The 115343-nt window shown below is 37.4% G+C and carries 102 protein-coding genes, 1 tRNA gene and 1 pseudogene (1 of these 104 running past the window's edge); 68 read left to right on the top strand and 36 right to left on the bottom strand.

Annotation, left to right across the window (positions count from 1 at the left end):
- Window positions 1-1890 carry the 5' portion of a UvrD-helicase domain-containing protein gene (locus ASG31_RS00510; RefSeq protein WP_056026575.1) on the bottom strand. The gene continues 1248 nt to the left of window position 1, outside the view, so only the first 1890 of its 3138 coding nucleotides appear in the window; the start codon lies at window positions 1888-1890; its stop codon lies beyond the left edge, outside the window.
- A gap of 183 nt (window positions 1891-2073) precedes the next feature.
- Here ASG31_RS00510 and ASG31_RS00505 point away from each other — a divergent pair, with 183 nt between their 5' ends.
- Together ASG31_RS00505 and ASG31_RS00500 are read left to right on the top strand one after the other, a co-directional pair.
- Window positions 2074-2826: a carboxypeptidase-like regulatory domain-containing protein gene (locus ASG31_RS00505; protein ID WP_056028000.1), complete on the top strand. Its 753-nt coding sequence runs from the start codon at window positions 2074-2076 to the stop codon at window positions 2824-2826.
- Window positions 2823-3605 carry a hypothetical protein gene (locus ASG31_RS00500; protein WP_056026572.1) on the top strand — a complete coding sequence of 261 codons (783 nt, stop codon included), beginning with the start codon at window positions 2823-2825 and terminating at the stop codon, window positions 3603-3605. The genes ASG31_RS00505 and ASG31_RS00500 overlap by 4 nt, the downstream gene beginning before the upstream one ends.
- On the opposite strand, the gene ASG31_RS00495 is transcribed toward ASG31_RS00500, so the two are convergent.
- From ASG31_RS00495 to ASG31_RS00470, 6 genes and pseudogenes are all read right to left on the bottom strand, one after another.
- Complete coding sequence (locus ASG31_RS00495; RefSeq protein ID WP_056026569.1) at window positions 3602-4114, bottom strand: GNAT family N-acetyltransferase; 513 nt, start codon at window positions 4112-4114, stop codon at window positions 3602-3604. The genes ASG31_RS00500 and ASG31_RS00495 overlap by 4 nt on opposite strands.
- A 2-nt stretch (window positions 4115-4116) precedes the next feature.
- Window positions 4117-4338 carry a PspC family transcriptional regulator gene (locus tag ASG31_RS00490; protein ID WP_056026566.1) on the bottom strand — a complete coding sequence of 74 codons (222 nt, stop codon included), beginning with the start codon at window positions 4336-4338 and terminating at the stop codon, window positions 4117-4119.
- Window positions 4331-5604: pseudogene (locus tag ASG31_RS00485) on the bottom strand (DUF2851 family protein). The gene ASG31_RS00490 and the pseudogene ASG31_RS00485 overlap by 8 nt, the downstream one beginning before the upstream one ends.
- Window positions 5605-5759: 155 nt before the next feature.
- Window positions 5760-6245 carry a hypothetical protein gene (locus tag ASG31_RS00480; RefSeq protein ID WP_131725477.1) on the bottom strand — a complete coding sequence of 162 codons (486 nt, stop codon included), beginning with the start codon at window positions 6243-6245 and terminating at the stop codon, window positions 5760-5762.
- 28 nt (window positions 6246-6273) lie between these two features.
- Window positions 6274-7422, bottom strand: coding sequence for an N-acetyl-alpha-D-glucosaminyl L-malate synthase BshA (gene bshA / locus ASG31_RS00475; protein ID WP_056026560.1), 1149 nt, complete (start codon window positions 7420-7422; stop codon window positions 6274-6276).
- 37 nt (window positions 7423-7459) lie between these two features.
- Window positions 7460-9145, bottom strand: a complete 1686-nt coding sequence (locus ASG31_RS00470; RefSeq protein ID WP_056026557.1) for a glycoside hydrolase family 3 protein — start codon at window positions 9143-9145, stop codon at window positions 7460-7462.
- Window positions 9146-9261: 116 nt separating this feature from the next.
- Here ASG31_RS00470 and ASG31_RS00465 point away from each other — a divergent pair, with 116 nt between their 5' ends.
- Window positions 9262-9780: a fimbrillin family protein gene (locus ASG31_RS00465; protein ID WP_056026554.1), complete on the top strand. Its 519-nt coding sequence runs from the start codon at window positions 9262-9264 to the stop codon at window positions 9778-9780.
- Between the two features lie 65 nt (window positions 9781-9845).
- Here the strand turns inward: ASG31_RS00465 and ribA are convergent, their stop codons facing one another.
- The 8 genes from ribA to ASG31_RS00425 all read right to left on the bottom strand — a co-directional run bounded on the left by ribA (window position 9846) and on the right by ASG31_RS00425 (window position 16781).
- Window positions 9846-10442: a GTP cyclohydrolase II gene (ribA, locus tag ASG31_RS00460; RefSeq protein ID WP_056026551.1), complete on the bottom strand. Its 597-nt coding sequence runs from the start codon at window positions 10440-10442 to the stop codon at window positions 9846-9848.
- Window positions 10443-10454: 12 nt separating this feature from the next.
- Window positions 10455-10904, bottom strand: a complete 450-nt coding sequence (locus tag ASG31_RS00455; protein WP_056026548.1) for a hypothetical protein — start codon at window positions 10902-10904, stop codon at window positions 10455-10457.
- Window positions 10901-11512 (bottom strand): DUF4254 domain-containing protein, encoded by a 612-nt coding sequence (locus ASG31_RS00450; protein ID WP_056026545.1) that lies wholly within the window; start codon window positions 11510-11512, stop codon window positions 10901-10903. The genes ASG31_RS00455 and ASG31_RS00450 overlap by 4 nt, the downstream gene beginning before the upstream one ends.
- Window positions 11513-11524: 12 nt before the next feature.
- A complete protein-coding gene (locus ASG31_RS00445) occupies window positions 11525-11743 on the bottom strand; it encodes a twin-arginine translocase TatA/TatE family subunit (protein WP_056026542.1) in 219 nt (72 codons plus the stop codon).
- Between the two features lie 29 nt (window positions 11744-11772).
- The gene (locus ASG31_RS00440) at window positions 11773-13335 is read right to left on the bottom strand and encodes a murein hydrolase activator EnvC family protein (protein ID WP_056026539.1); all 1563 of its coding nucleotides are present in this window, start codon (window positions 13333-13335) and stop codon (window positions 11773-11775) included.
- Window positions 13332-14177: a DUF4292 domain-containing protein gene (locus ASG31_RS00435; RefSeq protein ID WP_056026536.1), complete on the bottom strand. Its 846-nt coding sequence runs from the start codon at window positions 14175-14177 to the stop codon at window positions 13332-13334. Before ASG31_RS00435 ends, ASG31_RS00440 begins: the two co-directional genes overlap by 4 nt.
- 100 nt (window positions 14178-14277) lie before the next feature.
- A complete protein-coding gene (locus ASG31_RS00430) occupies window positions 14278-15294 on the bottom strand; it encodes a sugar phosphate nucleotidyltransferase (RefSeq protein ID WP_056026533.1) in 1017 nt (338 codons plus the stop codon).
- A 32-nt stretch (window positions 15295-15326) separates the two neighbouring features.
- A complete protein-coding gene (locus tag ASG31_RS00425) occupies window positions 15327-16781 on the bottom strand; it encodes a lipopolysaccharide biosynthesis protein (RefSeq protein ID WP_056026530.1) in 1455 nt (484 codons plus the stop codon).
- Window positions 16782-16992: 211 nt separating this feature from the next.
- Between ASG31_RS00425 and ASG31_RS18485 the strand changes: the two genes are divergently transcribed.
- The 3 genes from ASG31_RS18485 (at window position 16993) to ASG31_RS00420 (ending at window position 18756) form a co-directional block, all read left to right on the top strand.
- The gene (locus ASG31_RS18485) at window positions 16993-17148 is read left to right on the top strand and encodes a hypothetical protein (RefSeq protein WP_157844426.1); all 156 of its coding nucleotides are present in this window, start codon (window positions 16993-16995) and stop codon (window positions 17146-17148) included.
- 27 nt (window positions 17149-17175) lie between these two features.
- Window positions 17176-17322 carry a hypothetical protein gene (locus ASG31_RS18480; RefSeq protein ID WP_157844425.1) on the top strand — a complete coding sequence of 49 codons (147 nt, stop codon included), beginning with the start codon at window positions 17176-17178 and terminating at the stop codon, window positions 17320-17322.
- A gap of 96 nt (window positions 17323-17418) precedes the next feature.
- Window positions 17419-18756 (top strand): dihydroorotase, encoded by a 1338-nt coding sequence (locus ASG31_RS00420; RefSeq protein WP_056026528.1) that lies wholly within the window; start codon window positions 17419-17421, stop codon window positions 18754-18756.
- Between the two features lie 130 nt (window positions 18757-18886).
- Here the strand turns inward: ASG31_RS00420 and ASG31_RS00415 are convergent, their stop codons facing one another.
- On the bottom strand, window positions 18887-19489 hold the full coding sequence (locus ASG31_RS00415; RefSeq protein ID WP_056027998.1) for an FMN-dependent NADH-azoreductase: 603 nt from the start codon (window positions 19487-19489) through the stop codon (window positions 18887-18889).
- 161 nt (window positions 19490-19650) lie between these two features.
- Between ASG31_RS00415 and ASG31_RS00410 the strand changes: the two genes are divergently transcribed.
- Entirely contained in the window at window positions 19651-20028 is a 378-nt protein-coding gene (locus ASG31_RS00410) for a winged helix-turn-helix transcriptional regulator (RefSeq protein ID WP_056026525.1), read from the top strand.
- Here the strand turns inward: ASG31_RS00410 and ASG31_RS00405 are convergent.
- Both ASG31_RS00405 and ASG31_RS00400 read right to left on the bottom strand, forming a co-directional pair.
- Window positions 20025-20921, bottom strand: coding sequence for a helix-turn-helix domain-containing protein (locus ASG31_RS00405; protein WP_056026522.1), 897 nt, complete (start codon window positions 20919-20921; stop codon window positions 20025-20027). The genes ASG31_RS00410 and ASG31_RS00405 overlap by 4 nt on opposite strands.
- A 282-nt stretch (window positions 20922-21203) precedes the next feature.
- Window positions 21204-22205, bottom strand: a complete 1002-nt coding sequence (locus ASG31_RS00400; protein ID WP_056026519.1) for an aldo/keto reductase — start codon at window positions 22203-22205, stop codon at window positions 21204-21206.
- Window positions 22206-22428: 223 nt separating this feature from the next.
- Here ASG31_RS00400 and ASG31_RS00395 point away from each other — a divergent pair, with 223 nt between their 5' ends.
- The 19 genes from ASG31_RS00395 to ASG31_RS00305 all read left to right on the top strand — a co-directional run bounded on the left by ASG31_RS00395 (window position 22429) and on the right by ASG31_RS00305 (window position 38572).
- Window positions 22429-23514 carry a 2Fe-2S iron-sulfur cluster-binding protein gene (locus tag ASG31_RS00395; protein ID WP_056026516.1) on the top strand — a complete coding sequence of 362 codons (1086 nt, stop codon included), beginning with the start codon at window positions 22429-22431 and terminating at the stop codon, window positions 23512-23514.
- A gap of 137 nt (window positions 23515-23651) precedes the next feature.
- Entirely contained in the window at window positions 23652-24587 is a 936-nt protein-coding gene (gene paaA, locus ASG31_RS00390) for a 1,2-phenylacetyl-CoA epoxidase subunit PaaA (protein ID WP_056026512.1), read from the top strand.
- Window positions 24588-24599: 12 nt separating this feature from the next.
- Complete coding sequence (locus ASG31_RS00385) at window positions 24600-25025, top strand: hypothetical protein (protein ID WP_056026509.1); 426 nt, start codon at window positions 24600-24602, stop codon at window positions 25023-25025.
- Between the two features lie 17 nt (window positions 25026-25042).
- On the top strand, window positions 25043-25324 hold the full coding sequence (gene paaB, locus ASG31_RS00380) for a 1,2-phenylacetyl-CoA epoxidase subunit PaaB (protein ID WP_034679196.1): 282 nt from the start codon (window positions 25043-25045) through the stop codon (window positions 25322-25324).
- A gap of 68 nt (window positions 25325-25392) precedes the next feature.
- On the top strand, window positions 25393-26142 hold the full coding sequence (gene paaC / locus ASG31_RS00375) for a 1,2-phenylacetyl-CoA epoxidase subunit PaaC (RefSeq protein WP_056026507.1): 750 nt from the start codon (window positions 25393-25395) through the stop codon (window positions 26140-26142).
- A gap of 81 nt (window positions 26143-26223) precedes the next feature.
- Window positions 26224-26688, top strand: a complete 465-nt coding sequence (gene paaD, locus ASG31_RS00370) for a 1,2-phenylacetyl-CoA epoxidase subunit PaaD (protein ID WP_056026504.1) — start codon at window positions 26224-26226, stop codon at window positions 26686-26688.
- A gap of 126 nt (window positions 26689-26814) precedes the next feature.
- On the top strand, window positions 26815-27615 hold the full coding sequence (locus ASG31_RS00365; RefSeq protein ID WP_056026501.1) for an enoyl-CoA hydratase-related protein: 801 nt from the start codon (window positions 26815-26817) through the stop codon (window positions 27613-27615).
- Between the two features lie 106 nt (window positions 27616-27721).
- Complete coding sequence (locus tag ASG31_RS00360) at window positions 27722-28855, top strand: 3-hydroxyacyl-CoA dehydrogenase NAD-binding domain-containing protein (RefSeq protein ID WP_056026498.1); 1134 nt, start codon at window positions 27722-27724, stop codon at window positions 28853-28855.
- Between the two features lie 96 nt (window positions 28856-28951).
- On the top strand, window positions 28952-29164 hold the full coding sequence (locus tag ASG31_RS00355; RefSeq protein ID WP_056026495.1) for a hypothetical protein: 213 nt from the start codon (window positions 28952-28954) through the stop codon (window positions 29162-29164).
- 11 nt (window positions 29165-29175) lie between these two features.
- A complete protein-coding gene (locus ASG31_RS00350) occupies window positions 29176-29481 on the top strand; it encodes a hypothetical protein (RefSeq protein WP_131725476.1) in 306 nt (101 codons plus the stop codon).
- Between the two features lie 288 nt (window positions 29482-29769).
- A complete protein-coding gene (locus ASG31_RS00345) occupies window positions 29770-30183 on the top strand; it encodes a PaaI family thioesterase (protein ID WP_056026489.1) in 414 nt (137 codons plus the stop codon).
- A gap of 10 nt (window positions 30184-30193) precedes the next feature.
- Complete coding sequence (locus tag ASG31_RS00340; protein WP_082504383.1) at window positions 30194-30901, top strand: DUF6624 domain-containing protein; 708 nt, start codon at window positions 30194-30196, stop codon at window positions 30899-30901.
- A 62-nt stretch (window positions 30902-30963) separates the two neighbouring features.
- Window positions 30964-32172 carry a 3-oxoadipyl-CoA thiolase gene (pcaF, locus tag ASG31_RS00335; RefSeq protein WP_056026484.1) on the top strand — a complete coding sequence of 403 codons (1209 nt, stop codon included), beginning with the start codon at window positions 30964-30966 and terminating at the stop codon, window positions 32170-32172.
- A gap of 115 nt (window positions 32173-32287) precedes the next feature.
- Entirely contained in the window at window positions 32288-32881 is a 594-nt protein-coding gene (locus tag ASG31_RS00330; protein WP_056027995.1) for a transferase hexapeptide repeat family protein, read from the top strand.
- A 20-nt stretch (window positions 32882-32901) separates the two neighbouring features.
- Window positions 32902-33729: an alpha/beta hydrolase gene (locus tag ASG31_RS00325; protein WP_056026482.1), complete on the top strand. Its 828-nt coding sequence runs from the start codon at window positions 32902-32904 to the stop codon at window positions 33727-33729.
- Window positions 33730-33757: 28 nt separating this feature from the next.
- Window positions 33758-34585: an alpha/beta hydrolase gene (locus tag ASG31_RS00320; protein ID WP_056026480.1), complete on the top strand. Its 828-nt coding sequence runs from the start codon at window positions 33758-33760 to the stop codon at window positions 34583-34585.
- Window positions 34586-34659: 74 nt separating this feature from the next.
- The gene (gene paaZ, locus ASG31_RS00315; protein WP_056026477.1) at window positions 34660-37155 is read left to right on the top strand and encodes a phenylacetic acid degradation bifunctional protein PaaZ; all 2496 of its coding nucleotides are present in this window, start codon (window positions 34660-34662) and stop codon (window positions 37153-37155) included.
- Window positions 37156-37314: 159 nt separating this feature from the next.
- Window positions 37315-37701 (top strand): GxxExxY protein, encoded by a 387-nt coding sequence (locus ASG31_RS00310; RefSeq protein WP_317038648.1) that lies wholly within the window; start codon window positions 37315-37317, stop codon window positions 37699-37701.
- A gap of 106 nt (window positions 37702-37807) precedes the next feature.
- Complete coding sequence (locus ASG31_RS00305) at window positions 37808-38572, top strand: methyltransferase domain-containing protein (RefSeq protein WP_056026472.1); 765 nt, start codon at window positions 37808-37810, stop codon at window positions 38570-38572.
- Window positions 38573-38677: 105 nt separating this feature from the next.
- On the opposite strand, the gene ASG31_RS00300 is transcribed toward ASG31_RS00305, so the two are convergent.
- Window positions 38678-39508 carry a T9SS type A sorting domain-containing protein gene (locus tag ASG31_RS00300; protein ID WP_056026468.1) on the bottom strand — a complete coding sequence of 277 codons (831 nt, stop codon included), beginning with the start codon at window positions 39506-39508 and terminating at the stop codon, window positions 38678-38680.
- A gap of 15 nt (window positions 39509-39523) precedes the next feature.
- Window positions 39524-40066 (bottom strand): phage tail protein, encoded by a 543-nt coding sequence (locus ASG31_RS00295; protein ID WP_056026464.1) that lies wholly within the window; start codon window positions 40064-40066, stop codon window positions 39524-39526.
- A gap of 162 nt (window positions 40067-40228) precedes the next feature.
- Between ASG31_RS00295 and ASG31_RS00290 the strand changes: the two genes are divergently transcribed.
- Window positions 40229-40993, top strand: coding sequence for an enoyl-CoA hydratase/isomerase family protein (locus tag ASG31_RS00290; RefSeq protein WP_056026461.1), 765 nt, complete (start codon window positions 40229-40231; stop codon window positions 40991-40993).
- Between the two features lie 44 nt (window positions 40994-41037).
- Here ASG31_RS00290 and ASG31_RS00285 read toward each other — a convergent pair whose 3' ends face one another.
- Together ASG31_RS00285 and ASG31_RS00280 are read right to left on the bottom strand one after the other, a co-directional pair.
- On the bottom strand, window positions 41038-41580 hold the full coding sequence (locus ASG31_RS00285) for a GNAT family N-acetyltransferase (protein ID WP_056026458.1): 543 nt from the start codon (window positions 41578-41580) through the stop codon (window positions 41038-41040).
- Window positions 41581-41786: 206 nt separating this feature from the next.
- Complete coding sequence (locus ASG31_RS00280; protein WP_056026456.1) at window positions 41787-43388, bottom strand: class I SAM-dependent methyltransferase; 1602 nt, start codon at window positions 43386-43388, stop codon at window positions 41787-41789.
- 101 nt (window positions 43389-43489) lie between these two features.
- On the opposite strand from ASG31_RS00280, the gene ASG31_RS00275 reads away from it, so the two are divergent.
- From ASG31_RS00275 to ASG31_RS00225, 11 genes are all read left to right on the top strand, one after another.
- Window positions 43490-44107 (top strand): hypothetical protein, encoded by a 618-nt coding sequence (locus tag ASG31_RS00275; protein ID WP_056026453.1) that lies wholly within the window; start codon window positions 43490-43492, stop codon window positions 44105-44107.
- Window positions 44108-44575 (top strand): hypothetical protein, encoded by a 468-nt coding sequence (locus tag ASG31_RS00270; RefSeq protein ID WP_056026450.1) that lies wholly within the window; start codon window positions 44108-44110, stop codon window positions 44573-44575.
- Between the two features lie 15 nt (window positions 44576-44590).
- Window positions 44591-44881 carry a winged helix-turn-helix domain-containing protein gene (locus tag ASG31_RS00265; RefSeq protein ID WP_056026443.1) on the top strand — a complete coding sequence of 97 codons (291 nt, stop codon included), beginning with the start codon at window positions 44591-44593 and terminating at the stop codon, window positions 44879-44881.
- A 67-nt stretch (window positions 44882-44948) separates the two neighbouring features.
- Window positions 44949-45239 carry a hypothetical protein gene (locus ASG31_RS00260; protein ID WP_131725475.1) on the top strand — a complete coding sequence of 97 codons (291 nt, stop codon included), beginning with the start codon at window positions 44949-44951 and terminating at the stop codon, window positions 45237-45239.
- A 132-nt stretch (window positions 45240-45371) separates the two neighbouring features.
- Window positions 45372-46211, top strand: coding sequence for a metallophosphoesterase (locus ASG31_RS00255; protein ID WP_056026437.1), 840 nt, complete (start codon window positions 45372-45374; stop codon window positions 46209-46211).
- Between the two features lie 13 nt (window positions 46212-46224).
- Window positions 46225-46596 carry a hypothetical protein gene (locus ASG31_RS00250; RefSeq protein ID WP_056026434.1) on the top strand — a complete coding sequence of 124 codons (372 nt, stop codon included), beginning with the start codon at window positions 46225-46227 and terminating at the stop codon, window positions 46594-46596.
- A gap of 4 nt (window positions 46597-46600) precedes the next feature.
- Entirely contained in the window at window positions 46601-46900 is a 300-nt protein-coding gene (locus ASG31_RS00245) for a hypothetical protein (RefSeq protein WP_056027993.1), read from the top strand.
- A 141-nt stretch (window positions 46901-47041) separates the two neighbouring features.
- A complete protein-coding gene (locus ASG31_RS00240) occupies window positions 47042-47527 on the top strand; it encodes a Coq4 family protein (protein ID WP_056027991.1) in 486 nt (161 codons plus the stop codon).
- Between the two features lie 74 nt (window positions 47528-47601).
- Entirely contained in the window at window positions 47602-48978 is a 1377-nt protein-coding gene (locus ASG31_RS00235) for a DUF4153 domain-containing protein (RefSeq protein ID WP_056026431.1), read from the top strand.
- The gene (locus ASG31_RS00230) at window positions 48956-49528 is read left to right on the top strand and encodes a hypothetical protein (protein WP_131725474.1); all 573 of its coding nucleotides are present in this window, start codon (window positions 48956-48958) and stop codon (window positions 49526-49528) included. The genes ASG31_RS00235 and ASG31_RS00230 overlap by 23 nt, the downstream gene beginning before the upstream one ends.
- Window positions 49529-49572: 44 nt before the next feature.
- On the top strand, window positions 49573-50088 hold the full coding sequence (locus tag ASG31_RS00225) for a hypothetical protein (RefSeq protein WP_056027989.1): 516 nt from the start codon (window positions 49573-49575) through the stop codon (window positions 50086-50088).
- Window positions 50089-50170: 82 nt separating this feature from the next.
- On the opposite strand, the gene ASG31_RS00220 is transcribed toward ASG31_RS00225, so the two are convergent.
- The 4 genes from ASG31_RS00220 to ASG31_RS00205 all read right to left on the bottom strand — a co-directional run bounded on the left by ASG31_RS00220 (window position 50171) and on the right by ASG31_RS00205 (window position 53215).
- The gene (locus ASG31_RS00220; protein ID WP_056026425.1) at window positions 50171-50890 is read right to left on the bottom strand and encodes an FKBP-type peptidyl-prolyl cis-trans isomerase; all 720 of its coding nucleotides are present in this window, start codon (window positions 50888-50890) and stop codon (window positions 50171-50173) included.
- A gap of 306 nt (window positions 50891-51196) precedes the next feature.
- A complete protein-coding gene (locus ASG31_RS00215; protein ID WP_056026422.1) occupies window positions 51197-52102 on the bottom strand; it encodes a hypothetical protein in 906 nt (301 codons plus the stop codon).
- Window positions 52103-52312: 210 nt separating this feature from the next.
- Window positions 52313-52762: a D-aminoacyl-tRNA deacylase gene (gene dtd, locus ASG31_RS00210; protein WP_056026419.1), complete on the bottom strand. Its 450-nt coding sequence runs from the start codon at window positions 52760-52762 to the stop codon at window positions 52313-52315.
- Window positions 52763-53215 carry a hypothetical protein gene (locus tag ASG31_RS00205; RefSeq protein ID WP_056026416.1) on the bottom strand — a complete coding sequence of 151 codons (453 nt, stop codon included), beginning with the start codon at window positions 53213-53215 and terminating at the stop codon, window positions 52763-52765.
- A gap of 108 nt (window positions 53216-53323) precedes the next feature.
- Between ASG31_RS00205 and greA the strand changes: the two genes are divergently transcribed.
- The 15 genes from greA to ASG31_RS00130 all read left to right on the top strand — a co-directional run bounded on the left by greA (window position 53324) and on the right by ASG31_RS00130 (window position 73197).
- Window positions 53324-53794 carry a transcription elongation factor GreA gene (gene greA / locus ASG31_RS00200; protein ID WP_056026414.1) on the top strand — a complete coding sequence of 157 codons (471 nt, stop codon included), beginning with the start codon at window positions 53324-53326 and terminating at the stop codon, window positions 53792-53794.
- 25 nt (window positions 53795-53819) lie between these two features.
- Entirely contained in the window at window positions 53820-54209 is a 390-nt protein-coding gene (locus tag ASG31_RS00195) for an HIT family protein (RefSeq protein ID WP_056026409.1), read from the top strand.
- Between the two features lie 64 nt (window positions 54210-54273).
- Window positions 54274-55440 carry an ATP-dependent Clp protease ATP-binding subunit ClpX gene (gene clpX, locus ASG31_RS00190; RefSeq protein WP_056026406.1) on the top strand — a complete coding sequence of 389 codons (1167 nt, stop codon included), beginning with the start codon at window positions 54274-54276 and terminating at the stop codon, window positions 55438-55440.
- A 98-nt stretch (window positions 55441-55538) separates the two neighbouring features.
- Window positions 55539-57536 carry a T9SS type A sorting domain-containing protein gene (locus tag ASG31_RS00185; protein ID WP_056026404.1) on the top strand — a complete coding sequence of 666 codons (1998 nt, stop codon included), beginning with the start codon at window positions 55539-55541 and terminating at the stop codon, window positions 57534-57536.
- A gap of 6 nt (window positions 57537-57542) precedes the next feature.
- The gene (locus ASG31_RS00180) at window positions 57543-57764 is read left to right on the top strand and encodes a hypothetical protein (protein ID WP_056026402.1); all 222 of its coding nucleotides are present in this window, start codon (window positions 57543-57545) and stop codon (window positions 57762-57764) included.
- A gap of 62 nt (window positions 57765-57826) precedes the next feature.
- Entirely contained in the window at window positions 57827-59110 is a 1284-nt protein-coding gene (locus ASG31_RS00175; protein ID WP_056026401.1) for a peroxiredoxin family protein, read from the top strand.
- Window positions 59111-59154: 44 nt separating this feature from the next.
- Window positions 59155-59228 (top strand) — tRNA-Met (locus tag ASG31_RS00170).
- A 162-nt stretch (window positions 59229-59390) separates the two neighbouring features.
- Window positions 59391-60770 (top strand): glycoside hydrolase family 28 protein, encoded by a 1380-nt coding sequence (locus tag ASG31_RS00165; protein WP_056026399.1) that lies wholly within the window; start codon window positions 59391-59393, stop codon window positions 60768-60770.
- Window positions 60767-63622 (top strand): glycoside hydrolase family 2 protein, encoded by a 2856-nt coding sequence (locus ASG31_RS00160; protein ID WP_056026396.1) that lies wholly within the window; start codon window positions 60767-60769, stop codon window positions 63620-63622. The genes ASG31_RS00165 and ASG31_RS00160 overlap by 4 nt, the downstream gene beginning before the upstream one ends.
- 1 nt (window position 63623) lies before the next feature.
- On the top strand, window positions 63624-64946 hold the full coding sequence (locus ASG31_RS00155; RefSeq protein WP_056026393.1) for a rhamnogalacturonan acetylesterase: 1323 nt from the start codon (window positions 63624-63626) through the stop codon (window positions 64944-64946).
- A 260-nt stretch (window positions 64947-65206) separates the two neighbouring features.
- On the top strand, window positions 65207-67981 hold the full coding sequence (locus ASG31_RS00150) for a glycosyl hydrolase (RefSeq protein ID WP_056026390.1): 2775 nt from the start codon (window positions 65207-65209) through the stop codon (window positions 67979-67981).
- Between the two features lie 9 nt (window positions 67982-67990).
- The gene (locus ASG31_RS00145) at window positions 67991-68794 is read left to right on the top strand and encodes a DUF4350 domain-containing protein (protein ID WP_056026387.1); all 804 of its coding nucleotides are present in this window, start codon (window positions 67991-67993) and stop codon (window positions 68792-68794) included.
- Window positions 68795-69197: 403 nt separating this feature from the next.
- Window positions 69198-71078: a rhamnogalacturonan lyase gene (locus ASG31_RS00140; protein WP_056027987.1), complete on the top strand. Its 1881-nt coding sequence runs from the start codon at window positions 69198-69200 to the stop codon at window positions 71076-71078.
- Window positions 71079-71084: 6 nt separating this feature from the next.
- The gene (locus ASG31_RS00135; RefSeq protein ID WP_056026384.1) at window positions 71085-71861 is read left to right on the top strand and encodes a rhamnogalacturonan acetylesterase; all 777 of its coding nucleotides are present in this window, start codon (window positions 71085-71087) and stop codon (window positions 71859-71861) included.
- A 175-nt stretch (window positions 71862-72036) separates the two neighbouring features.
- Window positions 72037-73197: a glycoside hydrolase family 88 protein gene (locus ASG31_RS00130; RefSeq protein WP_056026382.1), complete on the top strand. Its 1161-nt coding sequence runs from the start codon at window positions 72037-72039 to the stop codon at window positions 73195-73197.
- A gap of 166 nt (window positions 73198-73363) precedes the next feature.
- Here ASG31_RS00130 and ASG31_RS00125 read toward each other — a convergent pair whose 3' ends face one another.
- Complete coding sequence (locus ASG31_RS00125) at window positions 73364-73741, bottom strand: GxxExxY protein (RefSeq protein ID WP_056026380.1); 378 nt, start codon at window positions 73739-73741, stop codon at window positions 73364-73366.
- 291 nt (window positions 73742-74032) lie between these two features.
- Here ASG31_RS00125 and rhaT point away from each other — a divergent pair, with 291 nt between their 5' ends.
- The 8 genes from rhaT (at window position 74033) to ASG31_RS00085 (ending at window position 88068) form a co-directional block, all read left to right on the top strand.
- Window positions 74033-75121 carry an L-rhamnose/proton symporter RhaT gene (rhaT, locus tag ASG31_RS00120; protein ID WP_056026378.1) on the top strand — a complete coding sequence of 363 codons (1089 nt, stop codon included), beginning with the start codon at window positions 74033-74035 and terminating at the stop codon, window positions 75119-75121.
- A 6-nt stretch (window positions 75122-75127) separates the two neighbouring features.
- On the top strand, window positions 75128-75442 hold the full coding sequence (gene rhaM, locus ASG31_RS00115) for an L-rhamnose mutarotase (RefSeq protein ID WP_056026375.1): 315 nt from the start codon (window positions 75128-75130) through the stop codon (window positions 75440-75442).
- Between the two features lie 351 nt (window positions 75443-75793).
- The gene (locus ASG31_RS00110; protein ID WP_056026372.1) at window positions 75794-78844 is read left to right on the top strand and encodes a SusC/RagA family TonB-linked outer membrane protein; all 3051 of its coding nucleotides are present in this window, start codon (window positions 75794-75796) and stop codon (window positions 78842-78844) included.
- A gap of 20 nt (window positions 78845-78864) precedes the next feature.
- Window positions 78865-80928, top strand: a complete 2064-nt coding sequence (locus ASG31_RS00105; RefSeq protein ID WP_056026369.1) for a RagB/SusD family nutrient uptake outer membrane protein — start codon at window positions 78865-78867, stop codon at window positions 80926-80928.
- 493 nt (window positions 80929-81421) lie between these two features.
- Window positions 81422-83524: a bifunctional rhamnulose-1-phosphate aldolase/short-chain dehydrogenase gene (locus ASG31_RS00100; RefSeq protein ID WP_056026366.1), complete on the top strand. Its 2103-nt coding sequence runs from the start codon at window positions 81422-81424 to the stop codon at window positions 83522-83524.
- A 256-nt stretch (window positions 83525-83780) separates the two neighbouring features.
- Window positions 83781-85061, top strand: coding sequence for a TIM barrel protein (locus ASG31_RS00095; protein ID WP_056026363.1), 1281 nt, complete (start codon window positions 83781-83783; stop codon window positions 85059-85061).
- 341 nt (window positions 85062-85402) lie between these two features.
- Window positions 85403-86788 carry an FGGY-family carbohydrate kinase gene (locus ASG31_RS00090; protein WP_056026360.1) on the top strand — a complete coding sequence of 462 codons (1386 nt, stop codon included), beginning with the start codon at window positions 85403-85405 and terminating at the stop codon, window positions 86786-86788.
- A gap of 128 nt (window positions 86789-86916) precedes the next feature.
- Window positions 86917-88068, top strand: a complete 1152-nt coding sequence (locus ASG31_RS00085) for an alpha-hydroxy acid oxidase (protein WP_056026357.1) — start codon at window positions 86917-86919, stop codon at window positions 88066-88068.
- 158 nt (window positions 88069-88226) lie between these two features.
- Here ASG31_RS00085 and ASG31_RS00080 read toward each other — a convergent pair whose 3' ends face one another.
- The 9 genes from ASG31_RS00080 to ASG31_RS00040 form a co-directional block, all read right to left on the bottom strand.
- Window positions 88227-88670, bottom strand: coding sequence for a nuclear transport factor 2 family protein (locus tag ASG31_RS00080; protein ID WP_056026354.1), 444 nt, complete (start codon window positions 88668-88670; stop codon window positions 88227-88229).
- A 125-nt stretch (window positions 88671-88795) separates the two neighbouring features.
- Entirely contained in the window at window positions 88796-89842 is a 1047-nt protein-coding gene (locus tag ASG31_RS00075; RefSeq protein ID WP_056026351.1) for a GntR family transcriptional regulator, read from the bottom strand.
- A gap of 400 nt (window positions 89843-90242) precedes the next feature.
- On the bottom strand, window positions 90243-92378 hold the full coding sequence (locus ASG31_RS00070; protein WP_056026348.1) for a hypothetical protein: 2136 nt from the start codon (window positions 92376-92378) through the stop codon (window positions 90243-90245).
- 84 nt (window positions 92379-92462) lie between these two features.
- Window positions 92463-96026, bottom strand: a complete 3564-nt coding sequence (locus ASG31_RS00065) for a DUF4450 domain-containing protein (protein ID WP_056026345.1) — start codon at window positions 96024-96026, stop codon at window positions 92463-92465.
- Between the two features lies 1 nt (window position 96027).
- Window positions 96028-97431, bottom strand: a complete 1404-nt coding sequence (locus ASG31_RS00060) for a glycoside hydrolase family 28 protein (protein WP_056026341.1) — start codon at window positions 97429-97431, stop codon at window positions 96028-96030.
- A gap of 738 nt (window positions 97432-98169) precedes the next feature.
- Complete coding sequence (locus tag ASG31_RS00055; protein ID WP_056026338.1) at window positions 98170-99228, bottom strand: DUF3810 domain-containing protein; 1059 nt, start codon at window positions 99226-99228, stop codon at window positions 98170-98172.
- Window positions 99218-100981 carry an MFS transporter gene (locus ASG31_RS18820; RefSeq protein ID WP_056026335.1) on the bottom strand — a complete coding sequence of 588 codons (1764 nt, stop codon included), beginning with the start codon at window positions 100979-100981 and terminating at the stop codon, window positions 99218-99220. The genes ASG31_RS00055 and ASG31_RS18820 overlap by 11 nt, the downstream gene beginning before the upstream one ends.
- A gap of 40 nt (window positions 100982-101021) precedes the next feature.
- Window positions 101022-101756 (bottom strand): lysophospholipid acyltransferase family protein, encoded by a 735-nt coding sequence (locus tag ASG31_RS00045; protein ID WP_056026332.1) that lies wholly within the window; start codon window positions 101754-101756, stop codon window positions 101022-101024.
- Window positions 101749-102207 carry a GtrA family protein gene (locus ASG31_RS00040; RefSeq protein WP_056026329.1) on the bottom strand — a complete coding sequence of 153 codons (459 nt, stop codon included), beginning with the start codon at window positions 102205-102207 and terminating at the stop codon, window positions 101749-101751. The genes ASG31_RS00045 and ASG31_RS00040 overlap by 8 nt, the downstream gene beginning before the upstream one ends.
- A 231-nt stretch (window positions 102208-102438) precedes the next feature.
- Here ASG31_RS00040 and ASG31_RS00035 point away from each other — a divergent pair, with 231 nt between their 5' ends.
- The 7 genes from ASG31_RS00035 to ASG31_RS00005 all read left to right on the top strand — a co-directional run bounded on the left by ASG31_RS00035 (window position 102439) and on the right by ASG31_RS00005 (window position 114955).
- Window positions 102439-102702: a hypothetical protein gene (locus ASG31_RS00035; RefSeq protein ID WP_056026326.1), complete on the top strand. Its 264-nt coding sequence runs from the start codon at window positions 102439-102441 to the stop codon at window positions 102700-102702.
- An 83-nt stretch (window positions 102703-102785) separates the two neighbouring features.
- Window positions 102786-103637, top strand: a complete 852-nt coding sequence (locus ASG31_RS00030) for a BadF/BadG/BcrA/BcrD ATPase family protein (protein WP_056026322.1) — start codon at window positions 102786-102788, stop codon at window positions 103635-103637.
- A 15-nt stretch (window positions 103638-103652) separates the two neighbouring features.
- Window positions 103653-105941, top strand: coding sequence for an NADP-dependent malic enzyme (locus tag ASG31_RS00025; RefSeq protein WP_056026319.1), 2289 nt, complete (start codon window positions 103653-103655; stop codon window positions 105939-105941).
- 272 nt (window positions 105942-106213) lie between these two features.
- Window positions 106214-106798 (top strand): Holliday junction branch migration protein RuvA, encoded by a 585-nt coding sequence (gene ruvA / locus ASG31_RS00020; RefSeq protein WP_056026315.1) that lies wholly within the window; start codon window positions 106214-106216, stop codon window positions 106796-106798.
- 6 nt (window positions 106799-106804) lie between these two features.
- Entirely contained in the window at window positions 106805-113851 is a 7047-nt protein-coding gene (gene sprA / locus ASG31_RS00015; protein WP_185113184.1) for a cell surface protein SprA, read from the top strand.
- A 377-nt stretch (window positions 113852-114228) separates the two neighbouring features.
- Window positions 114229-114606, top strand: coding sequence for a glycine cleavage system protein GcvH (gcvH, locus tag ASG31_RS00010; protein WP_056026310.1), 378 nt, complete (start codon window positions 114229-114231; stop codon window positions 114604-114606).
- Between the two features lie 25 nt (window positions 114607-114631).
- Entirely contained in the window at window positions 114632-114955 is a 324-nt protein-coding gene (locus ASG31_RS00005) for a VanZ family protein (RefSeq protein WP_056027985.1), read from the top strand.
- The last annotated feature ends 388 nt before the right edge of the window (window positions 114956-115343 follow it).

The raw sequence follows: 115343 nt of genomic DNA, 5'->3' as shown, positions 1-115343 counted from the left end.
TCCGGACTTTCTCAGAAAATACATCATCATGATGAGGCTCGTCTTGTTTTTTCTGTTGCTCTGCCATCTCAGAAGTTCGATCACAGCATTTAATGTATCAGATAAATCCAGCGTCAGTCCTTTATCCGAAATCGTTTTTATGTTGGTGATTTCTCCTTTATAGTTGACCGTTAAATTCCCCAGTTTCTGAGAATAGCTGAAAATGTCAAAATTGCCACGGCACAGAATCGTAATATCCGAAAATGAAAAACCGTTATCCAGACTTTCCTGTATATCTTTCTGCATTTTCTCTGAAGTATCTGTGTAAAAATCTTCGTTGGTAAGATTTTCAATCAAATTGACCTTTACTCTACCTTCGATTGATGATTTTGGATTTTGCTCACCGTCATTTCCAAAGATATTTTTGTGCTCATTATTCAGATTTTCAGAGTGAAAACGGTACAGGTCATTATTGAAATTCACAATATTTTTCGCACTTCGCCAGTTGTCTTTTAAAACTAAAAGTGATGCTTCTTTCGGAGTGATTTCTTTCTTGCTGATAATGTCGAGCATCAACTGACTTTCACCACCGCGGAAACGATAAATGCTCTGTTTCGGGTCGCCCACCAATGTAAAAGAAGTGTTGTCACTCGAAACAGCGTGATCCCTTAAGGGAAGAAAATTCTGCCACTGAAGTTCTGATGTATCCTGAAATTCGTCAAAGAAATAATGATGGAACTGAGAGCCAACTTTTTCATAAATAAATGCCGAAGGTTCACTTTTCAGGTTTTCATTAATTAAAATATTAAATTTTGAAAGCAGAACCAAATCGTTTTCTTCTTCAATTTTTTTCAGCTCATCCTGGATATCTTTATTCACTTTCATTGGTAAAAGTGCGGCAAGGATCTTTTCTTTTTTCTGGGTTTCAATAAAAATTTTAATAAGTTCCAGCCGGTTTTGAATGAGCTCATCCAGAATTTCCCTGATGTCTGCTTCTTTATGTTTAGATTTTGCCGAACATATCTTTTGAAAATTGTTCTGCGCAGATTCTTCACTGGCGGGAAAAGGAAAATCTTTTCTCGTCTTCTGATAAAAATCTTTTACTTTCACAAAAAAACCGCCCAAACCGTTTTTGCCCTGCGCGAAATCTTCCACTTCAACAGCTCGGTCTGTGAAAAGCTGGATGGAGCTTAAACTCAGTTCCAGTGAACGTTTTTTATTGGCTGAAATTTCTTTTCGGAGCGTATTTTTGATGTTCTCATAACTTTCGTGATCAAAATCTTTATTCTTCTGAAGATTTTCATAATGAATGTCTTTCACAAATTCTTTGGCAGAATCGTAGAGGTTTTTGTTCAGGTTTATTTTTTCATTGTTTTCCAAACTGTAATCCACATAATCCATAAATGAATTTGAAATGACTTCGTTTTCGCCAATCTGATCGAGCATTTTGTCTACAGCTTCAATTAAAAAAGGTTCAGGATCAATTTCAAGATTAAAGTTTTTGGCTAAACCCAGTTCGTAAGAAAAACTTCTCACAAGACGGGAATTAAAACGGTCAATCGTCCCGATATTTAAAGTGGAATAATTGTGAAGAACGTAATCTAAAAGCTTCTTTGAGCGGTAATGAAGTTCATGAATATCTATTTTCAAACCTTCCTCTTCAAAAGCGATTTGAATATTTTTTAAATCTGAATTTTCGGCATAATTATTTTCGGTAAATCTTCCCAGCCAGGATAAAATCCGCTCTTTCATTTCGTTGGCGGCTTTGTTGGTAAAGGTCAAAGCAAGAATATTTCTGATAGACTGATGCTGATTGAGATAGCGGAGGCAAATCATCAGAAGTTTCTGTACCAGAGCATACGTTTTACCAGACCCGGCAGAAGCATTGATCACCGTATATGAATTTTGCATTTTTGAAGACAATTTAAACTGCAAGATAATATATTTTCTGTAGGATTTTTAACAGTAGCGATCAGTATTTTAACAAATTTGAACCAAAAATTAATAAGAATTGACAAAACGTGTTAATGCTGGTTAAAATTTAATTTTTAAACCGAATAAATTTTAGCTTTGCTGAAAATAAAACAATGGCCTGTGAAATGTAAATTACTTTTTTTCTTTTCGTTTCTCTTTTCACTCAGTTTCCATGCGCAGGAATATATTTTCGGGAAAACGGTTTCTGAAGAAAATGCAGAAATGCGTAACGTCACGGTAATCAACATCCGTACAGACGAAAGAGTGCTGACTAATGATGATGGTCATTTTATGATATCAGGAAGACAGGGTGACAATCTGCGTTTCATACTTTTGGGATACGAACGTTTTCAGACGGTGGTAACTGCTGAAAATTTAGAATCACCTTTAAATATTACCCTGAAAAGAAGTGAGCTTGCCATTGAGGAAGTTGTTTTGAAAAAGAAGCTTACGGGTGATCTTGAGATTGATATAAAGAATTACAATCCGCCCACGAAGGTTCAGAAATTGAAAGCTGACTTGGGAAAATACATGAGCCAGAAATCTGATCCAAGAGTGCTTGCCGCGAAACCAGGGGAATTTGTTCAACCCGTTACGAAAGGTACTTTCAGTTTCGGTAAAATAAAAGACAAATGGGATGATGTGGATTTTATGAATTACCTGATTCAGGCATTAGGAAAAGATTATTTTGCCGAACTGAAGATTGAAAATTCTCAAATTCAGCATTTTATCTACTATATTTTCAACAGCGGCTTCGAAAGAAAGCGCATCCTGAAATACGGATACTGCAGCGATGGAGATGTAAACCGTTTCAAAGGTGCTGTTCTCCTGAGAATCAACTCCTATAAAACCCCTCAAACGATGGCAAAATGATGAAAAAGTTTTTTCTGATTTTTCTCCTGATTTCTGCTTTTTCTTTGGCTCAGACTGTTGTTTCAGGAAAAATTCTGGATGATAACGGTCATGTACAAGGTCAGGTTTTGGTGTTGAATTTTAATACAAGTCAATCAGTTTTTTCAGATTCAGAGGGTAATTTTAGTATCATCGCAGACGATAAAGACGAGCTTCGTTTTATAAAAGAAGGTTTTTACAGAAATGAATTTAAGATTGAATCAAAAGATTTTTTTGCCACCCGACAGATTATTTTGAGGCCTGTGGAAACGCTTATTCCTGAAGTTAAAATTCAGTATCAGCCCACCGGAAATCTGGAGAAAGATGCGAATAATGCAGGTGTTTCAAAGAAAATTGCAGGACTTAATTCTAAGATGAATGAGTATATGAAATCTCCAATGACAGAAGCTCTACCTGAAAATGCGACGCCTAAATCTTTTCAGCCACACAATTTTAGTGAAGGACAGGTGAGTCTTATTGGAGTTGCTGAAGCAATCGCAAAATTGATAAGCGTAAAAACTACAAAGCCTGATTATTATGAAACCAGAGATTTTCTCGCCAGACTAAAGTCTGAAATTGATCTCAGTTATTACAGGAAGTTCGGGATGGGAGATGAAGGAATTGACCGCTTTCTCTTGTATGCAGAAGATGTTTTTTTGCTCTCAAAAAAGTATCGGAAGAAGTTTGATAAGGTAAAGATCTCCAATGAACTGATGTCAGCATTTAGCGAATATAAAAAGACTAATAATCTTGAATATTAATGATAAACGACATCATGAATTTCGTTTGTTGTCTCACCTAAATTTGTAGGCTGAAAATTAGCCAACAGCCACAGGTCAAGTTTCTTTTTTCCGTTGCCATAGCTTGGCTGGATATACATTTCATCGATTAAGCTGAAACCGTTTTTTTGATAAAACGAAAATCTTCGTTTTGAATTTTCATTCAAATTTTCCGGCTCAATCTCCAGAATAATTCTTGGATGGTTTTCCTTTAAAAGATCAATAATTTTTGAGCCTGCTTTTTGATTTCTAAACTCAGCAAAAACTTCAAAATGTTCTACAAAAATAAAATCGGAAAGTTCCCAAATGATGACGTAACCGATGTTTTCACTTTCGTTAAAGACTGAAAAAACCTTAACGTTTGGATGGGTAAAAAGTTGCACAAACTTCATCCAGTCGCGTCTTTCGTCTTCGGGAAAAGAGGAAGTGTACGAACTGTAAATCTGTTTGATTCTGTAATCGTCCGGAGAATTAATTTGGTGCAGTTCCATTTTTAAAGATCAAAAACACTTGGTCTTCTGGTGATAAATATATCTTTAACCCAAAGCGTAAAGGCCAGACCCAAGTAAATTAAAAAGAAGACTCCGGCAGTTGCGAAAGTAGAGTAAATAAAGAAAACCCGAAGTTTGGAAACAGGTATTCCCAGCTTGGCACCCATTCTAGTGAGTACTCCAAACCATTCTCTTTCCATTTTGTGACGAAGGTTGTCAAACATTTTTATTCTCTTTTAAAATCTTAAATCCGATGCTGCAATTTAAGCAATTTTTCGGTGTGCAGTTGCTTTTAAAATGATAAATCAGGCTTTGGCTTTGAAGGGATGTTTTAAATTTTAAACCTAAATTTTTCCAGCCATCAATAACCGAGTTTTTCTCTGCACTTATTTCTCTGTAAAAGTCCAGAATTTCGTCTGCAATTTCTTCGTTTTGATACTTATGGTAGGTGTATTTTAAAGGTAATACAGAATTGAGAATCATCAGCTCGGTGAATTCTTTTGTTACAGTTTTCTCCTGTTCCGCCGGCGATATTTTCCCGAAATTAAAATGGTTATCCCAGTATTCTGACGCTTTAATGTGTTTAAATATTTCCAGAAGTTCTGCAGTTGTTTTAGAATTTATTATTTTCGAAAAGAGATTTTGATGCTGATGATACAGATCTGCCAGTTGCGAAAGACGGATGGTGGGAAAGTTTGGGGGTCTCAATCTCAGAAATTTCGGACGGATGATGAGCGAGGGTAATTCAAACTTGGCATGTAAAAATTCAAATTCTCTTTTCCAGATCTGCATCTGTGGATCTTCAGGTTTCTCGAGCCAGCCTGAAATTCCGAACAGCAAAGCTTCAAGCTGCGTTTTGTTTTGTCTGATTTTATTGAAGACCGTAAAATCAATGCTTTCTGCAATCTGTTTAAAAATCTGGGCATTTACTTTCAGACCGAAAGAGTAGGCCAGGCTGTGGAAGAGCACGGCTTCGTAATTATTTTTAAATCTCTTCAGGTCTTCTTCAATTTGAAGCGATTTTTCTTCGAGCTTTTTGAGCAGGCTTTCTTCATAAAAATGCACGGGAATTTTTTGAGGATCAAACAAATCTTCACATGCTATAAACTGACTTTCTTTTTCCAGCTTTTCATATTTTGCGAAAATAGATTTATCAATATGATTAATGAGTTCCAGTGTAGGAATATTTTTTAATTTAAATTCATCAATGTCTGCGTCATTCTGATAAACAACGTGCAGAATAATGTTGTCATAATTGGGATCTTTGGCATGCCGGTGAAAAATCCAGTCTGAAGATCTTACGTGGAGCTCAATGTTTCCGGCTAAAATGACGTTGTTGATTTAATCTTTGCCATCAGAAAATCGGGTCCGGAATCTCTGTTCCATTTTCCGAAATCAATGATTTCAATAAGATTTCCGTTGGTGTCTTTAAAATTAAAATTGGTAAAAACCTTATAATTCCAAAGGTATTGAAGCAGTTTTTCGTTCATTATCTGTGAATTTGTGTAGAATAAATTTACAGAATTTTAGAGAGATAATGATCAACTTATTTGTTGAAATTTACCCTTTAATTTTTCAAATAATTTTTAAATTGAAAATAAAACTCCGAAGTCAGGAGACTTCGGAGAGCTGGAGTGACTAATATTTAACCAATATTTAAAATCAATCCAATTTTCTGATCCACTAGTGACAACGTATTTTTAAAATTTTTCAACGTTTCATTTACATCATTTCTAGTATAACTGTAAAAAGAACCATTTAAATCTTTGCAAAAGACCTCAAAATTTTCGGTGAAATTTTCTTGCTTTATAAGATTTAAGATATTTTCTTTATCATCTAATGCAAAAATAAAAACAGCATGATTTCTGTTCTTAGAAATTTGCTCCCCATAGTCTCTCAACCCCAATTTAATACCTTTTTCGTCGATAAAATATACCAGAAGATCGCTGAACAAATGCGAATAAAATTTACAATCAATATTTGTCGTAGTTTTATTCAGGTAATCCCAATAAGTATCGGTGATTTTACCGTACCACGTTTTTCTGATTTCTGACGCCTTGACTAAATCCGTGATTGAACTATCCAAATCAAATTTTCTAATATCTACAATCATCATGTTTTTTACTGCCAAAGTTTTAAATGAATGAAATTTTTGCTCTTTATACTTTCGTGAGTTCCCTTTTAAAATTCTCAATCGTCGTTTTATACATTTCCTCGTAAATCGGGAGAACGTTTTTCAGATCAAATTTAATTGCCTGCAGCTTGGCATTTATTTTCATCTGAGCTAAAAGCTCCTCATTACTCAAAAGTTTGATACAGTAATTGCTCATCGCTTCTACATTTCCAATCTCAGCAAGAAAACCTGTTTCCCCCTGAATGTTTACTTCGGGAATTCCTCCGGCGTTAGAGCTTATAACAGGCGTGTTTGCAGCCATTGCTTCAAGAGCGGCAAGACCGAAACTTTCCTGTTCAGACGGAAGTAGGAAAACATCAGAAAGCTGAAGGATTCTGTACAAGTCATTCACTTTACCCAGAAGTCTGATCTTGGAAATCAGTTCGGGATTGTGTTCCAGAAACTCATTCACTTTTTCCATATCAGGACCTTCACCAATGATGATGAGTTTAGATTTTACCTTTTTCTCAACGTTTTTAAAAATCTGGAGAACTTCTTCCACACGTTTTACAGGTCTTAAATTGGAAACGTGAATCAGAATTTTTTCATCTGCATTAGCAAACTGTGTGCGCTGACATTCATTGCATTCATCAAATTCAGAATTATCGATAAAATTGGTAATCACCTGAATTTCTTTTTTAATTCTGAAAAACTGAAGCGTGTCTTTCTTTAAACTTTCAGATACCGAAGTAATCGCATCAGACTGGTTGATAGAAAACTCAACCGCATGCTTGTAACTCGGATGTTGTCCTACCAAAGTGATATCGGTTCCGTGAAGTGTTGTTACCAAAGGGATGTCATTATCGTCTCCCTTCAGCATCTGCTTTGCCGTGAATGCTGCATAAGCATAAGGTATTGCGTAATGCGCATGCAGCAAATCGAGTTTGTAAAGATTTACAACCCTGTAAATCATCGAGCTCAACGCAATATCGTAAGGCTGATACTGGAAAAGCGGATAGGTCTGCACATTTACCTTGTGAAAAAATATATTGGGATTTGTAATATCTAATCTTGCAGGCAGTGCAGAACTGATGAAATGTACCTCGTAGCCTTTGTTGGCAAGAGACATTCCGAGCTCTGTTGCTACAATTCCGCTTCCTCCGTATGTTGGGTAGCAAAGTATGCCTATTTTCATTTTTACTTATTTATATTTTGGTTGGATAATTTTCAGTTTAATTTTTAGATTTAAGATCAATTCCCGCACCTGCTTTCAGAATATCATTGACTAAAACCGGAAGTCTTCCGTGAATTTTTGTCTTTCCTTTTAATGCATTGGCTGTTGCTGTCATCGAATCTTCATTGTTTTCGTAAGAAACCAAAACGGTTGAAATTTTAGACAAATCAATATCCTTCAAAGCATACGGACTTCCGAAAACATTTAAAATTACATTGTGCTTTTTAGAGAGTTCTGTGAGGATTTTCTTAGATTCCGCAGAGATTTTGTAAGGTTTGTACGCGGTAGAATTGTCTTTATGAAAACCTACCAAAACCGTTGATCCGTCCGGCATCGTTTTAATCTCATTTGCCTTTTTCAAATTAATTAAATTCCCCATTTCATTGGCAAAAGTCTGATAAGGAGCTTCTTCCAACGGAACATAATACGTGTTTTCTTTTAAAGGTAAAAGTTTCTTTTCGTCTTTAATTAAGGTTAAAGCGTTCGCGTACATTTCCTGAACGATCGCCGTATGTGAAGCATTGTTCAGATCAGAATTGATATTTTGCGGATTTTTAGGAGTGTATTGACTTAAACCTAAATAGTATTTGGTTAACAAGATTTTCTTTACACTTTCTTCCACTCTTGCCTGGGAAATTTCGCCGCTATCAATTGCTTTCTGAATTAATCTTTTACCATCAGCAACACCCTGAGAAAACAACATAATGTCGTTTCCTGCTTTAAATGCTAGTGCATCCAGTTCGCCAGGTTTGTATTTATTGGCTACAGCGCCCATGTTTAAAGCATCAGTGATAATTAAACCTTTGAAGCCAAGTTTCTCCTTCAGTAATTCTGTTACAATATTTTGTGATACGGAAGCTGGAATTCCTTTTCCAGATTCCAAAGCTGGTACGTAAAGGTGAGCGACCATCACACCGCCGATATTTTTATTCATTAAAGCTTTGAAGGGAGCAATTTCCACGTCATTTAACCGGTCGATTTTATGGGAAACTACGGGTAGATCAAGGTGAGAATCTGTGCTGGTATCGCCGTGACCGGGGAAATGTTTGATCGCAGCCAAAATATTGTTGTTCTGAAGACCGTTGGAGTAGGCGAGTGCAGATTTAGTCACATTTTTCACCTCTGAACCGAAACTTCTGTTCCCGATAATGGGATTATTCGGGTTTGTGTTGACATCCACCACCGGCGCAAAGTCCCAGTTGATCCCCATTCTGTGGCAGTCTTCTGCGATTTTTGCAGACATTTTTTCGATCAGATCTTTCTCCTGAATAGCACCGAGTGTCATTGCCCACGGATATTTGTGAGCTGTGGCAATTCTCTGGTACAATCCCCATTCTGCATCCATCCCAATCATCATTGGAGTCTTCGATTTTTGCTGAAATTCATTAATGAGATTGATTTCTCTTGCTGCATCGTCCTGCATCAGTATCAGACCGCCAATCTGCTCTATGTTTACTATATTTCTGATTTCATCTATATGATTTTCACCTTTATTGGTGTACAGTGCAACGATAAAGAGCTGACCCAGTTTTTCGCTTTGGGAGAGGGAATTGTATCTGTCTTCTACCCATTTTTCAGCTTTTTTAATATCCTCTTTAGACCAGTCTTTTGGCTGGTACTGAGCGTGAAGATTTACATTTAAAATTAATAAAACGATAAGTGTTACGTTTGCTAATTTTTTCATATTTAAATAGAATAAACACAAAAATACAACTAAATAATCAGCCTTAAACAAGTTTTTAAATTTTTTGGTATATGATTTGATTTGGCAACAACAATTAATTATATAAATTTTTTACAATGAAAAAAATATTTCCAATTTTCATATTTGCATTGCTCAGCATTTTTGTAGTAAGTTGTGATAATAATGATGATGTAGTAGTGCAGGAGCCTGTTAATAATACAGCAAGAATGCGTGATGTGTCTGGAACATTAACAGCGGCTAATACCTATTCTATTAATACAGGAATAAATATACTGAGTACAGATGTTGTTTTAGTATACAGAAACTATAATTCTAATTTGGCTGGCTCAAGCCCTGTTTGGCAACTGCTTCCAAAAACTTATTATTTAAGTGGAGGAAGAGAGTTAGATTTCAACTTTCTTTTTGATCAGAGTAATGTAGAAATTTTTTCTGAGGCAAATTTTGATCAGGCAACAATGTCTGCTGCTGAAGCTGCTGAATATAAAACAAATCAAAGTTTCAGAATTGTTTTAGTGCCTGCAGATCCGGCTAAACATTCATCCCCGCCGGTGGATTATCAGGATTACAATGCTGTAGTAAAATATTATAACCTTGATGGATCAAAAGGTAAATAATCACAGAACTTTTCAATTTTTTTATAATTAAAAAAGCTTCGGAAAATTTTTCCGAAGCTTTTATTTTATTGATTACTGTCATCGAGAAGATGACCGAAGAAATCTTTTTTTGTCTGAAGATAACCACGGCTGTTATCGTTGGCAGGAATCTGCAGTGGAATTCTAGAGTTCAGTGCAATATTGCTTTCCTCTACAAACCTTACTTTTTCGGGATTGTTTGTTAAAAGATTGATATTTTTTACTCCAAGATTATTGAGAATGTCAATAGCAATTCCGAAGTTCCTGTCGTCCGCGGGAAGTCCCAGCTCCAAATTGGCCTGAACGGTATCTAAACCTTTTTCCTGAAGAGAATAAGCGCGGAGTTTGTTGATAATCCCTATATTTCTGCCTTCCTGCCGAAGGTAAACTATTATTCCGCCATTTTCATGCATGTACTTCATGGCAGCGTCCAGTTGCTGTCCGCATTCGCATTTCTGAGAATGGAAAACTTCTCCCGTGATACATTCTGAGTGAAATCTGACGTTGATTGGCTGAGTAAAATCTGTGTTTTCGGCGATGATGGCCATATGCGGCATCCAGTCGTTGGCATTTTCAGCAAAAGCGATCATTCGGAAAATGCCGTGTTCTGTGGGAACATTAGCTTCCGCCTGAATTGTAATCATGTAATAAATCTATTATTTTTTATTGGCATTAACCGAATTTTCGATTACAGCAATATTGGTTTTAATGCGCACAAGATATCTGTTGAGGATATCATTTTCGTCTGTACTGAGGGATTTTCGTAGTTTCTGTATCTTTCTGTAAGACTGCTGCATATTTTTCAGTTGTCTGTTTTTTGCAGTACTGTTTCCTGCATCCAGTGCGTAGAGATAATTTTGAAGACTGTATTTCAAAACAGAAATCTCCTCATTAACTGCTTTTTTAGAGAAAACAGGAAAACTGGAAAGAAGATTGCTTATTTCGGCAGCATTCGTATTTTCAGAAATTTTCTGTGAAATATCTCCGGACCCGTCAGTCTTTTTTTCAGTACTGCTACCTCCCGGAACTGGTGAAGTGTTACCTTTTTCAGTAGCACAGGACCAGAGAACACATATTATTGATACAGCTAAAAAAGTTTTTTTCATTTTTGCTCCTTTTGATAAAGGATTGGGTTAAGGCTTTCATCATTGTACATTTTCATTTGTTTGTACACCTTCATCTTAACATTCCCGTTCTCAATATCTAAAAGAAGCTGATCTATTGAAACTGAAAGATCTACTTTCTGCGTAAGAAGTACATCTAATTTTATCTGACAGTTTGCACGGTGTTCTTCAGAAGCGCTCTCTCTGTTTGCTTCCAAAGCCATGTGGTAAACTTTTAGAGCCAAAATAGACAATCGGTCTACTGCCCAAGCCGGAGTTTCAGTATTGATTTTCGCATCTGTTTTCGGAGAAATATCTTTGTATTTGTCTAAAAACCAACTGTCTATGAATTCAACAAGGTCAGTACGCTGTTGATTGGATGCATCAATTTTTCTTTTAAGCTGTAAAGCTTCAGCAGGGTCAATATTTTCGTCTCTGATAATATCTTCAAAATGCCACTGAACGGTATCAATCCAGTTTTTTGCATACAAAATCCGTTCCAAACTGTTTAATTCGTACGGGTTATTAATGGGCGTATCTACGCTATCAAAAACGTGATAGTCTTCAATACTTCGATTGAAGACTTTCCAGGCAGTCTCGGTAAAATTCATTGAAAAAGTTTCTTAATTTACTGTAGTGTTGCTGTTATTCACAGGTGGAGTTTCTTTCTTCACTTCAGTTTTGTCTTCTTCTTTTACAGAATCTTTAAATTCTTTAATTCCGGAACCCAAACCTCTCATTAATTCAGGGATTTTTTTACCTCCGAAAAGCAAAAGAACTACTACTATTACAAGAATCCAATGCCATGGAGCAAACGGGGTCAATATTGTTAATGATTGCATGATATTTTTTTTACAAAGTTAATCTTTTTTTAATATGAAATCCATCCTAACGGATCTACCGGTGTTGTTCCATTCCAAACCTGGAAATCAAGTGTATAAGCACCATCAAAATCCTGACCAATTGCACCTACCGAAGTTCCTGCAGAAACCTGTTGACCTTTAGAAACGCTTACACTCGTAAGGTTATCATAAATAGTAAAATAGCTTCCGTGCTTGATAATCACTGTTTTAGTGCCATCATTATTTGCAATCACTGAATTCACATTTCCCGGGAATACCGCTTTGGCTCTAGAGCCTGCGGGAACGGAAATCTTAATTCCACTGTTCTCTTCTTTAATATTTTTAAACACCGGGTGCGGCTGAATACCAAATCTGTGGGTAATTTGACCTTTATCTACCGGGAAACCAATTTTCCCTCTGTTTTCGGCAAAATTATTTCCGGCGATACCTGATGATACTCCAAAATTGGTATAAGCTTTAGTCTCAGCTACTTTTTTCTCGTCAGCTGTCTTTTTTTCAAGTGCTGTCTCTGCGGCACGGGCTGCTTTCAGTTTGTTTGCTGCTTCTCTTGCTTTCACATTTGCTTCCTCAGAAGCCTTTATTGCGGCGTTTTTTCTTTCTTCATCCCTAGCATTGGCTGCAACTTTTGCTGCATCGGCTGTACGCTTTTTTTCTTCTTCCACTTTCTTGGCAGCAAGTTCGTTGGCTTTTTTAGCCTCAGCTTCAGCTATTTTTCTCTCTTTTTCCAAAGCTTCGGCACGTGCTCTGTTTTCTGCCTCAATTCTTGCTTTTTCTCTTTCTGCTGCTAACTTAGCCAAGCGTATTTTCTCTGCATCCGCTTTTTTACGGGCTTCTTCCTCAGCTTTTGCAACGCGTATTTCTTCAGCAATAATGGATCTGATCTGACCTTCCAATGCTTTATTACGCGTTTGTTTCTGCTTCAGTTCGGCAGACAGTACACCTTCATTTTTCTTAAATTCTGCAACCAGCTGTTCTTTCTGTCTTCTTTCTACTTCAATGGTTGAAAGATCTTTTTTCTGATTAACTAAAAGATTTTCTTTTGCGTCTGCTGATCTTTTTTTAGACTCAACAGATTTCTTCAGTTCCACTGCGGCATTGGTAATTTCCGTAGCTTTTTTATCCTGATAATCTGCATATTGCTTCAGGTACTGAACTCTTCTTAAAGCCTCACCAAGGTTTTTAGAAGATAAAATAAATGTAACTTTATTCTGAACTCCCTTGTTTTTATACGCTTTAACCAAAACTTCCGAGTAGTTTTTCCTTAAAACGGCCAACTCTTTGTTCTGCCTGTTAATTTCAAGCTGACGGAGATATATTTCGTTCTCTATAAATTTCTTTTCCTTCTGCGTATTGTTGTAAACCTTTTCTCTGAGAGCTAATTTCTGATTAACATTGGTTAGATATGATACAGAAAGTTTAGATTCATTTCTGGTTTTTGCAAGTTCTGAGTTGATCTGAGCAATCTGCTTTTTCAGATCTGCACTTTCTTTCTGCAGCTGTTCTTTATTTTTCTGAGCATTCCCAAGTCCGAAGATTAGAACGCAAAGCAAAAAACTGATACTTTTGATCATTTGATTTCAATTTTCTTATAACTGGACGGTACCGAATATGGGGTTTCCATCCGTGAAAAGACAAAATTCGTGTTTTCTAATAAAATCTGGCTGTTTTTGCTTCCTTTTATAATTATTTTAACATTCTTTGGGAGTTTTACGTTGTTCGGCTGAGTCTCCCAGTTTGAATATACGATTTCTACTGCATCATCGGATTTCACATCTTTCAGCTTTAAGTCTTCAAGGTTGTAATCTTCAGAATACTGAAGGTTTAGTTTGTATTCACGCTCACCATTTTCGGTGGTAAATTTCAGGTTTGTGATAGATTCCATCTGGTAACCCTGCATATTTTTGGTGATTCTTGCATTTCTGTTGGATAGTGTGAAAAATGTTCTCCCTATCAGTAATTTTTCAAGATTTTTGTAATCGAAAAAATTGACGTTTAAGAGATTGTTTAAGTATTCAAAATCCGAATCGATGTAGTTTTTATTGTATTTGTCAACAGCCTTAATTCCTTCAGGTGTAATTATGGCTCTCGCTGCATTGAAAAAAAGAAAATCAATTTTTGACCAGATTTTTTTGTCAGTCTCTATATAAATTATAGCATCCAGCGGACTTACCCGGATATTATCTGCCGTAATTTTACTTGTGATTTTCAGATAGTCAAATTTTTCATGAAGGTAAATTTTTTCATAAAAATTAAGACGGTCGGCCACATTTTCTGTGGCATCTATCGGTTGATCTGGATCTGAATTTCTTACAACAAGACTGTCTGAATTCTGCGCAGTATCAGTAACTGCTTTTTTCGATTTACAGCTGAAAATGAAGAGGGTAAGAATAAGTAAGGGAATCCATTTTTTCATATCGGAATTTGCTAAAACTTTGCAATATTAACGCCAAACCACACAAAATCTTTTGTGTGGTCTGGAATAATATTCACTAAAAATAAGAATTTAAAATGACTTATTTGGATAAAAAGTCTAAAACAGAAAAATCTCCCAGAGAAATTTCTCTCGCAACACCGAAATACTGTGCAGAGTTTCCAATCATTGAGTTTGAAAGGTTGCCGTGGTTGATCTTCGTGTTTTCCTGAATCAGGGAGTTTTCTATGTTTGAGTTCACAATTTCTGTATTATTTCCCAAAGAGACGCCAGGTCCTACTTTCGAATTTGAAATCTTCACATTTTCACCGATAAAACAAGGCTGAATAATTAAAGAATTTTCAATTTTTGCAGAGGTTGGAAAGTTTGACATCGCTTCTCTTTCGTATTCCAGAATCTTTGAATTGGTTTCTACCGTAGCATTTTTGTTTCCGCAGTCCATCCAGTCGTTTACTTTTCCCAAACTGAATTTTCCACCTTTAGCTCTCAGGTTTTCCAGAGCGGTTGTCAGCTGATATTCTCCACCGTTTTTAATGTCGTTATCCATGATATAATTGATTTCAGACATTAGTTTTTCGGCAGAATTAAAATAGTAAATTCCGATAATGGCAAGATCTGAAACAAATTCCTGTGGTTTTTCCACGAAATCAGTGATGAATCCGTAGTTGTCTAATTTCACAACACCAAAAGCAGAAGGATCTTCCACACTTTTTACCCAAATAACTCCATCGGCATTTTTATCTAAAATAAAATCTGCACGGAACAGGGTGTCTGCGTAAGCAATCACTACATTTCCTTCCATTGAGGCCTCGGCACATTTCAAAGAGTGCGCGGTTCCCAGGGGTTCCAGCTGATGATAGATGCTTCCTTTGGCACCTAATTTAGCTGCAATATCCAAAAGAGATTTTTCAATTTCAGGACCGAAATCTCCGATGATGAAGGCCACTTCTTCAATTTTTTCTCCCGCAACTTTTGCAATATCTTCCACCAATCTCTGTACAATTGGTTTTCCTGCGATAGGAATCAGTGGTTTCGGTACAGTTAAAGTATGAGGGCGAAGTCTTGAACCACGGCCAGCCATTGGTACTATTATTTTCATGTGTTGATCTTTTATAAAGTTTAATGTTTAAATTATGATTTTCTGAGAATTTTATTGATCATCGTACGTTCGTTGTATATCAGGAATCCGATGAAGAAGAGAAAAAGTCCGTTCCCGATAAAATAATTGGTTCTGAAAAAATAAAACGAAATCATCGAAATGACAACCGAAAAAACAATATAAACTCCGATTTTTTTAATGTTATAATGAATAGGATACTGAATTCTGCCCCAAATGTAAGAAATTACCATCATACTTCCATACGTAGTGAGTGCAGCGATGGCGCTTGCCCAATATCCGTACTTTGGTATAAATAAAAAGTTGATGAGAATCGTAATTGCAGCTCCTATCAATGAAATATAAAGCCCAACTCTTGTCTGGTCTGATAACTTGTACCAAATTGAAAGATTCAGATAAATTCCTAAGAATAAAGCTCCGAGCATAACGTAAGGTATAATCTCGATTCCTTCGAAATACATTGGGTCGCCCAAATATTTTTCAGAGATCCACTGTAAATTAACCATCAGGCCGGCAAAGATTAAACAGTTACAGATGACGAAAACATCCATTAAGACCGCATATGTTTTATGATTGTTTTTATCTTTAAAACTTGAGAAAAAGTAGGGCTCAATACCTAACTGATATGCCTGTCTGAAAACTGTAATGAAAGTTGCAATTTTGTAAACCGAACCATACACACCAATTTGATGTTTAGCCTGATTTTCCGGCAGGAGATATTTTAAAAACTGACGGTCTAAAGTCTGATTAATAATTCCCGCCAACCCCGCAACCATTACAGGCCAGGAATAGTTCATAATCCTTTTCCAGAGTGGAAAACTGAATTTTTTAAAACTGAAATTCACAAATTCCTTTCCTACAATCAATAAAGTGATGATACTCTGAATAAGATTTGCGATAAAGACATAACCTACACCAATTTCGGGGTCATATTTCAAACCTAAAATTCCTTGAGGGTATTCCGGAAGAATTACAATAAAAAAATAAGTTAGTGAAAAATATACTACTGAACCAATCACCTTTGATGCTGTGTACAGAACTGGCTTTCCTTCAAGCCTTAAAACCGCAGATGGAATGGTTGAAAATGCATCAAACGTCAAAATGAAAAGAAACATCACCAGATAGCTGACCTGATCGGGTGTTTCGAAAGCGTTGGCTAAATCCTGTCTGAAGGTGTATCCTAAAACTAAATAAATAAAACCTATTGCTAAAATACTCATCGAACAGGTAGAAACGAGAGTTTTTTTATCAATCTCTTTCTCCTGTGCAAAACGGAAAAATGAGGTTTCCATCCCATGTGTAAGGAGAACTGTAATCACGCCAGCAATAGAATACCAGTCTACAAATGGCGATGCAGCAGAAGGACCGTACGCATTGGTAATAACGGGTGCAACTAAAAAAGGAAAAATTCTTACCAAAACAGAACTCAGCCCATAAACCGCCGTTTGTCCGAATAATTTTTTATACAAGATTTACATTTTAATTGTGCAAATGTAAATATTTAGAATGTGATATTTTATTTTGAAGATTAAAATTCATTCATAAATCTTAATTTTATGGCCACAAGCTGATACGTTTCAACTCAACTTAATTTTTTTTAAATTTGTATAAAATTTTAGTTATGACCACATTTACGATAAATTTACGGATGAAAAAGAAATCAAAACATTTGTAGGGATTTTGAAAGCTTTGGGCATAAAGGCAAAAAAAACTGAAGAAGACAATTCTTACATTTATGAAGAATTGAAAGCTGAAATTGAGAAAGCCAGAAAAGATGTAGAGACAGGAAAATTAAAACCTACAACCACTGATGAGCTATGGGCAAGTATAGATTAATTGTTCTGACAATGCCAAAAGAGATATTTGAAAAATAAAAAATCAGGAAACAGATCTGAAGTGAAAAAAGTAGAATCTTTTCTTGAAGAAATCCAGACCTATCCACGCTCAAGAGCAGGAAAATTAATAAAAAAGACAGATTCGTTTATGAAATTTTTGAAGACAGAATTTTAGTCACCGTTGTACGTGCTTTAGGCCATTACCTCGACAAATAACTATATTTAATATTTTTTGCCCGGCTGAGTTCGGGTTATTTTTTAATCTTTACCAATGAAAATTCTAATAAAAAACGCCCAAATCGTCAATGAAAGAAAGATTTTCCAAAGCGATATTCTTATTGAGGATGATTTAATTTCAAAAATCGGTTCGGATATTTCTGATGAAGCTGATCAGATTATAGACGCATCAGGAAAATATCTTTTGCCCGGAATTATTGATGACCAAGTTCATTTCCGCGAGCCAGGCTTGACGCACAAAGGCGACATCGAATCTGAATCCCGTTCTGCAATCGCAGGCGGAACTACAAGCTTTATAGAACAGCCGAACACGGTTCCCAATGCTGTAACCCAAGAGTTATTAGCGGATAAATACGAAATCGCATCCCAAAAATCTTTTGCTAACTACGGTTTTATGATGGGCGGAACGAACGATAATTTAGAGGAAGTTTTAAAAACAAATCCCAGAAATGTTCCCGGAATCAAGTTGTTTTTAGGATCATCCACCGGAAATATGCTGGTGGATAATCCCGAAACTTTAGAGAAGATCTTCAGCAACACCAAAATGCTGATTGCCGTTCATTGCGAAGACGAAGCGACTGTAAGAGAAAATACGCAGAAATATATGGATGAATACGGCGAAGATATTCCCGTGAAATTTCATCACCTAATCAGAAGCGAAGAAGCCTGCTACAAATCTTCTTCAAAAGCGGTGGAGCTGGCGAAAAAAACCGGTGCGAGGCTTCACGTGTTCCATTTGTCTACGGCAAAAGAAATGGAACTTTTCAGAAATGATATTCCTTTAAAGGAGAAAAAAATAACGGCAGAAGTCTGCGTTCATCATCTGACATTTACCAATGAAGATTACGAAACAAAAGGCGGTTTAATCAAATGGAACCCCGCAGTAAAAACTGAGAAAGACAGAGACGGTCTCTGGGAAGCGTTGCTGGATGACAGAATCGATGTACTTGCAACAGACCACGCGCCACACACGTGGGAAGAAAAACAGAATGTTTATCCGAAATGCCCGTCCGGAGCGCCTTTGGTACAGCATTCTCTAAGCCAGATGCTTGAGCATTGCATCAACCAAAAGATTTCTCTGGATAAACTGGTAGAAAAAATGTGTCACAACCCTGCGGTTTTGTTTAGAATTGAAAAAAGAGGCTTCATCAGAAAAGGTTACAAGGCAGATTTGGTTTTAGTAGATTTTAAAGATAAACAGACCGTTTCTAAAGAAAATATCCTTTACAAATGCGGATGGAGTCCGCTGGAAGGAACTGAATTTCATTCAAAAGTCACACACACTTTCGTCAACGGAAATCTGGTTTACGAAAACGGAAAAATCAATGAAGAAAAATTTGGGGAGCGTTTGCTTTTTGCAGTTGAAGAATAAACTATAAAGACTGCAGATTTTGCAGTCTTAATTTTCTTTAAATCTCACGCAGATCAAGCCAATTCAGCAGATAATTTAATCGGCATAATGAGCTCAATCTGCGTGAGAATTTTTTTATTTTAATCTAAAATTAATCAATAACAATGCTTTCAATTCCTTTATTTAAGCCATTTTCCATCATTCCGGGTATTGCAAGACCTTCTGCACGAAAGACGCTGATGTTGTTAACGCCATAAAAGCCAAAAATATTTTTGACAAAAGGAACGTTGGAATCAAGGGCTTCATTGGGACCTGCGGAATAAATATTTCCTGAAGTAAAGGCAACATACAGTTTCTTATCATTCAACAAACCTTTTGGGCCGTTTTCATCGTATTTGAAAGTATATCCCGCTCTCGACGTAAAATCAAAATAAGCTCTGAGGCTCGCAGGAACCGAAAAATTATACATCGGGGAATCCAGTACAATAATATCAGCTTCCTGCAATTCTGAAATCAGTCCAATTGAATATTGGTTAATTTCTGCCTGTTCAGGAGAATGATTTTCTGCCGGTGTGAAAAAAGCGTTAATGTGTTTTTCCTCTAAAAGTGGAGCCGGATTTTCTGTCAGGTCACGTTCTTTTATAACAGCTCCCGAATATTTTTCCTGAATTTTTTCAATAACTGCATTTCCTAATTTTCTGCTTGCAGACATTTCTTTTCTCGGGCTGGTGATGATGTGAAGTACATTTTTCATATATGAATAACTTTTTTTAAGGGTTGATGAATAGCCTCGTCGGCACATTCATTTTTAATGATTAAAAATTTCTGTAGCAAAATTATGTATATTTGCTTATTAAAAGTAAGTAGTGAACAAAAGGTTAGTAGTAACCTTTGGGTAAGTATTAGGTGGAAATTATGGGAAATAATCTCGAATTGGAAGAGCCAATGACAAAAGTAAGATGCACCGAAAGTTTATCGTCGGTGGAAGATGCCATTTACGTCATCGGGGGAAAGTGGAAACTGAAAATCATCATCGCACTCCAGGAACACGGAAGTATCCGCTTTAATGAACTGCAGAGAATGGTGGCCGGAATTTCGGCAAGAGTGCTTTCAAATGAGTTGAAAGATTTGGAATTAAACGGTTTCGTGAAAAGAATCGTTCACAGCGAGCAAATGCCTGTGGTGGTAGAATATATTTCTACAGATTACAGCAAAACGCTGAAGCCGGTTATAGCAGCACTTTCCGAGTGGGGGAGAACACATAAAAATAATATCAGGCAGGATTTGTTTTAGTTAAATGACTGCCTGAATTCCAATGGCGACAAATGCGTTTTCTTTTTAAAAAGTGTAGAAAAAGACTGCGAATGCTCAAATCCCAGTTCATAAGCAATTTCACTTACTGATAATTCTGTGGTTGAAAGTTTCTCTTTCGCTTTACTGATGAGCTTTTCGTGAATGTGTTGCTGAGTATTCTGTCCGGTATGAAAACGCAGAAGATCGCTCAGATAGTTCGGGGAAAGATTCATCGCTTCGGCAATCTGATGAACCGTTAAAAGCCCTTTTTCAGAAGATTCTTTATCAAAATATTCATTCAGAAACTTTTCAAATTTCACCAGTAACTGATGGTTATTGTTTTTTCTTGTGATAAACTGCCGCTCATAAAAACGGTTGGAATACTGGAGCAAAGTCTCGATATGCGAAAGGATAATTTCCTGCGTATATTTATCAATGTGACTGCATTCTTTATCTATTTTACTGTATATTTCGAGCAAGTCATTTTCCTCATCTTCAGAAAGATGCAGCGCTTCGTTCACTGCATATGAGAAAAATCCGTAGTTTGAAATCGTAGTTACCAGAGAATGTTTCAGCAGAAAATCTTCGTGAAAAATCAAAACAAAACCTTTGCTTTCACAATCCATTGTCTGCAAATCAAGATATTGCACCTGATTGGGGGCTGTAAAACTCAAAACACCCTTATCATAATCATAATGTTGCTGGCCGTACCGTATTTTGCCGGTCGCCTCACGTTTCAGAGCAACGCAGTAAAAACGGTTGGTAAAGCCCTTCCAGACCTCATCTTCAATAAAGATACTTTTCGACAGATCGACTACGCTCACCAGCGGATGTTTCGGCTCCGGAAGTGAAAGTAATCTGTGAAAATCTGAAATTGATTTTATTGTATTCATAACTACAAATTCTAAATATTAAAGGTAATGATTTGGGCAGCTTAATCCGCCTTCCGCTCCCAATCTTTTTTGCAGACGATTTCATCTAAGTTGAACTTGAGGAGCTGGCAAAAAAGGATTTCCGCTCAAGTCGGGCTGCAGTCGTATTGCGTTTTAATTTATATCTTCGAATCGCAACTAATAAATATTTTGATGATCAAACCTCTCAAATTAAAAAAATAGGCGAGGTTTAATTTTAAAATAGATCTGCAAAATTTGCTTAATCTGCGAGAGTTATTAAAATCAATAATCCAAAAGTCCCATACTGAACTCATCGTAAGGCGCACCCGTATCTGTTCCTAAAGGTACAATACTTTCCAGTTTTGCAAGGTCATTTTCGCTTAAAACAATTTGGCTGGCTTCAATATTCTGTTCAAGATAAGTTCGGCGTTTCGTCCCGGGAATGGGAACAATTCCTTTGCTGATAATCCAAGCCAGAGCCAGTTGGGAAGAAGTAATTCCTTTATCTTCCGCCATATTTTCAATCGCTTCCACCAGCTCAATGTTTTTGTGAAAATGGGAATCCTGAAATCTTGGAATGCCTCTTCTGAAATCATTTTCCGGCAAATCATCCACCGATCTGATGTTTCCGGAAAGAAATCCTCTTCCCAGGGGAGAATACGCCACAAAACCAATTCCCAGTTCATCCAGAGTTTTAATCACGCCTTTTTCTTCAACAGTTCTTTCAAACAGAGAATATTCGCTTTGTACAGCAGTAACGGGATGAACTGCGTGCGCTTTTTTTACCGTCTCCGAAGAAACTTCAGACAGACCGATGTAGCCTATCTTTCCTTCTTTCACAAGGTCGCTCATTGCGCCCACCGTTTCTTCAACCGGAATATTTTTGTCGAGACGGTGCATATAGTAAAGGTCAATGTAGTCAGTTTTCAGATTTTTAAGAGACCTTTCAACAGATTTTTTTACATAATCTTTCTGCCCATTTATTTTCCAGGTTACCTGTTCGTTGTCATCAATCTCCCAGCCGAATTTTGTTGCAATGATGTACTGGTCACGTTTTCCGTCAATCGCTTTTGCAATGAGCTTTTCGTTTGTAAAAGGACCGTACAGATCGGCAGTGTCTAGAAAATTTCCGCCCAGTTCCAAAGAACGGTGAATGGTGGCAACCGCTTCCTGCTCATCAGATTTACCATACATATCTGCATCGCCAAAACCCGTCATTCCCATACAGCCCAAACCGATGTTCGGAATGATTAACCCTTGATTTCCCAATTTTACTTTTTTCATTTTATCTTGATTTTAATAAAGCAAAGTTGATGAGAATTCAGAAACATAATGTTTGCAAAACGCGGATTCCTGTATTCAAAATACTTAAGGCTATTTTTTGTTTGAGGAATTATTTGTAACCGTTAAAAAATTAAACAATTGTCATCAAACTTTTTGCAGAATGGAATTTTCTTTTTAATTTTACCTAACAAATGTTAGTTAGTTTTATTTAGCTTAATAAAGAATGAATTCATTTTATAAATTAAAAACTGTAAAAGTTCAGAAAGATACTAATGATGCAGTGAATGTAGCATTGGAAATTCCTGAGGAACTGAAAGATAAATTCAGATTTAAACAGGGGCAGTATCTGAATTTTAAACTCATGGTAAACGGTAACGAAGAACGCCGTTCTTATTCCATCTGCAATGCACCGAGCGAAAAAAGCAACACGCTGGAAGTTTTGGTTAAGCTTTTGGAAAACGGTAAAGTTTCAGGATATTTCAATGAGCATCTTCACATGGATGAGGTTTTGGAAGTGATGCCTCCGATGGGCGGTTTCAATACTTCTTATCATCCAAGCAATACAAAAACTTACGTTGGATTGGCAGCAGGAAGCGGAATCAGCCCGATTCTTTCGAATCTGAAGGAAAGCCTTTATCAGGAACCTAATTCAAATGCGTATCTTTTCTATAGCAACAGAAGCATGAATCATGTGATGAAAAAAGCTGAGATTGATAAGTTAGTTGAGCAGTTCAACGGAAGACTGAAAGTAGTGTATCTGGTAAGCCGTGAAAAACACGCAGACCCGATTTTTGAAGGAAGAATTTCTCCGGAAAAATTAGACCATTTATTTGAAAGATATACAGACATCGACGTAAAGGAAGCTACTTATTTTATTTGTGGACCTTCGGATATGATTAAAGGGATTTCTGATTATTTAAAGAAAGATAAAAAAGTACCTGCCATTCAGGTTTTGTTTGAATATTTCTCGGCTCCGGATGAAGAAGATTCTGCGGAAATGAGTGATGAATTCAAAGCAATTGCCAATATTGAAAGTATGGTAACGGTGATTATCGATGATGATGAATATTCGTTCCATTTGAATTCAAAAAAAGAGAGTATCTTAGATAAAGCATTGAAAGACAATCTTCCTGTACCTTTCGCTTGTAAAGGAGGAGTTTGTTGTACGTGTAAAGCGGAAGTTCTCGAAGGAGAAGTTTTCATGGAGAAAAATTTCGCGCTTACCGAAGACGAAGTAGCCAGAGGTTTTGTTCTGACTTGCCAGTGTCATCCGACTACGAATGTGGTGATGCTTAATTATGATGTTTAATTAACTAATGTAACAATCTACCAATGTAAAAATGTAACAATCAATTTGTCTTGCTGAGCTTGTCGAAGCATTTCATTGGTAAACTGTTAAATTGGTACATTGTTAAATTATTAACACATTGCTAAATTGAAAAAATTATGGATTTAGAAAAATTCGTACAATACGTACACGACGAAAATAAAGTAGAACCGAAAGATGTAATGCCCGACGATTACAGAAAATTATTGGTTCGTCAGATTTCACAGCACGCGCATTCTGAGATTGTCGGGATGTTGCCGGAAGCCAACTGGGTTTCAAGAGCGCCTTCACTGAGAAGAAAAATGGCTCTTTTGGCTAAAGTTCAGGATGAAGCAGGTCACGGTTTATACCTTTATTCTGCAACTGAAACTTTAGGAAACGGAACCATCAGAGCCGACAGAGATGCGACTTACGAAGATATGTTGGAAGGAAAAGCAAAATATTCAAGTATTTTCAATTATCCAACTTTGAGCTGGGCAGATATTGGCGCAATCGGTTGGTTGGTTGATGGTGCTGCAATCATGAATCAGGTAATGTTGATGGGGAATTCTTACGGTCCTTATTCAAGAGCGATGGTGAAAATCTGTAAAGAAGAATCTTTTCACCAAAGACAAGGTTACGAGATTTTGATGGCACTTTGTCGTGGTACAAAACAACAGAAAGAAATGGCTCAGGCTTCGTTAAACCGTTTTTGGTGGCCGGCTTTAATGATGTTTGGCCCGAATGACGACAGTTCGCCCAACTCTAAAATCTCGATGAACTACAGAGTGAAAAGAGAGAGCAATGACAGTCTCCGTCAGAGATTTATCGACGTTACGGTTTCTCAGGCTGAATTTTTAGGCCTAACCGTTCCGGATAAAGACTTAAAATGGAACGAGGAAAGACAACATTACGATTTCGGAGAACTTCCATGGGATGAATTCATGGAAATCTTAAAAGGGAACGGCCCTGCAAACAAAAAAAGACTGCAGACCAAAGTAAAAGCACAGCAGGAAAACCTTTGGGTAAAAGAGGCAGCGAAAGCTTTTGCGGAAAAACAAACAGAAAAAATTTAAGAAATTTTAGAAGTGTATAAAGGAAGATTTGGAGATTATTATATTATTAAAACTTGGCTTCTCGTTGTAGTTGTCTCTCCGCTTTTTTATACATTATTTGTTGGATATAACGACGGAAAATTTGACTTTAATGATTATTTCACGTTTGTGTTTTTGTCAATTGTTTTTGGTTTTGTAATCGCAATTCCATCTTATGTAATAATTGAAATTTTATATAGAATTTTAAGCAAAACAAAATTATCAAACTGGAATATATTTTCAATAATTTCATTTTTTTCTTTAATTACTACAAATATTTCATATTATTTATTTTTTGGTAAAAATATGTTTAGAGATGAAGCGAAAATTGGAGGACTTCCATTTGTAGTAATTTATAGTTTGTTCTTAATGACCGGACTTTTATATTTCAAGAAAAATTTAAAATCAAAAAAACTCTAAATCTTTAGAAAAAAAATATGGCAAATTTAGATATGTGGGAAGTGTTTATTCAGACTAAACCGGGATTATCTCACAAACACGTTGGAATTGTACAGGCGCCAACAGCAGAAATGGCTTTGCAGAACGCAAGAGACGTTTATACAAGAAGAAAAGAAGGAACTTCTGTTTGGGTAGTTCCAAGTAAATATATCGTGACTTCGGAAGGAATCGATAAAGAAGCATTCTTCGATCCTGCTGATGACAAATTGTACCGTCATCCGACGTTCTATGATATTCCTAATGATGTGAAAAATATGTAAAACAGCGATTGGCTGTTAGCTGCTGGCAATTGGCCAATAGCTAACAGCTAACAGCAAAAGCTAAAATAATGAACCCATTATATAATTATTTATTAAAACTAGCAGACGACAGTTTCATTATGGGACAGCGTTTGTCTGCGTGGTGTGGTGAAGGTCCTTATCTTGAGGAAGATATTGCTTTGACAAACATTGCTTTGGATGAGCTCGGTCAGGCCAACAATTTTTACGTGTACGCTTCGAGAGTTGCCGATAACGGAAAAAGTGAAGATGATTTGGCTTTCCTGAGATATGAGCACGAATATTTAAACGCACACTGGACAGAACTTCCCAACGAAGATTATGCTCAGACCATTTTGAAAGTGTATGTTTTTTCTGTGTATCAAAAACTGATGTACGAAGCTTTGTCGAATTCAACGAACGAAGAACTTTCAGCCATAGCTCAGAAATCTTTGAAAGAAGTAAGATATCATTACACGCACGCTGCGTCATGGATGAAAATTTTCGGACAGGGTACTGAAGAAAGTAAAATGCGTCTGGAAAGATCCATCGAAAATATCTGGGAATACACCAAAGGTCTATTCGCAAAAACAGAAGGTGAAGATGATTTAATTGCTTTAAATATCGCTCCAAATACTGATGCTTTGTATGAAGATTTTGTATCAATTACAATCAAAGATTTCGCAGATTTCGGTTTGGAATACCCAACAAATCCTTTCATGCAGCCAAAATCAAGAACAGGTTATCACACTGAATACTTTGGATTTATTCTTTGTGAATTGCAGTATATGCAGAGAGCTTATCCTGGTTGTACGTGGTAGTAAAAAATGTACCAATATATCAATGTAACAGTCTAGCAATGATTGTTACATTGATACACTGTTAAATTGTTAGATTTGAAATTGAAAAATCCTTTAGAAATATTAGAATTAGTCCCCGATCCGGAAATTCCGGTGATCAATATCGTGGAATTGGGCATTGTAAGAGAAGCGAAAATTACCAGCGAAAATTCTTGCGAAGTAACGATTACGCCGACGTATTCTGCCTGTCCCGCCATGTTTACCATTGAGGAAGACATCATCAAAATCATGAAGGAAAACGGTTGGGATGCGAAAGTCGTTACCAAAATGTTTCCGATTTGGACGACAGATTGGCTGACGGATGAAGCGAGAGAAAAACTCCGTGTTTACGGAATTTCACCTCCTGAAAAAGGAGCAGACGAAAATCATATCGGGAAACCGAAAAAATGCCCTCGCTGCGGTTCGATGAATTCCAAGCAAATCAGCAGATTCGGGTCTACTTTATGTAAGGCTTCGTATCAGTGCTTAGACTGTCTGGAACCGTTTGATTATTTTAAATGCCACTAATTGATGTAGCAATTTAATAATGTAACAATTTACCAATGTTAAGAACATTGTTATATTGGTAAACTGATACATTGCTACATTTTTATTATTAAATTAGTACATTATTAAATTTAAAAAATTAATACTATGTATACACAACTCGATATTGAATCTCATTTTGACGGAAAATTAAAAATCGCTTACCTCAATCAGCCTGATACTATGAATGCGCTTACAAAGCCGTCTTTAGGAGATTTAAAAGATTTCATTAAAGAGTGCAGCGATGATCCTACGGTAAGATGCGTGGCGATTTCAGGAAGAGGAAGAGCTTTTTGTTCTGGTCAGAACTTAGATGATGCTTTCGTTCAAGGTAACGATCATCATGATGACGATATTATCAGAAGAATTGTAACCGATTATTACAATCCTTTGGTGCTTGAAATTACCCGTTGCAAAAAGCCTGTTGTGGCTTTGGTAAATGGTCCTGCAGTCGGTGCCGGTGCTATGTTGGCACTGATTTGTGACTTTGTTTTAGCCAATAATAAAGCATATTTTGCTCAGGCATTTTCAAATATTGGTTTAATTCCTGATACGGGTGGAACTTATTTCTTACCTAAATTATTAGGAAGACAATTGGCCAATTACTTGGCATTTACCGGTAAAAAATTATCGGCTGAAGAATCAAAATCTTATGGTTTGGTAGCTGAGGTTTTTACTGAAGAAGAATTCAATTCAAAATCAATGGAAATTTTAGAAAAGGTTTCGAATATGCCGACGGTGGGTTTAAAATTAACCAAAAAAGCATTCGCTGCTTCTTATAATAATTCATTGAAAGATCAATTGGAACTCGAAGGAGATTTACAGCAGGAAGCCGCTGAAACAGAAGATTTCAAGGAAGGTGTAAGTGCATTTTTAGAGAAAAGAAAACCTGAATATAAAGGAAAGTAAGAATTAATATAACAATGTACCAATGTAGCAGTTTACCAATGAAGTGCTTCGACGAGATCAGCATGACAGAGATTGTTACATTGTTACATTGATACACTGTTACATTATGAAATATGTAGGAATTATCGGTGCCGGAACTATGGGAATTGGCATCGCACAGGTAGCTGCAACGAATGGATGCAAAGTTTGGGTCTACGACGCCAACGCAAAACAGGTAGAAACGGCAACCGTAGGTCTGGAAAAAACATTAAGCAGATTGGTCGATAAGCAAAAGATTTCATCAGAAAAAATGGTTGAAATTTTATCCAATATTTCCATTGCTACTGAATTGAAGGACTTCATAGACTGCGAATTAGTCATTGAAGCCATCATTGAAAATAAGGAAATCAAGACCAAAGTTTTCACAGAATTAGAGAAACATGTTTCTGAAAACTGTGTGATTGCTTCCAATACATCATCCATTTCCATAACTTCTCTCGGTGCAGAACTGCAAAAACCGGAGCGTTTCATCGGAATTCACTTTTTTAATCCGGCTCCTCTGATGCCTTTGGTTGAAATTATTCCATCTTTACTCACAGAAAAATCTTTAGCCGAAAAAATGTACAGTCTAATGAAAGATTGGGGCAAAGTTCCGGTTATTGCCAAAGATATTCCTGGATTTATCGTCAACAGAATTGCCCGTCCTTTTTACGGAGAGGGTTTAAGAATTGTTGAGGAAAACATCGCAACGGTAGAACAGGTTGATGATGCCATGAAAACTTTAGGAAATTTCAAAATGGGACCTTTTGAATTAATGGATCTCATTGGTGTTGATGTTAATTTCTCCGTAACAAAAACTGTTTACAACGAATATTTTTACGATCCCAAATACAAGCCTTCGCTACTTCAGCAAAGAATGTCTGAAGCCAAACTTCACGGAAGGAAAACCGGAAAAGGCTTCTATGATTATGCTGAGGATGCTGTAAAAACGGAACCTGTAAAAGACAATGCACTATATCAGCAGATATTTTTAAGAATTATCTCCATGTTGATTAATGAAGCGGTTGAAGCAAAAAGATTAGGGATTGCTACTGACGAAGACTTAGAATTGGCGATGCAGAAGGGTGTCAATTATCCAAAAGGATTACTGGCTTGGGGAAAAGAAATTGGATATGCAGAAATCTCTGAAACTTTACAGAATCTTTACGAAGAATATCAGGAAGAGAGATACAGACAAAGTCCGTTGCTTCGTAAAATGTAACAATATATCAATCTAACAATGTAGCAATCGTATTGTCATGCTGAGCTTGTCGAAGCATTTTTCGGTAAACTGTTTCATTGTTAAATTATAAAAATCATGACTCAGAAAAAAATAATCTCATCTTTTGCAGTAGCATTGTTCTCGACAATATTTGTAGGAGGAATATTTTATTTAACAGATAATCGTTTTAAAACCGCAGAAGATGAAAGAATGTTCAGTTGGGGTTTTGTAATTATTTATTTTTCAGGAATGTTTACAGTAAGTCTTTTCGCGGACAAGTTGATGGGCTTTTTCAAAAAGAACCAATAAAATAAATGTTGATGGATTTAACTGGCTTTAAAGCCGAATTGGAAACAAGGCTTTCCATCGAAAAAGAATATATTATTGAGGAACTTTCGACAGTCAATGATGATGAAAAGCTGGATTTGTTGGGAAAGTTCAATGAAAAATATAAAGATCTCATTAAACGAATTGCCATTGAAGAAGGAATAGATTTAAATGCTTTGGATGCTTCAGAAAATTCAGCTGATGATTTAACGAATGAACAGGTAATTTTCGGAAAAACAATGAGTATTTATGACGAGCTGTCTGATGAATTATATGAGGAAATAACGAGCAAATATTAAATAAAAAATAAATTTTAGTCACAGTAAGTAGAATTTTAAAGACGATGCTTAAAAGGATTTTTACATTAAAGAATTTTCTGAGATCATTGATGAGAGCTTTCATCTTTTTGATTGCTTTTTTTCTGCTCAAGCTTGTCTTTTATTTTTAGGATGGGAGGATGAGCAAGGCTTCAATATCATTGGTTTTACAATTTATTTCGCAGGCATTTTTTTAATGTATTTTATTTTAGACGGCAGAGATTATTCTTGGAGAGATGTGATTAAATTTAAAAAGATAAATAAAAACTAATGAATCCAAAACAGGTTGCAGATTATATGCTCGGTCAGGACTATTTTTCCCAATGGATGAGCATCAAACTGATTGAGGTAAAAGAAAATTACTGTTTAATAGAAATGCCCATCAAAAAAGATATGATTAACGGGCTGAAAACGGTTCACGGAGGGGTCACATTCGCTTTTGCAGATTCTGCACTGGCATTTTCGTCCAACAATTCCGGAGACGCAGCGGTTGCGCTAAATTGTATCATCAATTTCACGAAAGCCGGAAAAGAAGGCGATATTTTCAGAGCAGAAAGCACTTTGGTCAACAATACCAGAAAAACCGCTATTTACGATATTAAAATAACCAACCAGAATGATGATTTGGTGGCGAAATTCGTAGGAACAGTGTATAAAATCGGGAAAAAAGTGATTGAACTATAAGTTAAATTGAATGAAATATTTAGTAACATTTGTCTTAGTGTTTTTCCTAAGTTTTGTAAATGCTCAACAGCAAGGGATTAATGAGAACCTGAAGAAAGAATTAGATGAAATTCTTAGATTAGATCAAACTTACAGAAGACTGTTCGACAATGATATTACTGCTGAGAAAAAAAGCGAGATTCTAAAAGAATTAAATATCGACGAAAAAGATTTTGAGGAAAAACAATGGCAATTAGTCGTTGATATAGACACTCTGAATATGCGAAAAATTGACAAAATTATTTCTCAATACGGCTATCCAGGAAAATCTCTCGTTGGAGAACCTACTAATCGATCGGCTTGGTATGTCATCCAACATTCAAATAAAATCGGAAAATATTTACCAATCATTAAAAATGCAGGAAAACAAAAAGAAATACCTTTTACTTTAGCTGCGATGATGGAAGACAGGTTCTTAATGAACAGTGGAAAGGAACAAATTTACGGAACTCAGGGAGCTGGAGAATTCTTCATTAATAAAGATGGAAAGGAAGATTTTGTGAACTTCATTTGGCCCATAAAAAATGAGAAGAATGTTAATAAATTGCGCAAAGAAACCGGATTTAAAAATACAATAGAAGAAAATGCTAAAGATATGTTCGGAAAAGATTTCGTATACAAACCATTTTCTTTAAAAAAGGCTTTAAAATTAAGAAAGCAAGCATCAAATATTCAGTAAATTAAATAATAATTATTTCATTTTCAAATTCTCAAATTAACACATTTTCAAATTGAAATATCATGAACAACGTATACATCATAGATTATATCAGAACTCCCATTTCAAAATTAGGCGGAGGATTATCAGAAGTGAGAGCCGATGATTTGGCAGCAATCGTTCTTAAAGAAATTGTTGCAAGAAACCCTGAAGTTCCTGTTGAGGAAATTGAGGATGTTATTTTCGGATGCGCCAATCAGGCGGGTGAAGATAACAGAAACGTAGCAAGAATGGGACTTTTACTGGCTGGTCTTCCGTACAAAATTGGAGGCGAAACCGTCAACAGACTGTGCGCTTCAGGAATGTCGGCGGTTGCCAATGCTTTCCGTTCGATCGCTTCCGGTGAAGGTGAAATTTACATTGCGGGAGGAGTTGAACACATGACACGTTCGCCTTATGTCATGTCAAAACCAAGTACCGCTTTTGGAAGAGACAGCCAGATGTTTGACACCACTTTCGGATGGAGATTTGTAAATCCCAAAATGAAAGAAATGTATGGCGTTGACGCAATGGGCGACACTGCTGAAAATTTAGCAGAAATGCACAATATCAGCCGTGAAGATCAGGATAAATTTGCCCTTTGGTCACAGCAGAAAGCTACCAAAGCTCAGGAAAGCGGAAGACTGGCGGAAGAAATTGTAAAAGTTGAAATTCCACAAAGAAAGGGCGAGCCGAAAATCTTTGATACTGACGAATTTATAAAACCGACTTCGTCAATGGAAGGTTTAGGAAAACTTCGTCCTGCTTTTAAAAAAGAAGGCGGAACAGTAACTGCCGGAAACGCTTCAGGAATGAATGACGGTGCGGCAGCATTGATTTTAGCAAGCGAAGAAGCGGTAAAAAAATATGGTTTGAAGCCAAAAGCTAAGATTTTAGGTTCATCAGTGGCCGGTGTAGAGCCAAGAATTATGGGAATCGGACCAGTAGAAGCGACTCATAAAATTTTGAAAAGATTAAATCTTTCACTAGAAGATATGGATGTTATCGAACTGAACGAAGCGTTTGCCGCTCAATCTTTAGCGGTAACAAGAAGTTTAGGTTTACAAGATGATGATTCAAGAGTCAATCCAAACGGAGGCGCAATTGCAATTGGTCACCCACTTGGAGTTTCAGGAGCGAGAATTATTGGTTCTGCCGCATTGGAACTTCAAAAGCAAAATAAAAAATATGCGTTGTGTACACTTTGTATCGGTGTCGGTCAAGGTTATGCAATGGTGATTGAAAAAGTATAACTTTTTCAATCATTTACCAATATAACAATGTATCAGTGTAACAATTAGCGCAGTTTTCAATTGTTACGTTGGTAAACTGATGCATTGTTACACTAATTTTTTAACAAAAAATTTTATGAACATTTACTCATACCACGGCATTCGTCCCATCATTAAACCTTCCGCATATGTTCACCCGCAGGCGGTGATTATTGGTAATGTGGAAATCGGCGAAGAAGTTTATATCGGTCCGAACGCGGTTATCCGTGGGGATTGGGGTAAAATTATTGTGAAAGACGGTGCCAATGTTCAGGAAAACTGTACCCTTCATGTTTTCCCAGGAATTGAAACTATTTTGGAGGAATCGGCACACATCGGTCACGGAGCCATTATTCATTCCGGACACATCGGTAGAAACTGTTTAGTTGGAATGAACGCTGTTGTCATGGATAAAGCCGTTATCGGTGATGAATGTATTATCGGTGCATTGGCTTTTGTTCCTGCAAACTTTAGATGTGATTCGAGAAAATTAATTGTTGGAAGTCCTGCAAAAATCATCCGTGATGTTTCTGATGAAATGATTAAATGGAAAACAGAAGGAACAAAATTGTATCAGGAGTTAGCAAGAGAAGGAAAAGATGCGATTCTGCCTTGTGAACCTTTTACAGAATATGTTCAGCAAATTCCTACCAAGGTTGTTGATTACAGTATTTGGGATGACGTAAAATAATCAGATCTACGAAATTTAATATGAATAAAAAACTCCTCATTTTCGTCACGATTTTATTTACATTCCAATTCATGGTTTTTGCCCAGACTGAAAATGTAAAACCATTAACTATAGGAGAAATCAGAACTATAAAATCTGAAATTTTAAATGAAGACAGAACTCTAAACATCTATCTTCCGCAAAATTTCGATAAAACAAAATCATATCCAATCATCTATCTTTTGGATGGAAGTATGAACGAAGACTTTATCCATGTTACAGGATTGGTGCAGTTCTTCAACTTAATGTACGCAATGCCTGAAACGATCGTGGTTGGAATTGCAAATATTGACCGAAAAAGAGACTTTACTTTTCATACCGATTTAAAAGACTTACAGAAAGATTATCCTACAACCGGACATTCCGGTAAGTTCATTAATTTCTTGGAAAAGGAATTAAAACCTTATATCGAAAGTCAGTTCAAAACATCCGATAAATATTTATTTGGGCAATCGCTAGGCGGACTTTTAGCAACAGAAATCTTACTGAAAAAACCTGAAATGTTCAATAATTATTTTATCATCAGTCCGAGTTTGTGGTGGGATGATGAAAGTCTTTTGAAACAGGCGAATCAATTATTATCGAAAGGTTCTGATACAAAGAAATTCGTTTACCTTTCTGTCGGAAAGGGCGAGCATAAAGTCATGGTTAAACATGCAGAAGATTTATATGCTATCCTGAAAAAATCAAATAAGAAAAACTGGAGAGTAGAATATAAATTGATGGATTCAGACAATCACGCAACGATCCTTCACAGAAGTTTGTACGAAGGTTTGGTTAAATTCTATCCTTATCAGGAACCAAAATAACAGATTCATCTAAAATTGTATTTGTAATATGAAATTTAATTTCTGCATAATTTTCTTAACGGGTTTGCTTTTAAACAGTTGTAAATCTACATCTGCTTACAAGGATATTTCCTTCACAAAAAACCATGTAGGAAACGAAGTGAAATTAAATATTTTCACGCCTAAGAAAACTGATAAAAATTATCCTATTCTGATCTTTGTACACGGCGGAAACTGGAATACAGGAAATAAAAAGACCTACAATCTGATGGGTAAAAACTTTGCCCGCAAAAATATCATTGCCGTTATTCCGGATTATACGTTAAGTCCGAATGCTGACGTCGATCAAATGACGAAAGAGGTAGCTGCAGCGATACAGTTTACCAAAGAAAATGCTCAAAAATACAACGGAGATTCTCGAAAGATATTTGTTTCAGGACATTCAGCGGGCGGTCAGTTGGCGGCTTCTGCGGTCATGAATCCAAAATATCAAATTCCGGAAAATACAGTTTCAGGGATTGTTTTAATTGATGCTGCGGGAATTGATATGAAGAATTATCTGGAAAAAAATCCACCAACATCACAAAGTAATTATGATGTTACATGGAGCAAAGATCCGCAAAAATGGAAAGACGCTTCTCCGATCTATTTTATCAACGAAAAGACACCGCCTTTTTTGATTTATGTTGGTGAAAAAACGTATCCATCGATTAAAGTGGCCAATGAAAATTTTTTAAAAGCACTTCATCCTTATCAACCCAATGTAAAACCTGTTTTCATCAATAAAAAACATATTCCAATGGTGGTACAGTACTTTTTCCCCTGGAGCAAAAGATTTGATGAAACTTTGGAATTTATAAATAAATCGGAAAACTAAAATTTAAAATAAATCTAAAAATGTATCAGCAATTGGTAAACTGTTAAATTGATACATTGTTAAATTAAAATTATATGGAAAAATTAAAAAACTATATCCACGGCGAATGGATCGAAGGTACCGGAAACGGAATTCCTTTGTACAATGCCGTGACAGGAGAGCAAGTTGCTGTTTCTGATACGGAAGGGCTGAATTTTGAGCAGGCTCTTGATTACGGTAGAACAGTAGGTTACAAAAACCTTTCATCGATGACATTCTACGATCGTGGAGAAATGTTGAAAAAAGTAGCGCTTTACCTTTTAGAAAGAAAGAAAAAATATTACGACCTATCCTATAAAACAGGGGCAACTCATGCAGATTCTTGGGTAGATATTGAAGGAGGTTTTGGTACGTTCTTTACATACTCAGGATTGGCAAAAAGAATGCTTCCAAATACTCCGTTTTGGGTAGATGGAGAAACTCAGAAAATATCTGCCAACGGAACTTTTTTAGGAACTCACATTTTAACGCCAAGTGAAGGAGTTTCAGTGCAAATCAACGCTTATAATTTTCCTGTTTGGGGAATGTTGGAAAAATTGTCAACTTCTTTGTTGGCTGGTGTTCCTAGCATTGTAAAACCTTCGCCTTATGGTTCCTATTTAACGAATGCAGTTTTCCAGGATATGATTGAAAGTGGAGTACTTCCAGAAGGTGCGCTTCAATTGGTTTGTGGTGAACCGGGAAATATTTTAGATTATGTTCAGGATGGAGATTCAGTATTGTTCACAGGTTCTGCAACGACAGGGAAGAAATTAAAATCTTTACCTTCAGTTTCAGGAAATTCTGTTCGTTTCAATATGGAAGCAGATTCTTTGAACTGTTCAATTCTTGGATTGGATGCAAAACCGGGAACTCCGGAATTTGATTTATTTATCAAAGAAGTTCGTACCGAAATGACGACGAAAGCCGGACAGAAATGTACCGCAATCAGAAGAATTATCGTTCCGGAAAACTTAATTGGCGATGTTCAGAATGCTTTGTCTAAAGCTTTAGACCAGACAAAAATCGGAAATCCGTTAAGCAGAGATACAAGAATGGGTTCTTTGGTCGGAAAACAGCAGTATGACGAAGTTTTAAGAAAAGTAGACATTCTGAAAACTGAAAACGAACTGATTTACGACGGAAAACATGAATTGGTAGATGCAGATTACGAAAACGGTGCATTTATGTCTCCGAAATTATTCTTAAATGATTCTCCGTTCACTAAAAATATCTCTCACGATGTCGAAGCCTTCGGTCCGGTTTCTACCTTGATGCCTTACAAAGATGCGGAAGAAGCTGCAGCGTTGGCAAAAAGAGGAAAAGGAAGTCTTGTAGGATCAATTATTTCTCACGACGAGAAATTTGTAGCTGAAACTTCTTGGAAAATGGCTTCTCAGCACGGAAGAATTTTCGTTTTAAACAGAGACAATGCGAAAGAAAGTACAGGTCACGGTTCTCCACTTCCGACTTTAATGCATGGAGGTCCCGGTAGAGCAGGTGGCGGTGAAGAAATGGGTGGACTGAACGGTCTTCATTTCTTCCTTCAGAAAACGGCTATTCAAGGTTCGCCGGATATTTTGACGGCAATTACAAAAGTTTATCAGCAGGGAGCTGAGAAAAAATATTCTGATAAACATCCTTTCCAGAAATATTTTGAAGAAGTTGAAGTTGGTGATTCTCTGGAAACAGCAGGAAGAACGGTTACTGATGCAGATATCGTTAATTTCTCCAATGTTTCTTGGGATCATTTCTACGCACATACAGACGCAACGAGTTTATCAGGAACTATTTTCGATAAAACGGTTGCTCACGGATATTTCATTCTTTCTGCCGCAGCCGGACTGTTTGTTTCAGGCAAGAAAGGTCCTGTTATCGCCAATTATGGACTCGAAAACTGTTCGTTCTTCAAACCAGTTTATGCAGGAGATACAATTACGGTTTATTTAACGGCTAAAGAAAAAATCAACCGTGGAGTTAAGGGAAGAAACATTCCTTCCGGAGTTGTGAAATGGTTGGTAGAAGTTGTCAATCAAAGAGATGAGGTTGTTTGTGTTGCTACAATTTTAACTTTGGTGGCTAAACATTCTCCGTTTATTGATTTTAAAGTTCAGAATATTCAGAAAAAATTAAATGCTTTAACCGAAAAAACGCAGCCCGTTTTCGGAGATTTTACGCCGCAACTGATGGTGGAGCATTTGGAAGAAGTTTTGAGAAATGGTTTCGGCAATTTGAAACCGGAAGATTTCCCTGAAATTCCTGCCGAAAAATTAGAACTGCTTCAGGATTGGCTGTACACCGATAAAAAGATCCGTCCGGGAGCACAATATCCTTTATGGAAAGAAGGTGTAGTTCCTCAGAATAAAAATAAAAATCTGGACGCAGCTAAAACTCAGTTAATAGAAACATTAAGAGAGTTTACCGTTTATTTCAAAGAAAATCCTTTTGCGGAACACTATAATCCGAGATTCGGGCATTTGAATAAAGAGATGATGGAACTTTTCCAGAGAAAACATTTTACGCATCATTTTGAGCAGTTTGGATTGGTCTAATCTGAATGTACCAATGTAAAAATTTAGCAGTGTAACAGTTTTTGTTGCACTGTTTTTTTGCGCACAGATTTCACAGATTTGCACAGATTTTTTTATAAATTTATTTGAATAAACTTATGACTTACACAAAAACACAAGTACGATCAATAAAAATTAGAGATGATGAAAACTGAAAATGAATTAACTTTTCTTATTAGAAAATCTATTTTTGAGGTGTATAATAATCTTGGGTTAGGATTGCTGGAAAGTGTTTATGAGAAGGCTTTGATGATAGAACTTCAACTTCAGGGTTTGAATGTTAAATGTCAGATTCCCGTTTCTGTTTATTACAAAAATATCGATTTGGATCTAGGTTTTCGTGCGGATATAATTGTTGAAGAAAAAGTTATAGTTGAAATTAAATCAGTTGAAGAATTAAGCCCATTTCATCATAAACAACTGCTCAATTATTTGAAATTAACTATACTACATCTTGGAATTTTGGTTAATTTTAACACGCATCAGATCAATCACAATATTGTCAGAATGATTAATGGTTATTTGTAAAAAAATAACAAAACATTTGAATTACAATTAACATGAATTTTTCTGTGAAAATCTGTGTTATCCGTGCACGATTTAAAAATATTAAAAAATCAGCGAATTAAATATTATGCCCTGGAATCCCGACACCTACAACCAATTTAAAAACATCCGCTACCAACCTTTTTTCGATTTAGCAGAAAAAATTACACCTGAAGATCTCAAAAAAGCCATTGACATCGGCTGCGGAACCGGCGAGCAAACCAAAATTCTCTCAGATAAATTCCCTGATGCACAGTTTTTGGGAATCGATTCGTCTGCTGAAATGCTTCAAAAATCTTTGGAATTTAAAAACGAAAATTTAAGTTTTAAACAGGAAACAATCGAAGAATTATATAAATCGGATGAAAAATGGGATCTCGTTTTCAGTAATGCGGCTTTGCAGTGGTCTGATAATCATCAGAAACTATTTCCGAAATTACTTTCTTTATTAAGTGAAAACGGACAGTTTGCAGTACAAATGCCTGTGCAGAATGAGAATGTTTTAAACCAGATTTTAATTCAACTGGCTTCAGAAGAGCCTTTTAAAACTCAATTGAATGGCTTCAACAGAATTTCTCCTGTTTTGAGTTTGGATCAATATGCAAAAATGATGTTTGACTCAGGCTTGAAAGATTTGAATATCTCCGTCAAAGTCTATCCGATTGTTGCTAAAGACACTGAAGAGTTGTTTCAGTTTATTTCCGGTTCGGCTTTAATACCATATTTAGAAAGATTGAAAGAGCATGAGCAAGAACGGTTTACTACAGAATACAAAAAAAGAATTGCTGATAAATTTGAAAAGTTTCCGGCCATTTATGCTTTTAAAAGAATGTTGATGTATGGAAGAAAATAGATATGTAAAACAAAAAATCCCGGTCGCCCGGGAAATCTTGTTCATCATGTTTTAGAATCGTATGAAATAATCTTAATTTCAAAAAGAGTTTTCCTGGTGGTTTTTTTATTTTTTTATAACCTTGTGAGCTGAGGTTTCAGATTGTAGCAGATAGACTCCGCTGGGAAGTTCGGAGATATCGGTTCTATTCTCACCTTTTTGTATTTCAATAGTTTTTACTAAGGTTCCTGACTGATTATAAATCTCATACTTCCCCTTCTTTTCGGCGTTGATTGTCAATGGTCCTGAAGTAGGATTCGGATATATTTCAGATTGATTTTTACTGATATGATTTTCTTCAGAAGCAGACAGTACAATATTAGTATCTTTCACCCATGTAAAAGCATCAAAACCAGCATAGGTATAGGCGCCGCCACAGGTTATTTTCAACTCATCAATAATGGTATTGCTGTAATTCTGACCGTTTAAATTAGTTAAATCAATCAATGTATATCCGTTTGTTGTTCCTAAACCGGTAGCAAATCCGGTAGTTTTTGTCTGAGAAAATTTAGTAACACCGCTAAGCAATCCTGTTACCATTAAGGTACCGGATACTGTCTGGTTCAGACTTATATCTGACAGAAATATCCAGAATTTATTTGCTTTGAATAAATTGGATGTTGTTTTTACACTGAAAGAAGCACCTGATGAGATGTTTCCGGTACCTGAGTTATCAATATATCGGTTATCATTTCCGGTACCATTCCATCCTGTATTAGGATAATTACCCTGTATGTCAAATCCTCCAGTGTGTGTCAGTATGTTGAAAATCACTCCGTTATCGGTAAAGCTCGTACTTCCGTGCGATTCAGTTTCAAACTGTTCTGTACTGGTCTGTGCTAATGTAAAAACAGAGGCGAACAGACTACAGATTAAAAAGATAGTTGTTTTTTTCATGGTTGTAAATTTTGATTATGGTCTTGAAGGATAAATTCCTTGTACGCAGATAATGTAGTATAATCCTAAGTACGGCGGCATACTGTCAATCGGAACATTCTGTCCCTGGAACGAAACCGACTGTCCGCTGATAAGTGTGTCCGGATTTGCATTTGAGAAACCTGATACTGTAGTAAACTCTCTTCCGTTCGGAACTACCGGTATCGCAAGAGATGTGCTTGCAGAAGGTGCCGCAGAGTTGGCGTTGCCATTGACAACTTTTATCGGGCTTGTAAAGCTCGGTAAATTCGATACTGAAAGTGTTACTTGCGGTTTGCCTGCTGCTTCACCAAGTTGTACCGACTTTCCTGTGCTCGATTGTCCAGCTCCTACAGGAACTCTTCCGTTAAGATTGGGTAAGGCAAAAGTTGACATTCCGTCTCCTCCATACATAGTTCCCAGTAAAGAAAATAATGCTGAATTCTGAGAAATGGATAATAATCTTCCGTCGCAAGGTAAATATCCAACCGGTGCAAAATTACCTGCGAAAAGTTTGATGGTTGCCATTAATTCGTCCATAATAATAAGTTTTTTGGGTTAGTTTGTTAGGTCAAAGGTAAAACTTAACATAATTATTTTTTAGCGTAGAAATAACCAATTCGAGGATTCAGTATTTATACCTAATGATTTTTTTACCCGAACAATTGTTAGTATTTTTGTTTAAATCATATTTAAAAACAGATGAGCGATTTTGTAACATCAGAAATTAAAAACAATATTGCCGAAATCACTTTCGGAACTGCAAAAAGCAATGCTCTTCCAGGAGCCATTCTGGAAAAATTAGCCGAAACTATTCTTGAAGAAGGCGCAAAAAATGAGGTAAAAGCTATTCTTGTAAAAAGTGAAGGCGAAAAAGCGTTCTGTGCAGGAGCAAGTTTTGATGAACTTTTAGCCATTGAAGAACTGGAAGCTTCAACTAAATTCTTCGGTGGTTTTGCAAAGGTTTTAAATGCCATGAGAAACTGCGGTAAAATTGTTGTGGTAAGAGTTCAGGGGAAAACTACGGGAGGTGGAGTAGGCTTGGCTTGCGGTGCAGATTACTGTTTTGCAACAAAAGATTCTGCTTTGGCTTTGACGGAAATCAATTTAGGAATCGGACCTTTCGTAATCGGGCCTTACGTTGAAAGAAAAATCGGGAAGTCTCAGTTTTCTGCCATGGCGATTGATGCAGATTTCAGATCAGCAGAATGGGCTGAGCAGCACAATATCTACCACTCAGTTTCTGATACCGTTGCAGAGATGGATTCTAAATTATATAAATTCTTAAACACATTATCCACCAGAAGCGAAGATGCTTTGGCTTTAATTAAAAAAGTGTCATGGGAAGGAACGGAGCATTTTAATGAACTGATGCCAGCCAGAATTCACATGAGTGCAAGTTTGATTCTGGAAGATTCTGCCAAGAAAAATATAGAAGCGATTAAAGAAAGATTAAGAGCTAAATAATTGATAGAAAGCGTTGTCAGAATTAAAACTGACAACGCTTTTTTTTATTTTTGATATTCCGATTTTAAAAGAGAATATAATACGGAATCTTCAAAAACGCCATCCACCAAATAATGTCCGCGTGTAATTCCTTCTTTTGAAAAGCCGTAATGCTCCAGAAGCCTTTTGGAAGGTGTATTGGCGTCATCGATTAATGCTTCAATCCGATTGAGATCCAATTCTTCAAAACCAAATTCAAGTACTTTTCCGAGGGCTTCTTTCATGTAGCCTTTGCGTTTGAATTCTTCCAAAAACAAATCATAACCTACTTCCGCACGGTGATGTTGAGGATTCCAGGTATGAAAACTGATGTTACCGATTTTTTTACCGCTTTGTTTTTCTACAATTTTAAAACTCAGTATTTTTCTGTTGTAAGATTCGTAACCGTAATGATTTATTTTTTTCTGTCGGATAAATTCTTCCTCATCCGTAATGCCCAAAATTTCCTTAATTTTTTCATCATCATTCAATTCAAAAATCTCGATCATCTTTTTTGGATCCAGCTTCAGAAGGATGAGGCGTTCTGTTTCTAATCTTTCAAATGTCATTTTTTTATTTTTTTTATTCCCGCTGATCGTTCATATTTTGCAGATTAAATTGTGTCGAAAATAGTCTGCTTTATCCCTAAAATCTGCGTGAGTTGTTGATTCTAATCATGTAGATTTAAAGTTTTTCTCATTCGCCCATCTTTTTGCCCTTTTGCATAACTAATTTTTCAAAGTAAATCTATTGTGACTTTTGTGGTTTATCCAACCTAACTCTTCAATAAATTAATCGAAACCGTCGCCAGATGAGAATTAGGAAACTTCCTGAACAGTTCTTTATCTATTTTTAAATCTGTTTCCAGGCAAATCTTTTTAAATACATCGACTTCCAGAATATATTGATCTGAAAAACCATGCGTCGCCTCATAAGCCGTTGCCGGAGTTCTTCCCAAATTTTCAGCGGTCAGTTTTGAATCCAAAGCATGAAGTTCGATAATGAGAAGTCCGTTTTTTTGAATATAGGGAAGCCAAAGTTCGAGATGTTCTTTCAAACTTTCTTCAACTAAATTATTAGGTAATCTCTTTCCACTATGGGCAAAGGCTCCGGACGAAGTGCTGATTCTTTCAGGCTGACTGTTTTCGGGAGCTTTCCATACTCTGTTGTGATCTAAAAATGTTCTTATATTTAGTAAATCTGAAAGTTCAATTTCATAATTTTCCCTTAAATCATCTGCCAACTGTTTAGGATTTCCAATGTCGCCCCAGATTACTTTTGCCCAGATATCATTGTTGATAAGGTTGGCTCGGGTAACTTTCAAAGCTGCCTGATTGTAATCTGCACCCACCAGAAACAGAGGATGTTCTTCCAGCATTTTCCCACGAAGCGTGTATCTTTCAATCGTTTCAAAAATGTGTTGGATAAAGGCACCATTTCCGCAACCCATATCCAAAACACCTTTTGGTTGCAGATGAATCGGTTGATTAAAAATCTGAATAATAAAATCGTTCGCCACTTTAAAGTAATTGGAATGCGAACCGCCGCTTCCCCAGACGTTCATCGCCCTGTCAACGTGAATTTCATCTTCGCCATCGGCAATTTCTCTTATTTTAGAAGCGTTTCCAAATAAAAGATCATCCATTTTATTCAACAGCGGAAGATAGGAAACCGTAACGCCGTACGACGCTGCTCTTTTGGCAAAGTAAATTCCCGTTTCGGTAAATTTGTAGTTTTCGCCGGTCTTTTTAAACCAGTTTAAATAAGTCAGAAAGTCCAGAATCACTTCAAAATTATCTGAGTTTTTGTGAAACTCTGCCGCCTGAAAAGAAGTCTCCATAAAATATTTATGAAACATTCCTGTCATACTCAAATAAACGATGACTGGGCCGATGATACAACCCTCGATATGTTTTAAAATCAGTTCCTGTACAGTTTTTTCTTCCAAATCATCAGAAAGCTGAATTCCAAAAGTACTTTTAACAGAATTGCTCAATTGGGAAAACTCTTCAATAAAAGAATTTTCGTTGATCTGATTTTTAATATCGGTTGAAAGCTTTAGAAACGGAATGACTTTCAAATAAAGCAAACTGTATTTCTGGAGAAACGGTGTTCTGTTATTCGCTGAAATTGTAATACTGTCATTTTTATTATCAACATTATAACTTAGAAATCCTTGTGATGCCAAAGCCCGGACTGCTACATTCAGATAACCTTCATTAGCCCCAAATTCTTCCGAAAGCTCATTCAGCAATATTTTTTCACGCTGAATAATCAGAGAAATAATTTCCTTTTTTATTAGCGATGCCACGATGGGAGCGGTTACCACGCCATCCAGATGCTTAAAAATCTCAGACCTCAGAAGTTCCTTATCCATACAATATGTTTTTTCTAAAATAAAAAATTTAGATAAATATTTTAAAAAAAGTTTTGCTGTTTAAAAATTAAACATAACTTTGCAATTCAAAGTTCTTTTATATGGAATCAAAAAACTATCACGAAGACTTATCACACATCCGTTCTATGATGGAACGGTCGTCACGTTTTATTTCACTGAGTGGCCTGTCGGGAGTAGTGGCAGGTTTGGCTGCCATGATTGGTGCGGCTTATGTTTTTTTTGTTTTTAAAAGAGAGGGAATCGATTATTTTGATGGCGACAGAAATATTTTCAGCAAAGCTTTGGTGCAGGAACTTGTTGTAATCGGAGTGGTAATTTTGGTTGTTGCGATTGCTAGCGGATACATTTTTACTGCCAACAAAAGCAAAAAGAAGGGACTGAAAATCTGGGATGCCACGACAAAAAAACTGCTTTTTGCATTTGCTATTCCTTTAGTCACCGGAGGGCTTTTCTGTCTCGGACTATTGTATCATCATTTATTCGTTTTGGTCGCTCCGGCAACATTGATTTTCTACGGATTGGCTTTGGTAAGTGCTGAAAGATATACTTTGACGGATATAAAATATTTAGGCTATTGCCAGATTGTTTTAGGATTGCTTTCCTTCCTGTTTTTAGGTTGGGGATTGGTGGCTTGGACGATTGGCTTTGGGGTTTTACATATTGTGTATGGATTGATTATGCATAGGAAATACAAGTAAATGGTAGCCTTCTATATCCTTTTTATTGGCATTTTTGTTTTCGGTATTTCGGCTGTATTGTTTAAAAAGAGTAAGAGAAAATTTTTAATAAGTGGAATTGCCACTGCGATTCTTTCTCCTTTAATTTATTTTGCATTTGTTATTTGTATCATTTATTCATTAACAACAGAAAAACGTCGGGAATTTCATAGAGAAGACTGGATTCTTGTGGGTGAAGATATCAATAAAAGATTAAGCAGATTCGAAATGGTTGACGATCTGATTGATAGCAAAATTGTAGTTAAAAAAGATAGTTTAGAGGTGATCAAAATCCTGGGAGCACCCGACTCAAGAGACAAAGAAAATAATAAATGGACCTATGAAGCTGGAACAGGTGGAGGTTTCGGTTTTGTAGATCACTACTTAGATATTTATTATGATGAAAATTTTGAAGCCGTAAAAGTTGAACACCGCAGAATCGAAGATTAAATAATAAATAGTAAAATGATCAACATTTCAAAACTCAACAAAGAATTCGAAAGCCGTGTAAGATTGGGCATCATGTCCGTTCTGATGGTCAACGACTGGGTTGATTTTTCTGAAATGAAAAACCTTCTGGAGATTACAGACGGCAACATGGCAAGCCACAGCAACGCTTTGGAAAAAGCCAGTTATATTGAAGTGAAAAAAGAATTTGTAGGCAAAAAACCAAAGACTTCTTACCGTGTAACTCAATCCGGAAGAACAGCTTTCACACAACATTTAGATGCACTGGAAAAATTAATAGGAAGATAAACACTATATTTTTTTTGAAAATTAGCTTTGAAATACAAAGTACTTTAATGGATTAAAATTAAAAATTATGATGACAAAACAACAAAAAACAGCTCTTATTTTCGCTATTCCTTCAATTTTGATAGTAGCAGCTTTCATTGCAAATTACGTGGTAGAAGGCTTTAACTGGACGGGTTCAGACTTCCTGATCGCCGCAATTTTACTCTTCGGAACAGCCTCATTTATTTACATGATTTTGAATTCAAAACTTTCAGTGAGAGCAAAAACTATGATTTCCATCGTCATCGTTCTTATTCTGATGGTTATTTGGGTTGAAATGGCTGTAGGTCTTTTCGGATCACCAATCGCTGGGAGCTAAATGTAGTCGAAAGGATTTTAAGGTAATAAGTTTCACGCAGATTGAGCTGATTCGGCAGATTTACAAGCAGTTTAAAATCTGCTAAATCCAAAAAATCTGCGAGAGATAAAATCATCACAAAAAAATTTTAGCATGACCAGAAAATATTTCCTCAAAAGACTGTTACAGCTTTCCGCGGTCGGGGCTGTGCCGTTCCTTTATTCATGGCAGATCGAACCGTTTTGGGTAGAGTTTGTACAAAGAAAACTGCCCACTAGAAATTTACCTAAAGAACTGGAAGGTAAAATTCTGATGCAGATTTCAGATTTACACGTCGGCGACCGTTTCGACTGGAATTTCCTCATCGAATCTTTCCAAAAGGCCAAAAACTTTAATCCCGATTTTGTAGTCTACACCGGAGATTTCGTCAATCACGGAACGCCCGAAGATCACAAAAGCCTCAAAAAAGTAATGGCAGAAGCTGTTTACGGAAGTTTAGGAACATTCGGTATTCTGGGAAATCACGATTATGGAGTGAAATTTAGGGATGTTGGAACTTCAGAAATTATCTGTGAAATTCTTAAAGACAGCGGTGTTACAATGATTAACAATACTCAGAAAGATTGCCATGGCTTAAATCTGATCGGCTTCGACGACTTATGGTCGCCCAATTTTGATCCAATGAAAGTCATGAAAGATTACGATCCTTCAAAAGCCAATTTAGTTCTCTGTCACAATCCCGATGTCTGCGACAAAGACGTATGGAATGGCTATCAGGGCTGGATTCTCAGCGGCCATACCCATGGCGGACAGTGTACAATTCCCGGAATCATAACCCCAATTCTTCCCGTCAAAAACAGAAAATATATTTCCGGAGAAATTGATCTGCAGGATGGAAGAATGCTCTACATCAACCGCGCGATTGGGCATTCTTATCAGGTGAGATTTATGGTGAGGCCCGAGATTACGGTTTTTAAATTAACTCAAGCTTAAAACTTTAAAAAGTATGAAACTGATATTAACAATTATTGCCTTAGGGTTATTGGTTATTACAATTTTTAATGTGGATTATCCCTTAAAAGATAAAACATTGTATGGAATGTATGTAAATACAAATTATCAAAATCCTATTTGTTGTGTTGAAGCACCTCATGAATCAGATACTTTGATTTTGCACAGCGATGGAAATTTTGAAAGCAGATTTTTCGGTAGAGGACAATTTGAAATGAGTAATGGAATTAGTCCGCGAATTGAACTTCATTATAAAAGTTTTGGAGAATCGGCTTTTTTCAGCACTTATTTTTCAAACGAACTTTTCGGGGAGACTAAAATTATTTTGAATGCAGATATGAATCATGTTTACACAAAAATCAACTAAAATCATGAAAAATTCAACCATCAAAAACATCGGAAATTACACGTTTTGGCTTTGTTTCATTCTCGGCAACATCTGCCTTTTCGGGAATATCATTACAAAAAATATCGATTTTGCGCTCTGCGGTTTTGTTTTGCTATATCTTGCGTCGGCTCTCAATCTGCTGATTATTTTTGGATTATTGATTTACGGTTTTTTTTGTCGCAGCCAGCTCCCCAACTGTTTTTCTGCATCCGCAATTCTCTGCATCAACATCCCAATCGCAGCTCTTTACACCTATATCGGACTCACTTTAAATTCTATTTAATTTTTTTTGGGCGCCTTTATCCGCCCTCCACTCCCGCTTTTTTGTGCCTTGGCTCTTCCCATCGCTTACAAAAAGAGCTCCGTTCAGGTCGGGGCGCGTGCAATTCAACGTTGTATCCTCTTCACTTTAAAAATTAAAATTATGAAAAAATTACGCGTAAAATTCCTGCTTTTCGTTTACGACAAAACACAAAAACTCTATAGAAAATACTTCAAAAAGAAGAAAAGACAGTGGCAGTTTAATGAAAAACAGCTTTTGGAATTTGAAAAAGATTCTCTTGGCAGAAAACTCGGTGAATTCTACAAAAAACACGGCTTCACCATGATCCCAAAAATGGAAAACCACGACGTACATCATCTGATTACCGGTTGCGGCACCAACTTCGAAGACGAAATCGCCATGCAGTTTCTCCTCCTCGGAAACGGAAAACTCAACGCTCATCTTTTGGCAGCCATTGTTTTAGGAAGCATCATCCTACCTGAATATCACAAAATTTACAAAAATGCCTACCAAAAAGGAAAATCAATGCGTGCCTTCCATCACATCGACTTCGAAGAACTTCTCTGGCAAAATTTCGAAAACGTAAAAGACTTTTTCCGACAGAAAGAAACTCATGTTTTATTTTAACACCCAACACCAAACACCCAACATCCAGCATGCAGTATCCAACACCCATAATCCAACACCCATAATCCAACACTATGAAAACACATCACTATATCATCCTCTCAACACTCATCTTCGTTATTGTCTTTTACAACGAAGACGTCGGTCTCAACCTCGGGATTTTAGGAATTTCCTATGCGTTTTTAACCTTTTTTAAAACGCCACAGAAAAACAAAACCGGAATATTTTATTTTGCATCAGTTACCACTATTTTATCATCCGTTGCATTTGCCTGGTATGCCGATGCTCCTTCGTTTTTTGCGGTAGCTTCATCACTTTTCCTGCTGTCGTACCGTTCTAAAGAGAAAAGAATGAAAACTTTTATGATTGTTCCCGTTTTCATCAGCAGTTTTTTCACTTCCATCTGCAGGATTTTGAGCATCAACGGCTGGATGCCGAAACGGAAAGTTCCGGGTTTGTGGCAGAAAATTTTAGCCTTTTTTGTAATTCCATTTGTTTTTGCTTTGATTTTCTTTGGAATTTATTCTGCGGGAAGCGATTCTTTCGCAGGTGTTTTCAGCAATGTAAGTTTAGATTTCAGCCTTTGGCAGATTTTTGTGCTTTCAGTTTTAGGATTTTTCATCGCGTTCAACTTTTATAATTTCGCTGTGGAAAGGATTCTCTACAAAAACAATTCTACTTTAGATAACGAATTTTCAAAAAGCAGAATAGACCAAAAACCAACATTTTCGTTTCTTGATTTTAATTCTGAAAGAGCAAGCGGTATCGTTTCTCTGGCTGTTCTGAACATTATGCTCATCTTTTTTATTGCCACTTACACTTACGAGCAGTTTTACCAAACCGAAAAATCACCAAATTACATGTCTGAAGAAACGCACAACAGGGTAGAAGCGGTGATTTGTTCAATTGTGATGGCGATTATGGTCATTATGTTTTATTTTAAATCGAATTTTAATTTTGACCCAAAATCATACTGGCTAAAAGTTTTAGCTAAATTGTGGATTGTTTTAAATCTGATTTTACTTCTCGTAACAGCTGCTAAAAACACGGAATATCTTATTCTTCATGCATTTACCTACAAAAAACTTGGGGTGTATGCTTTCCTTATACTTTCCGCTGTGGGGCTGATTGTTACTTTCATTAAAATTCAGAAAAAGAAAACCAATGCATACTTATTCAACTCGATGATCTGGGCTTTTTATGGAACAGTTTTGGCTTGCTCTTTCATCAACTGGGGCGGATTGATCACGTTGCAAAACAGCAGGAGAAGCGATTTTGCCATCAATTTTCATCTTCAGTCCATCAGCTTCAGCGAAAAACAATTGCTGAAATACGCAAAAGAAAAAAACGACGCACAACTTTTGAAAGAAGTTATTTTTAAAATCGAAGAGCAGAAAAAGAAAACGTTTCTCTCTAAAAATCTCTTCTATGAAACCACCAAAACTAAATAATATGAAATTTTTACCCATAGCCATTGTATTTCTCTTTTTAAATTCTTGTCAGAAAGAAAAAACCGAAACTTCGGATCAAACTGTTGCCAGTGATTCTTTAACTGTGAATGAGCAGGCTTCTGGTGAAAATGCGGAAGAAACTGCAGCGGTAAGAATGAAAGATTCTATGATCAATAATGCTCCCAAAACGAAAGAAGTTCTTGAGACTGGCGTTATGCGTGAAGAAAAAGACAGAGTAATCATACGGATGGCAGACGGGCAGAGAACCCCGATTACCATTGGTGAAAAATTTACAGAAAAGCATGACAAACTTATTCTGAAGATCACAGATTTCTCTAAGCCCCAGATTAAGGCTTCAATAAAGGTAAAAGATTCTAAGCAAAATATAAGAATCAATCAGATTAAAATGCCGGATGGCTCGATGGATGGACCTTTTGGGAAAGATCTTGTTCACGACGTAAAAGGAAAAGGTGAGGTGTGGATCATCATCGGAAAAAACAATATGGCAGATGGAGCAACCGTGGGAGACTTTTCGGTTACCGTTGAATAAAAGTGGTATACTTTCTGCTCACCATCATCAAAAATGTATTTAAAATGAAAAATATATTAGCCACAGCAATTATTGCATCAACTGTTTTAGTAAGCTGCGGAACCGTGCAGTCAATCGTTCAAAACACGTTTCCATACACTACTAATGTACTAATTTCTACCGGAGTACCGGCGGATAAAGAGGTAGCTTCAACGTCAACGGCAACTAATGTGCAGACATGGTTTGGCGGGAATAACAATGCGCAGATTAAAGATGTAAGGCTTTCTGATGCTAAAATTTCAGTAGCCTCCCCCGTGGGCGGAAATTTAAGCGCACTGAAGTCTGTAAAGATTTATATTTCATCAGATGGAACAGGCGAAAAGCTGGTTGCTTCAAGATCTGATATTTCCACCAGCGCATCAAGTATTAATCTGGACTTAAACAATGATGCCGGATTTTTAGATTCTGTAGTGAAAAGTTCCGGCGTAACTGTTAAAACGGTTTATCAGCTGAAAAACCAAACCATATCAGACATGAATCTTAAAGTTGCTCTGAATTTCAGCAGTGTTCCTGTAAGATAATTGCAGTAAGACCTGTTTAAACATACAAAAAATGTCTTTCAAAATTCTTGAAAGACATTTTTTTATAGATTTCTGATATAAATTATTTTATGCCTACCAGCTCTACATCAAAAATAATGGTAGCTCCGGGAGGTATAGCGCCGCCTGCTCCCTGCTCGCCGTAAGCCAGCTCAGAAGGGATGTAAAATCTGTACTTCGATCCTTTGCTCATCAGCTGGATACCTTCTGTCCATCCTTTAATTACTGCACCCAGGTTAATATCCATTGGTGCGCCGCCGTTTTTATCTGTAGAATCGAACACCGTTCCGTCAAGCAGTTTTCCTGTATACTTTACCTGCACTGTGCTTGTTGCTGCAGGTTTTGTTTTGCCGTCACCTTCCTGCAAAACTTCGTACTGAAGACCTGAAGCGGTAGTTTTCACTTTTGCATTTTGTTTGTTTTTAGCAAGAAATTCCAGGCCTTTTTTCTTGTTTTCGCCTGCTTTTGCAGAAGCTTCAGCCTGTTTTTTTTCACCCTGCTTTTGCATAAAAGATTGCATAAAAGTATTCATTTCAGCTTCAGGAAATAATTTGGTTTTACCTTCCATATCTTCTTTGATTGCCTGAGCCAAAAGGTCTGCGTCTACTTTAAAACCTTCTCTCTTCATATTTTGAGCGATATTTAACCCAATATAATATGATGCTTTCTGATCATCTGTGTACTTGTCTGCAGACTTCTGTTCGGTTGCCTGCTTTTCGTTTTTCTGAGCGCAGGAAACGCTGAATATGGCTACGCATAACAACGCAATAGTTTGTTTTTTCATTTTATAAACCTTAAATTGATAAGGGTACAAAACTAATGATAATTGTGGAAATTTGTTGATAACTAAATAAAAATACTTTCCCATTAATGAGAAAGCATTTGTAGATTTTTTGATGCCTGTAATGTCTGTTTAATAATGATTAAAAAAATTAAGGCATTTTTCTTTTCCCAACCCTAAATGGTAAAAAAATGCCTTGAAATTTCATCAAAATTAATTCCATGTCATCCTGAGCTTTTCGAAGGAAGGATCGGGGAAATTGATTTTGATGAAATTTAAACAAGCTCTATGGATTTACTCCTGAACTATCTAATTAATTTTATATATAGATAATTCTGCTGAATTGTCATTTAGCAAAGAAACATTCAGTCCACCCTGAACCAATCCAAAACGTAATCTGTCATTAGCTTTTAACTGATAAATATGGCTGATTTGACCCTGGGTTAATGTGATATTTACGCCCAAATTTATGGAACCTACTACTAGCGGTATCGTTACGTCAAGCAAGTTGACTCCTCCAAACTCTCTGTAATCTAATAATGTGGAGGTTGTAGCGCTGGTTCCTTCTCTTTTGGTAATTGCTACTCCCGGCGGGTTTGCTGAAAGTAACTGTGCGGAGATACCTTGCCCATTTCTGAAACTGAAGTTGATATGATATAATCCATCAGAAGGAACTACATACTCGTTATTATTTATTTGCGAGGAAGGAATTTCAACAGTTGCAGCAACACTTGTAGTGTTTAGTGGTATATAGTTGAAAGATGTTGAAAAAAGATTTGATAAGGATAGGCTTAGCAGTCCTATATTTCCTCTGAATTTTGCGGCATATGCTCCGCTGCCAGATGTGCCACCCGTTGGTACAGCCGGTCCGTCTGGTAATAGCTGCCAGGTTCCGTTATCCACACCGTTGGGTTCCATTGCATCATATAAAAAAAGTCCGCGGGTTAAAACTCCTGAAGTTTTAGGATCTGTGATGGTGGCAGGTTGGGTTACATAAACGATTGAGCCATTTTGTGCGCTGCCGTAAGCAGCAGATTTTGCTCTGAGTTCGTCACCTGTGAGTCGTGGCGGAATAAATCCGTCAGGGACAGTAGTGGTTGTGGGTTTGCCTACCACATCTAAAGTGGCTCTTGGATTCTCAGTATTAATCCCTACCTGTGCGCTTATGCTGTAGCTTAATAAAAAAGCAGCGAGCAAAATGTAACGTTTTTTCATAAGATTTAAGTTTTAGTGGTGTTAAATTAGTCAAATTTATTAAAACTAAATCAAAAATTATGCAATTATGTTACATTATTTATTATAATATCACATTATTAATATATAATCTGTAATAGTGTGTTTTTGTAACTATCAATGGTTACCTCCAGACATGGTGATTTTTAGATGGAAATTAGGACAAAAAAAATCTCAAATTTTCTTTGAGATTCAGCTTTTCGTTATTGTATCCATAACAATGGTGACGGGGCCGTCATTTATAAGGGAAACCTTCATATTTGCTCCGAAAATTCCGCTTTGGGTTTTTAAACCCGATTTTGAAATTTCAGATTTAAAATATTCAAACAGCGGTATCGCCTTATCAGGTTTTGCAGCTTTAATAAAGGAGGGCCGGTTTCCTTTTTTATAGTCCGCTATTAAAGTAAACTGACTGATGCAGAGGATCTCACCAGAAATATCCTGAACAGAAAGATTGAGTCTGTCATTTTCATCTCCAAACACCCTTAGATTCAGAATCTTCTGTATAAGCCAGTCTGCATCTGCTTTTTCATCACTTGCATCAATTCCGATGAGGAGCATAAGTCCTTTTGTAATTTCACCTGTAATTCTACCATCAACCTTTACGCTCGCTTCAGAAACTCTTTGGATAACTGCTTTCATTCAAAAGTAAATATTTAAGACATTTGTTGAAGCGTCGTAATTATAAAGATAAGTTTTGGGAGGAAGTGAAGTAACGGAGGTGGGGTTACCTGTCAATAAAATCCATGTGGCATTATCTTTGGGACAGATAATGCTGATATTGTCTTTCACTTCAAGTGTAGTATTGGTGTCTGGGCATAGGTGAGGTGCATTTCTGTCATATACTTTAAATGTGTTTCCGGAGCCGCGTACAATGATCAGACCGCGCGTTCCAGACTGCTGTTCGTTTACATAAATCCATCCTTGTGGTTGTGTGAGATTGAAGTAGGCAGGGAGGTTAAGATTTAAAGAAACATTCACCGGAGCATTGGGAAAACAACTTACCGTATCATTGGTACTTCTGCAGGAATTTAGGCTTAAATTACTGAAAATCAGAATTGTTGAAATTATGATCAGCGAAAAAGTTTTTTTCATTTGAATTGAAATTTTTATATATTTGTAAAAGAATAACGATTAACACGCTAAAACATTGTCCGACAAATGTCGGATTATTTTTTTATACTAAAACAAAATTTTAAAATTATGGCAAGCTATGTAACAAAGGAAGGATTGGATAAAATGAAAGCCGAGCTTGAGCAATTAGAAAAAATTGAAAGACCGAAAATTACTCAGCAGATTGCAGAAGCGAGAGATAAAGGAGATTTGTCTGAAAACGCAGAATATGACGCTGCAAAAGAAGCACAGGGAATGCTGGAAATGAGAATTTCTAAACTGAAGGATATTGTGACCACTTCTAAAGTAATAGACGAAACTCAGCTGGATACCTCAAAAGTTTCTATTCTTACCACTGTAAAACTCTTGAACAACGATACCAAAAAAGAGCAGGTTTTTAAACTGGTTCCGGACAATGAAAGTGACTTGAAAACAGGTAAAATCTCTGTAAATACACCTATTGCCAAAGGATTATTAGGAAAAGTGATTGGTGAAACAGCAGAAATCGTTTTGCCAAATGGAAATAAACTTTCTTTCAAGGTTTTAGATATTTCTCTTTAAACCATTATATATTAAACTCAAAAAAATGAGCTCAATATTTACAAAAATCATCAACGGAGAAATTCCGGCTTACAGGATTGCAGAAGATGAAAATTTTATCGCATTTCTTGATGCAATGCCTTTGGTGAAAGGGCATACTTTGGTGATTCCGAAAAAGGAAGTTGATCTGATTTTTGATCTGGACAGTGAGGAGTACAAAAACCTCTGGGCATTTGCTCAGAACATTGCCAGAAAGGTGAAAAATGCAGTTCCCTGCGTACGGGTGGGCGTGGCGGTAGTTGGGCTGGAAGTTCCTCATGCCCATATCCATCTCATCCCATTAAATAAGGTAGAAGATATGAACTTCAAAAACGAAAGACTGAAACTTTCATCTGAAGAATATACAGAAATTCAAAATTCAATTATAAATTCTTAAATAATATAGACAGTCGTAAAAAAGAAATTTTTTGCGATTTTCTTTCATAATATATCTATATAAAATGAATCCAAACCAATGTTCTTTCTGCGGAAGAAAAAGAAATGAAGTACAAATGCTGGTTTCCGGACAGAATGGTTTTATCTGTGAAAGCTGCATAGAGCAGGCACATTCTATTGTGAAAGATACTTCATCTGCAGACTCTGCACTGTCTCCGGCGGAGCGTATGGAAGATTTAAAAAAGCCGAAAGAAATCAAAGAATTTCTGAATCAATATGTAATAGGGCAGGACCAGGCAAAAAAACAGCTTGCCATCGCGGTTTACAATCACTACAAAAGACTGCTCCATGCACAGACCGAAAACCGTGAGGTAGAACTCGAAAAGTCAAACATCATCATGATTGGCGAAACAGGAACGGGTAAAACGCTTTTGGCTAAAACAATTGCTAAAGAATTAAATGTTCCTTTCTGTATCGTTGATGCTACAATTTTAACTGAAGCCGGTTATGTAGGTGAAGATGTGGAAAGTATTCTTTCAAGACTGCTTATGGTTGCAGATTATGATGTTGAAAAGGCGGAAAAAGGAATTGTTTTTATCGATGAAATAGACAAAATTGCCAGAAAATCAGACAATCCGAGTATTACAAGAGATGTTTCAGGGGAAGGCGTTCAGCAGGGTCTGCTCAAACTTCTGGAAGGCAGTATTGTAAACGTCCCGCCGCAGGGAGGTAGAAAGCATCCTGATCAGAAATATATTCAGGTAAACACTCAAAATATATTATTCATTGCCGGTGGTGCCTTTGATGGGATTAAAGAAATTATCGAAAGAAGAATGAATAAACAGGCTATTGGTTTCAGTGCAGACAAAATCAGTAAAATGGATGAAGATGAATATATTTTAAGAAGTATCAACGCGATAGATCTGCGTACTTTTGGTCTCATTCCTGAGCTTTTGGGCAGATTTCCTATTATTACTTATCTGGAGAAACTGACCAAAGAAACAATGATCCAGATTATGAAGGAACCTAAAAATTCAATCGTTAATCAGTTTATAGAACTGTTCAAAATGGATGGCACAAAACTGGAGTTTACAGATGCAGCAATTGAGAAAATTGTTGATGATACGATGGAGAAAGGTTTAGGAGCAAGAGGTTTGCGGGGTACTACAGAAAAGGTTTTAGAAGACTACATGTTCAGCGTAGGTGAGCAGGATGAAATCATATTAACATAATATAAAATTTCCCTTAAACCACTGATAATATTTTTTTTAAATAAAAATTATTCTATCTTTGCATTTGAATATTGTATTAACACATAAAATAATATACAATGAAAAAAAATTTATTAACTATTGGAATTTTGGCTTTAAGTCTTTCTGTTCAGGCGCAGACGGTACTTATGCATGTAGACAATGCAGCTAAAATGTATGTAAGTAAGGGCTCACTCGTCTACAATGGTGGGGGTCTGCAAACTAAAGGAGCTGGAGTTATAGAAAATCATGGTAACTTTATGATTTCCGGAAACGGTAATTCTGATGTTTTCAGAAATCTGGATGGTACAACCGGAGCAGAGGTTACTGCCGGTGTTCCTGGAACGTTTGTCAACAAGCTTAATGAACCTGGTGCTGTAGGCTCTGTTAACTCTGAGTTTTCTACGATAGCTCCTGTATATACTTATGGACAGCTATACATTGACGGTTTGCCTCAAACAGCAGTTAGAGGTGTTGTTGATCAGGAATTCAGACAGCCAGCACATGGTTCTTACCAGCAGATGGGTTTCCCTTTTTATGATAAAGTTGTCTCCTCTCTCAGTGGCACAACTGCTTTGGGTAAGACATTCAATAATACAAGATATTCTGGCAACGAAATTTTGTACTGGGATAATAACAAGGTTGTTTCACACAATTTACCAGGCGGTTTAAATACAAGATTAGGTGTTGATTTAGATCCTTATGCTTATTTCATCGTGGGTGGGTCAGGTCTTGATGTGACGAATCAGACAAGAACTTTAGTGGGAAGACCCGTTGCAACACCAGTTGTTGGTACAACACCAACCTTATCTAAGACATTAACTGGTGCAGGTGCTAGTATAGCAACCTTTGGTACAAACGGTACAGCTGTAAATCAATACAACGAATTCTATAATACATATCTACAAGATTCCTTCAGTTCATCTGCAGGAGTGTGGGTAGGGAACTTCGGAAGGAATTTCTACCAATTCGGAAATCCTTACATGACGAATCTTGATTTGTCGCAGATTGCTGTTGCAGAAGCTAATGGTGATGGTAATAACTTAACTGATATCTATGGTGTAAGACTAGAGGTTCAGGGAGTTCAGTATTCAACTGCTGCTGGTGGTGGGTCAACAAGTTTTAAATTCATTACTTTTGATTCGAGCGGTGTCGCAGTTGGTGATGTTCCTTATGCCATGGTAAGACCAATGGGTACTTTTGTAGTTAAATTAAAAGGCAATACATCAGCAGATGCATTAAATTTCGCAACTTTAAGAAGATTTAATTACCACAGAAGACAGCCTGGAACTCCATACAGTGTTACAGCTGCTAAAAATGGATTGTCGGGAACAGTTAAACAATTGGGCGTTATAGGTCTTGATGCAAACGGTAACGAAGTGGATCGTACGTATTATGTTGTTTCGCCTAATACAATATCTGGTCATACGTCTAATCCAACAGTACAGGTTACAGCTTCCAAATCGTTGGGAACTTATGAAGAAAATCCAACTACAGGAGGTTATGATCCAAACTATTTTTCATATTGGTTATACATCAACGAAGCTAATGAGAATAATTTCAAAGGAAAAAATATTAAACTTGTAAATTATAATCCAAGTATAGTTTCTTTCAAATTTGAAATTAGAGAAGATGCAGCTGAGATTCCGGCAGGAACACATTTGCTTTCCTCAAATGAAGGCTTCTTTTACAAAAAAGGTACAGATGCGACTGTAAGTCCAGCTGTTCAAGGTGCAACTGTTGCAACGCAGCCAGGAAGCCAAAACGGAGTAGAATATGATTTGTATTATGGAATGCCTAATTCTGGTACATTGACTACTGTAGAAAATGAGAAGAAAAATAGAACACTAGTAATTTATAATCCTGATTCTGATAATTATTTCGTTAGATTTGATCCTTCGTGGAAGAAGGCAAGTATAGATGTATTTGACCTGAGTGGTAAATTAGTTTTATCCAAAAAGGATGTTGACGCAAAAGGAGATTATGTTTTAGATTTAGCCAAAGATGTAAAAATTGGTTATCTCGTGAATGTAGTTTCTGATAAAGGTGAAAAAGTAACATCAAAAATTGTAAAATAAATTACCATGAAAATTATTACAAAATATATATTCTTAGCATTAGTTTTATTGTCTAATTTTATTTTAGCCCAAACACCACAATGTCCCACATGCGGCACAGGTGGGGGAGGAGGAACTACTCCAGGAAAACAATCCATCCCCGTAGATATGTACGTTTACGTACTTGCGGCTGTGGCAGTAATGATGGTTGTGTTTTTTGCAAAAAAATACAAGTCTCAAAAAATATAAAAATTATATTAAAATATCAAAACTCTCTGATTTGTTTCAGAGAGTTTTTTTAATTTTACAGTATGAAAAAAATTATGGCATCAGCTGCATTTATTGTAGCGTGTAATGTGAGTGCTCAATTTTCTGTAACGATTAAAGCACCCGCAAATTTCAAAGAGCAGGAGGCAATTCTTTATACATTAAACGGTTCAAAAGATATTGTTTTCACCAAAGAAACGGCTAAGAAAAACGTCTGGACTTTTAAATATCCTAAAAATTACGTGGGAATGATGAAAGTCTTCTTACCTAATACCAACAACAACTTCAATTTTATATCTGAAAATAAAAATGTAGAGATCAGCCTTGAAACAGATGGTGACAAGGTGAAAAATATTATATACCTCGACGAAGCCAATTCACTGATGAATTCTATTCAGGAAGGTGCCCAGAAGCAGGAGATGATTTTACCCGCTCTAATTCAGATTAAAGAATATTACAAAGGGACTAGTGATTTCGGAAAAGCTCTGGATACAGAAATTTCCAAGCTTACCAGTAAATCGGTTGGTGATTTTTCTACGCATCCTTTCATCAGCTATTACAATACCAACTATAATAAATTTTTAGTTGCAGAAAACTCTAAGAACGTCAAACAGGAAGATATCATCAATTTCATAGATAAGTCTAATGATATGCTGGAAACATCTTCTTTATTAAGACCGGTTTTGGTTTCTTATCTAAATGTGGGTGGGAACAACAACGTCACAGCTTCAGTAGATAAACTTCTTGAAACATTAAAGGTAGAAACGCCAAGAGGACAAACCGTTCTTTCTGAACTGATTGATATCTTTGATGCTTACGATATGAAGGAATTTAAAACTAAATACCTTACCCAGGCTAAGAATCTGAAATGTACCATCACAGACCGGTTGGCAACGACATTAAAAACCAATGCAAATGTGGAGATGGGTGCTGTCTTTCCCAATCACAATTTCAATTCGGCTACAAATACGAAAGCAAAAACGTTGGCAGATGTGAAGGCAGACAAAAAAGTGATTGTATTTTGGTCTTCTACCTGTTCGCATTGCGAGAATGAACTTCCACAGCTGTTGCCAAAATATCAGGAAATGAAGTCAAAAAATATCGAAATTATCGGTCTTTCTTTAGATACAGATAAAGATGCTTATACAAAGAAGATTGCAGCATTCCCATGGATCAATGATTCTGAACTGAAAGGCTGGAACAGCAGTTATGGCGAAAAGTATAATATTCATGCAACACCCACTTATTTTATTTTGGATGCTAATAACAAGATTATCAGTAAGCCAGATCACGTAGGTGATGTTTTGGAATATTTAAAGCAAAAATAATTTTGGAGGTTTGTAAATATTTTCTATATTTGCACCACCAAAACGGCGAGGTAGCTCAGTTGGTTAGAGCGCAGGATTCATAACCCTGAGGTCACGGGTTCAATTCCCGTCTTCGCTACAAAAACCCCTTTTATTAAGGGGTTTTTTATTTTTTACAATTTTTAAAATCATCTTACGTTTCCCTTTGACATGAAAGAGCAGGATACTTCATGCTCTCAAAATGTATATTTTTATTTACTAGCTTTAATGCTCAGAAATATAAATTTACAGCAAACCGATTATGATTTTTAAAAATAGAAATATCCATATTCTTTCCTTTGTATTTGTCTTCCTTCTTTCATCCACAATGAAAAGTCAGGACAAATGGCCCGACGGAAACAGGATTGACAAGTGGTTTAAAGAAAACAAACCCACAGACATCAACAAATTAGGTAAAAAATATATTCTTACAGCCAACGGAATGAAGAACGACAGTACGATTCTTCAGACCAAACAACTTCAGGCTGTGATTGATTTGGCAGCTAAAAATGGCGGCGGCGTTGTGGTGGTGCCGAAAGGTACTTTTCTCATCAGTTCAGTTTTCTTCAAACAGGGAACGCATTTGCATTTGGAAAACGGAGCAAAATTAAAAGGAAGCGACGACATCAATGACTTTCCTGTAGTACTGACAAGAATGGAAGGACAAACCGTAAAATATTTTCCGGCTTTGATTAATGCTGAGGGATTAGACGGTTTCACAATTTCTGGTAAAGGAACTTTGGACGGAAACGGACTTCGTTTCTGGAAATCATTTTGGAAAAGAAGAGAATGGAATCCTAAATGCACCAATATGGACGAAATGAGACCGAGAATTATCTACGTTTCAAATTCTAAAAACGTGCAGGTGGAAGGAATTACCATTAAAAATTCACCTTTCTGGAGTACACATTATTATAAAAGTGATTTTGTAAAATTATTAAATCTGACAATCTTAGCTCCGAAAGAACCAGTAAAAGCACCAAGTACAGATGCAGTTGATATCGATGCATGTGCTAATTTCTTAATTAAAAATTGCTATATGTCAGTGAACGACGACGCAATTGCTTTGAAAGGCGGCAAAGGTCCAAAGTCTGATAAAGACCCGAACAACGGTGAAAACAGAAACATCTTAATCGAAGACAACAGCTTCGGATTTTGCCACAGCGTTTTGACTTGTGGAAGCGAATCGATTCATAATTACAACGTGATTCTTCGTAACTCTAAAGTGAACAATGCATCAAGATTATTACATTTGAAAATGCGTCCCGACACGCCTCAACACTACGAATATCTAACGGTAGATAACATCTCTGGAAATGTAAAAACCTTTATTTATGTCAAAGGCTGGAACCAGTTTTTTGATTTAAAAGGTGAAGAAAGACCTGGAAAAGGATTGGCCAACAATATCACCATAAAAAATATCGACATCAGTTGCGAAACGGCATTCTCTATTGAAAAATCTGACTTATTCGACTTAAAAGATTTCACATTTGAAAACTTTAAAATAAAAGCTCTGAAGCCTGAAATGCAAAACCTGAACAACATTCAGAATTTAAAGCAAAAAAATATCAATGTGACGCAAGTTGCTTCTCTCACGCAATCTTACGACAAAAAAGACGATTCTGATATTTCTGCTAAATGAGTTTTTATTCCAAAATATTCGTTCTTTTATGCTTTTGCTCACAGTTTCTGCATTCTCAATCTAAGGAAATCCAATTCCTGAGCGGGACAGATTCTGAGCATACCAAAGAATGGGATTTTTGGATAACCGGCGGAAGGAAATCGGGAAGCTGGGACAAAATTCAGGTTCCTTCTCAATGGGAACAGCAGGGATTTGGCTCATACAACTACGGACGGGATTACGTTACCAACGGTAAAAATTTCAAGTTTAATGATGAAGTAGGTCTTTACAAACACAAATTTTCAGTTCCAAATTCCTGGAAAGGAAAATCAGTCAACATCGTTTTCGAAGGTTCAATGACCGACACCGAAGTGAAAATCAACGGAAAATTGGCCGGAGCAATTCACCAAGGTGCTTTTTATGAATTTAAGTATGATATTTCCGACAAATTAATTTTTGGAAAAGAAAATATTCTCGAAGTCAAAGTTTCCAAAATGTCGGCTGATAAATCGGTCAACAATGCTGAACGACTGGCTGATTATTGGGTTTTAGGCGGGATTTTCCGACCAGTTTATTTGGAAGCAAATCCAAAAGAAAATATTTCATCAACATCCATCGATGCCAAAGCAGATGGAAGTTTCCGTTCGAATGTTTATTTAAAAGGAATTAATTCTGTCAACAATTTGACGGTTGAAATTTTTGATGTTAAAAATAATTTAGTTGGAGAATCTCAGATTTCAATTCAAAAAGGAGATACTTTAAAACAGATGCAATTTTCCGTCAAAAATCCAAAACTCTGGACAGCTGAAACGCCCAATTTATACAAAGCCAAATTCAGTTTGAATAAAAATAGAAAAAACATCTTTCAAAGCGAAGAAAAATTCGGTTTCCGAACAATTGATGTGCGAAAAGGCGACGGAATTTACATCAACGGTACCAAAATCAAAATGAAAGGCATCAACCGACACGTTTGGTGGCCTGAAACCGGAAGAGCGGTCAACAAAAACATCGATTTGATGGACGTTCAGCTCATCAAGGAAATGAATATGAATGCCGTTCGTTGTTCGCATTATCCACCGAATAAATCCTTTCTTCAAATTTGTGATTCGTTAGGTTTATATGTTTTGGATGAGCTCGCGGGATGGCAAAAAAAATACAGCACGGAAGTTGGCAAAAAGCTCGTAAGAGAAATGGTTACGAGAGATGCGAATCATCCTTCCATCATTTTTTGGAGCAACGGTAATGAAGGCGGACATAATTTTGATTTGGATGCAGAATATGGAAAATATGATTTGTCAAACCGTCCCGTAATTCACGCACATCACAAGCCTGGAAATGCTTTCAACGGCATCGACTGCAATCATTACGAAGATTATTACAGCACCAAAAAAATCCTTGAGGGAGAAAATATTTATATGCCGACCGAGTTTCTGCACGCGCAGGACGACGGCGGTGGTGGAACTTCTCTGGCCGATTATTGGGAACTTCACTGGAATTCCAAAAAAGGCGCAGGCGGTTTTCTCTGGGCGTTTGCGGATGAAGGTTTGGTGCGAACCGATTTTAACAATCAAATCGATGTCAATGCGATTAACGCGCCTGATGGAGTGGTGGGTCCTCATCGTGAAAAAGAAGGAAGTTTTTATGCGATTCGTGAAATTTACAGTCCCGTAAAAATAGATTTGAAAACCTTACCGAATGATTTTAGTGGAACAATTCCTGTTGAAAACCGATATCATTTTACGAATTTAAATGAATGCAAGTTTGAATGGAAATTAGTCAAATTCAAAACGCCATTTTCTTCAGAGTCTGGTTTTGATGTTGTTAAAACAGGAAAACTAGAATCTCCGAATATTAAGCCAACAGATAAAGGAAATATTAAATTAAATCTTCCTCAAAACTGGAAAGAAAGTGAAGGTTTATTATTAACCGCAACCGATTCTTTCGGAAAAGAAATTTACACCTGGACTTGGAAAATAAAAACGAATGATGAAATTTCAAAACAGTTTTCGACATCATTAATTAAAGAATTTCCGGTTTCAGTTATAGAAAATGATTCATTATTTATTTTAAAATCAGATGAAAAAGAATTTTCATTCGGGAAAAAAGATGGTTTGTTAAAGTCTGTTATTGTAGATAAAAAAGGCAAAAAAATGACCTTCCGAAACGGACCGGTTTTCGTGAACGGAAAAACGGAATTATCTTCGATAAAATCTCTTAGAGAAGGAAAAAATCAAATCATAGAAGTCTCATTTAAAGACGGAAAAAAAGTGGTTTGGAAACTTAACGCAAATGGAATTTTGGAACTGAATTACGAATATTCGCTTTCCGGAGATTATCAATTTGCGGGCGTGAGTTTTGACTATCCTGAAAATTATGTCATCGGCGCAAAATGGTTGGGTAAAGGGCCTTATCACGTTTGGAAAAACAGAACTCAAGGACAGACTTACAACGTTTGGCAAAATCTAAAAAACTCTACCCGAACAGGTTTTTCACCTTGGATTTATCCGGAATTTAAAGGCTATTTCGACGATGTTTCTTGGTTGCAATTAAATACAGCCGAAGGAAAAATCACCGTCGGAACGAAAGAAGAAAAAATGTTCGTCAGACTTTTTGATTTTTACGGAATTTACGGTGCCGAAGGTTATCCGAAATTGCCGAATGGAAATATTTCATTTTTGGATGCGATTCCGCCTTTGGGAACTGCATTGGCGTTTAATATTAATAATAACACTGCGACTTTAGGCCCGGAAAGTGAACCGAATCATTTGAACGGGACGTTTAAAAGAACTTTATATCTTTATTTTGGTCTGCCGGATTTGGGTGATGAAAATAAGCAATTTACAATGCCGAAAGAAAATATTTTAACAGATTAAGATGAAGAATTGGATTTCACTTTTAACCGTCCTTTTCTGCGCAACGATATTTGCACAGCAAACCACTTTCAAATTTGATTTTGGTGGAAGCAGAGTTGAAAATGGTTTTATTCCAATTAATTCGACCTCAAAATTTGACAAGAAAATTGGCTATGGATTTATGGATATTTCTGGCTTAAAATCTGTTGACAACGGAGGAAATGCTTTGACAGGAGATTTTGTAACCAGTGACAAACCTTTTTATTTTTCAGTTGTAATTCCTGAAGGAAATTATGATATTAAATTAAATTTAGGCGATACAAAAGGAAGTTCTGAAACGACTGTTCGTGTCGAAAATCGCCGTTTAATGCTGAATGATGTCAAAACACAACGAGGCGAAATCGTCGAAAAACTAATCACGGTTCACGTTAAAGACAGTATCATCCGAAATCAGGACGGAACTCAGATTGGCATTGTAAAATTAAAACCGAGAGAAAGAAAATATTTACATTGGGACAATCTGTTGACGATTGAATTTAATGACAAAGCGCCGAAAGTTTGTTCGGTAATTATTCAACCTAATAAAGCGCCTAAAACGATTTATCTGACAGGAGATTCCACGGTTGTAGATGCACAGTACGAACCTTGGGCGTCGTGGGGACAGATGTTGCCGTATTTTTTTGTTCCAAATGAAGTCGTGATTGCCAATTACGCCGAAAGCGGTGAAACCCTCAAAGCTTTTGAAGACCGCCACCGAATCGATAAGATCTGGAATAAAATAAAGAAAGGCGATTATCTGTTTATTCAGTTTGGACACAACGACCAAAAAGCAGGAAACAGCACTAAATCCGGTTACAGAAAAAGATTAAAAGAATGGATTTCGAAAGCTAAAGAATTGGGTGCAACTCCGGTTTTGGTCACATCAATGAACCGCAGGGTTTTTGATAGAAACAATAAAATTGTCAATACATTAGATGATTTTCCGGATGCTATGCGGGAAATTGCGAAGGAGGATAACGTTGATTTAATTGATTTAAATGCCTTAAGCAAAACATTATTCGAAGCAATGGGACCGGACAAGGCAAAGAAAGCGTTCGTTTATTATCCTGCTAATTCTTATCCTAATCAACCAACCGCTTTGGCAGATGATACGCACTTCAATACTTACGGAGCTTTCGAATTGGCGAAATGTGTCGTTAAATCTATCGTCGACCAAAATTTACCTTTGAAGAAATATATTTCAAAAAAATATAAAAGTTTCGACCCAAACAAACCCGATGCAGTGGAAGATTTTCATTGGCCTAAAAGCATTTATATGGAATCTTTGAAACCTGATGGGAATTAATTGTCAAAAGATTTTCAAAGAAATTTTGTTTGCCCCGACCCTAAAGGGAGCAAAATTTTTTTGAAGATTTCAGGAAAATTACTCCCTTTAGGGTCGGGGAAATAATTTTGATGAAATTTGAACAAGCAAGTTGTAAGTTAGAAGAAAATCTTTGATTTTCAAAACTAATGTGTTCTTCTAAACAGCCGAATCACTCACTTAAAAATAACTAATGTGTCCAAAATCTTTTGTGACTTTTGTGGTTAATTAAACAGTAAAAAATGAAAATTAAAAATATTGTCAGTATAAGTATTCTCTATTTCGCCTTCGGAAATCTCTCCGCACAAACTCCGTGGCCAACAGTAACGGAAACTGCAAAACCGTGGACCCGCTGGTGGTGGATGGGAAGTGCCGTTGACGAAAAAGGTTTGGACAAACAACTGACAACCCTAAATAAAGCTGGTTTCGGAGGGGTAGAAATTGTTCCGATTTACGGTGCAAAAGGTTTCGAAAATACTTACATCAATTATCTTTCTCCGGAATGGATGAAGATGCTGCAGTTCACGACCAGTAAAGCAAAAAGCTTACAAATGGGTGTTGATATGTCGGTTGGAACAGGTTGGCCGATTGGCGGACCGCAAGTCAGTGAAAATGATGCAGCGACCAAAATGATTGTGCAGACATACGAGATTCAACCGAATGAAAAATTCTCAGAAAAAATTGTTCTGAAAGACGAAAAACAGAAGAATTTAAAAACCATAAAATTAGATATTGTAACCGCTTACAATGAAAAAAATGAGTCAGTCGTTTTAACCGATAAAATCAATGCTGACGGAACTTTAAACTGGAAACCTACGTCAGGAAAGTGGACAATCTACGCCGTTTTTGTTGGTAAAACTTTACAGAAGGTAAAACGCGCGGCTCCAGGCGGCGAGGGCTATACTTTAGACCATTTTTCGCCCACTGCAACAAAAGATTATCTGAAAACTTTCGATAAAGCTTTTGGAAATTCCAACTACGGAATACGTTCTTTTTTTAATGACAGTTATGAAGTTTACAATGCCGACTGGACGCCGGATTTTAAAGAAGAATTTCAAAAAAGACGGGGCTATGACTTAAGTCCGTACATCAAATATTTGGTGGGCAATGAGGAAAACGAAATTGCAGTAAGAATAAAATCGGATTACAGAGAAACGTTGAGCGACTTGATTTTAAATCGTTTTACCAAAGATTTCACCAACTGGGCACATTCCAAAAACTCTAAAAATACCAATCAGGCACACGGTTCGCCGGGGAATTTACTGGATTTGTATGCAGCGGTCGATATTCCCGAATCTGAAACTTTCGGAAGTACGCCGTTCGATATTTTAGGTTTAAAAAGAGACAGCGCCGACATTCAAAAATCGGATGTTCCCGATATTAATATGTTGAAGTTTTCCTCTTCGGCAGCCAATGTAATGGGCAAAAAGCTAATTTCGAATGAAACTTTTACGTGGCTGACAGAGCATTTCAAGACCTCGTGGTCACAGGCAAAACCGGAAGTGGAGCAGGTTTTTTTGTCGGGAATCAATCACGTTTTTTACCACGGAACGACCTACACGCCGGCGGATGTAAAATTTCCGGGATGGCTGTTTTATGCATCGACCAATTTTGTGCCCGAGAACAGTTTGTGGCCACAGTTGAGTGGGCTCAACTCTTATGTTGCACGTACGCAAAGTGTGTTGCAAAGCGGTAAATCAGATAACGAACTATTGATTTACTGGCCAATTTACGACCAGTGGGCGAATCCGAAAGGGAAAGATGTTGCTTTTAAAATTCACAATATTGAGAAGTGGTTACAACCCACAGAGTTCTATAAAAATCTCGATAAATTGGGCAAATCCGGATATTCTCTGGATATGGTTTCGGATAAAATGATTAGTGAGGCGAAGTCGGATAATCAAACTATTCAGGTTTCAAAAGAGGGCGGTTCGTACAAAGTTTTAATCATTCCTCAATTAAATTATTTGCCGGAATCTACTTTAAAAAATATTCTGAATCTAGCTCAAAACGGCGCATCCATTATATTTCAGAATGAACCGAAAAATATTCCAGGATATTTTGAAGCCGAAAAAAGAAAAACGGAACTGCAGACTTTGTGGAAATCAATTCCTTTTCAGCAAAATGGAAATGTGAAATCAGCGACATTCGGAAAAGGGAAAATTATCCTCACTTCGGATGTTGAAAAAGGTTTGGAATATTTAAAAATTGAAAGAGAAAAGCTGACTGACACTGGATTGAAATTAGTAAGAAGAAAATTTGATGGCGGAAAATATTATTACATCGTCAACCACACTTCAGAGGAAATCAATCAGAATATTCCGCTGAATTTTGTTGGGAAACAGGTCGCTATGATGAATCCTGAAAATGGAGATTATGGAATTGCCGAAACTCAAAATAATTCAGTGAAAGTTCAGTTGAAATCCGGGGAATCTTTAATTATAAAAGTTTCTGAAACTGCAGATAATTCTGTTGCAAAATGGAAATATGTTGACAAAACTGACGCGCCACTTGCTTTTAATCAACCTTGGCAATTATCTTTCAAAGCAGGCGGTCCTGAACTTCCAAAATCAAGAACAATAACGAAGCTTCAGCCTTGGACGAATTTTACAGAAGACGCTCAAACGCAAAGCTTTTCAGGAACCGGAGTTTACACAACGACTTTCAATTTAAAGAAAAATAAAGCCGACGATTATCTTTTGAAGCTCGATAAACTCTACGAAAGTGCAACCGTGATTGTTAACGGAAAAGAAGCCGGAATTGTCTGGAGCAACCCGTTTGAAATCAACGTCGGAAAATATCTTAAAAAAGGAAAAAATACGATTCAGATTGAAGTAAGTAATCTGATGGCCAACCGAATCCGTTATATGGATCAAAATAAAATTGAATGGCGAAATTATCACGAAATCAACTTTGTGAACATTAACTACAAGCCTTTCGACGCATCTAACTGGAAAGTTCAGCCTTCCGGTCTGGATGGCGAAATTCAATTAATACCAATTCATTATTCAAAATAAAAATTAGTTATGACTAAAAATATCATAAAAACAATCGCTTTAGGAACTTTGCTGACCTTCAGTTTTTCCAATGCTCAGCAGAAACCGAAAGTCATTTTAGACAACTTTTTCAATAACGAAAAACGAGAAAACAAAGAAACCAAAGCATTGGAATCTTGGCATTATACGTGGAATGACACCACAAACGGTGGATTCTCTTTGCTGGGAGAAATTTTCCAAAAACAGGGTGCAGAAATCAGCACTTTAACGACCGCTCCATCAAAAAAAGATTTAAAAAACGCCAGTATTTACATCATCGTCGATGCAGATATTGACAAAGAAGCGTACGGTGGAAAAGCCAATCTGATTAACCCGACCAGCATCAAAAACCTGATAGAATGGGTGAAAAAAGGTGGTGTTTTGGTTTTGATGAGCAACGATAAAGGAAATTCTGAGTTTGAACATTTCAATAAACTGGCACAGGAATTCGGAATTCACTTCAATGAAGACAGTTACAACCGCGTTCAGAAAAGAGAATTTGAGCAGGGAAAAGTGATGGTTCCGGCAGGCAATGAAATTTTCTCCGAACAGAAATTATATATGAAAGAAGTGGCGACGGTTTCCGTGAAAAGTCCAGCGAAAGATTTGCTCTCTGCGGAAGGCAAAAACATCGCAGCCATCGCAAAAATCGGCAAAGGAACCGTGTTCGCATTAGGCGACCCGTGGTGCTACAACGAGTACATCGACGGCAAAAAACTTCCCGCAGATTTTACTAATTATCAGGGAACTGAAGAGTGGGTAAAGTGGCTTTTGAAGCAGACTTCTAAGAAATAATTTTTGTGAAGTGCAATCGGTTGAAACGGTTCGATAAATTTTATTTGGGCAGCTATTTCCGCCTTCCACTCCCAATCTTTTTTGCAGGCGATTTCATTTTAAATGGAACTTGAAGTCTAAGCAAAAAAGGATTTCCGTTCAAGTCGGGCTGCGAGCGACTAGACGTTTTAAATTGCTTCTAAATTTTAAAAAGCTCTGAAATGGCAATATCAATAACATTGGTGTGGTCCAACAATAAGAAGTACAAATGTGAACCACCCCTGAAAGGGCATAATCAATAGCATTGGGTGAAGCCCAATGGCAGATTAAGGGAAGATTTCACACAGCCCTGAAAGGGCGAAATCAATTAAAAGAAACCTATAGAAAACGGCAACCATTAGCCAAAACCTACAAAATCAGAATTATGAATGTAAAATTCAAATTTATTTTAGCCGCAGTTCTCTTTTCAGAACTCCTGTCTGCCCAAAGACAAATGGAATATCTGAAACGGGGAATCGTTGCCATACCTTCAGATTCAGGCGTTTTTGTGAGTTGGCGATTGCTGGGAACAGAAGCTCAAGATACCCATTTTGATTTGTACCGGACTGAAAATAATTCAACCAAAAAACTGAACGAAAAACCACTTTCAAACGAAACGAATTTTTTAGATAAAACAGCCGAAAAAGCAAAAAATTACACCTATTTCGTCAAATCAAATACGCAGGATAAATCAGTTGATGTTGATTCTGCAAAATATGTAGCCAATCAAAAACCCTATTTTTCAATTCCGTTGAAAACGCCACAAGGTTATACACCAAATGACGCGTCAGTTGCAGATTTGGATGGAGACGGCGAATATGAAATCATCCTTCATCAAGTGGGAAGGTCAAAAGACAACAGCCAAAAAGGAGAAACCGACCCGCCAATTATTCAGGCTTATAAAATGGATGGAACGTTTTTGTGGGAAATTAATTTAGGCAAAAACATCAGGGAAGGCGCGCATTACACCCAGTTTTTGGTTTATGATTTAGACCAGGACGGCAAAGCGGAAATCGTGATGAAAACTGCTGACGGAAGCAAAGACGGAAAAGGAAAATATATTGGCGACCCAACAAAAAATTACGTCAACGAAAATGGAATGATTCTCTCAGGACCGGAATTTCTGACCGTTTTTAATGGCGAAACAGGCGAAGAAATTCATACGGTCAATTATGAAGTTCCAAGATTTGCAGGAAGTTTAAATCCGACAGCCGGGCAAATGACAGAAACCTGGGGCGACGCCAAAGGAAACCGTATCGACAGATTTTTGGGCGCAGTGGCTTACTTAGATGGCAAAACACCGAGCGTGATAATGTCGCGAGGTTACTACACCAGAACAGCGATTGCAGCGTGGGATTATAAGAATAAAAAACTCAGTTTGCGATGGCTTTTTGATACCGAAAGATCAGAAGAAAATAAAAAATACCGCGGACAGGGAAATCACAATCTCAGCATTGCAGATGTCGACAATGACGGAAAAGACGAAATTATTTTCGGTGCGATGACCATTGATGATGACGGAAAAGTGTTGAACAGTACGGGCTTTGGTCACGGCGATGCGTTGCACGTTGGAGATTTAGACCCATCCAATCCAGGATTGGAAATCTTTGATATTCAGGAAAGATTTGATGATGCCGGAGCGCATTTCAGAGATGGGAAAACAGGAAAAGTTCTTTGGAAATTGCCATCAACGGTTTATAGTGAAGCTGGTAAATTTCAGGGGCCGGGAAGAGGTTTGTCATTAAATATTGACCCACGCTACGAAGGTTCAGAATCCTGGGCTGCCGGAGCCGGACTGAAAGGTGTTTACAACACGAAAGGAAAAAAAATCAGCAGTAAAAATCCACCTGCGAATATGGGAATTTACTGGGACGGTGATTTTTTAAGAGAAATTTTAGATGGAACCAACGTTTCGAAATGGGATTGGAAAAAAGAAAAAACAAATCTCATTTTTGATGCTAAAAATTTCCAGTGTGAATCGAATAACGGGACGAAGAAAAATCCGGCTTTGGTTGCAGATTTATTCGGAGACTGGCGGGAGGAAGTGATGTACAGAACTACCGATAATCAGGAATTGAGGATTTTTTCAACCACAATTCCAATGAAACACAGATTGTATACTTTAATGCACAATCCGCAATATCGGTTGAGTATCGTTTGGCAAAATGTAGGCTACAATCAGCCTCCGCATACCGATTATTATTTGGATGAATCAGTTAAAGAAATGCCGAAACCGAATGTTAAAGTTATCACACCCAAAAATTAATATTTAATGAAAATTAAACCCATCATTCCGCTTTTAATATTGGTCGTGTTTTTAGGAGTTTCATTTCAAAGGCTTCAGGATAAACCGGTGCTTTATATTATCGGAGATTCTACAGTGCAGAATGGTTCAGGAAAAGGCTCCGACTCACTTTGGGGATGGGGAAGTTTTATGAATTTATTTTTAGATACAACAAAAATAGAAATTCAGAATCACGCAAAAGGTGGCAGAAGCAGCAGAACGTTTTTGACGGATGGTCGTTGGGATTCAATTATGAAAACCATTAAAAAAGGAGATTATGTTTTGATGCAGTTTGGGCACAACGATGGCGGTGAACTGGCAGATACCCTGAGAGCAAGAGGAACCATCAAAGGAACAGGAGAAGAATCAAAAGATATCTATAACCCAATCCGTAAAGTGAATGAAACGGTTTACACGTACGGTTATTATATGAGGAAATTTGCGAATGAAGCGAAAGCTAAGGGTGCAATTCCAATTATCGTATCGCCAGTTCCGAGAAATAAATTTAATGATAAAGGAAAAATTGAAAAAGATCAATACGGAATTTGGGCAAAAGAAGTCGCTCAGCAAACCGGAGCTTATTTTTTAGATTTAAATACAATGGTCATTGAAAAATACGAGAAAATGGGAGCAGAAAAAGTAAAAGCCTACTTCCCAAAAGACCATACGCACACCAATGAAGTTGGAGCAATTTTCAATGCGGAACTGGTCGCAAAAGGCATTAAAGATTTAAAAGGTTGTTCGTTAAAAAAATATGTTAAATAGTAAAAAGGTTACATTACTTGTAATAAAAATCTTTGGGTTCTTATACAAGTGAAACGGCTTTGTGAAACTTAAAAGCAGTTTTTAATCATAAAAACTTTGTGCACTTTGTATTCAAATTTCGCTGAAACAATTTATTATTCAATTAAAAAATTAGAAAAAAAATAAATATATACTTATGAAAAAGCTATTAAAAACAGGTTTTTTTGCACTGGTCATTGGAGGTCTCACTTCCTGCTCGGTTCAGAAAAACAGTGCAGCAGGCAAGGTGGAAATTCCAAACAAAAAAGAGGTTTTGGAAGTTTCAAGAAGAGCAAACCAATACTTTATGAACAAATGGCCGGATACTAAAAAAGATATTGTCGGTAAAAAAGTATGGCCAAGTAATCTTTGGACGAGAGCGGTGTATTATGAAGGCTTGATGGCGTTATATTCTGTCGACCCAAAGAAAGAGTATTACGATTACGCCATGTCTTGGGCCAACAATCACAACTGGAATCTACAGCGTGGAACCTACACCCGAAATGCTGACCATCAGGCTTGCGGACAGACCTATCTTGACCTTTACGAAATCGACGGAAGAAAACATCCCGAAAGAATTAAAAACGTAAAAGCTGCGATGGACAGTATGATTGCCACAAAAAAGGTTGACGACTGGTGGTGGATTGATGCGCTTCAAATGTCAATGCCGATTTTTACAAAACTGGGAAGAATCACTGGTGAACAGAAGTATTTCGACAGAAATTACGAAATGTATGCCTACACAAAATACAAGCACGGCGGAAACGGTTTGTACAATCAGGCCGATAAAATCTGGTGGAGAGACAAGGATTTTGTACCGCCTTATAAGGAACCCAATGGTGAAGATTGCTACTGGAGCCGTGGAAACGGATGGGTAGTCGCTGCTTTGGCGAAGACTTTACAGGATACTCCGAAATCTGATCCTCATTATAAGGAATATCTGCAGGATTATAAAGATATGTTGGCGGCGTTACTCCCCATCCAGAGAGAAGATGGTTTCTGGAATGTAAGTTTGCATGATCCAACCAACTTTGGAGGGAAAGAAACCACAGGAACTGCACTTTTCGTTTACGGAATGGCGTATGGCGTGAATAACGGACTGATTGACAGGAATACATATCTTCCTGTTTTGGTAAAAGCGTGGAATGCGATGGTAAAAGATTCAGTTCAGCCCAACGGATTTTTAGGTTGGGTGCAGGGAACCGGAAAGGAGCCGAAAGACGGGCAACCATTAGCTGTTGACAAAGTACCGGATTTTGAGGATTACGGATTGGGATGTTTCCTGCTTGCGGGAAGTGAGGTTTATAAATTGAAATAGATTTACAAGGGTAAATAAAATTGAATAGAGCGACAGTTAATGTCGCTTTATTTGTTTTCAGAACCCGAAATTTTCCCGCAGATTTTCGCAGATTTTGAGCGCAGATTCTCGCTGATTTTTTTTGATGGGAAAAACAGTTATTGATATAGGTTTTAGAAAATTAAAATCACAGTCCGTTTACTTTTCTGAAAATGGTTTGTGAGATATCACTGGAATTGAAATTAACGAGTAATCCCAGTTTTAGACTCGATAATTTCAGGTAAGTAATCAACTGTTTGTGATGCACATCAAGTAAATTTTCTACAGATTTTATTTCGATGATAACTTTGTTCTCTACCAAGATATCAAGACGGTAACCAATGTCCATTTTTATACTTTCGTAGATCATAGGTAAGCCAATCTGAGTAGAAATCTGAAGGCCTTTCTTTCTTAGTTCGTAAGCTAGGGCAGCTTCGTAAGCCGACTCCAGCAACCCTGGACCAAATTTGTTATAAACAGTAAAAATACACCCTCGGATTTCGTAGGAAATATCATTTTCGTTCATCGCTGTTTTTTATTAAAATTACAAATTTCAGAGATAGTATTTCCGTGCAACCTAAAAAAAACAAAAATAAATCTGCGAAAATCCGCGCACAAATTGGCGTAAATCTGCGGGAAGAAAATGAACGCAAATTTCAACCATAATCTTTCCCACAACATTAAAAAACATCTAAAAGATAAGTCTGGGTAAATCTGCGGGAAAAAAATATCTTTGCTAATTCAGTATGCATGACACCACAAGATGCGCAGTTGATCGCATATTGTTAATTTTCAAATTCAATCAATCAGAAAAATTATGAACGCACTATTAGGGGTACTATTTCATTTCCTCGGAGGCTTTGCTTCGGGCAGTTTTTATATGCCGTACAAAAAAGTAAAAGGATGGCAATGGGAAACTTTTTGGTTAATTGGAGGTACATTTTCGTGGATTATCGTTCCGCCTCTGGCAGCATATCTTACAATCCCGAATTTTTGGGAAATTATTCAGAGTCAAAGTTCAGCAATCATCGGGCTGACGTTTTTATTTGGTGCCCTTTGGGGAATTGGAGGTTTTATGTACGGTTTGGGTGTTCGTTATTTAGGTGTTGCTTTGGGAAGCAGCATTATGTTAGGATTAACGATGGTTATTGGTTCACTTTTACCTTCTGTTTATTATGAATTTAATCCTGAAGCAGGAAAAGACAATATTGGTCTGATGATGTCAAGTTCTTGGGGACAGTTTGTTCTTTTAGGACTTTTGGTTTGTGTGGTTGGAATTATCATCAGCGGAAAAGCAGGTGTAATGAAAGACAAAGAACTTCAAACCGAATCTGCAGATCCTCACGGGGTTGAAGTGAAAACTGAATATAAATTTGGTTTGGGTTTGACGGTTGCAATTATTTCAGGAGTTTTAAGTGCCTGTTTCAATTTTGGTCTGGAAGCTGGAAAACCAATGGCAAACGTTGCGAACGAAGCGTGGAAACTGGCAAATCCCAGTCAGGGAGAGTTTCTATTTCAGAATAATGTGACGTATGTTGTTGTTCTCTGGGGCGGTATGCTGTCTAATCTTATCGGTTGTCTTTATCTTTCATTTAAAAATAAATCATATTCAGATTATACTAAAAAAAGTGTTCCTGTTGCAAAAAATATCATCTTCTGTGCTTTGGCAGGAACGATGTGGTTTTTACAGTTCTTTTTCTACGGAATGGGAGAAAGTAAAATGGGTAACGGCCCGAGTTCATGGATTCTTCACATGGCATTCATTATTTTAATTGCCAATCTTTGGGGTGTCATCATAAAAGAATGGAAGGGTGTTTCAAAGAAAACTATTACAACTATTTCTGTGGGAATGCTGGTGATGTTTATCTCAATTTTGATTGTAGGCTACGGAAATTCATTAAGATAATCATTGATGAAAAGAATTGCATTTAAAATGTTTCTCTTGAGAGGTTTTGAGGAAGAATACAAAAAACGCCACGCCGAAATCTGGACTGAGCTGAAGGAATTGCTAAAAGATTCAGGCGTCAGCAGTTATTCTATCTTTTTAGATGAAGAAACCAATATTCTTTTCGGAGTTTTAGACTGCAGCAATGAACAAAAATATAAAGATTTACCATCACATGCCGTAATGCAGAAGTGGTGGGAATACAATAAAGATTTAATGGAAACCAATGAAGACCATTCACCGAAGAGCGTTGGGTTGGAAGACGTTTTTTATTTAAAATAGAAGAAGAATGTACATACAAAATTTCATATTCACTTAACATATTTTTAGAGCTCAATCGAGCTATTGTTAGGCAACAGATAATTTCCTGTTGCCTTTTTTATTGATGAACAGCAAAATGTGAAATTTCATTCATGGGAATATGACAAATGTCATCCTGGTCCCGAGGTTAATAACTTTAAATATTTTGTGGTAATTTATAATTAAATTGACAATAAATTTATTTTTTAGCAGAATAATATATAAATTATTAAGAAAAATTATGAATTTTATAATGCAGGATAATGCAGGATGCAGAAACATTTGTAAGAATGTACTTTTCACACATAATTCAATGTAAATAAAAATTAATATATGTCTATCAAAGTTAAACACAGGAATTTTAAGCCACTCATGGCCCCACTCTTCTTGTTGGCTACAGGTTTTATGTTTGGTCAGCAGGCAGTGAATGATACCGTAAAGCAGGGCACTACCAAAGACATTGAGGAAGTTGTAGTAATAGGTTATGGCAAAGTAAAAAAATCTGATCTTACCGGTTCTGTAGCTTCGGTTTCTGCGAAAGAACTGGCTGCGACTCCCGCAATGAATGCTTTACAGGCTTTACAGGGTAGAGCAGCCGGATTAAATATCGTCACGGCAGGTGGTGCTCCCGGTGCTGGTGCCAACGTGACAATCCGTGGTGGGGCATCAATCACTTCCGGTACTACTCCGTTATATATTGTAGATGGTTTCCAGTTGGATAACGCGTTGAACATAATCAACCCAAATGATATCGAAAGTATTGATATCCTGAAGGGGCCTTCAGCAATTGCAATCTATGGTGCACGTGGTTCAAACGGTATCATCATTATTAAAACGAAAAGCGGTAAAAAAGGTAGAACTGTAATTAATTATAACTCTTTCATGGCATTTGATATGCTTTCTAAGAGAATAGATATGATTTCAAACTCTGAGCAGTTTGTAAAATATCAGTATGAGATGGCTCAGCTGCAAGGGAAAACCACGCAGTGGAGTAATGTTTTCGACAATAGTTTAGGTACAGATACACCTGGTTTCTACACTGGTGTTTTCAACAGAATTTCAAACCGATATGGGAGTTCGAATGCGTTAGACTGGCAGGAAAAAATGTTGGGAAGTACAGGGATGACGCAAAACCACAACGTAAACTTCTCTACAGGGAATGAAAAAACCCAGGCTTTTGTAAGTTACAACTACAACAAGCAGGATGGTTTGCTTCAAAACTACAGCGAGACGAGAAACTCATTACGTGCCAATATCAATTCAGAGTTGAAAAAAGGCTTTAGAGTCGATTTCAGCACCATGTTTACTTCAAACTCTACCAATGGAGGGGGTGCGTACAGCGGAATCAAAAAAATCCTTCTTCAGCCGATTACCGGAGGTACACTCTTTACAGATGATGAGCTGTACAATACACAGACTTTCCCGGATTTTTCAAGTTTAGATTCCGGATATGATACCGAAAACCCTTTTGTAGAGACTAATGCATCTACTTCAAACAACCGCTCAAGAACTTTCTTGGCTAATATGGGATTGGAAATTGATTTCCTTAAAAACTTTACTTTCAGAACCGCGGGGCAGTATCAGTGGAGCAACAGTAAATCTACATCATTTTCAGATGAAAACTCCAGAGCATTTCTTACAGATCCTGTAAATACAGGGATTAATGGGAGCATCGGAAACAGTGAGTCTTACAGATATCAGATTACCAATACCGTAAATTACACCAATACTTTTGGCGAAAAGCATAAAGTAAGCGCTTTGGCAGGGCAGGAAGCTGTATTTTCTCAGTCTGAAAGCAACAGCATGAGGCTGATAAAATTCCCTATTGCGAATTCTGGTCTGGATGATATCAGAAATGCAACGGTGCAGGATAAATCTGCTGGCAGAGGTACTCCAAATACTTTACTTTCTTATTTTGGGAGGGTAAATTATACCTATGACGACCGTTATTTGGTAACAGGTACCCTTCGTTATGACGGGTCTTCGAAATTCGGAATTGGCAAAAAATGGGGTCTTTTCCCGTCGGCTGCTGTAGCCTGGAGGTTGTCGCAGGAAAATTTCTGGCAAAACTCTAAGATCTCTAATGTGATCAATGATCTGAAATTCAGATATGAATATGGGGTGACAGGTAACAATGATGTGGACAGTAATATATTTTTCACCAACATTGTACAGACAGATTATCCAATCAACAACACGCCGGGAAATCCTGCTTATGTGCCGGGAACTAACCTTGGAAATCCAAACGCAAGCTGGGAAGAGTCTCAAAACTCAAACTTAGGGATGGATTTGGCGTTATTCAACAACAGAATTAAATTAACCGCCGAATTATATGATAATAAAGTAGCGGGAATGCTTTTGAACAGCATTTATCCGGTGTCTTCAGGGTATTCAAGACGGGTTGAGAATATTGGATCAATGACTAACCGTGGAATGGAATTTACTTTGAATACGGTCAACTTTAAAAATGCAGGTTTCAGATGGACCACAGATTTGAATTTCTCTGCAAACAGATCTGAAGTATTATCGCTCGAGAAAAACCAGCCCAATAAAACATTCTCTGTAGGTGGAAACAGAACTGGTGTTGTTACCTATTACGCTACAGTGGGTGAGCGGTTGGGAGATATGTACGGATATGTTTATCAGGGGGTGTATACAACAGATGATTTCCTTGTGAATACTGATGGTTCTTTTGGAGCTTTGAAACCAGGCGTTGTAAAACCGGCTACAGGTACTGCAAGACCTGGAGATATGAAATTTGCTGCTGACAATGATAAAGGAGATCAGTTTACAAGAAAACTGCAGAAAATAGGAAACGGTACGCCAGATTTCTTCGGAGGTTTTCAAAACAATTTCTCTTATAAAGGCTTCGACCTTGCGGTATTTATGAAGTTCAGTGTAGGTGGCGACATCTATAATGCAACAAAGCACAGTTTAAGCCCGTATGCTCTTTACCAAAACGTTCCGGGAGAGTTTGGTGATAATTACTATCGTCTGATTGATCCTAATACAGGGCAGATTACCAATAATATACAGAGACTGAAAGAATTAAATCCAGATGAGGGTTCACGTACGTGGAGCTTAAGCAATGCCAATTCTCAGAATATTACCTATCCGTCATCATATTACGTGGAAGATGGTTCTTATTTAAGAATCGCACAGGTTACTTTAGGATATAGCTTCGAGAAACAGTTTTTACAGAATGTAGGATTGTCGAATGCCCGTATTTACTTAACTTTGAATAACTTGGCGACCATTACCGGATATTCTGGATACGATCCTGAGGTTTCATCAGCAAGTGGGGTTGCTGTAACACCGGGCTTTGATAATTCTGCCTATCCACGATCAAAAAGTTATGTTTTGGGAATCAATTTAACATTCTAACTTATTTAAATTTAAATATCATGAAAAAATATACTTTTGTAAAAAGCTTGCTGGTCATCCCTTCTTTGGTGATTGCCACTCTATTCGTTAATTCTTGTAGTGAAGATTTTCTTGATCAGCCTTCCTACACCGCTATAGATACCGAATCGGTATTTAAAGATTTGCCGACCGCAGATATGTTTATACAGGGATGTTACAGAGCTTTAGTGCCTACTGAAATGTATTATCAGATGGGGGCAGGTGATACCGTAACGCACTCAGCTGAAGATGGCTCTACCAACAATTCAAAATACAATATCTGTAATTATAAATACGACGCTTTTACGCCAAATACACTTACAGGTATTTACTCCACAATGTATCAGTCTATTGAAAGAACCAACATCGCTATCAGTAGATTGTCAACAATGGAAGCGAGTGCCAGACGGGATGCCTTAATTGCGGAGGCTAAAGCAATCAGAGCATATTGCTACTATAATTTAATAAGAGTCTATGGAGACGTTCCTGCCGTTTGGTTACCTCTGGAAGAGTTGGATCCGAATGACCCGAATACTTTATATCCAAAACGCGCTTCCCGTGACGAAATCTACGATCGTATTATTGCAGATCTTCAGCAATCTATCCCGGCAATGCCTACTTTAGGTCAGGCCGGTTATCCTACCACCGAGAGATTAACGAGACCTGCAGCCAATGCTTTGTTAGCAAGAATAGCTTTATATGCTGGTGGATATTCACTTCGTTGGCCTTTAAATACGTCTACACCGGGTACTATGTCCCGTCGTCCTGACAATGCAAGAGTGCAGCAACTTTATCAGATTGCAAATGATGCCTGTTTAGCTGTAATCAATGGTGGGCAAAACTCTTTGATGCAGGCTTCAGGAGGTAAAAGTGGTTTCGAAAACCTTTGGTTCAACTTCTGCAGAAGAAATTTAAGTACTCTTAATCAGGAAGTAATGTTCCAGATTGCTCAGTTTGGGCCAAATACCAATGGCGGATTCGGAGTGTATGCACACCCAGGTAGTCGTGGTGGTGTATACGGTTCACGTAAAGCTTTACAGTTTCTATTGCCAACTTATTACCTGTCATTCGCTCCGGCAGATACCAGAAGAGATGTATCCTGTACTGCATACAGTATTTATTTCTTAAATGGTGGTGCCGCTACAGATACCTGGGTAGATGTTGGAACTACATTTTCATGTATCATGCCGGGGAAATTCAGAATTTCCTGGTGTGTTGAGCCTCAGGCAGCAGATTCCCGTAACCTCAATGTACCTTTGATCAGATATGCTGATGTATTATTGATGTATGCAGAAACTCAGAATTACTTAAATAATGGTCCTACAGCAGCTGGTATTGCTGCTTTACAGCAGGTAAGAAACCGTGCAGGTATAGGCTCAATGCCAATTCCTTCAGGACAGGCTGCTTTCGATCAGGCTCTTGTTCAGGAAAGAAAATGGGAATTTGCAGGGGAGTTTAACCTTCGTACAGATTTAATCAGAATGAATAAGCTCGAAAGTGAAATCCTGGCTACAAGACAGGCAATGAAAGATCTTTCAAACAAAACAGGGGCTTATGCTACCACGCCGGCGCTTCGTCTTTACAAATATCATAAAAACAATCAGGTTTACGGAGATCCATTCTTAGCCGTTACTTATATTGATCTAACGAACCCTGCCCAGATTGCTGCTGCGTCAGCTGTTCCTACAAGTTCGGCAAACTATGCAGCTTTCCAGACTACACTTAAAGGTATTGCAGCAGCCAACGGACAAACTTCCACTGCTGATGACAAATGGTATCCTGCAAGAATGTTTGAAGCATATACAAGTACCTTCAACGGAAATGCAAGAAAGGCTGTTGGATTTACAAATGGTTTCAATGTACTTCAAATCGGAGCAATCATTTATACTAAACCAACCGGTTCAGCCGAAAATGGCGGAACGTATCCAAACTGGATTGAAGGTGGTGGTGATGGTTTATTCTACGGTTTCGTACCGAATAAAACAGAATTATTACCGTTCGCAAACCAAGCTGCCGGTCATCCAATGATTGATAACCCGAACCTTACACAGTTGCCTGGTTATTAATTTAAAAACAATGTAATTTAAACATTATCAAATAAGCATTGAAAGCAGCCTACGCCATAAACAAGTTATCGCTTTGGCTGCTTTTTATTTTACATTAAATCAGGTATCAACTTAAGTGTTTAATATTTTGTGAGAATGTCATGCTGTAGTTTTTATCACTTATCACGATGTTAAGTGAAGCTTATATGAACCTTACACCGATCTTATACTGATAGGCTGTGTTTCTTAAGTGACAAAACGGCAAAAATGACCTTGAGTTTCCACAAATTTCCCAGAAAATGCTTTAATTTTTATTACCTGTTTAAATTTCTATCCGCTCAATCACAAACTATTAATTATAAATTATTCTTCACGATTGTCGTAAACATTTAATCTGATTTTAAATTAAATGTTAATTATTTTCTAAAAGAAGCATTCAGCAGTATAGTACGGGATGCTGTAAATTGGATAACAATCTAAATTTGAGTAAAATTCAGAAACAAAAAGAAAACAAATGGAAAACGTAAAAACATTCAAATACGTAGATTATTTATGGGATGAAGAAAAAGCAGCATCTTTCGGAGACGATCAGGTGGCTTTATTCTTATACCGTTCAAACATATTAGGAGCAGACCTTAGAATTACCAATTATGGTGGTGGTAACACAAGTTGCAAAACCATTGAAAAAGACCCGCTGACCAACGAAGACGTTGAGGTAATGTGGGTAAAAGGTTCAGGTGGTGACATCGGAACGCTTACAAGAAAAGGAATCGCCGGACTATATACGGAAAGATTAAGAAATCTGAAAAATGTTTACGGAGGTCTTGCAGACGAAGACAGAATGGTAGGTTTATTCGACCACTGTATTTTCGATCTTGAAAGCAAAGCGCCTTCTATTGATACGCCTCTACACGGTTTACTTCCATTCAAACATATCGATCACCTTCACCCTGATGCTTTAATTGCAGTGGCTGCAGCGAAAGACAGCGAAGCGGTTACCAAAGAAATTTGGGGAGATACAATGGGATGGGTTCCATGGCAAAGACCTGGTTTCGATTTAGGTTTACAATTAGAAAAATGTCTTGCCGACAATCCTGGAATCAGAGGAATCGTATTGGGCAGCCACGGTTTATTCACCTGGGGAGAAACTTCTTACGAATCTTACATGAACAGTCTGGAAGTAATCGAAATGGCTTCTGAATATATCGCTAAAAAAATTGAAGAAAACGGACAGGTTTTCGGAGGTCAAAAAGTTGAATCTCTGCCTGCTGAAGAACGTAAAAACAAAGCCGCTCAATTGATGCCTTTGTTAAGAGGTTTGGCTTCATCAGAAAACAGAATGGTGGGTCATTTCACAGACAGCGATGTTGTTTTGGAATTCATCAACAGTAATGATTTAGAAAGACTCGCTCCAATGGGAACGTCTTGTCCGGATCATTTCCTGAGAACAAAAATTCAACCGTTGGTATTGACTTTAGATAAAAATGAAGATTTGTCTGACTCTAAATCGATTTTAGAAAAATTAAATCCTCTTTTTGAACAATACAGACAAGAATACAAAGACTATTACGAAACCTGCAAACATCCAAACAGCCCTGCAATGCGTGACCCGAATCCGGTGATCATCATCTATCCTGGCGTTGGAATGTTCAGTTTCTCAAAAGATAAGCAGACTACCCGTGTTGCCAACGAATTTTACGTCAATGCTATTAACGTAATGCGTGGTGCAGAAGCGATTACTTCATACACTTCATTGCCAAGACAGGAAGCTTTCGACATTGAATACTGGTTATTGGAAGAAGCTAAGCTTCAGAGAATGCCAAAGGAAAAACCATTATCAAGAAAAGTTGCAATCGTAACCGGAGCAGGTGGTGGAATCGGACAGGCTATTGCCGATAAAATGGTTCAGGAAGGTGCAGTAGTGGTTTTCACAGACTTAAATAAAGAAGCTGCAGAATCTGTTACCGCAAAATACAGCAAAGATCAGGCAATCGCCATTCAGTGCGATGTTACAAGCGAAGAAGGAATCAGAGAAGCTTTCAAACAGACCATTTTAGCTTTCGGTGGTGTGGATATTTTAGTTCATTCTGCAGGTTTGGCAATTTCCAAATCTTTGGAAGATACAACTTTAAAAGATTGGGATCTGCTTGAAAATGTTTTGGTTAAAGGTCAGTTTTTAATTGCAAAAACCGGAACTGAAATCATGAAAAAGCAAGGTCTGGGTGGCGACATCGTCAATATAGCAAGTAAAAATGGCTTGGTTGCCGGACCAAACAACGTAGCTTATGGAACTGCAAAAGCAGCACAACAGCACATGACAAGATTATTGGCTGCAGAATTGGCAGCAGATAAAATCCGTGTGAATGTTGTAAATCCTGACGGCGTAATTGTTGGAAGCAAAATCTGGGAAGGTTCTTGGGCAGAAGGCCGCGCAAAAGCAAACGGAATTACCGTTGAAGAATTACCAGCATTTTACGCAAAAAGAAATTTATTAAACGAAATTATCCTTCCTGAAGACATCGCCAACGGAGTTTTCGCTTGTGTGGCGATCTTAGATAAAACCACAGGAAATATCATCAATGTTGATGGCGGAATGGCGAATGCTTTCCCGAGATAATTAGGTATTAGTATTTTTAATTTGGGCAGCTTAATCCGCCCTCCGTTCCCGCTTTTTTGCTCGTCGTACCTCCTCACAAAAAGAGCTCCACTCAGGTCGGGCTGCGAGAGATTCAAGAGTAATTGAAGGATTGGAATCAATATTTAATACTAATTTTAGTCAATCAATTTAACCATGTCAAGGTTCGAAACCTTGACATGGTTAATAAAATATCAAACAAAATTCCTTTGTGACTTTTGTGGTAAAAATTCAAACTATGATTATAGGAAAAGACATCATTGAACAACACAATAAAAACGAAGTTGAAAATTACAATTCAGATTTCGCATATTTATCAGATAAACTTACAAAATCGGGAGCAAACGTTTCAGATATTGTCAACAAAATCGCCGATTTTCAGGTGGCAATTCCAAGCTGGGCTTTAGGCGCAGGCGGAACCCGTTTCGGAAGATTTTCTTACGGTGGCGAACCTTCTTCTTTAGAGCAGAAATTAGATGATGTAGGATTAATTCATGCTTTAACGCATTCTGCAGGGGCGGTTTCGCTTCATATTCCATGGGATATTCCAAATGATGTGAAAGCAATTAAAGAAAAAGCAACTTCTCACGGGTTGATTTTTGATGCAATGAATTCAAACACATTTCAGGATCAGCCAGACGCAAAACATTCTTACAAATTTGGTTCATTGAATGCTTCAAACGAAGATTCAAGAGCCTACGCTGTTGAGCACAACAAAGAAGTCATCAGGATCGGGAAAGAGTTAGACTCAAAAAGTTTAACTGTGTGGTTAGCGGATGGAGCAAGTTTCCCGGGACAGTTAAATTTCCAGACCGCTTTAGCAAAAACGGAACAGAGTTTAAAAGAAATCTACTCAGATTTGCCGGAAGACTGGAAATTATTCATCGAGTACAAACCTTACGAACCGAATTTCTACTCAACAACCATTCAGGATTGGGGAACTTCTTTCATGCTTGCAAACGCTTGTGGCGATAGAGCGTACACTTTGGTTGATTTAGGTCACCATTTACCAAACTCAAACATCGAGCAAATCGTTGCAACATTGATGTACAAAGGTAAATTAGGTGGTTTCCACTTCAACGACAGCAAGTACGGTGATGATGATTTGACGGTTGGTTCAATCAAACCTTACGCTTTATTCCTGATCTTCAATGAATTGGTGTACGGAATGGAAAACAACCCAAACAATCCTTATCCGGCCTGGATGATCGATGCAAGTCATAACATCAAAGATCCGTTGGAAGACTTATTGCAGTCTTTGGAAGCGATTTTAATTGCTTATGCTACCGCACTTTTGGTAGATCAGAAAGCATTGAAAGAAGCACAGCAAAATAATGATGTCGTTTTGGCTCAGGATATTCTGCAGAATGCGTACAGAACAGATGTTCGTCCGTTATTGAGAGCAGCAAGATTACAGACCGGGGCAGCTTTAGATCCAATCGCTACCTACAGAAACCTAAAAGTTAGAGAACAGCTGATCTCCGAAAGAGGTTTAAATGTAAAGGCAACAGGATTGTAAGATCCATTTTAATTTTAATAATTACTTTCAGGTGCAATCGAAAGTTTAATTATATGTATTCTTATTTTATTCCGTTGAGAGTGTTTAGGTTTTATTCTCTAAACACTTCTTAATGGTTTTTGAAATTTAAAATTTGCTGAAAGTTAAAACTCTTAGAGAATTATACATCCGTATTTCCTTGCTTAGTAGAATCCCGAAACTTCAGGACGAACGAAAAATATGTAGGAAACATTTAAAAAAAACTTTGCGCTCTTTGTGTTAAAAACGAATTTTATTCAGATTCTAAATCACATTTTGAAAAAACTAATTCCCATTCAATTATAATTTAATTCATCACAGGAATGTCCAAAAAAAAGGTAACCATCGTATTTGATATTGGAAAGACCAATAAAAAATTCTTTTTATTCGATAAAAATTATAAAGAAGTCGTTCGGGAATATACAGAATTGCCGCTCACGACCGATGAAGACGCTTATCCTACAGAAGATCTTCCGGCATTACAAAATTGGATTAAAGATAATTTCAACGCCATTTTGGATGATGAAAATTATGAAGTAAAAGCCATTAATTTTTCTACTTACGGAGCAAGTTTTGTACACCTCGATCAGAAAGGTAATGTGCTGACACCTTTGTACAATTACACCAAACCGATGGATCAGGATATTCTTGATTTATTCTACGAAAAACATGGTAGTAAAATGAAAATTGCCCGCGAAACTGCATCTCCTCAGACAGGAATGCTGAATTCCGGACTGCAGTTGTTCTGGTTAAAATACAAACATCCGGAAGTTTTCAGAAAAATCCGTTACAGTCTTCATTTACCTCAGTATTTATCGTATTTATTTACAGGAATCTGCGTTTCTGAATTTACCTCGATCGGCTGTCATACCAATCTTTGGGATTATGACAAAGCAGATTACCACGATTGGGTTTACGAAGAAGGAATCGACGCTTTACTGGGGCCAATTGTTCCTACTTCTGCGAGTATCAACACCTCTTACAGAAACAAAAAAATTAAAATCGGCGTTGGAATTCACGACAGTTCTTCAGCGCTTTTACCCTATATTTTAAGTAAAAAAGAACCGTTTTTATTGCTCTCAACCGGAACGTGGAGTATTTCTTTAAATCCATTCAACGATGAAAGTTTAACGGATGAAGACATTGAAAACAACTGCCTGAATTACATGAGAATCGATGGGAAACGTGTGAAAGCGTCCCGTTTTTTCATGGGGAATGAATACAAAATTCAGGTTGAAAAACTTTGTGCTTACTACGGAAAAGAATACGGTTTCCACAGAGAAGTGCAGTTCGATCAGGAATTGTATTTGCGTTTAATGAAAAATAAAAACATCTATTTCCGTTTTGAAGGGATTATTTTAAAACGAAAAATGATTACCGCAACCGATTTAAATTCATTCGCAACCTTTGAAGAAGCCTATCATCAGCTGATGATTGAGCTGATGGATCTGCAGATTCATACCATCACAAACGCAATAGGAAATTCAGAAATTAAAAATATTTACATCGATGGCGGATTTACCGACAATGATGTCTTTATGAAACTGATGTCTCACCATTTTCAGCATTACAATGTGATGTCTACGCATTCTCCGCTGGGCTCAGCTTTGGGCGCATCGATGGTGATTTCAAACAAAAAAATAGACGAAACTTTTTTACAGCAGCATTATCAGATGAAAGTGCTTCAACCTTTAATTCTTAATTATTAAAATATGCTGGAAGCTGGAAGTCTGATGCTGGATGTTAAATGAATATTGATAAACATTAAGTTTTCAGCATCATTCATCAAATATCAATCATCAAACCTCCATCACCCAACATCAAACATCCAACATTTATGGCATTTCCATTTGATACAAAATATGCTTCGCTTGAATTGTTAATCGAAAGAGCACAGAAAAAAATGCCCCGTTTTGCATTCGAATATCTGGATGGCGGCTGTAACGAAAATATCAACCGCGACAGAAATACAAGTGAATTGCGTGATGTTCTGCTTCGTCCGCAATATCTGAACAACAATTATGCGGAAGCGAATATGGAAACGGAACTGTTTGGAAAAACCTATTCCGCACCTTTTGGGATTTCCCCCGTTGGTTTGCAGGGATTAATGTGGCCCAATGCTCCGGAAATTTTAGCAAAAGCAGCCTTTAAACACAATCTGCCTTTTATTCTAAGTACCGTAACGACGAGCAGTATCGAAAGAATTGCTGAATTAACGGAAGGAAACGCCTGGTTTCAACTCTATCATCCAAGAGAAGAATGGTTACGTGACGATATTCTTGACCGTTGTGAAGCTTCCGGATACGATGTTTTGTGCGTTTTGTCTGATGTTCCTACTTTCGGTTACAGAGCAAAAGAAATCAGAAACGGTTTGGCAATGCCGCCACAACTGAATTTCAGAAATGTTTCCCAGGCTTTGGCAAGACCTGAATGGTGTCTTGAAATTTTGAAACACGGCGTTCCAAGTTTTAAAACAATGGAAAAGTATATGGATAAAAACATGAACGTGAAGCAATTGGGACAGTTCATGAATTCCACATTTTCAGGAAGATTGAATTCCGACAGAATCAAAGCCATCCGCGATAAATGGAAAGGGAAACTTGTCATCAAAGGCGTTGCTTCTGACGAAGATGCAGCAGAAGCGGTGCGTTTAGGCTTCGACGGAATGATTATTTCCAATCACGGCGGAAGACAGTTGGATGCCGGAGAATCAACGATTGCCGTAGTAAAAGATATCAGCGAAAAATACAGAGGTCAGATCAAAATTATGATGGACAGTGGTGTAAGAACCGGTCCTGATGTTGCCCGTGCATTGAGCTGTGGCGCAGAATTTACCTTCATGGGAAGAACTTTCATGTATGCCGTGGGAGCTTTGGGAGATAAAGGTGGCGATCACATTATTGAAATGCTTAAAATGCAGTTCAGACAGGTGATGGAGCAGGTCTGCTGTGATAGGCCGGAGCAGTTGCAGAATTTTAGGGTGAAGTAATTTTAAGATAAAATATTCAACAGGAACGGGATTTAGTCCGTTTTTTTTGATCTATTTAAAAGGCTTTAGCTCAAACATAACTTATAAAATATAAAAAAACATCGTGAAGCTAACTTTACGATGTTTTTTTGATGATTATTATTAATAATCTTTTTTATCTACTTTTTCTTCTCAGATTTCACCGCCTGCCTAGCCAACAATTTCCAATCCTTTTTCACCTTCGTCCAAACCAACAAAATATCCAAAGTCACATCGCTCGGAGCTTTTCCCAAATCAGCAGTCGTAGCATAAAAATGATGACGGACAATCGCAGTATTTCCAACAATCTGTATGTTTTGGTTTGTAATATCAATGGTTAAAAAATCAGATTTTTTTGTGACCAATTTTTCAACAAATTCCTTCGCATTATCGATATGACCTCCCGAATGTCCGTAAGTCAATTCTGGTACAATCAAAGATTCCAATGCTGATTTTTCACCGCTTAGCATGGCTACCCTCAGCTTTTCTGCTGCATCTTTTACAGATTGAGTATCATTTTTTTTCTGTCCGAAAACAGTGATTGCCACTAAAAAACTCATGGCTAAAATTAATTTTTTAATCATTTTAATGCAATGTTATTTGTAGAATTTTCGTAAAAAATTTCAGGTCATTCCCGGTAAATATCTGGATTTCCCTTTATTAAAGTGTAATTTTCATCAATCATCAATCATCAATCATCAATCATCATTTATAATGATTCTCTCTGAATAAACTTAAAAACATTATTCACTTCCTCTTTTTTATTTTTAAGAATCATGTAGGCTGCAGATTCGCCCATTGCTTTAAAATCTGTGGTGATTACCGTGATTCCCAAAAGTTCTTTTAATGGAGTTTCATTGTAGGAAATAATGCCGATGTCTTCACCCAGCTTCAGGTTTTTCTGACGGATCTGCTTCACGAGATTCACCAGATCGCGCTCACGGATGGTGATGAAAATATCTTTGTCCTGAAGTTCCATGTCGGGATAGATTTCGTCAAGAATTTCGTAATCGAGTTTAAAATCTTTACAGAATTTCTCAAAACCACGCACGATACGGAAAGGGTAGGGATGAATCGACTTATCGGGATAGACCAGAATGATTTTTTCGTACTTTTTTATTTTCTCCAGACCTTCCTCCAGAGCATGGTAAATATCATGCTCAAAATCCTGATAAATAGAACCGTACTCTCCTGAAATATTAGGTTTCGTGTTGTCCAGAAGCAGTAATTTATTTTTTGGAATCTGTTCGATAATATCTAAAACTTCCTGCGTAGAACTTGTATGTTTAGACTGCTCATCCCGGAAGTGGGGCATAATCACATAATAATCAAACCCACCCAGATTTTTCTTTAAAGAATTGATGAAAAGCGTTTCGTCACAATGGTAAATATACATTTCCACATTGCCTTTGGTACCGATTGCATTGACGAAATAATTGTAGATCATCATTTTGTAAGTACTCGGTTTGTTGATCAGAAAGAAAATATTGATGATATCATTCTTATTAAAACGGGAAATGTAATAGCCTTTGCCTTTCACAGATTCTATGATCTGCCGTTTCCGGAGTTCTTTATATGCCTTTTCCACAGTATCCCGCGACAAAAAACAGGATTCACTGAGCTCGTTGATAGATGGTATTTTCTCTCCGATTTTTATCTGTCCGCCATCAATTCCGTTCAGGATAGAATCTACAATCTGTTTGTATTTCGGAACTCGGGAGTTTTCGTTGATGTTGATTTCTAGTGTGTCTGACATGATCTTTGCTTAATGGATATAAATTTCAATCGTGAAACTGAAACGTGAAATCTTTAGTATTGAGAAATGACAAGATACAAAAATTTAGAATAAGTGATATTCATCATGTTTAATGTTATAATTTATTTTAATTATTTGATATGTTGATGTTTACGACTCTGTATGAAAGGCGGTTTGATATTATGCTTTTCCCCGTTTTAGATGTCAGTAAAAGAATCAGTAATCATTCGATCCGTGAAAACGTCATATTATGGTAGAATTTTTTATCTGAATAATCCACCTCATCACTCCCGTCATTCCCGTCCTCCAATCCCCTCACACCCCGAAACCCTCCAACTCTTCAACAAAAAAGCCTGCCCTTTTCAGAGCAGACTTCAGAAACTATATGAATGTGAAATTTTTAAGGCATCTTTTTAAAACCTTCCGCTTTTATTTTCCAGCTTCCGTCTTTCGGGAAACCTGGATATTGCCCTGTTGAAGCATCCCAACCTTCGAGCATCATCGCAACGGTCGTCAAAACACCACCGTTTCCTGGAAGATAAATTCTAAGCCTTTTATCCTGGAAATTATGTCCGTTTTTCAGATAGGTGTTGGTTTGAATGTTCATAAACAAAGCATCCAATGCTTTATTCGGAAGTCCCAGTCTTGCTGCGTTCATTGCGGTCATCGGGAAATCCCAACCCCAGGTATGTTCCCAGTTCCATCTTTCCCAAACGATATCCAATGTGTTTTTCATTATTTTTTTATCCAACTTCGGAGATTCCGGAACCATTCCCAATGCGCCTAAAACTGCAGGATGATCAGTCATCCATTTTGGAAATGTGAACGAATCTTTTGCTGATTCTGTTGAAAGATAAACACCATCCTGAACCGGAAGTGGAGCTAATTTATAAATCACATCATCCCATTTTTTATCTCTTGGTTCGCCTAATCTTTCTTTCCAGAGTTGAGCAGTTTTCAAAGCCCAATCCCAATACGCAACTTCATAAGTCGGGTTATAAGTATCTTTCGCAGGGAAAACTTCCTGTGCCGGAATGACTCCTTTTCCTAAGTTGAAACGATTTTTCTCTTTGTCATAAGTCGCAAAATCTGCCATAAAATCAGCTGTTGCATAAATCAGATCTTTATACTTTTCCAAAACTTTTTTGTCCTTGCTGTTTCGGTACAAAAGTTCGGTCATATAAATGATGTGCGGTTGCTCCCAAATCAAAAATGCAGCAACAGAAGATGGGCTCTCGTTTCCTTCATTGTCAGACATTTTTATCCATCGAACGCCTTTATAACCTTGTCTTTCCGCTAATTTTTTAGCTTTATCAAATGACCTGAAATAATAATCCAGTTGCTTTTCCAAAATTTCCGGTCTTCCCCACAAAGCATAATGAACACCGTGCCACCAATGCATTTCGGTGTGCGGTTTTCCGTACCAGCTGTTGAAGGTCAAACCCGTTTCCTGAGGCGGATTGCTTCCTCCACACTGAACTTTCGTTAAATATTCTGACAAGACAACTCTTCGCTCAAGCTCATTGGCTCTTGGGTCTGTACTTCCTTCAAAATCTACGGCGGCACCACTTTCCCAGAAGTTTTTCCAGCCAGAAGTACTCTCTTTTTCAGCATCAGCGAATAAAGTTCTAGCGGATTTCGGACTTTTAGCAGAAAACTCAACACTCAATTCAACTGTTTTGTTTTTCGAAGAAGGTTCGTAAACAAAATAATGTTTTCCGGCCTCACGAAGTTTTCCTTCCGTAAAATTAAACTGCGTATAATAATCCGTGCTCTGTAATTTGTGCTGAATCAAACCTTGAGTTGATTGTGATGAAACAATTTTCGTGGTATGTTCGTTTTCTCTTCCGTAAAATGCGGCATCATCCAAAAACTGTCCCGACGGATGCGGGTATTTGGCAAAAACTTTAAGTTTGCCTTTGGCAATCAGATCAGATTCAATTTTGACTCCGATTTTATCTGAATTTTGGAAAGAAGCCGTCCAGACTTTTACGGGAGTTCCTTCCAAAGAAAATTCACTGGTAATAATTCCTGTCCACAAATCAATTTTCTGATTGATGTTGGTCAAATCTGAAATTTTTGCTTTCTGACCATCTTTTTTCGTCAGTTCAATTCCGATATTTCCCAACTGCAAACGGTGTTGATTCACACGGAAATATTCAACCGCACCTTTATTTCTTTCCGGCTCTTTTATTTGAACGGAGTATAAAGCTTTCCGCCCCTCGTTATTGAAATCGTAAGGTTTTAAAGTCTCTTCAAATTTATAATTTTCTTTATTCGGAAAACTATTCCATCCCCATTCAGACTGAGTTCCTAGGGAAACACCGTTTTTGTAATATTCAGGGAACGACTGCATTCCGGTGATGTCAACCGTGTAGGCAAATTTTCCGTTTCCAACTGTTAAAGTAGAAAGCGTGTCAGCTTTTGTATTGACCACATTATGTCGCTGAACGACTTTTTTTCGGTCGATTTGCTGGGCGTTTAAGGATGAAAATCCAACGCAGAAAATACTCAGATATATTGCAATTTTCTTCATTTTTTAATTTTATTTATTTTTTTAGCCACGAATACACGAATAATTTTTATTAATAATTAATTCGTGCATTCGTGGCATTATCTTCTATTTCAAAACCGTCGCACTCATCATTCCAATCACCACATCATTGCTCACGGCGGTTAGTTTTATCGATTTTAATTCTTTATTCGCATCAATCGGCAAATCCAGAATCGTCGCAGAGCCACCATCAACCTGACGGTCCGTAAATCCTTTGATGCTTGAATATTGGCGCAAAGTTCCACCTTTGTACAATTCTCCGGTTTTCAGTTTCACACGATACGGAATTTTGTCATCCGGAATTTCGAACGCAAAATTATCGTCAAACAAATCCTGCTCAATCGGCCACCAGTTTGTCGGATTTTTCAATTCTAATTCTGAAGTTGAACCGTCAACATACTGAACCGTAATTTTTCCATTCACAATCTGCGACTGCATCGGATTTGTAGTTCCCGCCATCAAAAAGTAGATTTTCTTTCCTTTTCCGGAAATAGGAATTTCAAGAGAATTCGAGTAGTTATCCCACTGACTTACAAACGCGATATTTTTATCGGATCTATCAATCAAAAATGGAATTCCGAGGAAATCAACTTTCTCATTTTTTCTTTTGTTCATCAATCCGCTGTCATCGATTTGGGCGGTGATTAACGGGTAACACCAGTTTCCGATTCCCTGCCACGGAAGCTGTAATGTCGGAACTTCAAGTCTTGGGGAAAGGTATTTTTGATTGAAAATTTCGGTTACTTTTTCATTGTATTTTGAAGCTAATGAAATATTGTTAAATTGACCTTGGTTTTCAATTTCCCAATCCGTGATTTCAATATTTTGTTTGATTCCGTTATATTCAAGTTCGATAGAATTGGTTCCTTTACTTAAATAATTTGTTGGAATTTCAATGGTTGCACTTTGATTTTTTTGAATTGAAAAGGTTTTGTTTAAACCATTAACAGAAAGTTTTCCATTAATTGGATTGGAAGATTTTGACTGAATCTGCAATTTTTTATTCACCCATTTTGTCTCCAAAGGAAAACGAATATTTACATTCACAGTTTGCCACCAAGTAGTTCCGTTTTGCTCAACTTGAATGAAGAAAGTTCCTTTTCTTTCTTCCTGAACCAAGTTAAACTGATTTCCATTTCTGGTTTTAATCAATTCCTGCGGATCAAGAACATCTTTGATTTTATTTTTTGAATCGAAATTCAACTGAAGATTCTCAGATATGTAATTAGTAAAATCGGTTTGCTCATTTTTCAATTCCTCTCCGGAATAACTGATTTCAATTTTAAAATCTTTTCCTTTCGGCGTTTCAAACTGAACAAAAGGGTGCTGAATGGAATTCGGTTTAATCTTCCAATCCACTTTTTTACCATTCACTTTCACCGATTTGATGTTGGAATAATTTACAGGAATCTGCATTTCCAATGAAACCAAATTTTGATATTTTGATTTAAATAAATATTCCGTCTTTTTTGAAGTTCTCGTAAACTGATATTCCCAATCCGGAAGTTTCAGTGCGGCAGAATTCCAGTCTTTCGGAAAACCAGGTTTTATGCTGATTTTATTCTCTAACAAATTAGGATAAACGCCGAAAAGTCCTTCTGTCAAAGTGCGTGACGCAACACCAATCGGGTCGGCAAAATCACGATACAATTCTCCACGAAACGCATCATAATGAGAAAGCTGTTCAAAATTCCCAGGACTGATGCCGTAATACATCGATTCTACCAAATTTCCTTTCCAAAGCTGGTACGCATCTTCGGTTCTTCCAGCTTGCCAATACGCCAAAGCGGTCTGTAAATTTTCCGCCAAAGCGACATTGTTAATCGACCAATCGTACGGTTGCCAAGTGGTTGTTGCTAAAGTGAAATAGTCTTTATTATCCGCACCTTTTACCGTCACCGGAATTTTAGGCGTATGATTGTTGATGTATTGTAAATTCTGATAATCTTCAAATTCATTCAGAATAAATGCATCAGAGACGTGATAAATCGACCAGATTCCAGGCTTGTCGTGAACGATTTGATTGCCCAAAGCATCTTTGTATTCAGCAAAATAACCTTTGTCTTTGATCCAGAGCTGGTTTTTCATTGCTTTTAAAATCGCATCAGCTTCCTGTTCGTAAGGTTGAGGATTTTCGCCAATAATTTTCGCCAGCTTTGCCATCTCACGGTTGGCTCTGTAATTATAAGCCGAAGTATGCGTCACTTTTCCACCCGAATATTGCAGCGCATCGCTCGCCCAAATCGCCGCATACGCATCATACAAATCACCACGTTTGAAATTCCGTTTTTCCCAATCCATATGGCGAACCATCGTCGGCCACATTTTTTTCAGAAATTCTTTGTCTCCCGTATAATTGAAATGAGAAAACATCTGGTCAAAAAACACCAGATTCATATCGTAATGATGCGGTTTTGTGTTGTCATTCGGATTTCTGGAAATATATCCGCTCGAAAAAACAGAAGTTCCCATTTTCTCTTCGTGTCGGGCTAGATGACGCATTGTATCCATTTCGACAGGCGCAAAATCGGGCTTTAAAACCTGTGAATTGGCATAACTTTCAAAATGTTCTTTTGCTCTGTCGTGCCAGTTCAATGCATCGGCAGTGTAAGCTCCTCGCCACGCATTTAGTCGCATTCTCCAGGCAACTGCGCCGTGAAGAAAGGTTGGACTTTCCCAAATTCCGTCTGCAGCAACGGCTAAATTGGCTCCGAAATTATTCAAGTCTGCATCCGGAGTCTTAAGCTGAATTCTATTCGTTAATGTTAAACGGGATTTTTCTGCTTCATTGAAAATATTTTTTAACTCTTCATCTGAAAAATTCTTATTTGATTTTCCTTTGGCAACCTGAATATAAACCGGATTTTTTTGTGAAGAATACGAAGCGTAAACAATTGGAGATCTGTCTGTTTTATTTTGTGTGAAATCAGACAATTTTTCTAAAGTCGTCGCATCGGTTTGCTGTAATGAACTGACGTTTGAAAAACTTCCGCTGACCGTTTGAGTTTCTTTTTTCTTGTTTAAATAAGTGAGTTGAAACTGATTTTTATTCAATTGAAACTGATTGTTCAGACAATATTCCGGCAACAGATAAAATCCGGATTCCGGGTCTGCACCGATGTCGCCATTTCTGCTGAAAGTCGTTCCGCTCGCACCGCCAAAAATTGCATAGATTTTTGTTGATGAATCTATATTTTCAGTTTCCATTTTTAAAACCAAACCTTCTTCTTTCGCTTGTGCTAAAACGGTCAGTTTTAAAGTTCCGGTTCCTAAAATCGGATCTTTAATTTCATACAGCATTGAACCCGGTCGATAACGGGTTTCAATTTTATCAGCCTGAATTAATTTCTTAATCGAATTTCCTTTCTGAATGACAAACTGAAGATTCCCGCCCATTCCCGGAAGATACAATGCGAATTCCGGCAAATCTCCCGCTTCAACTCTCGATGCACGGTTATCACCATACAACGCACGGTTGAATCTGTACTTTCCGTTGACCAACAAAAAATCTCCTTTGTCCTCTTTGTAATGCACTTCACGCTCGTTATTCTGCCAGTGTTTCGACTGGGAATACGAAAGCGAGAATGCCGACAAAACTAACAGTCCGGCGAAAATGGTTTTTCTTCGCATTTTATGGTTTTAACTCAGTTAATGGCTGTCCGTTAACAGTTACATTTTTCAAAGTCACGTTTTTCATATAATCCACTTTGTAAGGAATCTGAACGCCCACCATTTTAGCATTAATCATTGTGAAATCTGTTACTGGCGAAGATTCGTAAGCGTCGGAGAATACAGCATATTTTCCGCCTTTGTCAACTGTTAAATTTTCCACCCAAATATTTCTCATTGTCGGAATATGATTTCCAGGTTTTTCATAATGCATATTAAAACGAACGGCAGCTTCTTTGTAAGCGCCCACTTTTGTATTGTAGAAAAAAACGTTTTCGATGATTCCACCGCGGCTTGAGCTGGTTTTAATTCTCAAAGCACGGTCAAGATTCTTGCTGTCCATCACGTTTCCGATGGCATAAATATTTTTTGCTCCGCCAGCGATTTCACTTCCGATCACAACGCCGCCGTGACCGTCTTTCATTTCGCAATTTTCGATAATGTGGTTTTCGGCAGGTCTTCCGATATCTCTCCCGTCCTCGTCTCTTCCTGATTTGATGGCGATACAGTCGTCTCCTGTGTCGAAATAGGAATCTTTAATCCATACATTTTTACAGGCTTCAGGGTCGAAACCATCGTTGTTTGGTCCGTGGCTGATGACTTTTACTCTTTCAATTAAGACATTTTCACATAAGACAGGATTCAAATTCCACATTGGAGAATTTTTCACCAAAACATCCGCCATGTAAAAGTTTTTAGATTTGTAAGGCTGAACGAAATTGGGTCTCAAATACCATCCATCGCCAAAAATTCTTTCTCTTGCCGGTTTTCTCTGCGCCATATATTCGTGAAGCTTCGCACGGGCAGGATTTTGTCTTCCCGGACGAGATTCATTGTAGCCATATTTTGTAGCACCACACCAGAACCACCAGTTGTCATTATCTGAATTTCCGTCTAAAGTTCCTTTTCCGGTTATGGCGATATTTTCTTCTTCGTAAGCGTAAATCAATGATGAATAATTCATACATTCCATTCCTTCCCAACGCGTAAAAACGATAGGGTAGTCGTTGCTGTCCTGGCTGAATAAAATCGTAGAACCGTCTGTCAGATGCAGATTCACATTAGATTCCAGATAAATGGCACCCGTTAAGAAAACGCCATTCGGAACAACAACTCTTCCGCCACCTTCTGCACTGCATTTTTCAATTGCTTTTTTGAAAGCTTCCGTGTTTTTAGTTTTTCCGTCACCCACAGCTCCGAAATCTGTGATCAAATAATCTACTTTATTGAACTTCGGAGCTTTGATCTGTTTCTTTAAGGCTTTAATTTCTTTTAAAGGCTGCTTTGCGGAAGTCCACGGTTTGTATTGTGCGGATAAGGGGATGGATAGCAGGAATACAAATAGAATTAAAGTCAGTTTTTTCATAATGGCAAAAATATTAAGTTGGAGGAAATATCCTTTGGTTTTTAACTTGCCCCTGCAAACTAATATAAATACGCCTACAAATTATCCTGCACTGTCTGTTAAATTTAATATCCAGCAGAAACTTTAAAAATCTCAGATTATAGCAATCAAAATTGGTGTAGTGTTTTCACAGAAGAAAAATCAAGATGACCGAAATTCTTTTATTTTTGAGTGTTGGCTAATAGTTTTAAGAAGATAATTTTTGTTTAAAACTGAATCTCAGGAATTGCAGATTATTTATTTCTCACTGCGAATATATATTTACAAAAATTGTTTGATTTTTAAAAAGTCTTTGTTTATGGGCTGTAATGCGAAGTACTGCATCGATTTAAGCAGAGTTTTCATTGGTTTTAACATTTGTTAACAATGTGTGCTTTTTTTGCCGCAGCATTTATTGTTAATTTATTTTAAAAAATGTTTTCTTTTTGAAGCAATGAAGCTTTATTTATAAACAGTTTGTTTAATATTTTAGTGAATCTATTAATATACTGTTAATTCTTATTGTTGTGATAATCCGTATATTACGAGCATAATATTGTTAAATTTGTACTAAAATGTGTAAAAAAAGGGTGGAAGTATTTTGGCAATTAAATTATTGTTGTACTTTTACATCACCTTGAATGAGGGAACAAGTCAAGGTAATAAATTTTTTTTCATCATTTGTGTTTTTAGAATCGTATCGCCTGATACGATTCTTTTTTATTTTTCGTAATTCAGAAGGAGATTTACAAAGTAAGAATAGGTAACAGAACCTTCCTGTCTGTTGCTTTTCAGGAAAAGATTGTTGGTGAAACCAAAAAAATCTTCAAGACTGCCTTCATGTCTTATCATGAAATTTCTTTCGTAAGCACGGTCTCTTTCCATTTCCGGAGAATATTGCTTAACAAGACTTTCAGCAAAATCTTCATCTTCAAGATAGATATATCGCAGAAGACTTTTAAGCGTAAAATATTCTGCACTGTAGCGAAGTTCGGGATTTTTTGAGTTGATACCTACAAGATAAGCTGCGAAATTGGCTTCCTGTTCCCGTGCAAACCCCAGCTGATGCGAAGTTTCATGAGCAATCGTAAATGGAATGACTGAATGGGGAAGGTTTGAATTGAACTGACTTTCGGCAGTAAAAGGATTGTAATATCCTGAAATTCCGGTATAGCTCATCATACCGCTGAAGACGCTCTCTTTAACTGAAATTTGAGTTAAAGGCATTTTGGAACTAATCTGTTCTGGTAATAATTTTTGTTGATGGATGATTTCCTCTATCAACGCTTCTCTGTTTTTGATTATGAAAACCCCGTTTTTATCCTCGGAAACCAATTTTCGGCTTTCACCTGCTTTTTTAAGATATTTTAATGCTAAGATTTTTGCTTTCTGGATATTTGGTTTTTCCTGAGAAGATAATTTTTTAATTATCGGCGTTTGGAAATACATCATCCCCCAAAAGATCTGATAAGTGAAATAGATGATATTCAAAAAGATTAAAGTACTCAGTAATGCTTTTTTACGTTTGGTTTTTCTGAAAATATTGATGATTTGAATGAATAGAAAAACGCCAGTCAGAATATAAAAAAAGTCGCCTGCCGAAAACGGAATCGAGCTGAAAATTCTGATGTGAAAATTCTTCTGAACGTTGTAAAATTTATCGAAGAAATTAATCCAGTATTCAGATTTTGAGAAGATGTAAAACAAAACAAATTGGGCAAGTAAAATACCTGCCCAAAATCTTTTTTTCTTTATGAACGCAACATTTTTAGTGTCCATGAGATTCAGATTCGCCCATTACAATGCCTTGTTTCTTCAGAATCTTCGGAGTGATAAAACCGTAGAATGCCAAATAAACAAAACATAAAACAGGAATTACGTAGGAGAAATGCGTCCATGTAATTCCGAAAATTCCTTCTTTGCTCACTTTGTCGAAGTCACAGATGTAACCCTGAAGTAATGGGATAATACCACCACCCAAAATCATCATCACAAGGAAAGACGAAGCCTTACCTGTGTTTTTACCCAATCCTGCAATCGCAAGGTCAAAAATTGACGGCCACATGATAGAACAGAAAAGTCCGCCTGAAATGAAGAAATATTTCGCCATCTCTTTGTCTGGATAAACCAATCCTATAAGCATCATTGAAACACCTGCAATTCCGAAAATCATAAGCGTTTTGCCCGCATTTTTTCCGCCCAGGAAACTCATTACAATGAACGCAAGGATCCAGAATCCGTAGATATAGAATGCTGAAACATCTTTACCGCTCAACGTGTTGGCTCCGATAATGATGGCAAAAGCAACAAAAGGAACTACAAATTTCAGGATATTAACTGTTGTATTTGAAATATTGAAAACATTGATACTACCATTCCATCTTCCGATCATTAAACTTCCCCAGTACAGCGAAACGAATGGAGCAATGTTATGTTCCAAAACTCCTCCGAATTCTTTTGTGTGAAGCAATGCAGGAAGATTTGATATAATAGAAACTTCAACACCAACGTAAATGAAGATGGCAAGCATTCCTAGGTACAATTGTGGATAATTAAAGATACTGAATTTGGCACTTCCTTCTTCAATATTTTCCTCTTCATCCTTCGCCGGATCTTCAATTTTAGAGAAAAGCATAAATACAGCCACCAAAATAAACGCTATACCCAAAACGATGAAAGGACCTTTTACCAGTTTCAGATTTTCCTTTACAAACTCAATCGGATAGTTGATTGCAGAAGTTTTTTCTTTTATTTTACCCAGTTTATCAGAAAATTCATTTACCTGCAGATCGCTTGCTGTAGTGACGTTATTCATCTTATTGATCTCAGTATCTAAAGCATTTACATTCTGCTGAACGGTATTTACCGCCGTTGCAACAGTTGTGGGATCATCTTTTGAATCCTGTTTAAGAGATACAATATTTTTTACAAGTTCATCTCTGTGCGTGATGTACTCGTTTTTTACGATTTCAATTTTAGAAAGTTCTTTATCAGAAGTTGCGGTTTCTTTGTCGTTACCCATTCCGAAAAGTGCGATACCCACAAGAATCGGCCCAATCGTTGTTCCCAAAGAGTTGATTCCTCCGGCAAGGGTCAAACGGTGTGCACCTGTCTGTGGGCTTCCCATTTTAATCGCTAATGGATTGGCAACAATCTGCTGAACTGAGAAACCAAGTCCTACGATAAACAAAGCTGTAAGGAAAAACCAGAAATTGGCCGACGCCGCTGCAGGTACAAATAAAAATGCACCTAAAGATGAAAGTACGAGCCCTACTGCCAGTGTTTTTTTATAACCGAACTTCTGAAGGATATCACTTTTAATGGAAACAAGGAAAAATATCACTGACCCAACAAAGTATGCCACATAAAATGCCCATGCAACCAATTGACTCTGCACCTGAGAAAGCACAAACCATTTTTTGAATACCGGAATCAGGATATCATTACTTGCGGCCACGAAGCCCCAGAAAAAGAATACTACAATGAGTGAAAGAAATTGAGACCATTTGGTCTGTTGAGGGTTTGAATCCATTTTGAATTTTTAATTACACAAATATAATTTATTTATGCAATTAACTGTATTCTGTCAATGTTTTTTTTATTGTCTCAAAAGCAGACAATTTTAATTCTTTGGGAGATGCGGTCGGTTCGAGGATATCATTAAAATATACTTTTACTATTCCGGGATGACCTTGCGAATTGTCGAATGGGAAAATTTCCTTTAAACCAACAAATGTAAAAACAGCAATCGGAGAATTGTGTTTTGATGAAAGAGTGAATGCGCCATCTTTAAAATCATCCAGAATCACTGATGTATCATCCGGAACTCCGCCTTCAGGAAAGAGAACAATGCTGTTGCCTTCCTCCATTTTCTCGGCGCATCTTCTGTAAACATCTGCACGGCTTCTTGCACTTCCACGGTCTACCATCACACAGATTCTTCTGTAAATAGTACCGAAAATCGGAATTTTTTCCAGCTCTTTTTTTCCGACATAACACAGTGGATGGTTGGGAAAGAGAATGCAGGGAAGCATAATATCCATAATAGACGTGTGATTTGAGATAACAACGTACTGCTGGTTTCTCTCGATTTTTTTATCGGTAAGATTGATGAGTTCGTAGCGGAGACCCATTCCGTAAAAAACGCCGTAGCACCAGAAACGGATAAATTTGTAGGCATATTTGTAGTTCTTCTTGTTGTAGGATAGTATGTATACGGGAATTCCGAAAATTATTGTTAAAACAAATGCCAGAATAATCAGCCAGCCGCGCCAGAGGTAGTTGAGAACTTTTTTAAGTTTATCCATTAAATATTACTTTTTTCTTTACGGAATAATTCAAAACCGAAACCAAAAGAATCGCAGATATTTTACTTAAAATTTCCGGACTTAAAGTATAAATTATCAGATCAATATTATCTTTAAATACAAAACTGTAGAAAATCTGGAAGAAAATAAGACTGAATATCGTGGAAATGACAGATATAATCATAAAATAAACAAATTCCTTTTTTTTGGAGTGTTTTCCCCGCTCAAAAACAAACCAGATACTCAGGAAATAATTGGTGATGATCCCGCTGGAGGTAGACAGTATATTACTTAAAGGAAAATGAATCCCATGAAAGTTTTTTTCTTCTGCTAATATTTGTGGCAGATAAGAACTGAATATTTTGAAACTTCCAATTTCCACCACTGCACTTAGCCCGCCGGCAATAATAAAAAAAAGCACCTGTTTCTGCCTGATGAGAATATCTTTCATAAGATTTTGCTGATGCTGCAAAGTTATAACTATATGTTAAACAGTAAAAAAAGATGTTAATTTTTTTTTTCGGTTGAAAATTATTTCTAAATTTAGTTTTCTGAATTAGAAAGTTACGGTCAGATATTAAATTTAGTTTCAGTCTTTTAAGACTGATGTTCTTTGATCTGATAGCGCTCGTTTTTGCATAATTCATTACCAAGACATTATCAAACAAAAATAAATATTTGTATGGAACGGCAAAACAAATACAGGAAATTTCAGCTGCAGCAAAACAAAATTGAAGATTTGGAAAGAGAAAACTCCCGGTTTAAAAGAGTCTATTCTGAATACGAAAATCTGTCTGACGATCTCTGGAATCTCGAAAATTCTGACAGCCAGGCTGTGCCTGATGATTTCATTGATGCAATGATTTTACAAACCTCCTATCTCGAAGACGAAATTCAGGACTGGCTGATGCAGTATAATGAAACTTCAGACACGGTTCAACAGTAGGATTATTGTTGAAAAGTCATTGCTTCCCATCAAACTATCTCAATATAAATTCATAATTTAGCGCCTTTAAACTAAATAGAAATATGGTTGCTATTGTTGATAGTGGTTCTACAAAATCTGATTGGGTAATCCTGGACGACTTTAAAAATGTCTTCCTGAAAACCGAAACTATCGGTTTCAACCCAAACTTTATCAGCAAAGAACTCATTGTTCCCGAAATTGAAAAAAACACCAGTTTACAGTCTGTTAAGAATTCTATCACCAGGATTTTTTTCTATGGTTCAGGCTGTGGTGTGAAACAAAACTGCGACACCATAGAGCAGGAAGTTGGCAAAGTTTTCATCAACGCAGAGATTACTGTGAAAGAAGACCTTTATGCTGCTGCTTACGCTGCTTACGACGGCAAACCAACGATTGTCTGTATTTTGGGAACAGGTTCAAACTCATGTTATTTTGATGGAGAAAATCTGAATATAAAACTTCCTTCCTTAGGTTATCTGATGGGTGACGAAGGAAGCGGAAGTGCCATCGGAAAACAGCTGGTACGAAGATTCTTTATGCAAAAGCTTCCTCAGGATTTACATTCACAATTTCAGGAAATTTATGGTTTAACGATTGATGAGGCATTGCAGAATATGTATCACAAAACAAGACCAAATGCCTATCTGGCAGATTTCAATAAATTTGTTGTCGAAAGAAAAGACCATCCCTATTTCCAGAATATGGTTTTGGAAGAGATGAAAAATTTCTTCGATTATCAGGTTCTTCCTTATGAAGAATCAAAAAATGCCGAGATCAATTTCATCGGCTCCATCGCTTATTATTACGAAGATATTTTGCGTTCTGCAGCCGCAGAGCTCGGATTAAATGTGGGTCACGTTGTACAGAAACCTATTGAGAGTTTGGTCAACTATCACATTCAATATATATTATAATCAAAAAATTAATTTATGTCAAATAAAACTCATCGCGACGAGAAAAATTTTAATCAGGCCGCGTTAGATTATCATAAAGCAGAACCGAAAGGTAAAATTGAAGTCATTCCTTCAAAACCCCACTCATCACAGAGAGATTTGTCTTTGGCATATTCTCCGGGGGTAGCAATTCCATGTCTGGAAATTGAGAAAAATCCTGAAACAGTATACGATTACACAGGAAAAGGAAATTTGGTTGCTGTAATTTCAAACGGTACAGCGGTTCTTGGTTTGGGAGACATTGGTGCCGAAGCTTCTAAACCTGTAATGGAAGGCAAGGGACTTTTATTTAAAATTTTCGCAGACATCAATGTTTTTGATATTGAAATTGACGAGAAGGATCCCGACAAATTTATTCAGATTGTAAAAGGTATCGCTCCTACTTTTGGAGGTATTAACCTTGAAGATATCAAAGCTCCTGAAGCTTTTTATATCGAACAGAAATTAAAGGAAGAATTGGATATTCCTTTGATGCACGATGATCAGCACGGAACAGCAATTATTTCTGCTGCAGCATTAATCAACTCACTTCAGATTGCCAACAAAAAAATTGATGAGGTAAAAATGGTAGTCAACGGAGCGGGAGCTGCGGCTGTTGCCTGTACCAATCTTTATATTTCTCTTGGTTTGAAGAGAGAAAATGTACTGATGTGCGATTCTAAAGGTGTAATTAATCACAAAAGAGAAAATCTTACCCCTGAAAAAATAGATTTCGTTGCTCAGACTGAGCTTGAGACTTTGGAAGATGCTGTAAAAGGTTCAGATGTATTCATCGGTTTGTCTAAAGGAAATGTGATGACTCCTGAAATGCTGTCAAGCATGAACGAAAATCCTATCGTCTTCGCATTGGCAAATCCGGATCCTGAAATTGCTTATGATCTGGCGCTTTCTACAAGAAAGGATGTCATTATGGCAACAGGCAGAAGCGATTATCCTAACCAGGTAAACAACGTTCTTGGTTTCCCTTATATTTTCCGTGGAGCACTGGATGTTCAGGCAAAAGGAATTAATGAAGAAATGAAATTGGCTGCCGTTCATGCGATTGCTGATTTGGCCAAAGAGCCCGTTCCGGAAGCGGTTATTTTAGCTTATAATGTTAAAAATTTACAGTTTGGAAGAGAATATTTCATTCCAAAACCTTTTGATAACAGATTAATTACCAAAGTTTCAAGTGCTGTTGCTAAAGCGGCAATTGACAGTGGAATTGCCAGAAAAACCATCGCAGATTTCGACGAATACGAAACTCAGCTTCTAGACAGAATGGGAAGAGATGAGAAATTGGTAAGAATGATGCAGAACCGTGCAAAAGCAAACCCTAAGAGAATTACTTTAGGAAATGCTGAAGAATACAACGTTCTGAAGGCGGCTCAGATTTTATATGAAGAAGGAATTGCCCATCCGATTCTTTTGGGAGATAAAAAGTATGTGAAGGAGCAAATGGAGAAATTCGGAATTGATATTGATGTTCCGATTATTGATCCAAGTGATGACGACCAGAAAGAAAACCGTAAAAAATACAGAGAAACCCTTTGGAAACTCCGTCAGAGAAAAGGGATGAACGAGTATAAGGCAAAAAGATACGTTCGCCAGAGAGATTATTTCGGGCCTTTGATGTTGAAGCACGGCGATACAGATGGTTTGATTATTGGTTTTTCTAAAAATTATGTTTCTACTTTAAGACCTGTTTTGGAGGTAATCGAAAAAGATAAAGGCGTAGACAAAGTTGCGGCAATGATGATGATTTTATCTGAAAAGAAACCTATTTTCTTCGCAGATACCTCTATCAATCAGAATCCTTCGGCTGAAGATTTGGTAAATATTGCTAAGATGGCAGAGCATACCGTAAAATCTTTCGCTATCGAACCAAGAATTGCGATGTTAGGTTTTGAAAACTTCGCTGCGATTTCTGATACTTCCAAAAAAGTGGCAAAAGCAGTAAGCATTCTTCATGAGAAATTCCCTAAGATGGTGGTGGACGGAGAAATTCAGCCGGATTTTGCGATGAATGCTGATCATTTAAGTGATTACCCATTCTCAAAATTAGGAACAACTCCGGCAAATACATTCATCTTCCCGAATTTGGAATCTGCCAATTTATCTTACAAAATTATCAGAGGAATGAAGGTTGCACAAGTAATCGGACCAATCCTGATGGGGCTGAAACAGCCTGTTCACGTTTTACAGATGCGTTCAAGTGTCGATGAGATTGTGAATCTGGCGACAGTTGCGGTTTTGGATGCACAGAGAAGAGAGGGTAAAAAATAGATGCACAAAAGTCCCAAAGGGACGATTTAACAAGGATAGGATGCAATCCTGTCAATAAAACGTATAAAAAGGCGAGCGGAATTTGTAGAATTCGGTTCGCCTTTTTGTTTTCAAACAGTATTTTTTATTCTGTTAAATTTATTTTGAAGTTTTTCGTTTTTAAGCTGAATTATTGCCGTTGTAATGACAAAAAAAGTTAAATATCATTCGTGTGTTAAATGAATTTATTACTTAGTTTAATTTACTATATTTGGGAGTTATAAAAATTGATAATGATATTTTCTTTACAGGGAACCGTTCAGGAGCTTAGTCCCACTTATGCCGTGATCAATGTGGGCGGTGTTGGCTACTATGTCGGCATCAGTTTGATGACCTCCCAAAAGCTGGTTTTCAACAAAGAATCTTCCCTTTTTATTCAGCAGATTATCCGTGAGGATGCACATTTGCTCTTTGGTTTTAATACCCGCGCAGAGAAGGAAATGTTTAATCTACTCATCAGTGTGAATGGGGTAGGAGCCGTTTCAGCGCTTATTCTTTTATCTACTTTAAATCTCGAAGAAATCGCAACAGCAATCCTGTCTGCCAACAGTGCTTTGATCCAGAAAGCCAAAGGCATCGGTGCAAAAACTGCTGAAAGAATCATCGTAGACCTTAAAGATAAAGTACAGAAATTCAAGGTTGAAGGCGAAGACATTTCGGCTGTAGTGAATAATAAAACCAAGGAAGATGCGTTATCAGCATTAGAAGTTTTGGGAATTCCAAAAAGGATGAGCGAGAAAATCGCAGACCGCATGATCAAGCAGAATGCAGACATCACAACGGAAGAACTCGTGAAGCAAATTTTAAAAAATATTTAAGGGTTGGTGAAAAAGATTAGTTTTCTCAATATATTTTCGGTCTTATTTTTCCTGTTCGTTTCGGGTGGCGTATTTGCGCAGCAGGAACCTACAGGATTTACTATTAAAAAAGACTGGCAGGTAGAAGATCCTACCTACTACGAAGCCTATTACGACATCAAAACCGGAATGTACTTCGTCTATCCCAAGATAGGCAATACCATTACCGGGCCATACGTCGCAATGTCGCCTCAGGATTACAAAGAGTTTATGGATGCCCAGCAGGCAAAATCTTACTACAAAGACAAATCAAACAGATACAGTCTTATGTTCCGTAAAGATAAAGCTGAAGCCGCAAGACTGGGTTTAATACCTTCTTTAACCATCAACAACAGGCTCTTCGAAGCGATGTTTGGGAGTAATAAAATCGAAATTATCCCTTCCGGATACGCTTCCTTTGACTTTGCAGGTCTGTATCAGAAAATTGACAATCCTTTAATTTTGCCTCAAAACAGAACGAGTTTTACCTTTGATATCGACCAGAGAATTCAGTTGGGATTAATTGGAAAAGTAGGTGAAAATCTTCAGTTAAAAGCCAATTATGATACCCAGAGCGGTTTCGCTTTTGAAAACAGAATGAATCTTGTTTGGCAGTCAAAAGGAACATGGAAAGATCTTCAGACTAAAGGATTAAATGACGTCAACAAACCAAGCGCCGGAGGTGAAGATAAGATCATCAAAAGAATAGAGTTCGGTAACGTCAATATGCCGCTTTCTACCAGTTTGATCCGTGGTTCAGAGTCACTTTTCGGGATAAAATCTGAGTTTCAGCTTGGTAAAACTTTCGGAACCGTAGTGATGTCTCAGCAACAGGGTGAGGCGAGAAACATCGTTGTACAGGGCGGCGGTGTGATGAATACGTTTAAAATAAACGCCATAGATTACGAAGACAATCAGCATTATTATATCGGGCATTATTTCCTTAATAATTATGATAATGCTTTACTGAATTATCCTCAGATCAACTCAAGAATCAACATTTCAAGAATGGAAGTCTGGGTTTTGGATCAGGGAAATTCTAATCTTGCGTATCAGAAAAGTATCGTGGGAGTCAGAGATTTAGGAGATGGCCCATCAGGTCTTCCGGATAACAGCCAGAATAACATTTACGGAGCAGTAACATCACTTGGGCCGGGAATTAGAAATCCGGATCAGACGTACAGTACAATTAACGGCCAGGTTCTACCCAATTCAGTAGGCGGAACGGAAGCTTATGGTGATGGCGAGCAGTTCATCTACAACAGAAAAGCAAGAAGATTAACCACAAGTGAATATTCATTTCATCCTCAGTTAGGGTATATTTCATTAAATCAGAGACTGAATGATCAGCAGTTACTGGCTGTATCTTACTCATACACCGTCAACGGAACCAATCAGGTTTATAAAGTTGGGGAATTCTCAGAAGAAAGCCCGGTTTTGATTACCAAATTACTGAAGCCGAATACAACTGTGAAAACTACGTCCCCAATGTGGCAGTTGATGATGAAAAACATCTATGCCCTGGATGCTGGTCAGATTGAGCAGGATGGATTTATCTTAAACGTTCTTTACCGGGATCCTAAAACAGGAGGTAAGGTCAATTACCTTCCGGGTACATCAGTTGCAGATATCAATTTATTGAAATTGGTAAACTGGGACAGGCTCAACCTTAATGGCGATTTACAGTCTAGCAACGGTGTTTTAGGCGACGGGATTTTTGATTTTGCTGAAGGAATTACGGTAAGAAAAGATTTTGGGAAACTGATTTTCACCAAAGCCCAGCCTTTCGGAAGTCACATGCAGAGCGTTTTAGGTTCAAATGATCCACAGTATGTATTTTCAGACCTTTATTCTCAACAGAAGCAGGTAGCAAGTGCAAGTAATCTTGCCCAGCGGTACACTTTAGAAGGCCGTTACAAAGGAGCGCAGGGACAGGGGATTTCTCTTGGAGCCGTCAACGTGCCACAGGGTTCTGTGAAAGTTTCAGCCAACGGAGTTCAGCTTACAGAAGGGGTAGATTATACCGTAGATTATATGCTGGGATCTGTAACAATTATTAATGAAAACGTAAAACAGTCCGGACAGGCAATTAATATTTCACTTGAAAATCAGTTGACCTTTAATACGCAACGTAAGCGATTTTTAGGGTTAAATTTAGAAAGAAGAGTCAGCGAAAACTTTATTTTTGGCGGAACAGTGGTTAATTATTCTGAATCTCCATTAACCCAAAAGGTAAATTATGGTCAGGAAGCGGTAAACAATACCATGGCGGGAGTGAATATGTTGTACAACAATCAGCTTCCGTTTTTAACAAGACTTACAGATAAAATCCCTGGTATCAACACTGAAGCTCCATCAAATCTGAATTTCAGAATGGAAGGCGCTTATCTTATTCCTGGTATTAACAAAGGAACAAATGATCAGTCTTACGTTGACGATTTTGAACAGACAACATCGAAGATTTCTTTAAAAGAACCTACCGCATGGAGTTTAGCTTCAAAACCGGAAAAAAATCAAAACTACCCAATTTTCAACGGAGCGGGAGTAAATAATGATATCACAAACGGGTACGGAAGAGGCCTCCTTTCATGGTACAACATCGACCCGAGATTTTGGGGTGTGGGAGGAAGAGCTCCTGAAGGAATTACAGCGCAGTCGGTTTCCAATCACGCTTCAAGAAGGGTTCAGTTTTCTGAAATTTTCAACAACAGAGACTTCGTAGCCGGTGAGCAGACGTTTACCAATACATTTGACGTTTCTTATTATCCAAACGAAAAAGGACCTTACAACGTCAACCCAAATACAGAAACCACGCAAGAGAGATGGGCGGGAATTATGCGTCCGATAAGCGTTTCCAACTTCATCAATTCAAATATTGAATATGTTGAATTCTGGATGATGGATCCTTATGCAGATAACAGACCTTTGAGTCAGCCAGGTGGCGCTCCGAAATTATTATTGCATTTAGGAAACGTTTCTGAAGATATTCTCAAAGATGGTTTGATGCAGTACGAAAACGGTCTTCCGGTACCATCGGCGCCGTCTACTACCACCAATTCAAACTGGGGTATTCAGCCAAAACAACCTCCTATTTTATATGCTTTCTCTACTGAAGGTACAGACAGAACTGCTCAGGATTTAGGATATGACGGTTTAAGTTCGGATCAGGAAGCGGCACGTTTCGGGAACACTTTTGTGAATCCGGTTACCAATTTATCTGACCCTGCTGTTGATGATTTCGTGTTTTATCTTTCTACAAGATTTACAGGAAATCTGGCTTCTTCACTGGTTCAGCGTTACAAGTATTTCAGAGGCCCTGAAGGAAATTCAGAGAGCAATTCTCTTGAAGTAGCTTCTCAGACTCCGGATGCAGAAGATATCAACCGGGATTACAATTTGGATCAAAGTGAAAACTATAACGAATATGTGGTAAACCTTGATCAGGCAAGTTTAACTTTAGGACAGAACAATATTGTAGATGTAAAAACCGTTCAGGCAACTTTCCAGAATGGCCAGACAGATGATGTAAAATGGTATCTTTTCAGAGTTCCGGTTAATAAATACAACGATCCGAATGCAGGCGGAGATAAAGATCCCTCTATCCTGAATAACGTGCGTTTCGCAAGAATGCTCTTAACAGGTTTTGACAATGTTTCAACCCTGAGATTCGGAACCATGGATCTGGTGAGATCAGACTGGAGAAAATATCCTAATCTGATTGCTGCACCACCCGCAGTTACCACTACCGAAGGTAATACAGGAGCTCTCACAATGAATGATAATTTCGAAGTGGGGAGTGTAAACATAGAAGAAAATGCTTTAAACCAGCCGCCATACGTTTTGCCTCCAGGTATAGACAGACAGGTTTTAAGCGGAAACGCTGGCGCTCAGAGACAAAATGAATCTTCATTATATCTGAAAGTAAGAAATCTGGGTAACGAAGCTAGAGGTGTTTTTAAAAATACTACGCTGGATATGAGAAGATACAAGAAGCTGAAAGTTTTTGTACATGCACAGAATCTTGATACACCGGCAGATTCAGATTTAGATCCTAATGTGAAATTCTTTATCAGATTTGGTAGTGATGCTTCAGATAACTATTATGAATACGAATCTTCTGTAAAATACACCCCCAGAACGGCTACGTCACCTATGGAGATCTGGCCATCTGAAAATGAGGTGAATCTTGATATCCAGAATTTTGTTGATGCTAAAATCAGAAGAGACCGCGACTTTCCTACAGGTATTGTAGACAGAAGAGAAGACACGCAGTTTGGTGATGATAACAAGAAAATCTACGTCAAAGGCCGTCCAAGCTTAGGGAACATTACAACAGTTATGATTGGGGTGAGAAGTAATCTGAGAGGTGATATTCTAAACAACGGAAGAGTTCTTTGGGTAAACGAAATGCGTCTTTCAGAAATAGAAAATGACGGAGGATATGCCGGAAATGCAAGCTTAAATTTCAACCTTGGTGATTTTGCAACCGTGAACACCAGTGCGTCTTACTCATCAGTAGGTTTTGGAAATATTGATTCTAAACCTGCCGAAAGAAGTCAGGCAACGCAATCGGCTTTCAGTATCAATACCGCGATCAACGCAGATAAATTCTTACCGGAAAAAACGGGTATTAAAATCCCTGTAAACTATTCTTATTCACAAACCATCGAAGATCCGAAGTACAATCCTCTGGATACCGATGTAGAATTCAGCAAAGCTCCCAATAAGGAAGAGCTTAAAAAAGTAGCGCGTACTTACACCCAACAGAGAAGTTTGGGAGTTGTAAATATGCATAAGGAAAGAGTAAATCCGGATAAAAAACCTAAATTCTATGATGTAGAAAATATTTCGGTAACTGCAGTTTACAACGATGATCATTACAGAGATATTTACACCAAGAAAAACTACAGACAGTATCTGAGAGGATATGTAGATTATAATTATCAGTTTAAACCTTGGGTGGTGAAGCCATTCAACAAAATGATAAGCGATACTGCAAAATCGTATAAATATCTGAAATGGGTGAAAGAATTTAATTTTAACCCAGTTCCTACAAGATTATCTTTCAGAACCGAAATCGACAGAAATTATAACGAACTTGAATTCAGAAATGTAGAAGCAATCTTGAGTGGAAATCCAGGAAATGATTTCGCAGCCATTAAAAACAGAAACTTCTATTTTGGATGGCAGTATGGTTTAGGATTTAATTTTACCAAATCTTTAAAACTTGAAATCAACTCGGCAACAAGAACTTTAAATGATCAGGTGGACGTCAATACGATGGATAATTCTTCCATCTTTGGAAACGTTTTCCGTGCAGGAAGACCGGTATTATACAATCACAGAGTTCAGCTGAATTATAAACTTCCGTTCCAATATCTTCCGTATTTAGAATTTATTGATGCTGAGGTAGGTTATGGTTTCACATACAACTGGAATGCGAGATCAACAGCTTTATTGTCAAGTCCTGAGGGAAGTTTAGGGTCAATCGGTCAGAATACAAATGTTATTCAGGCTAATGCCACAGCCAATATTCCGCAATTTTTCGGACAGTTCAGTTACTTTAAAAGAATTACCGAAACTTTAGGAAAAAGAAAAAGAGAGACAGATTCTTTAAATACAGCTTACACGCAGGCATGGGAGAAAAAAAGATATGCTTATAAAAAGTATAAGTACAAAAATAAACTTACTGCACTGCAGGGTGCAGCATTTTTCCTCACTTCATTCAAGCAGTTGGATGTTACCTATTCTGAAACCAATGGTACTGTGATTCCTGGTCTGATATCCGCACCAAACTGGTACGGAGTAGGGCAGACGTTGGGTGGTCCTACTGTAGGTTTCCTTCTTGGTTCGCAGGCAGATATCCGCAGAACGGTGATTGAAAACGGCTGGGTAAGCACCTCCGACCTCATGGTGGATCCCTATGTTCGGCTTTCTACACGTGATCTCCGGGCAAACCTGCAAATGATGCCGGTTAATGATTTGAGAATTGATTTTAATGTTATTCAAACCTATAACAGAAACTTCTCGCAGACTGGGTTTAATTACAGAGACGGCTTCGGCAACGCAAATCCTAATCTGACATTTGCTACAGACTTAATCAGCTATTCCAATTCTGTGAATACCGTTAAAACTTCCTTTCAGGACGGTATGGCAGTGTATGCAGCCATCAGACAGAACGCTCAGGCGATTTCGCAGCAGATAGGCGGCACTCCGGGAGCGGATGGTTTTGCTCCGGGGTACAGTATTGCCAATGCTTATGTTTTAATTCCTGCATTCCGTGCAGCTGTAGAGGGCAAATCTCCAAAACAGATCGGCAATGCAAGAAAATCCGGACTTCCGTTCCCGAACTGGAGAATCACATGGTCTGGTTTAAAAAATATTCCGGTAATCAATGGTCAGTTCACCAAGTTTGATATCCTTCACAGCTACAATGCAACTTATACGGCAACTGGAGTACAGTCAAGCATCGATTATTTCAATAATCCGGGAAGCTTCGATATTAACGGAGACCGCATCAATCCGTTCACATTCTCGCAAGTGGGTTACGTAGAATCTTTTGCACCGCTTGTAGGAATAGACGTGACGATGAGAAACAATATGCAGTTCGGAATTCAGTACAACAGAAACAGAATGTTGTTGCTGGGTCTTGTAAATCACACCTTAACAGAAGATTCAAATACAGAATATGTAGTCCGTCTTGGTTACATCGTAAGAAACTTCAGATTAGGGAATGCAGGTGGAGGAGGCCCTAATAATAAAGGAGCAGACTTAAATATCAGAGGAGATATATCCCTTCGCGACAGCCGCACAAGCATTATGAATATTTTATTGGATGATTCTCAGGTGACCGGAGGACAGCGTTTGATGAACATTAAATTATCTGCAGACTACAACGTTTCACAAAACCTGAATCTCGCAGTATTTTATGAGCAGATGACTTCCAGATACAAAATATCAACAGCCTTCCCGCTGTCAACCGTAAGAGCAGGTCTCAGAGCAACCTTCACCTTCGGAGACGCAGGAGGTTTCTAAAACAATTTATATTCACAAAAAATCCCTTTCAAAAAAAACTGAAAGGGATTTTTTATTGAGCATCGATCGAAAAGAATTTACGTATTTGCTTAAGACTGAACTAAGATTCTACTCTTTCATCAAATCTAAACTTTGTTGCAGCAAAAACCTTTAAATATAAAACGTCAAACCACAACTCAAATAAAATGTTCTCAAATAAAAACCCTTACCTTCCTTAAACCTTAAACCTTAAACCTTAAACCTTAAACCATAGACCCGCACCCCGCATCCCGAACCCGCGCATCCCGAACCCCCAACCCCACAACCCAACAAAAATGAAATTTTCTTTTGACCATTCACCAATTTTAAATTAAATTTGTCACTATAAAAAATTAAAAATGAATACACCTGCAGAACTAAAGTACACCAAAGACCACGAATGGATCAGGATTGAAGGAAACGTTGCCACTATCGGTATCACAGATTTCGCACAGGGCGAGCTGGGCGACATCGTTTACGTAGACGTTGACACCGTGGACGAAGATCTTGAAGGGCAAGCCGTTTTCGGAAGTGTAGAAGCAGTAAAAACGGTATCAGACCTTTTCCTACCAATCGCAGGGAAAGTAATAGAATTCAACGCCGAGTTAGAAGACCAGCCGGAGTTACTGAACTCAGACCCATACGGAAACGGATGGATCATCAAACTTGAGCTTGCAGAAGGTGCAGATCAGTCAGAATTGCTTACTGCAGAAGAATATCAGGCTGTCATTGGATAATTACAGAACAATATTTAATAAGATTTTGCCCATTTATTGGGCATTTCTTACTTTTATGCTCCTCAAGCCGGGCCAGGAAAACCATGAATATTGGTTTATGTTCAGCGGCATAGACAAAGTTTTGCACCTGAGCATCTTTGCAGCTCTGGGATTTCTTTTCATTGCGTCCTTTCCAAAAATAAAATTCGGCTACTACATTCAGATCATACTCATTTACGCCTTCCTCACAGAAATCTTACAGGAAGAAATGCACCTCGGCCGCTCCATTGAAACCCTCGACATCGTCGCAGATACCCTGGGCTGTCTTATCGGATACTATACCTATAAATATATTGCAACAAAATTCTAAAAATATTTATCACTGCTCTCGCACACACGCACACACGCACATACACATATACTCTCTCACACACTCTCTCTCTCTCTCTCTCTGACCCTCAAATTCCCAACCCTCTCACCTTCCAACTCTCCCACAATTTTTTCAGGAGCTTATTCCCGCTGTCCACTATATCTTTTGCTCTTCGTTCCTCATCACAAAAGGATGCCGTTTCCATCGGGGCTAGTAACTAGGATAGCTTTTTAAGAACTGTTTTATTTTGATAAGCAGTAAGCAATAAGCAATAAGTAATAAGTAATAACGTAATTTCAGGAGTTTTATTTATAGAACGTCTTTAGAAATCCAATCACGAATCCACAACTTTTACCACACCTAGCCAGCGCGTTAAACAATTATGTTA

Origin of the sequence: Chryseobacterium sp. Leaf404 (assembly GCF_001424145.1) — a bacterium.
In the GTDB taxonomy this organism is placed as follows: Bacteria; Bacteroidota; Bacteroidia; order Flavobacteriales; family Weeksellaceae; genus Chryseobacterium.
The sequence above is the reverse complement of the archived record's forward strand: the minus strand, read 5'-3'. Positions and strand labels throughout refer to the sequence as shown.

Excerpts from the sequence above, each read along its gene's own strand:
- ASG31_RS00470 (WP_056026557.1), bottom strand. The coding sequence starts at position 9,145 with ATGAAAAAATTAGCAAACGTAACACTTATCGTTTTATTAATTTTAAAT.
- ASG31_RS00340 (WP_082504383.1), top strand. The coding sequence starts at position 30,194 with ATGAAATATTTAGTAACATTTGTCTTAGTGTTTTTCCTAAGTTTTGTA.
- ASG31_RS00270 (WP_056026450.1), top strand. The coding sequence starts at position 44,108 with ATGGTAGCCTTCTATATCCTTTTTATTGGCATTTTTGTTTTCGGTATT.
- ASG31_RS00085 (WP_056026357.1), top strand. The coding sequence starts at position 86,917 with ATGGCATTTCCATTTGATACAAAATATGCTTCGCTTGAATTGTTAATC.
- ASG31_RS00040 (WP_056026329.1), bottom strand. The coding sequence starts at position 102,207 with ATGAAAGATATTCTCATCAGGCAGAAACAGGTGCTTTTTTTTATTATT.
- greA (WP_056026414.1), top strand. The coding sequence starts at position 53,324 with ATGGCAAGCTATGTAACAAAGGAAGGATTGGATAAAATGAAAGCCGAG.
- ASG31_RS00330 (WP_056027995.1), top strand. The coding sequence starts at position 32,288 with ATGAACATTTACTCATACCACGGCATTCGTCCCATCATTAAACCTTCC.
- pcaF (WP_056026484.1), top strand. The coding sequence starts at position 30,964 with ATGAACAACGTATACATCATAGATTATATCAGAACTCCCATTTCAAAA.
- ASG31_RS00100 (WP_056026366.1), top strand. The coding sequence starts at position 81,422 with ATGGAAAACGTAAAAACATTCAAATACGTAGATTATTTATGGGATGAA.
- ASG31_RS00465 (WP_056026554.1), top strand. The coding sequence starts at position 9,262 with ATGAAAAAAATATTTCCAATTTTCATATTTGCATTGCTCAGCATTTTT.
- ASG31_RS00245 (WP_056027993.1), top strand. The coding sequence starts at position 46,601 with ATGAAAAATTCAACCATCAAAAACATCGGAAATTACACGTTTTGGCTT.
- ASG31_RS00405 (WP_056026522.1), bottom strand. The coding sequence starts at position 20,921 with ATGAATACAATAAAATCAATTTCAGATTTTCACAGATTACTTTCACTT.
- ruvA (WP_056026315.1), top strand. The coding sequence starts at position 106,214 with ATGATATTTTCTTTACAGGGAACCGTTCAGGAGCTTAGTCCCACTTAT.
- ASG31_RS00350 (WP_131725476.1), top strand. The coding sequence starts at position 29,176 with ATGGATTTAACTGGCTTTAAAGCCGAATTGGAAACAAGGCTTTCCATC.
- ribA (WP_056026551.1), bottom strand. The coding sequence starts at position 10,442 with ATGATTACAATTCAGGCGGAAGCTAATGTTCCCACAGAACACGGCATT.
- ASG31_RS00260 (WP_131725475.1), top strand. The coding sequence starts at position 44,949 with ATGATGACAAAACAACAAAAAACAGCTCTTATTTTCGCTATTCCTTCA.
- ASG31_RS00055 (WP_056026338.1), bottom strand. The coding sequence starts at position 99,228 with ATGGACACTAAAAATGTTGCGTTCATAAAGAAAAAAAGATTTTGGGCA.
- ASG31_RS00345 (WP_056026489.1), top strand. The coding sequence starts at position 29,770 with ATGAATCCAAAACAGGTTGCAGATTATATGCTCGGTCAGGACTATTTT.
- ASG31_RS00400 (WP_056026519.1), bottom strand. The coding sequence starts at position 22,205 with ATGAAAAAAGTAAAATTGGGAAATCAAGGGTTAATCATTCCGAACATC.
- gcvH (WP_056026310.1), top strand. The coding sequence starts at position 114,229 with ATGAATACACCTGCAGAACTAAAGTACACCAAAGACCACGAATGGATC.
- ASG31_RS00035 (WP_056026326.1), top strand. The coding sequence starts at position 102,439 with ATGGAACGGCAAAACAAATACAGGAAATTTCAGCTGCAGCAAAACAAA.
- ASG31_RS18820 (WP_056026335.1), bottom strand. The coding sequence starts at position 100,981 with ATGGATTCAAACCCTCAACAGACCAAATGGTCTCAATTTCTTTCACTC.
- ASG31_RS00205 (WP_056026416.1), bottom strand. The coding sequence starts at position 53,215 with ATGAAAAAAACTTTTTCGCTGATCATAATTTCAACAATTCTGATTTTC.
- ASG31_RS00185 (WP_056026404.1), top strand. The coding sequence starts at position 55,539 with ATGAAAAAAAATTTATTAACTATTGGAATTTTGGCTTTAAGTCTTTCT.
- paaZ (WP_056026477.1), top strand. The coding sequence starts at position 34,660 with ATGGAAAAATTAAAAAACTATATCCACGGCGAATGGATCGAAGGTACC.
- ASG31_RS00320 (WP_056026480.1), top strand. The coding sequence starts at position 33,758 with ATGAAATTTAATTTCTGCATAATTTTCTTAACGGGTTTGCTTTTAAAC.
- ASG31_RS00180 (WP_056026402.1), top strand. The coding sequence starts at position 57,543 with ATGAAAATTATTACAAAATATATATTCTTAGCATTAGTTTTATTGTCT.
- ASG31_RS00095 (WP_056026363.1), top strand. The coding sequence starts at position 83,781 with ATGATTATAGGAAAAGACATCATTGAACAACACAATAAAAACGAAGTT.
- ASG31_RS00155 (WP_056026393.1), top strand. The coding sequence starts at position 63,624 with ATGAAGAATTGGATTTCACTTTTAACCGTCCTTTTCTGCGCAACGATA.
- clpX (WP_056026406.1), top strand. The coding sequence starts at position 54,274 with ATGAATCCAAACCAATGTTCTTTCTGCGGAAGAAAAAGAAATGAAGTA.
- ASG31_RS00420 (WP_056026528.1), top strand. The coding sequence starts at position 17,419 with ATGAAAATTCTAATAAAAAACGCCCAAATCGTCAATGAAAGAAAGATT.
- ASG31_RS00195 (WP_056026409.1), top strand. The coding sequence starts at position 53,820 with ATGAGCTCAATATTTACAAAAATCATCAACGGAGAAATTCCGGCTTAC.
- ASG31_RS00450 (WP_056026545.1), bottom strand. The coding sequence starts at position 11,512 with ATGAATTTTACCGAGACTGCCTGGAAAGTCTTCAATCGAAGTATTGAA.
- ASG31_RS00110 (WP_056026372.1), top strand. The coding sequence starts at position 75,794 with ATGTCTATCAAAGTTAAACACAGGAATTTTAAGCCACTCATGGCCCCA.
- paaA (WP_056026512.1), top strand. The coding sequence starts at position 23,652 with ATGGATTTAGAAAAATTCGTACAATACGTACACGACGAAAATAAAGTA.
- ASG31_RS00075 (WP_056026351.1), bottom strand. The coding sequence starts at position 89,842 with ATGTCAGACACACTAGAAATCAACATCAACGAAAACTCCCGAGTTCCG.
- ASG31_RS00365 (WP_056026501.1), top strand. The coding sequence starts at position 26,815 with ATGTATACACAACTCGATATTGAATCTCATTTTGACGGAAAATTAAAA.
- ASG31_RS00415 (WP_056027998.1), bottom strand. The coding sequence starts at position 19,489 with ATGAAAAATGTACTTCACATCATCACCAGCCCGAGAAAAGAAATGTCT.
- ASG31_RS00290 (WP_056026461.1), top strand. The coding sequence starts at position 40,229 with ATGAGCGATTTTGTAACATCAGAAATTAAAAACAATATTGCCGAAATC.
- ASG31_RS00220 (WP_056026425.1), bottom strand. The coding sequence starts at position 50,890 with ATGAAAAAACAAACTATTGCGTTGTTATGCGTAGCCATATTCAGCGTT.
- ASG31_RS00360 (WP_056026498.1), top strand. The coding sequence starts at position 27,722 with ATGAAATATGTAGGAATTATCGGTGCCGGAACTATGGGAATTGGCATC.
- ASG31_RS00135 (WP_056026384.1), top strand. The coding sequence starts at position 71,085 with ATGAAAATTAAACCCATCATTCCGCTTTTAATATTGGTCGTGTTTTTA.
- ASG31_RS00160 (WP_056026396.1), top strand. The coding sequence starts at position 60,767 with ATGAGTTTTTATTCCAAAATATTCGTTCTTTTATGCTTTTGCTCACAG.
- ASG31_RS00455 (WP_056026548.1), bottom strand. The coding sequence starts at position 10,904 with ATGAAAAAAACTTTTTTAGCTGTATCAATAATATGTGTTCTCTGGTCC.
- dtd (WP_056026419.1), bottom strand. The coding sequence starts at position 52,762 with ATGAAAGCAGTTATCCAAAGAGTTTCTGAAGCGAGCGTAAAGGTTGAT.
- ASG31_RS00250 (WP_056026434.1), top strand. The coding sequence starts at position 46,225 with ATGAAACTGATATTAACAATTATTGCCTTAGGGTTATTGGTTATTACA.
- ASG31_RS00225 (WP_056027989.1), top strand. The coding sequence starts at position 49,573 with ATGAAAAATATATTAGCCACAGCAATTATTGCATCAACTGTTTTAGTA.
- ASG31_RS00165 (WP_056026399.1), top strand. The coding sequence starts at position 59,391 with ATGATTTTTAAAAATAGAAATATCCATATTCTTTCCTTTGTATTTGTC.
- ASG31_RS00265 (WP_056026443.1), top strand. The coding sequence starts at position 44,591 with ATGATCAACATTTCAAAACTCAACAAAGAATTCGAAAGCCGTGTAAGA.
- ASG31_RS00150 (WP_056026390.1), top strand. The coding sequence starts at position 65,207 with ATGAAAATTAAAAATATTGTCAGTATAAGTATTCTCTATTTCGCCTTC.
- ASG31_RS00435 (WP_056026536.1), bottom strand. The coding sequence starts at position 14,177 with ATGAAAAAATGGATTCCCTTACTTATTCTTACCCTCTTCATTTTCAGC.
- ASG31_RS00235 (WP_056026431.1), top strand. The coding sequence starts at position 47,602 with ATGAAAACACATCACTATATCATCCTCTCAACACTCATCTTCGTTATT.
- ASG31_RS00430 (WP_056026533.1), bottom strand. The coding sequence starts at position 15,294 with ATGAAAATAATAGTACCAATGGCTGGCCGTGGTTCAAGACTTCGCCCT.
- ASG31_RS00305 (WP_056026472.1), top strand. The coding sequence starts at position 37,808 with ATGCCCTGGAATCCCGACACCTACAACCAATTTAAAAACATCCGCTAC.
- ASG31_RS00140 (WP_056027987.1), top strand. The coding sequence starts at position 69,198 with ATGAATGTAAAATTCAAATTTATTTTAGCCGCAGTTCTCTTTTCAGAA.
- ASG31_RS00325 (WP_056026482.1), top strand. The coding sequence starts at position 32,902 with ATGAATAAAAAACTCCTCATTTTCGTCACGATTTTATTTACATTCCAA.
- ASG31_RS00280 (WP_056026456.1), bottom strand. The coding sequence starts at position 43,388 with ATGGATAAGGAACTTCTGAGGTCTGAGATTTTTAAGCATCTGGATGGC.
- ASG31_RS00295 (WP_056026464.1), bottom strand. The coding sequence starts at position 40,066 with ATGGACGAATTAATGGCAACCATCAAACTTTTCGCAGGTAATTTTGCA.
- ASG31_RS00090 (WP_056026360.1), top strand. The coding sequence starts at position 85,403 with ATGTCCAAAAAAAAGGTAACCATCGTATTTGATATTGGAAAGACCAAT.
- ASG31_RS00145 (WP_056026387.1), top strand. The coding sequence starts at position 67,991 with ATGACTAAAAATATCATAAAAACAATCGCTTTAGGAACTTTGCTGACC.
- ASG31_RS00495 (WP_056026569.1), bottom strand. The coding sequence starts at position 4,114 with ATGGAACTGCACCAAATTAATTCTCCGGACGATTACAGAATCAAACAG.
- ASG31_RS00445 (WP_056026542.1), bottom strand. The coding sequence starts at position 11,743 with ATGCAATCATTAACAATATTGACCCCGTTTGCTCCATGGCATTGGATT.
- ASG31_RS00395 (WP_056026516.1), top strand. The coding sequence starts at position 22,429 with ATGAATTCATTTTATAAATTAAAAACTGTAAAAGTTCAGAAAGATACT.
- rhaM (WP_056026375.1), top strand. The coding sequence starts at position 75,128 with ATGAAAAGAATTGCATTTAAAATGTTTCTCTTGAGAGGTTTTGAGGAA.
- ASG31_RS00410 (WP_056026525.1), top strand. The coding sequence starts at position 19,651 with ATGGGAAATAATCTCGAATTGGAAGAGCCAATGACAAAAGTAAGATGC.
- ASG31_RS00310 (WP_317038648.1), top strand. The coding sequence starts at position 37,315 with ATGATGAAAACTGAAAATGAATTAACTTTTCTTATTAGAAAATCTATT.
- ASG31_RS00070 (WP_056026348.1), bottom strand. The coding sequence starts at position 92,378 with ATGAAGAAAATTGCAATATATCTGAGTATTTTCTGCGTTGGATTTTCA.
- ASG31_RS00060 (WP_056026341.1), bottom strand. The coding sequence starts at position 97,431 with ATGAAAAAACTGACTTTAATTCTATTTGTATTCCTGCTATCCATCCCC.
- ASG31_RS00355 (WP_056026495.1), top strand. The coding sequence starts at position 28,952 with ATGACTCAGAAAAAAATAATCTCATCTTTTGCAGTAGCATTGTTCTCG.
- ASG31_RS00285 (WP_056026458.1), bottom strand. The coding sequence starts at position 41,580 with ATGACATTTGAAAGATTAGAAACAGAACGCCTCATCCTTCTGAAGCTG.
- ASG31_RS00080 (WP_056026354.1), bottom strand. The coding sequence starts at position 88,670 with ATGATTAAAAAATTAATTTTAGCCATGAGTTTTTTAGTGGCAATCACT.
- ASG31_RS00025 (WP_056026319.1), top strand. The coding sequence starts at position 103,653 with ATGTCAAATAAAACTCATCGCGACGAGAAAAATTTTAATCAGGCCGCG.
- ASG31_RS00500 (WP_056026572.1), top strand. The coding sequence starts at position 2,823 with ATGATGAAAAAGTTTTTTCTGATTTTTCTCCTGATTTCTGCTTTTTCT.
- paaB (WP_034679196.1), top strand. The coding sequence starts at position 25,043 with ATGGCAAATTTAGATATGTGGGAAGTGTTTATTCAGACTAAACCGGGA.
- bshA (WP_056026560.1), bottom strand. The coding sequence starts at position 7,422 with ATGAAAATAGGCATACTTTGCTACCCAACATACGGAGGAAGCGGAATT.
- ASG31_RS00105 (WP_056026369.1), top strand. The coding sequence starts at position 78,865 with ATGAAAAAATATACTTTTGTAAAAAGCTTGCTGGTCATCCCTTCTTTG.
- ASG31_RS00275 (WP_056026453.1), top strand. The coding sequence starts at position 43,490 with ATGGAATCAAAAAACTATCACGAAGACTTATCACACATCCGTTCTATG.
- ASG31_RS00030 (WP_056026322.1), top strand. The coding sequence starts at position 102,786 with ATGGTTGCTATTGTTGATAGTGGTTCTACAAAATCTGATTGGGTAATC.
- ASG31_RS00255 (WP_056026437.1), top strand. The coding sequence starts at position 45,372 with ATGACCAGAAAATATTTCCTCAAAAGACTGTTACAGCTTTCCGCGGTC.
- ASG31_RS00490 (WP_056026566.1), bottom strand. The coding sequence starts at position 4,338 with ATGTTTGACAACCTTCGTCACAAAATGGAAAGAGAATGGTTTGGAGTA.
- ASG31_RS00230 (WP_131725474.1), top strand. The coding sequence starts at position 48,956 with ATGAAACCACCAAAACTAAATAATATGAAATTTTTACCCATAGCCATT.
- ASG31_RS00065 (WP_056026345.1), bottom strand. The coding sequence starts at position 96,026 with ATGCGAAGAAAAACCATTTTCGCCGGACTGTTAGTTTTGTCGGCATTC.
- ASG31_RS00440 (WP_056026539.1), bottom strand. The coding sequence starts at position 13,335 with ATGATCAAAAGTATCAGTTTTTTGCTTTGCGTTCTAATCTTCGGACTT.
- ASG31_RS00240 (WP_056027991.1), top strand. The coding sequence starts at position 47,042 with ATGAAAAAATTACGCGTAAAATTCCTGCTTTTCGTTTACGACAAAACA.
- ASG31_RS00215 (WP_056026422.1), bottom strand. The coding sequence starts at position 52,102 with ATGAAAAAACGTTACATTTTGCTCGCTGCTTTTTTATTAAGCTACAGC.
- ASG31_RS00175 (WP_056026401.1), top strand. The coding sequence starts at position 57,827 with ATGAAAAAAATTATGGCATCAGCTGCATTTATTGTAGCGTGTAATGTG.
- ASG31_RS00300 (WP_056026468.1), bottom strand. The coding sequence starts at position 39,508 with ATGAAAAAAACAACTATCTTTTTAATCTGTAGTCTGTTCGCCTCTGTT.
- rhaT (WP_056026378.1), top strand. The coding sequence starts at position 74,033 with ATGAACGCACTATTAGGGGTACTATTTCATTTCCTCGGAGGCTTTGCT.
- paaC (WP_056026507.1), top strand. The coding sequence starts at position 25,393 with ATGAACCCATTATATAATTATTTATTAAAACTAGCAGACGACAGTTTC.
- ASG31_RS00125 (WP_056026380.1), bottom strand. The coding sequence starts at position 73,741 with ATGAACGAAAATGATATTTCCTACGAAATCCGAGGGTGTATTTTTACT.
- ASG31_RS00045 (WP_056026332.1), bottom strand. The coding sequence starts at position 101,756 with ATGGATAAACTTAAAAAAGTTCTCAACTACCTCTGGCGCGGCTGGCTG.
- ASG31_RS00130 (WP_056026382.1), top strand. The coding sequence starts at position 72,037 with ATGAAAAAGCTATTAAAAACAGGTTTTTTTGCACTGGTCATTGGAGGT.